At 33.9% G+C, this 115343-nt stretch carries 102 protein-coding genes and 1 other RNA gene (1 of these 103 running past the window's edge); 73 read left to right on the top strand and 30 right to left on the bottom strand.

The window, feature by feature from the left end; translation table 11 throughout:
* The 3 genes from BUC23_RS05680 to gyrA all read right to left on the bottom strand — a co-directional run.
* Window positions 1–279 (bottom strand): transposase (locus BUC23_RS05680; protein ID WP_139259779.1); only part of this gene is annotated, 279 nt, incomplete at its 3' end.
* 76 nt (window positions 280–355) lie between these two features.
* Window positions 356–1624 carry a tetratricopeptide repeat protein gene (locus BUC23_RS05685; RefSeq protein ID WP_073206838.1) on the bottom strand — a complete coding sequence of 423 codons (1269 nt, stop codon included), beginning with the start codon at window positions 1622–1624 and terminating at the stop codon, window positions 356–358.
* Window positions 1625–1671: 47 nt separating this feature from the next.
* The gene (gene gyrA, locus BUC23_RS05690; RefSeq protein ID WP_073206841.1) at window positions 1672–4296 is read right to left on the bottom strand and encodes a DNA gyrase subunit A; all 2625 of its coding nucleotides are present in this window, start codon (window positions 4294–4296) and stop codon (window positions 1672–1674) included.
* A 256-nt stretch (window positions 4297–4552) separates the two neighbouring features.
* Between gyrA and BUC23_RS05695 the strand changes: the two genes are divergently transcribed.
* From BUC23_RS05695 to BUC23_RS05705, 3 genes are all read left to right on the top strand, one after another.
* Complete coding sequence (locus BUC23_RS05695; protein WP_073206844.1) at window positions 4553–7099, top strand: ATP-dependent Clp protease ATP-binding subunit; 2547 nt, start codon at window positions 4553–4555, stop codon at window positions 7097–7099.
* Window positions 7100–7239: 140 nt separating this feature from the next.
* Window positions 7240–8610 carry a 30S ribosomal protein S6--L-glutamate ligase gene (gene rimK / locus BUC23_RS05700; protein WP_073206847.1) on the top strand — a complete coding sequence of 457 codons (1371 nt, stop codon included), beginning with the start codon at window positions 7240–7242 and terminating at the stop codon, window positions 8608–8610.
* Window positions 8611–8631: 21 nt separating this feature from the next.
* Window positions 8632–9141, top strand: a complete 510-nt coding sequence (locus tag BUC23_RS05705) for a DUF421 domain-containing protein (protein WP_073206850.1) — start codon at window positions 8632–8634, stop codon at window positions 9139–9141.
* A 102-nt stretch (window positions 9142–9243) separates the two neighbouring features.
* Here the strand turns inward: BUC23_RS05705 and BUC23_RS05710 are convergent, their stop codons facing one another.
* From BUC23_RS05710 to hutH, 3 genes are read right to left on the bottom strand one after another with little or no spacing between them, the layout of a single operon-like run.
* Window positions 9244–10590, bottom strand: a complete 1347-nt coding sequence (locus BUC23_RS05710) for an inorganic phosphate transporter (RefSeq protein WP_073206853.1) — start codon at window positions 10588–10590, stop codon at window positions 9244–9246.
* Between the two features lie 28 nt (window positions 10591–10618).
* Window positions 10619–11263 (bottom strand): DUF47 domain-containing protein, encoded by a 645-nt coding sequence (locus tag BUC23_RS05715; protein ID WP_073206857.1) that lies wholly within the window; start codon window positions 11261–11263, stop codon window positions 10619–10621.
* A gap of 47 nt (window positions 11264–11310) precedes the next feature.
* Complete coding sequence (gene hutH, locus BUC23_RS05720; protein ID WP_073206860.1) at window positions 11311–12825, bottom strand: histidine ammonia-lyase; 1515 nt, start codon at window positions 12823–12825, stop codon at window positions 11311–11313.
* A 678-nt stretch (window positions 12826–13503) separates the two neighbouring features.
* Here hutH and thrA point away from each other — a divergent pair.
* The 3 genes from thrA to thrC all read left to right on the top strand — a co-directional run bounded on the left by thrA (window position 13504) and on the right by thrC (window position 18301).
* A complete protein-coding gene (thrA, locus tag BUC23_RS05725) occupies window positions 13504–15951 on the top strand; it encodes a bifunctional aspartate kinase/homoserine dehydrogenase I (protein ID WP_073206863.1) in 2448 nt (815 codons plus the stop codon).
* Window positions 15952–16043: 92 nt separating this feature from the next.
* Window positions 16044–16967 (top strand): homoserine kinase, encoded by a 924-nt coding sequence (locus tag BUC23_RS05730; RefSeq protein ID WP_073206866.1) that lies wholly within the window; start codon window positions 16044–16046, stop codon window positions 16965–16967.
* A 44-nt stretch (window positions 16968–17011) separates the two neighbouring features.
* The gene (gene thrC, locus BUC23_RS05735; RefSeq protein WP_073206870.1) at window positions 17012–18301 is read left to right on the top strand and encodes a threonine synthase; all 1290 of its coding nucleotides are present in this window, start codon (window positions 17012–17014) and stop codon (window positions 18299–18301) included.
* A gap of 133 nt (window positions 18302–18434) precedes the next feature.
* Here thrC and BUC23_RS05740 read toward each other — a convergent pair whose 3' ends face one another.
* Window positions 18435–18944: a lipid-binding SYLF domain-containing protein gene (locus BUC23_RS05740; protein WP_244153776.1), complete on the bottom strand. Its 510-nt coding sequence runs from the start codon at window positions 18942–18944 to the stop codon at window positions 18435–18437.
* A 336-nt stretch (window positions 18945–19280) separates the two neighbouring features.
* Between BUC23_RS05740 and BUC23_RS05745 the strand changes: the two genes are divergently transcribed.
* Window positions 19281–19838: a GNAT family N-acetyltransferase gene (locus BUC23_RS05745; protein WP_244153777.1), complete on the top strand. Its 558-nt coding sequence runs from the start codon at window positions 19281–19283 to the stop codon at window positions 19836–19838.
* A 51-nt stretch (window positions 19839–19889) separates the two neighbouring features.
* Window positions 19890–20393, top strand: coding sequence for an SRPBCC family protein (locus tag BUC23_RS05750; protein ID WP_073206876.1), 504 nt, complete (start codon window positions 19890–19892; stop codon window positions 20391–20393).
* Window positions 20394–20581: 188 nt separating this feature from the next.
* Here the strand turns inward: BUC23_RS05750 and BUC23_RS05755 are convergent, their stop codons facing one another.
* The 3 genes from BUC23_RS05755 to BUC23_RS05765 all read right to left on the bottom strand — a co-directional run bounded on the left by BUC23_RS05755 (window position 20582) and on the right by BUC23_RS05765 (window position 22712).
* A complete protein-coding gene (locus BUC23_RS05755; RefSeq protein WP_073206879.1) occupies window positions 20582–20965 on the bottom strand; it encodes a DUF3037 domain-containing protein in 384 nt (127 codons plus the stop codon).
* Window positions 20943–21737, bottom strand: a complete 795-nt coding sequence (locus tag BUC23_RS05760; RefSeq protein ID WP_073206882.1) for a HipA family kinase — start codon at window positions 21735–21737, stop codon at window positions 20943–20945. The genes BUC23_RS05755 and BUC23_RS05760 overlap by 23 nt, the downstream gene beginning before the upstream one ends.
* Before the next feature lie 123 nt (window positions 21738–21860).
* Window positions 21861–22712, bottom strand: coding sequence for an NAD(P)H-hydrate dehydratase (locus tag BUC23_RS05765; RefSeq protein WP_073206885.1), 852 nt, complete (start codon window positions 22710–22712; stop codon window positions 21861–21863).
* 194 nt (window positions 22713–22906) lie between these two features.
* Here BUC23_RS05765 and BUC23_RS05770 point away from each other — a divergent pair, with 194 nt between their 5' ends.
* The 6 genes from BUC23_RS05770 to BUC23_RS05795 all read left to right on the top strand — a co-directional run bounded on the left by BUC23_RS05770 (window position 22907) and on the right by BUC23_RS05795 (window position 32099).
* Window positions 22907–24442 (top strand): S10 family peptidase, encoded by a 1536-nt coding sequence (locus BUC23_RS05770; RefSeq protein ID WP_073206888.1) that lies wholly within the window; start codon window positions 22907–22909, stop codon window positions 24440–24442.
* Between the two features lie 330 nt (window positions 24443–24772).
* A complete protein-coding gene (gene gcvT / locus BUC23_RS05775; RefSeq protein WP_073206891.1) occupies window positions 24773–25855 on the top strand; it encodes a glycine cleavage system aminomethyltransferase GcvT in 1083 nt (360 codons plus the stop codon).
* A 7-nt stretch (window positions 25856–25862) separates the two neighbouring features.
* Complete coding sequence (locus BUC23_RS05780; protein WP_073206893.1) at window positions 25863–27893, top strand: carboxy terminal-processing peptidase; 2031 nt, start codon at window positions 25863–25865, stop codon at window positions 27891–27893.
* 105 nt (window positions 27894–27998) lie between these two features.
* Window positions 27999–28712, top strand: coding sequence for a YebC/PmpR family DNA-binding transcriptional regulator (locus BUC23_RS05785; RefSeq protein WP_073206896.1), 714 nt, complete (start codon window positions 27999–28001; stop codon window positions 28710–28712).
* An 81-nt stretch (window positions 28713–28793) separates the two neighbouring features.
* Window positions 28794–29648 (top strand): DMT family transporter, encoded by an 855-nt coding sequence (locus BUC23_RS05790; RefSeq protein ID WP_073206898.1) that lies wholly within the window; start codon window positions 28794–28796, stop codon window positions 29646–29648.
* A gap of 378 nt (window positions 29649–30026) precedes the next feature.
* On the top strand, window positions 30027–32099 hold the full coding sequence (locus BUC23_RS05795; protein WP_073206900.1) for a hypothetical protein: 2073 nt from the start codon (window positions 30027–30029) through the stop codon (window positions 32097–32099).
* Window positions 32100–32170: 71 nt separating this feature from the next.
* Here the strand turns inward: BUC23_RS05795 and BUC23_RS05800 are convergent, their stop codons facing one another.
* Window positions 32171–33211 (bottom strand): cysteate synthase, encoded by a 1041-nt coding sequence (locus tag BUC23_RS05800; RefSeq protein WP_073206902.1) that lies wholly within the window; start codon window positions 33209–33211, stop codon window positions 32171–32173.
* A gap of 70 nt (window positions 33212–33281) precedes the next feature.
* Window positions 33282–35342 (bottom strand): S9 family peptidase, encoded by a 2061-nt coding sequence (locus BUC23_RS05805; protein WP_073206904.1) that lies wholly within the window; start codon window positions 35340–35342, stop codon window positions 33282–33284.
* Window positions 35343–35484: 142 nt separating this feature from the next.
* Here BUC23_RS05805 and BUC23_RS05810 point away from each other — a divergent pair, with 142 nt between their 5' ends.
* Window positions 35485–35805: a YbaB/EbfC family nucleoid-associated protein gene (locus BUC23_RS05810; RefSeq protein ID WP_073207717.1), complete on the top strand. Its 321-nt coding sequence runs from the start codon at window positions 35485–35487 to the stop codon at window positions 35803–35805.
* 19 nt (window positions 35806–35824) lie between these two features.
* Window positions 35825–36805, top strand: a complete 981-nt coding sequence (locus BUC23_RS05815) for a hypothetical protein (protein WP_073206906.1) — start codon at window positions 35825–35827, stop codon at window positions 36803–36805.
* Window positions 36806–36934: 129 nt separating this feature from the next.
* Here the strand turns inward: BUC23_RS05815 and BUC23_RS05820 are convergent, their stop codons facing one another.
* Window positions 36935–37960, bottom strand: coding sequence for a threonine aldolase family protein (locus BUC23_RS05820; RefSeq protein ID WP_073206908.1), 1026 nt, complete (start codon window positions 37958–37960; stop codon window positions 36935–36937).
* 89 nt (window positions 37961–38049) lie between these two features.
* Between BUC23_RS05820 and prfB the strand changes: the two genes are divergently transcribed.
* Window positions 38050–39148 (top strand): peptide chain release factor 2 gene (prfB, locus tag BUC23_RS05825; protein WP_139259781.1). Its coding sequence is split into 2 segments (ribosomal slippage): window positions 38050–38112 and window positions 38114–39148, totalling 1098 coding nucleotides; the frame shifts between segments, so codons are not numbered across the junction.
* 155 nt (window positions 39149–39303) lie between these two features.
* Here prfB and BUC23_RS05830 read toward each other — a convergent pair.
* Window positions 39304–40020 (bottom strand): L,D-transpeptidase family protein, encoded by a 717-nt coding sequence (locus tag BUC23_RS05830; RefSeq protein WP_084538305.1) that lies wholly within the window; start codon window positions 40018–40020, stop codon window positions 39304–39306.
* Window positions 40021–40538: 518 nt separating this feature from the next.
* On the opposite strand from BUC23_RS05830, the gene lpxD reads away from it, so the two are divergent.
* The 6 genes from lpxD to BUC23_RS05860 all read left to right on the top strand — a co-directional run bounded on the left by lpxD (window position 40539) and on the right by BUC23_RS05860 (window position 47732).
* Window positions 40539–41537 (top strand): UDP-3-O-(3-hydroxymyristoyl)glucosamine N-acyltransferase, encoded by a 999-nt coding sequence (gene lpxD / locus BUC23_RS05835; protein WP_073206910.1) that lies wholly within the window; start codon window positions 40539–40541, stop codon window positions 41535–41537.
* 164 nt (window positions 41538–41701) lie between these two features.
* Window positions 41702–43330 carry an acyl-CoA carboxylase subunit beta gene (locus BUC23_RS05840; RefSeq protein WP_073206912.1) on the top strand — a complete coding sequence of 543 codons (1629 nt, stop codon included), beginning with the start codon at window positions 41702–41704 and terminating at the stop codon, window positions 43328–43330.
* A 9-nt stretch (window positions 43331–43339) separates the two neighbouring features.
* Window positions 43340–44647, top strand: coding sequence for an alpha/beta fold hydrolase (locus BUC23_RS05845; protein ID WP_073206914.1), 1308 nt, complete (start codon window positions 43340–43342; stop codon window positions 44645–44647).
* A 42-nt stretch (window positions 44648–44689) separates the two neighbouring features.
* On the top strand, window positions 44690–46270 hold the full coding sequence (locus BUC23_RS05850) for a S41 family peptidase (protein WP_073206916.1): 1581 nt from the start codon (window positions 44690–44692) through the stop codon (window positions 46268–46270).
* A gap of 340 nt (window positions 46271–46610) precedes the next feature.
* Window positions 46611–47210: a hypothetical protein gene (locus BUC23_RS05855; RefSeq protein ID WP_073206918.1), complete on the top strand. Its 600-nt coding sequence runs from the start codon at window positions 46611–46613 to the stop codon at window positions 47208–47210.
* Window positions 47211–47309: 99 nt separating this feature from the next.
* Window positions 47310–47732 (top strand): DoxX family protein, encoded by a 423-nt coding sequence (locus BUC23_RS05860; RefSeq protein WP_073206920.1) that lies wholly within the window; start codon window positions 47310–47312, stop codon window positions 47730–47732.
* 58 nt (window positions 47733–47790) lie between these two features.
* Here BUC23_RS05860 and BUC23_RS05865 read toward each other — a convergent pair whose 3' ends face one another.
* Window positions 47791–48837, bottom strand: coding sequence for an AMP-binding protein (locus BUC23_RS05865; RefSeq protein WP_073206923.1), 1047 nt, complete (start codon window positions 48835–48837; stop codon window positions 47791–47793).
* 43 nt (window positions 48838–48880) lie between these two features.
* A complete protein-coding gene (locus tag BUC23_RS05870) occupies window positions 48881–49795 on the bottom strand; it encodes a CPBP family intramembrane glutamic endopeptidase (protein WP_073206925.1) in 915 nt (304 codons plus the stop codon).
* 105 nt (window positions 49796–49900) lie between these two features.
* Between BUC23_RS05870 and BUC23_RS05875 the strand changes: the two genes are divergently transcribed.
* Window positions 49901–50242, top strand: a complete 342-nt coding sequence (locus tag BUC23_RS05875; RefSeq protein WP_073206933.1) for an arsenate reductase family protein — start codon at window positions 49901–49903, stop codon at window positions 50240–50242.
* 78 nt (window positions 50243–50320) lie between these two features.
* On the top strand, window positions 50321–52777 hold the full coding sequence (locus BUC23_RS05880; RefSeq protein WP_073206946.1) for a TonB-dependent receptor: 2457 nt from the start codon (window positions 50321–50323) through the stop codon (window positions 52775–52777).
* Between the two features lie 106 nt (window positions 52778–52883).
* Here BUC23_RS05880 and BUC23_RS17305 read toward each other — a convergent pair whose 3' ends face one another.
* Entirely contained in the window at window positions 52884–53084 is a 201-nt protein-coding gene (locus tag BUC23_RS17305) for a hypothetical protein (protein WP_167365560.1), read from the bottom strand.
* Window positions 53085–53303: 219 nt separating this feature from the next.
* On the opposite strand from BUC23_RS17305, the gene fumC reads away from it, so the two are divergent.
* On the top strand, window positions 53304–54701 hold the full coding sequence (gene fumC / locus BUC23_RS05885; protein ID WP_073206947.1) for a class II fumarate hydratase: 1398 nt from the start codon (window positions 53304–53306) through the stop codon (window positions 54699–54701).
* A gap of 162 nt (window positions 54702–54863) precedes the next feature.
* Here the strand turns inward: fumC and BUC23_RS05890 are convergent, their stop codons facing one another.
* Entirely contained in the window at window positions 54864–56066 is a 1203-nt protein-coding gene (locus BUC23_RS05890) for an NAD(P)-dependent oxidoreductase (protein WP_073206948.1), read from the bottom strand.
* 239 nt (window positions 56067–56305) lie between these two features.
* Between BUC23_RS05890 and BUC23_RS05895 the strand changes: the two genes are divergently transcribed.
* The 11 genes from BUC23_RS05895 (at window position 56306) to BUC23_RS05940 (ending at window position 64739) form a co-directional block, all read left to right on the top strand.
* Window positions 56306–57523 carry a serine hydrolase domain-containing protein gene (locus BUC23_RS05895; protein WP_073207723.1) on the top strand — a complete coding sequence of 406 codons (1218 nt, stop codon included), beginning with the start codon at window positions 56306–56308 and terminating at the stop codon, window positions 57521–57523.
* Between the two features lie 94 nt (window positions 57524–57617).
* Window positions 57618–58013, top strand: a transfer-messenger RNA (tmRNA) gene (gene ssrA, locus BUC23_RS05900).
* Between the two features lie 127 nt (window positions 58014–58140).
* Window positions 58141–58995, top strand: coding sequence for an EamA family transporter (locus tag BUC23_RS05905; protein WP_073206956.1), 855 nt, complete (start codon window positions 58141–58143; stop codon window positions 58993–58995).
* A gap of 413 nt (window positions 58996–59408) precedes the next feature.
* Window positions 59409–60809 carry an MBL fold metallo-hydrolase gene (locus BUC23_RS05910; RefSeq protein ID WP_073206959.1) on the top strand — a complete coding sequence of 467 codons (1401 nt, stop codon included), beginning with the start codon at window positions 59409–59411 and terminating at the stop codon, window positions 60807–60809.
* 59 nt (window positions 60810–60868) lie between these two features.
* A complete protein-coding gene (locus BUC23_RS05915; RefSeq protein ID WP_244153778.1) occupies window positions 60869–61138 on the top strand; it encodes a rhodanese-like domain-containing protein in 270 nt (89 codons plus the stop codon).
* Window positions 61139–61317: 179 nt separating this feature from the next.
* Window positions 61318–61626, top strand: coding sequence for a DUF202 domain-containing protein (locus BUC23_RS05920; protein ID WP_073206968.1), 309 nt, complete (start codon window positions 61318–61320; stop codon window positions 61624–61626).
* Between the two features lie 94 nt (window positions 61627–61720).
* Window positions 61721–62944 (top strand): MFS transporter, encoded by a 1224-nt coding sequence (locus BUC23_RS05925; RefSeq protein WP_073206970.1) that lies wholly within the window; start codon window positions 61721–61723, stop codon window positions 62942–62944.
* Window positions 62945–62999: 55 nt separating this feature from the next.
* Entirely contained in the window at window positions 63000–63185 is a 186-nt protein-coding gene (locus BUC23_RS17680) for a hypothetical protein (protein WP_244153779.1), read from the top strand.
* A 50-nt stretch (window positions 63186–63235) separates the two neighbouring features.
* Window positions 63236–63568 carry a TlpA family protein disulfide reductase gene (locus tag BUC23_RS17685; protein ID WP_407918676.1) on the top strand — a complete coding sequence of 111 codons (333 nt, stop codon included), beginning with the start codon at window positions 63236–63238 and terminating at the stop codon, window positions 63566–63568.
* Window positions 63569–63661: 93 nt separating this feature from the next.
* The gene (locus BUC23_RS05935) at window positions 63662–64231 is read left to right on the top strand and encodes a YeeE/YedE family protein (RefSeq protein WP_379850275.1); all 570 of its coding nucleotides are present in this window, start codon (window positions 63662–63664) and stop codon (window positions 64229–64231) included.
* Window positions 64232–64241: 10 nt separating this feature from the next.
* Complete coding sequence (locus BUC23_RS05940) at window positions 64242–64739, top strand: DUF6691 family protein (protein WP_073206973.1); 498 nt, start codon at window positions 64242–64244, stop codon at window positions 64737–64739.
* Between the two features lie 462 nt (window positions 64740–65201).
* Here BUC23_RS05940 and BUC23_RS05945 read toward each other — a convergent pair whose 3' ends face one another.
* Complete coding sequence (locus BUC23_RS05945; protein ID WP_073206976.1) at window positions 65202–65657, bottom strand: TerB family tellurite resistance protein; 456 nt, start codon at window positions 65655–65657, stop codon at window positions 65202–65204.
* A gap of 175 nt (window positions 65658–65832) precedes the next feature.
* The gene (locus BUC23_RS05950; protein WP_073206978.1) at window positions 65833–66552 is read right to left on the bottom strand and encodes a hypothetical protein; all 720 of its coding nucleotides are present in this window, start codon (window positions 66550–66552) and stop codon (window positions 65833–65835) included.
* A 278-nt stretch (window positions 66553–66830) separates the two neighbouring features.
* On the opposite strand from BUC23_RS05950, the gene BUC23_RS05955 reads away from it, so the two are divergent.
* Window positions 66831–67742: a DUF6268 family outer membrane beta-barrel protein gene (locus tag BUC23_RS05955; RefSeq protein ID WP_073206980.1), complete on the top strand. Its 912-nt coding sequence runs from the start codon at window positions 66831–66833 to the stop codon at window positions 67740–67742.
* Between the two features lie 130 nt (window positions 67743–67872).
* Here the strand turns inward: BUC23_RS05955 and BUC23_RS05960 are convergent, their stop codons facing one another.
* The 3 genes from BUC23_RS05960 to BUC23_RS05970 form a co-directional block, all read right to left on the bottom strand.
* Window positions 67873–69756: a M1 family metallopeptidase gene (locus tag BUC23_RS05960; protein ID WP_073206982.1), complete on the bottom strand. Its 1884-nt coding sequence runs from the start codon at window positions 69754–69756 to the stop codon at window positions 67873–67875.
* 219 nt (window positions 69757–69975) lie between these two features.
* Window positions 69976–71556 (bottom strand): NADP-dependent glyceraldehyde-3-phosphate dehydrogenase, encoded by a 1581-nt coding sequence (locus BUC23_RS05965; RefSeq protein WP_073206983.1) that lies wholly within the window; start codon window positions 71554–71556, stop codon window positions 69976–69978.
* A gap of 57 nt (window positions 71557–71613) precedes the next feature.
* On the bottom strand, window positions 71614–71925 hold the full coding sequence (locus tag BUC23_RS05970; protein ID WP_073206984.1) for a rhodanese-like domain-containing protein: 312 nt from the start codon (window positions 71923–71925) through the stop codon (window positions 71614–71616).
* 331 nt (window positions 71926–72256) lie between these two features.
* Here BUC23_RS05970 and BUC23_RS05975 point away from each other — a divergent pair, with 331 nt between their 5' ends.
* The 8 genes from BUC23_RS05975 (at window position 72257) to BUC23_RS06010 (ending at window position 77802) form a co-directional block, all read left to right on the top strand.
* Window positions 72257–72889, top strand: a complete 633-nt coding sequence (locus BUC23_RS05975) for a Crp/Fnr family transcriptional regulator (protein ID WP_073206987.1) — start codon at window positions 72257–72259, stop codon at window positions 72887–72889.
* 72 nt (window positions 72890–72961) lie between these two features.
* Window positions 72962–73750, top strand: coding sequence for a sulfite exporter TauE/SafE family protein (locus tag BUC23_RS05980; RefSeq protein ID WP_073206990.1), 789 nt, complete (start codon window positions 72962–72964; stop codon window positions 73748–73750).
* A 78-nt stretch (window positions 73751–73828) separates the two neighbouring features.
* Entirely contained in the window at window positions 73829–75241 is a 1413-nt protein-coding gene (locus tag BUC23_RS05985) for an MBL fold metallo-hydrolase (RefSeq protein WP_073206993.1), read from the top strand.
* Window positions 75242–75350: 109 nt separating this feature from the next.
* Entirely contained in the window at window positions 75351–75560 is a 210-nt protein-coding gene (locus tag BUC23_RS05990) for a YgaP family membrane protein (protein ID WP_073206995.1), read from the top strand.
* Window positions 75557–76393: a methyltransferase domain-containing protein gene (locus BUC23_RS05995; protein WP_073206997.1), complete on the top strand. Its 837-nt coding sequence runs from the start codon at window positions 75557–75559 to the stop codon at window positions 76391–76393. The genes BUC23_RS05990 and BUC23_RS05995 overlap by 4 nt, the downstream gene beginning before the upstream one ends.
* Entirely contained in the window at window positions 76384–76617 is a 234-nt protein-coding gene (locus BUC23_RS06000; protein ID WP_073207002.1) for a hypothetical protein, read from the top strand. The genes BUC23_RS05995 and BUC23_RS06000 overlap by 10 nt, the downstream gene beginning before the upstream one ends.
* Window positions 76610–76909 carry a thioredoxin gene (gene trxA, locus BUC23_RS06005; protein ID WP_073207020.1) on the top strand — a complete coding sequence of 100 codons (300 nt, stop codon included), beginning with the start codon at window positions 76610–76612 and terminating at the stop codon, window positions 76907–76909. The genes BUC23_RS06000 and trxA overlap by 8 nt, the downstream gene beginning before the upstream one ends.
* 146 nt (window positions 76910–77055) lie before the next feature.
* Complete coding sequence (locus BUC23_RS06010) at window positions 77056–77802, top strand: LOG family protein (RefSeq protein WP_073207023.1); 747 nt, start codon at window positions 77056–77058, stop codon at window positions 77800–77802.
* 90 nt (window positions 77803–77892) lie between these two features.
* Here BUC23_RS06010 and BUC23_RS06015 read toward each other — a convergent pair whose 3' ends face one another.
* From BUC23_RS06015 to BUC23_RS17310, 3 genes are all read right to left on the bottom strand, one after another.
* Window positions 77893–79635 (bottom strand): response regulator, encoded by a 1743-nt coding sequence (locus tag BUC23_RS06015; RefSeq protein WP_073207026.1) that lies wholly within the window; start codon window positions 79633–79635, stop codon window positions 77893–77895.
* A 105-nt stretch (window positions 79636–79740) separates the two neighbouring features.
* Window positions 79741–83055, bottom strand: a complete 3315-nt coding sequence (locus BUC23_RS06020; protein ID WP_073207029.1) for a chemotaxis protein CheB — start codon at window positions 83053–83055, stop codon at window positions 79741–79743.
* 726 nt (window positions 83056–83781) lie between these two features.
* Entirely contained in the window at window positions 83782–90165 is a 6384-nt protein-coding gene (locus BUC23_RS17310; RefSeq protein WP_073207034.1) for a PAS domain S-box protein, read from the bottom strand.
* Window positions 90166–90680: 515 nt separating this feature from the next.
* On the opposite strand from BUC23_RS17310, the gene BUC23_RS06035 reads away from it, so the two are divergent.
* From BUC23_RS06035 to BUC23_RS06130, 20 genes are all read left to right on the top strand, one after another.
* Window positions 90681–91136, top strand: coding sequence for a MarR family winged helix-turn-helix transcriptional regulator (locus BUC23_RS06035; RefSeq protein ID WP_073207036.1), 456 nt, complete (start codon window positions 90681–90683; stop codon window positions 91134–91136).
* An 8-nt stretch (window positions 91137–91144) separates the two neighbouring features.
* On the top strand, window positions 91145–91777 hold the full coding sequence (locus BUC23_RS06040; protein WP_073207039.1) for an NAD(P)H-dependent oxidoreductase: 633 nt from the start codon (window positions 91145–91147) through the stop codon (window positions 91775–91777).
* Window positions 91778–91821: 44 nt separating this feature from the next.
* Complete coding sequence (locus tag BUC23_RS06045; protein WP_073207041.1) at window positions 91822–92388, top strand: YceI family protein; 567 nt, start codon at window positions 91822–91824, stop codon at window positions 92386–92388.
* 330 nt (window positions 92389–92718) lie between these two features.
* On the top strand, window positions 92719–94119 hold the full coding sequence (locus BUC23_RS06050) for an anthranilate synthase component I family protein (protein ID WP_073207044.1): 1401 nt from the start codon (window positions 92719–92721) through the stop codon (window positions 94117–94119).
* A gap of 92 nt (window positions 94120–94211) precedes the next feature.
* The gene (locus BUC23_RS06055) at window positions 94212–94778 is read left to right on the top strand and encodes an anthranilate synthase component II (protein WP_073207045.1); all 567 of its coding nucleotides are present in this window, start codon (window positions 94212–94214) and stop codon (window positions 94776–94778) included.
* A 73-nt stretch (window positions 94779–94851) separates the two neighbouring features.
* The gene (gene trpD, locus BUC23_RS06060) at window positions 94852–95844 is read left to right on the top strand and encodes an anthranilate phosphoribosyltransferase (protein WP_073207048.1); all 993 of its coding nucleotides are present in this window, start codon (window positions 94852–94854) and stop codon (window positions 95842–95844) included.
* Window positions 95845–95922: 78 nt separating this feature from the next.
* The gene (gene trpC / locus BUC23_RS06065; protein WP_073207049.1) at window positions 95923–96702 is read left to right on the top strand and encodes an indole-3-glycerol phosphate synthase TrpC; all 780 of its coding nucleotides are present in this window, start codon (window positions 95923–95925) and stop codon (window positions 96700–96702) included.
* Window positions 96703–96704: 2 nt separating this feature from the next.
* On the top strand, window positions 96705–97319 hold the full coding sequence (locus BUC23_RS06070; RefSeq protein WP_073207052.1) for a phosphoribosylanthranilate isomerase: 615 nt from the start codon (window positions 96705–96707) through the stop codon (window positions 97317–97319).
* A gap of 29 nt (window positions 97320–97348) precedes the next feature.
* The gene (gene trpB / locus BUC23_RS06075; protein WP_073207054.1) at window positions 97349–98530 is read left to right on the top strand and encodes a tryptophan synthase subunit beta; all 1182 of its coding nucleotides are present in this window, start codon (window positions 97349–97351) and stop codon (window positions 98528–98530) included.
* 167 nt (window positions 98531–98697) lie between these two features.
* Window positions 98698–99018: a gamma-glutamylcyclotransferase family protein gene (locus BUC23_RS06080; protein WP_073207057.1), complete on the top strand. Its 321-nt coding sequence runs from the start codon at window positions 98698–98700 to the stop codon at window positions 99016–99018.
* Window positions 99019–99077: 59 nt separating this feature from the next.
* Window positions 99078–99839 carry a tryptophan synthase subunit alpha gene (gene trpA, locus BUC23_RS06085; RefSeq protein ID WP_073207059.1) on the top strand — a complete coding sequence of 254 codons (762 nt, stop codon included), beginning with the start codon at window positions 99078–99080 and terminating at the stop codon, window positions 99837–99839.
* Between the two features lie 243 nt (window positions 99840–100082).
* A complete protein-coding gene (locus BUC23_RS06090) occupies window positions 100083–100610 on the top strand; it encodes a DinB family protein (protein ID WP_073207062.1) in 528 nt (175 codons plus the stop codon).
* A gap of 100 nt (window positions 100611–100710) precedes the next feature.
* Window positions 100711–100875 (top strand): hypothetical protein, encoded by a 165-nt coding sequence (locus BUC23_RS17465; RefSeq protein ID WP_167365561.1) that lies wholly within the window; start codon window positions 100711–100713, stop codon window positions 100873–100875.
* A gap of 267 nt (window positions 100876–101142) precedes the next feature.
* Entirely contained in the window at window positions 101143–101514 is a 372-nt protein-coding gene (locus BUC23_RS06100) for a nuclear transport factor 2 family protein (protein WP_167365562.1), read from the top strand.
* Between the two features lie 184 nt (window positions 101515–101698).
* Window positions 101699–102106, top strand: coding sequence for a VOC family protein (locus BUC23_RS06105; RefSeq protein WP_073207068.1), 408 nt, complete (start codon window positions 101699–101701; stop codon window positions 102104–102106).
* Window positions 102107–102113: 7 nt separating this feature from the next.
* Window positions 102114–102476, top strand: a complete 363-nt coding sequence (locus BUC23_RS06110) for a DUF2200 domain-containing protein (RefSeq protein WP_073207071.1) — start codon at window positions 102114–102116, stop codon at window positions 102474–102476.
* A gap of 29 nt (window positions 102477–102505) precedes the next feature.
* The gene (locus BUC23_RS06115; RefSeq protein WP_073207073.1) at window positions 102506–102943 is read left to right on the top strand and encodes a VOC family protein; all 438 of its coding nucleotides are present in this window, start codon (window positions 102506–102508) and stop codon (window positions 102941–102943) included.
* A 167-nt stretch (window positions 102944–103110) separates the two neighbouring features.
* Window positions 103111–103971 carry an alpha/beta hydrolase gene (locus BUC23_RS06120; protein WP_073207076.1) on the top strand — a complete coding sequence of 287 codons (861 nt, stop codon included), beginning with the start codon at window positions 103111–103113 and terminating at the stop codon, window positions 103969–103971.
* A 56-nt stretch (window positions 103972–104027) separates the two neighbouring features.
* On the top strand, window positions 104028–104543 hold the full coding sequence (locus BUC23_RS06125) for a GNAT family N-acetyltransferase (RefSeq protein WP_073207078.1): 516 nt from the start codon (window positions 104028–104030) through the stop codon (window positions 104541–104543).
* 80 nt (window positions 104544–104623) lie between these two features.
* Window positions 104624–105070 carry an endo-arabinase gene (locus BUC23_RS06130; RefSeq protein WP_073207081.1) on the top strand — a complete coding sequence of 149 codons (447 nt, stop codon included), beginning with the start codon at window positions 104624–104626 and terminating at the stop codon, window positions 105068–105070.
* Window positions 105071–105161: 91 nt separating this feature from the next.
* On the opposite strand, the gene BUC23_RS06135 is transcribed toward BUC23_RS06130, so the two are convergent.
* From BUC23_RS06135 to BUC23_RS06145, 3 genes are all read right to left on the bottom strand, one after another.
* The gene (locus BUC23_RS06135; RefSeq protein ID WP_073207083.1) at window positions 105162–105704 is read right to left on the bottom strand and encodes a DUF4494 domain-containing protein; all 543 of its coding nucleotides are present in this window, start codon (window positions 105702–105704) and stop codon (window positions 105162–105164) included.
* A gap of 195 nt (window positions 105705–105899) precedes the next feature.
* Complete coding sequence (locus BUC23_RS06140) at window positions 105900–106532, bottom strand: nitroreductase family protein (protein ID WP_073207086.1); 633 nt, start codon at window positions 106530–106532, stop codon at window positions 105900–105902.
* A 54-nt stretch (window positions 106533–106586) separates the two neighbouring features.
* Window positions 106587–107165 carry a TetR/AcrR family transcriptional regulator gene (locus BUC23_RS06145; protein WP_073207089.1) on the bottom strand — a complete coding sequence of 193 codons (579 nt, stop codon included), beginning with the start codon at window positions 107163–107165 and terminating at the stop codon, window positions 106587–106589.
* Between the two features lie 314 nt (window positions 107166–107479).
* Between BUC23_RS06145 and BUC23_RS06150 the strand changes: the two genes are divergently transcribed.
* The 4 genes from BUC23_RS06150 to BUC23_RS06165 are packed head-to-tail and all read left to right on the top strand — an operon-like array spanning window position 107480 to window position 112092.
* Window positions 107480–108106, top strand: a complete 627-nt coding sequence (locus BUC23_RS06150; RefSeq protein ID WP_073207092.1) for a TetR/AcrR family transcriptional regulator — start codon at window positions 107480–107482, stop codon at window positions 108104–108106.
* Window positions 108096–109421, top strand: coding sequence for a TolC family protein (locus BUC23_RS06155; protein WP_073207095.1), 1326 nt, complete (start codon window positions 108096–108098; stop codon window positions 109419–109421). The genes BUC23_RS06150 and BUC23_RS06155 overlap by 11 nt, the downstream gene beginning before the upstream one ends.
* A 9-nt stretch (window positions 109422–109430) precedes the next feature.
* Window positions 109431–110510 (top strand): HlyD family secretion protein, encoded by a 1080-nt coding sequence (locus tag BUC23_RS06160; RefSeq protein WP_073207097.1) that lies wholly within the window; start codon window positions 109431–109433, stop codon window positions 110508–110510.
* 1 nt (window position 110511) lies between these two features.
* The gene (locus BUC23_RS06165) at window positions 110512–112092 is read left to right on the top strand and encodes an MDR family MFS transporter (protein ID WP_073207100.1); all 1581 of its coding nucleotides are present in this window, start codon (window positions 110512–110514) and stop codon (window positions 112090–112092) included.
* Between the two features lie 79 nt (window positions 112093–112171).
* On the opposite strand, the gene yaaA is transcribed toward BUC23_RS06165, so the two are convergent.
* Entirely contained in the window at window positions 112172–112930 is a 759-nt protein-coding gene (yaaA, locus tag BUC23_RS06170; protein WP_073207103.1) for a peroxide stress protein YaaA, read from the bottom strand.
* 162 nt (window positions 112931–113092) lie between these two features.
* On the opposite strand from yaaA, the gene BUC23_RS06175 reads away from it, so the two are divergent.
* The 3 genes from BUC23_RS06175 to BUC23_RS06185 all read left to right on the top strand — a co-directional run.
* Window positions 113093–113623, top strand: a complete 531-nt coding sequence (locus BUC23_RS06175; protein WP_073207106.1) for a GNAT family N-acetyltransferase — start codon at window positions 113093–113095, stop codon at window positions 113621–113623.
* The gene (locus BUC23_RS06180) at window positions 113623–114900 is read left to right on the top strand and encodes an MFS transporter (protein ID WP_073207108.1); all 1278 of its coding nucleotides are present in this window, start codon (window positions 113623–113625) and stop codon (window positions 114898–114900) included. Before BUC23_RS06175 ends, BUC23_RS06180 begins: the two co-directional genes overlap by 1 nt.
* Before the next feature lie 106 nt (window positions 114901–115006).
* Window positions 115007–115343, top strand: the beginning of a protein-coding gene (locus BUC23_RS06185; RefSeq protein ID WP_073207111.1) for an NAD(P)/FAD-dependent oxidoreductase. The gene runs 902 nt beyond the window's last position; the window shows 337 of its 1239 coding nt (coding positions 1–337); its start codon is at window positions 115007–115009; the stop codon falls past the right edge of the window.

Consider the following 115343-nt stretch of genomic DNA (forward strand, 5'->3'; position numbering starts at 1 on the left):
GTCAGGAATGTTAAATTTTAAGCATGAATCTCTCAGGGATAGTAAATCCTTATCAATTGCTTTTAACACTTTCAATTTAAAACTAACAGAGTAACTCTGGTTCTTTCTTGGTAGCAAACCACTACATCCATATTGCCTATAAAATCCAACCCATTTACGAATATTAGATTCATCCGGACCTTTTTGCTTTGAAACATAATTACAAGAATAATGTTTTTCTAATACTAATTTGACGCATTCAAGCTTAAACGCATAATCATACTTGACTTTTCTTTCCATAAAAATACCCCCAAATAGTGTCTAACTTTTTGGGGGCAGTCTAATATTTGATAGGTTTTTTTCTCTAAAGCAAAATTTACATTTTTGCTTTTAATGCTTTTTTCTTTTCAGTCATTTCTAAAGCTCCGTAAACACCTAATAAGGTATTTTTTACTTCTGTATTTTTAGGATCCAATTCACTTGCTTTTTCTAAATAAGGCAAAGCACTTGTAAAAACTACCTCTCTTTGCTTTTTAAGAACCGCATAACGTTTATTGTCTTTTTCAGAATTTCCTAATTTACTCATTTCTTCAAAAAGTGCTTTATCAGCATCTAATTTCATAATTGCTAAATTCAAATAAGCATTTACATAATCAGGCTTAATTTTAATTGCCTGCAAATAATATTTCTCTGCATCAGCATTATTCTTAGCATTATAACTGATTACTCCTAAATTAAATATCAAATCAGCATCATTAGGATTTTTTAGCAATACCTCTGAAATTAACTTTTTGTAAGTATCAAAATCTTTTGTTTCTAAATACAGATTAGCTTCCGTTAGAATTAATGAAGTGTCTTCAGGATTTGCAACTCTAGCAGCTGCGATTGCTTTTTTAGCTTCTTCTGTTTTTCCTTTCTCAACTAAAATTAAAGCCATATTTTTATATACCTCTCCTCGTTTTGAAGGTATAACTTCAGTTCTTGGCTTTTCGTGAGTCCCTAATTTTACCATTCTGTCTCTTTCTGTAGCTGTTGTAAAAAGATCTTCTTCCCCACTTAACTTATTTACAGCTAGATAACTAGTCTCCTTTCCAGAATAATTCAAAGTTTTTAAGTCTTCATATAACTTAAGAGCCTCATCATAATTCTTTGCATTTACATAAGTAGAAGCTGCATAATATAAATTAATAGTGTCTTTTTTATCTAGTAAGTAAGCATCATATAATTTTTTAGCGCTATCTGAATGCTTGTCAACTTTAGAATCTGCAATTGCAGAATTTATTAATTTAAATTTGATATCAGTAATAGAAGCTGCTGCCTGAGTAGAAAATTTTATTTTTCCTGAAGCTTTTTCAACTGAAATTAAATCTTGGTATGCTTTTGCCGCAAGAGAAAGATTTTTGTCTGTATCAACTTTTTTATTCGCTAAATCTAAATAGGCATTCCCTTTAACAAAGAAAAATTGCGCCTTTTCAGCATCTGGAGCAGTTGCAGAAGCGGCTTCTGCAGCTACCAAAATATTTACTGCTTCTTGCGAATTACCACCTTTAATCGCTTTTTCAGCAGCTTTAATTTGGTCTTTTTGAGCAAAAGTAGCTACTGATATCAATAATGCTGATGCAAGTATTACATATTTACTTTTCATAATATTCTATTTTTGTTTAATAATTATTTTTGTTTATATTCTAATTTTTAAGCTTCATCGTCAGCGTCGTCGTCGTCAGCATCTTCTTCATCCTCTTCACTCTCTTCAGAATCATCCTCGTCATCATCTTCTTCCGTTCCATCATCCTCAAGAACTTCTAATACTGGCTTAACTCTTTCGATAGCCTCAGATTCAATAACATTTCCGTCTTCATCAACAATCACTTCAGCAACATCGTCTTTCATTACTTTTGTAACCGCTGCAATCGAATCGTTTCCTTTTATGTTGATCAACTTCACTCCTTGTGTAGCGCGTCCCATAACTCTCAAATCTTCTACAGCCATTCTAATAGTTAATCCAGATTTGTTGATAATCATTAAATCATCAGCATCTGTAACGGCATTTATAGAAATAAGCTTACCTGTTTTCTCGGTAATATTTAAAGTTTTAACTCCTTTACCACCACGATTTGTGATTCGATACTCATCCAGGCTTGAACGTTTTCCATAACCATTTTCAGCAACGACTAAAATTTCACTGCTCATATCGTTTACAGTAACCATGCCAATTACTTCATCGGATTCATCTTTAAGAGTAATTCCACGAACTCCAGAAGCTGTTCTTCCCATCGGACGGGTTTTAGTCTCTTCAAAACGAACTAATTTACCTGATTTTACAGCCAAAATAATTTGGCTTTCTCCATTAGTCAGTTTAGCTTCCAATAATTCATCTCCTTCTTTGATGGTAATTGCAGCAACACCATTTACTCTAGGTTTAGAATATTTCTCTAAAGATGTTTTCTTAACCTGACCTTTCTTAGTTACCATAATCAAATTATGACTATTGATATATTCCTTATCTTTAAGATCTTGAGTACAAATAAATGCTTTTACTTTATCGTCACTTTCAATATTTACTAAATTTTGAATTGCTCTACCTTTAGCGGTTTTACTTCCTTCTGGAATTTCATAAACACGCATCCAGAAACATTTTCCTTTTTGAGTAAAGAACATCATATATTGATGATTCGTTGCTACAAACATGTGCTCTAAGAAATCTTGATCTCTTGTTCCAGCACTTTTTTGACCAACTCCTCCTCTATTTTGTGTTTTGTATTCCGTTAGATTCGTACGTTTAATATATCCTGCATGAGAGATCGTAATTACCACATTTTCATCGGCAATTAAATCTTCAATACTTACGTCTCCTCCTGAATATTCAATAACAGAACGACGTTCATCGCCATACTTATCGCGAATTTCTTCCAGTTCTTCTTTTATCAGCGCGGTTCTTAAATTCACATCGGCTAACAAAGCTTTCAAATGCTCGATTAACTTCATAATTTCTTCGTATTCGGTTCTTAACTTATCTTGTTCCAGACCAGTTAATTGACGTAAACGCATCTCTACAATTGCACGCGATTGAATGTCTGATAATTTGAATCTTTCGATTAATTTTTCTCGTGCTTCTTCTGTACTTTTTGACGCTTTGATTAAAGCAATAACTTCGTCAATATTATCAGAAGCAATAATCAAACCTTCTAAAATATGTGCTCTTGCTTCTGCTTTTCTTAATTCAAATTGCGTTCTGCGGGTCACCACGTCATGACGGTGTTCGATAAAATAATGAATCAGATCTTTCAGATTCAACATTTGCGGACGCCCTTTTACAATTGCAATATTATTTACGCTGAAAGAAGATTGTAATTGTGTGAATTTATAAAGCGTATTCAAAACTACGTTTGGTGTAGCATCACGTTTCAAAATATAAACGATACGCATTCCGTTTCTATCCGATTCATCACGAATATTAGCAATACCATCTATCTTTTTATCATTCACCAAATCAGCAGTACGTTTGATCATATCTGCTTTATTGACTTGGTATGGAATTTCGGTAACGATAATACACTCGCGACCATCCACTTCTTCAAAACCAACTTTAGCACGCATAACAATACGTCCTCTACCAGTTTTAAATGCTTCACGAACACCTTCATATCCATATATTATACCTCCGGTAGGAAAATCCGGTGCTTTAATATGGTTCATCAATTCATCTATTTCAATATCATTGTTATCAATATAGGCTAATGTACCATTGATGACTTCGGTAAGATTGTGAGGAGGCATATTAGTTGCCATCCCCACTGCTATTCCTGTTGCCCCATTAATTAATAAGGTAGGAACACGCGTTGGCATAACCGTTGGTTCTTCTAAAGTATCATCAAAATTTAATTTAAAATCAACCGTTTCTTTATCTATATCCGCCAAGATCTCTTCCGAAATCTTACGCATTCTGGCCTCCGTATAACGCATCGCTGCCGGACTATCTCCATCCACCGAACCAAAGTTACCCTGACCATCAATTAATAAATAACGTAAACTCCATTCCTGTGCCATACGAACCATAGCGTCATATACAGACGTATCTCCGTGAGGGTGATATTTTCCAAGAACTTCCCCGACAATTCTTGCTGACTTTTTGTGAGCAGATCTTGAGTTAACTCCCAAATCATGCATTCCATAAAGTACTCTTCGATGTACTGGTTTCAAGCCATCTCTGACATCTGGAAGCGCTCTTGATACAATTACCGACATCGAATAATCGATGTAAGCTGTTTTCATTTCATCTTCAATGTTAATAGGAATTAACTTTTCTCCTTCAGACATAAGTTGTTATATTAAAAAATTATATTAGTTTCAAAACGTGCCAATATACGCCTTTTTGAAATTTTTGACCCTGTTTTAGAGTACTTATTTCAATGATTTATTAACAAATTTTTCTTCTCTTTTAGTTAATAAATTATGTAAAATTTAACTGTAATATTATTAATATTTTTGTCTATTAGCTGACAGTAGTTGCTAAAGGAACGATTTTTGTTTTTCAATCACTAATTCACTAAATTTACAGTATCAAATATATATTATGGATGATAATTTTTCACCAAGAGTAAAAGACGTTATAACCTACAGCAAAGAAGAAGCTTTGCGATTGGGTCATGACTTTATAGGAACAGAACACCTTATGCTGGGAATTTTAAGAGATGGTAATGGGAAAGCAATTCAAATTTTGAATAACTTATCTGTCGATCTAGATCATTTACGCAGAAAGGTAGAAATTCTGAGTCCCGCAAGCCCTAGCGTTGAAGTCAATGTAGAAAAGAAAAACTTACACTTGACACGTCAGGCAGAACGAGCACTGAAAACAACTTTTCTTGAAGCAAAAGTATTTCAGAGCTCCTCTATTAGTACAGCGCATCTATTGTTATGCATTTTAAGAAACGAAAACGATCCCACAACCAAGCTATTGAATAAACTTAAAATTGATTACGATATAGCTAAAGAACAATATTTAAATATGACTCCAAACGACGAAGAATTTTTAGAAAACTTGCCAAGAAACGAATCATATAATGACGATTCAGGACAAGATGACAGTCTCAAAGAAGGTACTTTTAATAATCCCGCCAATAAATCAAACAAAAAATCTAAAACACCGGTTTTAGATAATTTTGGGAGAGATTTAACAGAAATGGCCGAAGAAGGAAAATTAGACCCTGTTGTAGGACGTGAAAAAGAAATTGAACGTGTCTCTCAAATTTTGAGCCGTCGTAAAAAGAACAATCCACTGCTTATAGGTGAACCCGGAGTAGGAAAATCGGCTATTGCCGAAGGTTTAGCTTTGCGAATCATTCAAAAGAAAGTATCTCGCATATTGTTCAACAAACGCGTGGTTACTTTAGACCTAGCAAGCCTTGTAGCGGGAACAAAATATCGAGGACAGTTTGAAGAGCGCATGAAAGCAGTGATGAACGAATTAGAAAAAAATGATGATATCATTCTTTTTATTGATGAAATTCATACTATCGTTGGTGCTGGTGGTGCAACTGGTTCTCTAGATGCTTCTAATATGTTTAAACCAGCTTTAGCAAGGGGTGAAATCCAATGTATTGGAGCTACAACCTTAGACGAATACAGACAATACATAGAAAAAGATGGCGCATTAGAAAGACGTTTTCAAAAGATAATCGTAGAACCAACATCTGTTGTGGAAACCATTACTATTTTGAACAATATCAAAAATAAATATGAAGATCATCACAATGTTACCTATACGCAAGAAGCAATTGAAGCTTGTGTAAAATTAACGGATAGATATATGTCTGAACGTTTCTTACCGGACAAAGCTATTGATGCATTAGACGAAGCAGGTTCAAGGGTTCACATCACAAACATTGAAGTTCCAAAAGCCATACTGGATTTAGAACGTCAATTAGACGATGTTCGCGAATTGAAAAATGTTGTTGTCAAAAAACAGAAATATGAAGAAGCAGCTAAACTTCGTGATGATGAAAAACGCATAGAAAAAGATTTAGCAATTGCCCAAGAACAATGGGAAGAAGATGCCAAAAATAACAGAATTGAAGTTACCGAAGACAATGTTGCCGATGTAGTTTCTATGATGACTGGTATTCCCGTAAATCGTATTGCTCAAACCGAAAGCAACAAACTTGCTAAATTACCAGAACTCATTGAAGGTAAGGTAATTGGACAAAGAGAAGCAGTAATGAAAATTGCTCGTTCCATCCAGAGAAATCGCGCAGGATTGAAAGATCCGAACCGACCAATTGGTTCCTTTATTTTCCTTGGACAAACTGGTGTTGGTAAAACGCAATTAGCAAAAGTGTTGGCAAAAGAATTATTCGATTCTGAAGATGCATTGATTCGAATTGACATGAGTGAATACATGGAGAAATTTTCAATTTCAAGACTTGTAGGTGCGCCTCCGGGATACGTAGGTTATGAAGAAGGTGGACAATTAACTGAGAAAGTTCGTAGAAAACCGTATTGTGTTGTATTATTGGATGAGATTGAGAAAGCACATCCTGATGTTTTCAATATGTTATTGCAGGTTCTTGATGATGGTTATTTAACCGATAGTTTAGGCCGAAAAATTGATTTCAAAAACACTATAATTATTATGACTTCCAATGTTGGAGCCAGACAATTAAAAGATTTTGGTCAAGGAGTTGGTTTTGGCACTGCTGCCAAAGTAGCTCAGGCTGATGATAATTCGAAAAGTATCATCGAAAATGCATTGAAAAAAACTTTTGCTCCAGAATTCCTAAACAGAATTGACGATGTAATTGTATTCAATGCTTTAGAAAAACATGATATTGATTTGATTATCGAAATCGAATTGAAAAAATTATTTGCTCGTGTTGCAGAATTGGGTTATCAACTAAGTTTATCTGACAAAGCGAAAGCTTTTATCGCAGAAAAAGGGTTTGATAGACAATTTGGAGCCAGACCATTGAAAAGAGCCATTCAAAAATATGTTGAAGATGCACTTGCTGAAGAAATTATTACTTCAAAAATTGCTTCAGGAGACGAAATTTTCATGGATATTGAAGATGGAGCACAAGAACTAACCGTGCAAGTTCATAAAGCAGGTGAACCAACCAATTTATAGTTTATCCCAATTTTAAATATTTAATAACCCGTTACGTTTTTATAACATAGCGGGTTTATTCTTTAATGCAAAATCTTCCTTTTTTTAAAAACAAATATTTACATTTGATTTCAAAAAAAAAGATTAAATAAATTCAATTTATGTCTCAAAACAAAGTCATCCTGGGTAGCGAAGAATGGTGTTCATTTCCGGAATTAGATATTCCAACAATAAAGGCACGTGTTGATTCAGGTGCAAAAACATCAGCCTTACATGCTATAAATATTGCTCCTTTTATAAAAAACGAAGCCAACTGGGTGAAATTTGATATCAACCCTATTCAGAATAACCTAAAAACAGTTATACATTGTGAGGCTCCTTTGGTTGACAAACGAATTGTAAAGAGTTCCAGTGGATTTAGAGAACAACGCTATGTTATTAAAACCAATTTAAAAATTGGTGATTCGATATGGCCAATAGAGATGACACTGACCAACAGGGATTCAATGGGTTTTAGAATGCTTTTAGGGCGTGAAGCGATGAGCGGTAGAGTTCTTGTTGATCCGGAACAAAAATATCTTTTAGGACAGCCTACAACTGAAAGTCTAAAGGAACTTTATAAAAATTCTGAAAAAGCAAGTTCTGGATTGCGCATTGGACTCTTAGCCAGTAATCCTGAATTATATAGTAATAAAAGAATTATGGAAGCTGGTGAAATGCGCGGTCATGAGATGCACTTTTTGAATATCAAGGAATGCTACATGAAGCTCGATGCAAAAACACCTGAAATTCATTACCGCGGTGGGAAGATTTTAAATCAATTTGACGCAATTATCCCTAGAATCCGCCCTAGTATTACCTTTTATGGTTGTGCTTTGACTAGGCAATTTGAAGCTTTAAAAGTTTTTTGTTTGAATTCTTCTACAGCAATTACGCAATCGAGAGACAAATTATATTCTTTGCAACTGTTACTCAATCATGGTGTAGATATCCCTACAACTGGTTTTGCAAATTCACCTTTAGATACTAACGATCTGATAAAAATGGTTGGCGGTTCTCCACTAATTGTAAAATTACTGGAAGGTACGCAAGGAAAAGGTGTAGTATTGGCAGAGACAAAAAAAGCCGCTGAAAGTGTAATTAATGCGTTCAAAAGTTTAAACGCTAACATATTGGTTCAGGAATTCATTAAAGAAGCGAATGGAAAGGATATACGTTGTTTTGTAATTGACGGTAAAGTGGTGGCGGCCATTCAACGGGAGGCTATGCCAGGTGAATTCAGAGCTAATATTCACTTGGGAGGCACAGCATCAATTATAAAAGTAACCAGTGAAGAAAAGCGCATTGCAATTAAAGCTGCTAAAGCTATGGATCTAAAAGTTGCAGGTGTAGATATTATCCGTTCAGCAAAGGGCCCTCTATTATTAGAAGTTAATTCTTCGCCGGGACTTGAAGGTATTGAAGGTGCTACTAATAAAGACATTGCTGGCGAAATGATAAAAGCCATTGAGAAGAATTTTAAATTGGTTTAATTAATTTTATAATCGTAAAAAATGAATACATATATCGATATTATATTGAGAAGCATATCCGTTTATTTTTTTATGATTATTGCTTTACGGATTTTTGGCAAGAAAGAGTTATCACAACTAAATACCGCTGATGTAATACTAATTTTATTAATCAGTAATTCTGTGCAGAATGCCATGGTAGGAACGGACACTACGCTTTGGGGAGGTTTAGCGGCAGCAACCGTACTTTTCTTTATCAATTTTGTTTTAAAGAAATTGATGTACAAGTATAAAGGCTTCAGCGATTTTATGCAGGAAAAACCAGAGATTCTAATTCATGACGGAAATTTAGACTTTAAATCTTTAAGTAGATTAAACATCACGGCTGACGAATTAAAAGAAGCTATGCGCGAACATGGCTTAGAATATTTTAAAGATGTAAAATTAGCTATGTTAGAGATCGATGGGAATATAAGCATCATTTCTGGAGATCGAGATCTTAAACAAACCCAATATAAACGAAAAATAAGAAGAAAAAAAATTTTGGTTTAAAAGTCATTTTTAAAAATTTTTTAGTTTTTATAGACTATTTAATTCATAAAAAAACCATTCACGAGGAATGGTTTTTTTATGAATAATAACTATCGAAATATTTTAAATAAATAAACTTAAAGTATAGTATACTAAGCCCGCTAAAATAGCTGAAATAGGAATGGTTAAAACCCATGCCCATAATAAGCTTACGGTCATTCCCCATCGTACCGCTGAAACTCTTTTAGTAAGCCCTACTCCAATGATAGATCCTGTAATAGTATGTGTTGTACTTACCGGCACTTTGAAATGCTCTGTAAAATACAACGTTAATGCACCAGCAGTCTCGGCAGCTACTCCTTCAAAGGAGGTAACCTTAGTAATTTTGGAACCCATTGTTTTTACAATTTTCCAACCACCACTCAAAGTACCTACGGCAATTGCGGTGTAACAGGCTAATGGGATCCAACCTGGCATTACGCCTTTGATGCCTTTGTCTTCATTTGGAAGAACTACTTGTAACCACTCTGGAAGAGTAAAAATATCTGCTCCAGTGGTATTTATGTATACTGCAACAGCAGCAGCAATAATACCCATCACTTTTTGCGAATCGTTTCCACCGTGCCCTAAACTAAAAGCAGCAGAGGAGAGTAATTGCATTTTCTTTAACCAGGCTGTGGCTTGATGTAAATTTAAGCTACTAAATATTAAACAAAACAAACTTACCGTTAATATAATAAATGCAACCAAAAACCATTTGATGTTATGAGATTCAAAAACAACACTCCAGAAATGAGAATCAAAACGCGGTTTTTCAATATCAGCATAATTTACCATCTGACCTTGTACAAACCAAATTGTCAAGAGCATTAAAGACAATGTGAAAATTTTAGGAAAAATACTTTTTTTCGATGCGTTCAAAAGCCATATTGAGATCAAATAGGAAATTAAAGCTCCTAATAATGGTGCCAAAACAATAAAAGCAACAATGATAAAAACTCCAGACGGCATTCCACCATCCTTACCTGCTTTGTACCAACTCACGATATTGTACCAGTGTCTTGTATGTGAAACACCTTCTTCCACGATTGTATAATCACCAAATCCATGAACAGCAATAGCATGCGCCAATGCAGCACCTGCAAAACCACCAATTAATGTATGTGAAGAACTGGAAGGAATCCCTTGCCACCAGGTAATCAAATTCCAGACAATAGCAGCGATTACTCCTGCCAGTATAACAGTAAGATTAATTTCACTAGTTTCAGCTGTTTTTGCGACAGTATTTGCGACACCTAAACCAAAAACCCAATAGGCCAAAAAGTTAAAAAATGCGGCCCAAACTACGGCTTGAAAAGGAGTTAATACCTTTGTAGCAACAACTGTAGCTATAGCATTAGCAGCATCATGAAAACCATTTATGTAATCAAAAATTAAAGCCAAAACTATAATAACAATAAGTAAAGTCATAATAAATTTTTAAAATGAAACTGAAAGATTAAGAATGTTTTACAGAAATTGATTCTAAAACACTTGCTACACTCTTACATTTATCAGTTGCTGATTCTAAAACTGACAATACTTCTTTGTATTTTATAATATTTTTTGCGTCCGTTTCATTTTCAAAGATTTCGAAAACAGCTTTATTGTAAACATTATCAGACTTGTTCTCCAGCTTATTTATTTTTGCGCAAGCATCAGTAATCTTCTTCATGTTTTTTAAATTCCTAAGTTCCTTTACCGCTACATCAATATGTTGACAAGCTTCAAGATTGATTTCTGTTAGTTTCCTAATAGACTTAGTAATTTTATCAACTTGATATAATTTCATTCTGCTAGCGGCTCCGTGAAGATAATCCGCAACATTGTCTATTGAAGTAATCAAAGAATGGATATCTTCTCTATCAAATGGGGTAATAAAATTTCTACTTAACTCAAGATTGGTTTGACGTGTTATGTCTTCTCCTTTTTGCTCTAAAGCATCTATTTTTTGAAAAAGAACTTCACGCTCCTTTAATGGAAGATTTACTGCTTCGTGCAAATTAGAAGCCAATTCAATTAAATTACTTGAAGCTTGTTCGAAAAGAGGAAAGAACTTTTTATCCTTAGGAACCAAAAATTGGAAAATACTATTTAATGACATTTTATTAATTTTAGAGTACAAAATTACTTCTTTATTTTACGTTAACGTTAGGAAAACGTTAACAAATCTTCTTCAATCTGAAAACTATTCAAAAACGAAACCGATTTTTCTATATCATAATGCAAAATTCGATCTTCTTTTACCAATGGAACTTCTTCACGATAAGCGCCTAAAAACATTTCGATGAAATCACTTGATTGCAAAGGTCTTCTGTATTCGATTGCTTGCGAAGCGTTCATCAATTCAATAGCTAAAATTCGCTCTAAATTATCCATAACTCGCAATGCTTTTGTAGCTGCATTAGCTCCCATACTTACGTGATCTTCTTGCCCATTACTTGACACAATACTATCTACACTAGCCGGTGTTGCTAATTGTTTATTTTGACTTGCAATGCTCGCTGCTGTATATTGCGGAATCATTAATCCCGAATTCAAACCCGGATTATCGACCAAAAATGCAGGAAGACTGCGCAAACCAGAAATCAATTGGTAGGTTCTTCTTTCAGAAATACTTCCTAATTCAGCCAAAGCAATTGCCATAAAATCTAATGCCAAGGCCAATGGTTGTCCATGAAAATTACCTCCGGAAATGATTTGGTCACTTTCAATAAAAATATTAGGATTATCAGTTACCGAATTGATTTCTGTTTTAAAAACTTTTTTCACATAATCAATAGCGTCTTTTGAAGCACCGTGAACCTGCGGCATACATCTGAAAGAATACGGATCTTGAACATGCTTTTTTTCTTGCTCAATAATTTCGCTGCCTTCAAGAATACCTTTTATGCGATTGGCAGTTACAATTTGTCCTTTATGAGGCCTGATAAAATGGATTAACTCATTAAAAGGTTCGATTCTTCCATCGAATCCTTCAAGAGAAATCGCACCTATTAGATCCGCTAAATAAGAGAATTTATTAGCTTTCATTATTATATGTGCACCATAAGCACTCATAAATTGTGTCCCGTTTAATAAAGCTAGTCCTTCTTTAGATTTTAAAACGATAGGTTCCCAATTAAAATGCTTTAAAACTTCACTAGAGTGGACTTTCTTTCCTTCAAAAAACACCTCTCCTTCACCCAACAAAGGCAATGACAAATGCGCTAATGGAGCTAAATCACCCGAAGCTCCCAGAGAACCTTGGGTATAGATTATAGGTAAAATATCATTATTATAAAATGCAATCAGACGTTCGACTGTTTGCAATTGTATCCCGGAATGGCCGTAACTCAAGGATTGAATTTTAAGCAATAACATCAGTTTAACAATTTCATTTGGCACTTCGTCTCCTGTCCCGCAAGAATGCGATTTCACTAGGTTTTCCTGAAGTTTTGACAAATTTTCATTTGATATTTTCACATTACAAAGTGAGCCAAAGCCTGTATTTATTCCATAAATAGGCGCTGAGTGCGTCTCCATTTTCTTGTCTAAATAATCCCTGCATTTCTGGATATTAATTTTTGCTTCGTCAGACAGCTCTAACGATTTATGATGCGAGATAATTTCATCCAAAGCTTCTAACGAAAGTACCGCTGTACTTATATAATGTGTATTGTCCATTTCACGTTCTGTTTAATTGCCCAAAATTGAATAAATCAATATTAAAAAGCAACATATTTTATTGATAATTTAAAATTCCTATTCAAAAAAGTTTAATAAATAGATTTCATGCAAATAATCCTATCTTTAATATAATTGATTAAATCTTTTTCTATTTATTTTCAAATGATTAGAATCCCAATTTAGTAAATTTCAACTAGTTTTTACCATTGTGTATTTTAAGCAAATTGCAGGAAATAAACCGAAAAAGGTCAAAAAGCACCTCTTTAGACCTAAAAAAACCTAATAAAATCGCTTTCTATTAGCTTAAAATTCTAAAAAATTATAAGAATAGCTTCGATAATCAGCTTGTATATTAAACTATATCTATTTTAATTCGAATTGGAACTGAATTTTTAAAATATTCGCAAAAAAAGATTTTAGCGCTCCATTTTTTATAAAAAACTGTACTTTTGAAAAATAATAATGACAGCTAACAGACCTACATATCACTCTTCGATAACAACTCAAATTTGGGTTGCAGTTTCTGTTACTTCTACATTTACAACTACAACGACTACTACCCCTTAGGGGTATACAATTTACATATAATCCTATTTTTATATTTTTCTTTTTTTAAGAAGGAAAGGTATTGGATGTATAAATAATGTTTCCTTTTTATAAAATAAAACAAACAAAATGAAAGTATTAAAATTTGGTGGAACTTCGGTAGCCAATGCACAAAATATAAAACTAGTCCTAGACATAGTCATCAATAAAGCAAAGGAAGAAAAATTAGTGGTAGTAGTTTCTGCGTTTAGCAAAGTAACCGATTTGCTTCAACTCGCTTCTCACAAAGCAGCAGCTGGAGATGAAAGTTTCAAAGAAATTCTGGCAGAAATAGAGCGAAAACATTTAGAAGCTTTAAAAGAATTTATTCCTGTAAGTGACCAAAGCAGTTTATTAAGCCATGTAAAAAGAATTGTAAATCATCTGGAAACATTACTTGATGGCTGCTTTCTTTTGGGCGAATTATCTGCCAGGACTTCAGATACTATTTTGAGTTTTGGAGAATTATTGTCTTCCTACATCATTTCTGAAGCCTTAAAACAGAATCTAAAAAATAGCGGATATAAAGACAGTCGGGAATTAATAAAAACCGATAATCATTTTGGGAAAGCCACTGTAAATTTTGAAGTTTCGAATCAATTAATTGCTGATTTTTTTGCTTTTAATGAGAATCAAGTGGTTGTAATGCCTGGTTTTATTGCTGCATCACTTGATGGTATAAACACGACTTTAGGCCGCGGTGGCTCTGATTATACTGCCGCAATCCTCGCCGGAGCATTGAATTCTTCCGACTTAGAAATTTGGACGGATGTAAACGGAATGTTTACTGCCAATCCAAAAATCGTAAAACAAGCGCAGCCTATTGCTTTTATTTCTTATCAAGAAGCGATGGAATTGTCACATTTTGGGGCCAAAGTCTTATACCCGCCAACTATTCAGCCAGTATTAAGAAAGAATATACCAATTCTCATCAAAAATACTTTTGAGCCAGAAGCCGAGGGAACTTATATTTCAAATCAGGAAATGGACCATACAAATCCGGTAAAAGGAATTAGCCATATCGACAACATCACTTTAATAACTCTTGAAGGATCTGGAATGATTGGTGTTACCGGTTCATCTAAAAGACTTTTTGAAGTATTGTCTCATGAAAATATCAATGTTATTTTTATTACTCAGGCTTCATCGGAACATTCGATTTGTATTGGAATTCTAAATTTGGATGCTGATGTAGCCGAAGAGGCAATCAACAAAGCTTTTGAAATTGAGATTTTACAAAACAAAATTGATCCATGTATTGTCGAAAAAAACCTTTGCATCATTGCTTTAGTTGGAGAAAACATGAAAAATCACCAAGGTTTAAGTGGTCGAATGTTTAGTACTTTAGGGAAAAATAACGTAAACATCAGAGCGATTGCACAAGGAGCTTCCGAAAGAAATATTTCGGCGGTTATCAACGAAAGAGATGTTAAGAAAGCATTGAACACTTTACATGAAAACTTTTTCGAAGAAAATACTAAGCAGTTAAACCTGTTTGTCATGGGTGTCGGAAATGTAGGGGAGAAATTCATCGAGCAAATTCACCAACAAAAGAAATTCCTAAAAGAAAATCTAAAAATAAATTTACGCGTCATTGCTTTATCTAATTCCCGAAAAATGTATTTTGACGAGGATGGAATCGCTTTAAAAGAATGGCAATTTTTATTGGAAACCGGAGAACCTGCTGACAAAGAAAAGTTCATTGCAAATGTAAAAGAACTCAATTTGCGCAACAGTATTTTTGTGGATATCACAGCAAATGAAAGCGTATCCAAAACATACGAACAGTACCTGAAACGGAATATTGCGGTAGTAACTTGTAACAAAATTGCATGTGCTTCTGAGTACGACAATTATAAAAAGCTAAAAAAACTATCCAGACAATTCAACGCTCCGTTTCTGTTTGAAACTAATGTTGGAGCTGGATTACCAATTATTGATACTGTAAAAAATCTGATTGCTTCTGGTGATAAGGTGAATAAAATTCAGGCCGTTTTATCCGGTAGTTTGAACTTTATCTTTAACAATTTTGATGAAAATCATACTTTCCATGACGTTGTAAAAGAAGCTGGAGTACAAGGGTTTACAGAACCGGATCCTAAGATTGATTTGAGCGGAATTGACGTTGCCAGAAAGATATTGATCCTGATTCGAGAAAGTGGTTACAAGATGGAAATAGAAGAGATTGTAAACGAATCTTTCATGCCTGCCGAATGCTTGGACACTACTTCGAATGAAGCTTTTTTCGAATCCTTGAAAACTCATGCAGCTCATTTTGAAACCATTTATAAAGAAGCTTTGAGCAAAGATTCTCGATTGAAGTACGTGGCGCAATTCGAAAATGGAAAAGCAAATGTTGGATTGCGATTCATTCCGAAAGACCATCCTTTTTACAATCTGGAAGGAAAAGACAATATTGTTTTATTCTTTACAGATCGTTATGTAGACCAGCCTTTATTAATAAAAGGTGCCGGTGCCGGTGCTGCAGTTACGGCTTCAGGAATATTTGCTGATGTAATCAGAATTGGAAACGTATAAGAAATAATTTAAAGTTTTCTTTATTTAAAGTTTCAAGTTCTACAACTAGCAACAACTTTAAACCTGAAACTTTAAATCTGAAACAAAAAATTATGAATGAAATAAAAATATTTTGCCCCGCCACAATTGCCAATCTATCCTGCGGATTTGATGTCCTAGGGCTTTGTTTAGAAACTGCGGGTGACGAAATGATTATTCGAAAATCAGATGTAAAAGGGATTCGCATCACTAAAATTGTAGGTGCCGACTTGCCTTTGGAAACCGAAAAAAATGTTGCCGGAGTATCCGCTTTGGCGATGTTGGAAGCGGTAGAAACGGAATTTGGATTTGAAATCGAAATCTACAAACACATCAAAGCCGGTAGCGGAATTGGCAGCAGTGCTGCCAGTTCAGCGGGTGCTGTTTTTGGAATCAATGAACTATTGGGACGCCCATTTACCAGAAAAGAATTGGTTTTATTCGCTATGCAAGGTGAAAAACTAGCCAGTGGAAACGCCCATGCAGATAACGTAGCTCCTGCCCTTTTGGGTGGTTTTACGTTGGTGCGAAGTTCAAATCCGTTAGATATTATCAAAATAGAAAGTCCTTCGGAATTGTATGCAACCGTGGTTCATCCGCAAATTGAGTTGAAAACTTCGGATGCACGTTCGGTATTGAAACAAACGGTTTCCTTGAAAAGTGCCATCACGCAATGGGGAAATGTAGGCGGATTAATTGCCGGATTGTACACTAAAGATTATGATTTAATCGGACGTTCATTACATGATGAAATCGTAGAACCGTTGCGAAGTGTATTGATACCAGGATTTGATTTAATAAAAAAAACAGCTTACGAAAACGGAGCTTTGGGTTCAGGAATTTCGGGTTCCGGTCCTTCTATTTTTGCTTTAAGCAAAGGAAAGGAAACCGCTGATAAAATTGCAAAAGCTATGAGCGCTGTTTACGATACAATGAATTTACCATATGAAATTCATGTTTCTAAAGTGAATGATGAAGGAATGAAAATAATTAGTTAATACAATAATAAGGAGATTGCTTCGCGCCTCACAATGACAAAAAAATGAAATATTACAGTTTAAACCATAACGCACCAAAAGTTTCTTTTCAAGAAGCCGTAATACAAGGATTAGCAACCGATAAAGGATTGTATTTCCCAGAAAACATTACCCCGTTATCACCTGCTTTTTTTGATACTATCGAAAAATTAAGCAACGAGGAAATTGCTTTTCAAGCGATCCAACAATTTGTGGGTGACGAAATTCCAGAAGACACTTTAAAGCAAATCATTGCCGAAACCCTGTGTTTTGATTTCCCTGTGGTTGAAGTCGAAAAAGACATTTATTCCCTTGAATTGTTTCATGGCCCAACGATGGCTTTCAAGGATGTAGGCGCACGATTTATGTCGCGTTGTTTGGGGTATTTTAATAAAGATAACGCCGATAGTAAAAACACCGTTCTGGTAGCGACTTCCGGAGATACTGGAGGTGCTGTGGCGAGCGGTTTTCTTGGCGTAAAAGGTGTGGAAGTTATTATCCTGTATCCTTCCGGAAAAGTGAGCGATATTCAGGAACGACAATTGACGACTTTGGGTCAGAATATTAAAGCGCTTGAAGTGGATGGCGTTTTTGATGATTGCCAGGATATGGTCAAAAAAGCGTTTTTGGACGAAAGTCTAAAACATAAAAACCTGACTTCGGCCAATTCGATAAATATTGCACGCTGGTTGCCGCAAATGTTTTATTTCTTCTTTGCGTATAAAGCCTTAAAAAAACAGAATAAACCGTTAGTTTTCTCTTGTCCGAGTGGAAATTTCGGAAATATTTGTGCGGGGATTATTGCGAAAAAAATGGGATTGCCTATTGAGCATTTTGTAGCTGCTACGAATGTAAATGATACTGTTCCGAGGTTTTTAGAAAATGGAATTTACGATCCGCAACCTTCTATCGCTACGATTTCGAATGCGATGGATGTGGGAAATCCAAGCAATTTCATTCGAATTCAGGAAATGTACGACAATGATTTAGAGCAATTTAAAAAAGATTTTTCTTCGTTTACGTTCTCTGATGCAGAGACTTTAGAAGCCATGAAAACCATTTACAATAGTGATGGTTATATTGCAGAACCTCATGGAGCTATTGGTTATCTAGGATTGAAAAAAGAATTGAAAAACCACCCAAATGCTATTGGCATATTCTTAGAAACCGCTCACCCGATTAAGTTTTTGGATACGGTTGAACCAACATTAAACGCAAAACTGCCGATTCCAACACAAATTGAAAGTGTATTAGGAAAAGAGAAAGTAAGCACAAAAATTAAAACGTATGAAGAATTGAAAGCGTTTTTAGCCTAGTTTCTATAGCTCCCTATTAAAAAGACAAAAACGGCTGAAAAATTTCTCAGCCGTTTTGTTTTAAATAATTCTAATATATCAAATTTGAGCAGTTTAAAACTAAATCGCTCGAATTTATGCAGCGAAAAGAATTCTACAATCTGTTAAACTTAAACTTCTGTCCGCCAATCGATGCTTCGTACATAAGTCCGCCTTTCTGCATCGTGAACACCATAACGCCGTTCGTATACTTTACATTTGCTGAGGCACCTTCGGTTACGGCTACTGCTGAGGCTTGTGCGGAAAACTCGAAGCGACTTTCTTTAAAACGTGCTAATTCCGCTTTCGTCTCAAAAAATATTACCTCTCGATACACTTGCCCGCCTGCTTGAAATCCTATGCTCAGTTGCGACAATTTAGCCATACCAACCATCGTATTATGTTCATATACAACACCGTTTCCAGCTGCTCCCCCAATGCCAAATCCTGCTTTACCAACATTAGGAAAAATAACATAACCTGCCGCTTTTTCAAAAAGTCCTTTCATTAAAGGATCACTTTTAATGAACTCTGCTTTTGCGGTATGACTGTCAGCAATAACTTTATTCTTTCTAGCAGTCGATTGCCCAAATGTAGGTGTTACGTTTATTGCAAAGGCAATCACTAATATCCAAATAATTTTTAAATTTTTCATGTACTATATATATTAAATTACTATTAAATTATTTATTCAAAGTTAAGAAAAATTCCTTAATTAACATTTAAACTAATTGAATATCAATACTTTAAATATTTAAAATGTAAATTGATTTTCTCATTAGCTTACAATACGAAAATAGCGCGATTACTTGATTACGCTGTTACACAATTATTGCTTTTACTTGTATAATTACTTTTCGGGATTGAATCTTTTGTATGCAACGATTTTACAATTTTGATACGAAATCATCGAGAGCTCCATAATTTTCTTCGTTATATAGTCCAAAAATATAATTCTGTTATGCTTTTTTCTACCTTTGAAAAACAAAAAAACACAAGACTAGTTCACATGATTACAAAAGCAACTTCAGAAGACGTTTCTGCATTAAATATATTAATCAATTCAGCGTATCGTGGGGAATCTTCCAAGAAAGGATGGACTACGGAAGCCAACTTGTTACAAGGACTGCGAACTACTGAACAAGAACTTGCTGAAACCATCGGTAATACTAATAGTGCAATTCTAAAATTTACGGACAAAGAAAATATTATAGGCTGCGTTTTACTAATTAAGAAAGAGCAGCAGTTGTATTTAGGAATGCTAACGGTTTTGCCAGATTTACAAAACAGCGGTATCGGAAAAAAATTATTGCAAGAGGCTGAAATTCACGCTGTCGCATTGGGTTTACCTAAAATTGTAATGACGGTAATTTCCGTTCGGGAGGAATTGATAGCATGGTACAAACGTCATGGTTATACAGATACCGGAGGAAGAGTACCATTTCCGGCAAGTGATGTTCATGTTCCAATCTCAGAACAGCCTTTGGAATTTATTGTGTTAGAGAAAAAAATAACGTAATTTCATTATCCCAAAAATGGTCAACTGGTTATAAACAAATCTTAATTCAAAATGAAAAATAGCAACAAAACACTAGTAATAAAAGATTTAAAGGAAAAATCAGTTCTGGTTTCCAGAGAATTTAATGCTCCGCTTGAAAAAGTGTGGCGTTCTTACACCGAAAGTGAATTACTGGAACAATGGTGGGCGCCACAACCTTGGAAAGCCGAAACTAAAACAATGGACTTTTCAGTTGGTGGATATTGGTTGTACGCTATGGTAAGTCCTGAAAATGAAAAACACTGGGGACGAATGGACTATACTGCAATAAGACCTCACGAAAGCTTTGAAATCAAAGATAGTTTTTGTAATGAAGAAGTAAATGTAAACACTTCCCTACCCGTTTCAACTGGATCAATTGTTTTTACTCAAACAAACAATGGTACTTTGGTTGAATTCAAGATGATTTATTCAAGTGAAGAAGAAATAAAGACCATTATAGAAATGGGCTTTGAGCAAGGTATTATTGCTTGCCTTGAACAATTGGAAAAGTTGTTTCAAGAGAATAAAATCTAGCGATAAGCAAAATTTCTCTTAATCTTCGGCTGCTCGCGTAAGGGATTGCGGCGGCATCCCACGCTTTTTAGCGTGGATAGAGCCAAAAGCCCGACCCCAAAGCTGAAGATTCGTGAATATAAAACGGGATTTTCTGCTTTGGGGTAACGCCCAAATTATAATCGACTATTTTTGAGTTTATATTCTCCCTACAAAACCATTTCCTCAAACAATCGTTGCGTTGTTTGTTCCAAATCATCACAAAATCCCGGATGCGGTCTTGAGGTTTGAATGGCCGAACTTCGAATAGCGGTCAACCAACGGAAACGTGACGGAATGTCGAATTGTGCTATCGGTCCACCCGATTTTTCCCCGTGTCCCACTTTCCCAAATGCTTCGAGATTTAGATGCAATTGTTCCAAATCTAATTCTCCTAAAAAAGGCAACAGTTTGGCTTCATTAATCGAACAGAGAACTTTTATAAATTTGGCTTTTTTACAAAAAAGAATAATACCCACATTGAGGAATTCTTCGCGTTCTACCCTTGGTACAACTCGGATTACGGCATACTCATATAAGTGTTTCTCTTGCATTTTGGGCTTCATTTATAAAAATTTCAGAATGTTTTAAGCGTATGGATAAAAACTGGAAATAGACGTCCCGAATAGCTTCGGGAGTTTCATTAGAATCTTCCCATTCTAACCATTCCAGCGGAATTAGATTCACAATGGATTGCAAAACTTCGTCAGTTAATATTTCTTTGAATATTGCATCGGTTTCTTTTAGCAAAGAAGCCTGAGGCAATAATACGTGGTCTTTTATAAGTGCAAAAGGACTTTGCGCATGTTTTTCCCAATTGGTCCAAGAATGATGAAAATAAAAACTTGCGCCATGATCAATCAGCCACAATTCCTTATGCCAAATCAGCATGTTGGTATTTCTAAAAGTTCGATCTACATTAGTGATAAAAGCATCCAGCCAAACAATTTGTGAGGCTAATTTTGGATCAACCACAGTAACTACCGGATCAAAAGTGATTGCTCCCGATAAAAAATGCAAAGCCAAATTAAGTCCCTGACTTCCTTGAAGCAAGTCCTGAATTTCTTCATCGGCTTCTGAGCGGCCGAAAGCTTCGTCGAGATTGGCATAAACCAATTCAGGCATTTTTAGGTTTAAAACACGGGCGATTTCACCGCCAATTAATTCGGCGATTAAGGCTTTTACACCGTGTCCGGCACCTTTGAATTTCAATACATATTTAAAATCGTCATCGGCTTCAGCGAGTGCAGGTAAGGAACCGCCTTCCCGCAACGGAGTGATGTATCGAGTAACATTTACGGTTCTAAGATTGGGTATTTTTTCCATAATCAAATTGGATAAAGCTATTTTGCTTGAATACAAACTTACAAATAAGTAGGATGAATTTAATTACAATTTTGTAGAATGATTGTGTACAATTTGTCAGGAATGACAAATGCAAAACAAAAACTAATCCTTATTTTCTAAACTCAAATAGGCTTTCCCAATATTCGCAATAACATCAGAAGCAATAAAGGATTGGTAACCGGTTTCCGGCAACGCTATATCTGCAGTTAGACCGTGGAGATAAACGCCAAGAATTGCAGCATTTATTGGTTCATAGGATTGAGCCAATAAACTGGTAATCATTCCGGTCAAAACATCTCCGCTTCCTGCTGTGGCCAAAGCAGCATTTCCTGTGGTATTTTCGTAGATTGTATCACCATCAATAATATGTGTTGGCGCTCCTTTCATGACTATTATAAGTTGGTATTGTTTTGAAAAAGCCATCGCTTTTTCGAATTTTTCAAGTTCTGAATTCCACTTCCCTATTAGTCGCTCCAATTCTTTGGGATGTGGCGTAATTATGGTTTTGGGTGATAATAAAGAAAGCCATTCTTTGTTTTTGGATAAAATATTTAAAACATCAGCATCAATTACCAAAGGTGTTTTATTGCTTTTAAGGAATTCATGAAAGGCTTTTTGGGTGGCTTGTTCCTGCCCTATTCCTGGCCCAATTCCGATGGCTTGCGGTACAATATCGAAAGTGATATTTGAGATAAATTTTTCTTGAACATCACTCAATACCATCACTTCGGGAATAGAGATTTGTACAATTTCATAACCGCATTTTGGAATAAAAGCAGTGACTAAACCGCAACCAGTTTTAAGAGCAGCTTTGGACGAAAGGCAAACCGCACCAATTTTACCATAGCTTCCGCCAATTAATAAAGCATGACCTTGAATTCCTTTGTGGGTGTGCTTATCAATGGGTTTATAGCGTTTTAGAATTTCTTTTTTGTCAATATAAATGGGATTCATCGTAGGATTTGTTTGTCTAAAATTACGAATTATAAACGGAATTTAATGATTCTAATTATACAATTTGGCATTGCATAAAACGGAAGGTTAAAGCTATTTCGGCTTCAGGATTGGATAAATCTATTGAAACACTTTTGTTATTCTTTTAAAAAAGAATACTTTAGTGTCTTAGAATTACTACTAAAAATAAACCAATGAAAAAAACATTATTTTTATTACTGTTAGCCGGACTTGTAAATACTTCCTATGCCCAAGAATCCGGTACTCCACCTAAAGAAACAAAAGCAGTAGCAAAAGAGAATAATTCTGCTTCCAATCTTGTTTTCAATCCTGATCAAAATGTTGTTACCGACCATACGACGACCATAAAAGGACAAAGAGTTCCATACAAAGCGACCACTGGTACCATGCCGGTTTGGGATGAAGATGGAAAAGCAATTGCAGGATTATTTTATACGTATTATGAACGCTCCGATGTTAAAGATCGCGCTTCTCGCCCGTTGGTAATTTCTTTTAATGGCGGTCCCGGTTCTGCTTCCGTTTGGATGCAAATTGCTTACACTGGTCCTAGTTTACTAAATATTGATGATGAAGGATATCCTTTACAGCCTTACGGAATCAAAGAAAATCCTTATTCTATTTTAGATGTTGCTGATATCGTTTTTGTAAATCCTGTTAACACTGCCTATTCCAGAGCAACTAGCAAAGAGATTCCAGCGACTAAATTTTTTGGTGTAAATGCGGATATTAAATACTTGGCCGATTGGATTGGCGGATTTGTAACGCGCACGAATCGCTGGGCTTCGCCTAAATATCTTATTGGCGAAAGCTACGGCACAACTCGTGTTTCCGGATTGGCGCTACAATTGCAAAACAATCAATGGATGTATCTTAACGGTGTTATATTAGTGTCCCCAACGACATTAGGAATAACTCGTGGCGTGGCTGCAGATGGAGCGCTTAAACTCCCGTATTTTGCAGCTACAGCATGGTATCATAAAATGTTACCTCCCGATTTACAGAATAAAGATTTGACAGATATGTTGCCTGAAGTAGAAGATTTTACCATCAACGAACTTCTTCCTTCGTTAAGCAAAGGCGGTTCACTTGACGAGCAGAAGAGAAAAGAAATAGCTGCAAAAATCGCACGCTATTCTGGTATTTCGCAAAAGGTGGTGATGCAAAATAATCTAGACGTTCCTTATAATTATTTCTGGAAAGAATTATTGCGCGATAAAGGTTTTACGGTAGGAAGACTGGACTCCCGTTACAAAGGAATTGATCGTAAGGATGCAGGAGAAGGTCCTGATTTTAATGCTGAACTAACTTCTTGGTTGCATTCCTTCACACCGGCAATCAACATGTACATTCGCAATGATTTGAATTACAAAACCGATTTCAAATACAATATGTTTGGTTCCGTAAGTCCGTGGGATAAATCAAATGATGAAACAGGTGAAAATCTGCGCCAGGCAATGGCACAAAATCCTTATTTGAATGTTATGGTTCAGTCTGGTTATTATGATGGCGCTTGTGATTATTTTAATTCGAAATATAATTTATGGCAAATGGATCCCAGCGGAAAGCTAAAAGACAGAATGAGTTGGAAAGGCTATCGAAGCGGACACATGATGTACTTAAGAAAAAAAGATTTAGAAACAGCTAATGAAGATATTAGAACATTTATAAAAAATTCATTACCAAAAGCAGGAGAATCAGCAAAGTATTAAGACTGTGACTTTTGGCTAAAAAAGACAGATCAAACCTATTTTTGATTTGTCTTTTTTTGTTTAATGACGCATCGTACTTTTTAAATAAAGAAAAGAATTGAGAAACAAATGCCCTAGCCCAGATTAGAATGGAAAGCCCACAGTCAAGCCTTTTTAGGCGAGACGAGAACTTGAAATGGAAAGCTGGAAATAGCTCCTAAAAAAAATTATCAGTTTAGGATTCTGTATTATTTCGAAAACGTTTGAAACTTTAAACTTTGCTTGTCATCGACTTTGTCACTCGAAATAAAAGCAATAAATTAGCGCCATCAAATTTTATACAAAAACACAATGAAAAACACTGCGCTTACGCACATACATGAAAGTTTGGGAGCAAAAATGCTTCCGTTTGCCGGATACAATATGCCTATTTTATATGAAGGGGTGAACGCGGAACATGAAACGGTTAGAAATGCTGTGGGTGTTTTTGACGTGTCGCACATGGGAGAATTCTTGCTTACGGGTCCAAATGCATTGGCTTTGATTCAGAAAGTGACTTCGAATGATGCTTCGACTTTGACAATTGGAAGAGCGCAATATTCTTGTTTGCCAAATAATGACGGCGGAATTGTAGATGATTTGATTGTCTATAAAATGAAAGAAGAGCAGTATTTATTAGTTGTAAATGCGTCGAATATTGATAAAGATTGGGATTGGATTTCAGCTCATAATGATTTGGGTGTGGAAATGAGAAACCTTTCGGATGATTATTCTTTATTGGCGATTCAAGGACCAAAAGCGGTTGAAGCGATGCAATCTTTGTCTTCATTAGATTTAGCAGCTATTCCTTATTATCATTTTGAAGTGGGTGATTTTGCCGGAATTGAAAACGTAATTATTTCAGCTACAGGTTACACCGGTTCTGGAGGTTTTGAGATTTATTGTAAAAACTCGGAAGTAGAACAAATTTGGAATAAAGTTTTTGAAGCGGGTGCGGCTTTTGGTATTAAACCAATTGGATTGGCGGCTCGTGATACGTTGCGTTTAGAGATGGGTTTCTGTTTGTACGGAAATGACATTAATGACACAACCTCTCCTCTTGAAGCTGGTTTGGGTTGGATTACAAAATTCAATAAAGAATTCACCAATTCAGAAAACCTGAAAAAACAAAAAGAAGCCGGAGTTACTAAAAAATTGGTTGCTTTTGAAATGCAAGAACGTGCGGTGCCAAGACATGATTATGAAATTGTGAATGCTGCCGGAGATGTAATTGGAATTGTGACTTCAGGAACGATGTCACCGTCTATGAATAAAGGAATTGGTTTAGGTTATGTAACTGTTGAAAACAGTCCGGTTGACAGCGATATTTTCATTAGAATCCGTAAAAATGATGTTCCTGCCAAAGTGGTAAAATTGCCTTTTTACAAGAAATAAATTTTAAATGAAAAGATTTTCACTGGTAATATTCTTGACTACATTCTCACTATTTGGTCAAAATAGCGCTACCACTTGTGAAAAACTTTCCAAAATAAATGCGTTGATACAACGCGAGCATGTTAATCCAAAACCGGTAGACGACAGTTTATCGGTTTTTGTTTTTGACAGTTTTATTGATAAAATGGATCCTTCCAGAAACATTTTTCTGAAATCAGAATACGATATTCTTTCTAAAAAATACCGATTAAATATTGATGATTTCATCAAAAGCAACGATTGTTCTTTTCTGACTGAAATATCGACTGTTTACAAAAAGGACCTTTTGAGAAATAAAGCTATTTTAGAAAAAATTAATAGGGAACCAATCGATTATGAATTGAAAGATACGATTCGGTTTTATAAAAAAGCTTTCCCCATTTATTTGTTGGATAACCAAGTGGAAAAAGTTTGGCGAAAAAAAATCAGATATCAAATTCTGGATGATATTTCGCAAACCAGCAAAAATCTGGATTCCATTAAAGCCAATTTTAGTTCGATAGAAGCTTTAGCCAAAAACATCGTCATTCAAAATGAACTTTGCAGAATAAACACCATTTTGCAAAATGACACCGATTTCGAAGAAAACCTTTATAATGACTTTTGCAGTTATTTCGATCCGCATACTTCTTATTTCAGTGATGATTCTAAGTCCAGTTTTGTAGCTTCTTTATCAAAAGAGCATTTATCACTGGGACTAAATGTAAGTTTAAATGAAAAAAGTGAAATTATTGTAGATGAATTAGATCCTAACGGACCCGCATTTTTAACTGGAAAGATTAAAAAAGGAGATCAAATCATTTCGATTTCGAACCAAAAGGAAACTTTATTAGTTACCTGTGCATCGTTAGAGTCTATTTCGAATATGATTTTGTCAGAGGCTAATAAAAACATTGTGCTGACCTTGAAACGTAAGGCGGGAAAAAACTTTGATGTCCTTGTAGAAAAACAAGTAATAAAGGATGAAGAAAACACGGTTTACAGTTTTATCATTGAAAAAGACATCAAAATAGGATATATAAAAATTCCAAGTTTTTATGCTGATTTTGAAGATAACAACAGCAAAGGATGTGCTCAGGATGTAGTAAGAGAAATAATCAAATTACAAAAAGATAATATCAAAGGATTGGTTATTGATTTGATAGATAATGGCGGCGGATCGATGGAAGAAGCTATAAAACTGGCAGGAATCTTTGTAGACCGTGGTCCTATTTCCGTTGTTATTGACAAAGATAAAATCCAAACATCAATAGAAGATCCATTTAAAGGAATGTTTTATAAAGATCCAATTGTGATACTTGTAAATGGAAATTCAGCTTCAGCGAGTGAATTTTTTGCTGCTACTCTTCAGGATTACAATAGAGCTTTATTGATAGGAAGTACAACTTTGGGAAAAGCAACTATGCAAACGATTCTTCCATTAGAGGAAAATGATAAGGAGAATTTTGTAAAAGTAACGGTGAATAAATTTTATAGAATTACAGGAAAAAGCCATCAAAGTGTGGGTATATCTCCTAATGTAATGCTCCCAGAAATTTATGAAACCATCTTCCAAAAAGAAAGCAACTTTCCAACTGCTTTAAAAAATGACAGTATTACTACTTACATTAAATTCAAGCCGTACTTTAAAAATAGTCTGACTGAAAAAATAGTAAAAAATAGCAATGAAAGGATTGCAAACGATTCCTATTTTAATACTATTAAGACCTTAAATAAAAGGATAGATAATCTAGTTAATCAAACAAGAACAGCAATACCTGTAAATGTTGATGCCGTTTTTGAAGAACAAAATAATGTCACCAACTTATGGGATGATATTACTTTTTTTAATGCAAAAAGTATTGATTTGAATGTTTACAACTCGAATTTAAATAAATATCTTCTTGCCATTCACCCTATGGAAAAAACGTACAATCAATTCCAATTAAATGCTTTGAAAACAAATCATTATTTGAAAGAAGCAATTACTATAATTGAAGATTTTAATACATTTAAATAAAAAAATAATAGACCAAATCATCTTTAATTGATGAAAAGAATTTAAATTGATTTTGGTAAAATAACTAATAGCTGTATTTTTGCAGCTCAAAATAAAAAATTAGCAATGGGAAGAGCGTTTGAGTTTAGAAAAGGTAGAAAAATGAAACGTTGGTCAGCAATGGCTAAAGCATTTACCAGAATTGGAAAGGATATCGTGATGGCCGTTAAAGAAGGTGGTCCAAATCCGGAAGCTAATTCAAGATTAAGAGCAGTTATCCAGAATTCAAAGGCTGCAAATATGCCTAAAGAAAATGTGGAACGTGCCATTAAAAAAGCAACTGATAAGGATACTGCCAACTATAAAGAAGTTTTGTTTGAAGGATACGCGCCTCATGGGATTGCAATTCTTGTGGAAACGGCAACAGATAACAATAACAGAACTGTTGCGAATGTTAGAAGTTATTTTAACAAATGTAATGGAACAATGGGGACTCAGGGTTCAGTAGAATTTATGTTTGACCATACTTGTAATTTCAGAATTCCAGCTAACGGAATTGATCCGGAAGAATTAGAATTAGAATTAATCGATTTTGGTGCTGAGGAAGTTTTTGAAGACGAAGATGGTATTCTAATTTATGCTCCATTTAATAGTTTTGGAACAATTCAAAAAGAATTGGAAAGCAGAGGTCTTGAAATCCTTTCTTCTGGTTTTGAAAGAATTCCTCAAATCACTAAAGCATTAACGGAAGCTGAAGTAGCTGATGTTGAGAAACTAATCGAAAAATTAGAAGAAGATGATGACGTAATGAACGTATATCATACGATGGAAGAGGCATAAACTTCATTTCCAATTATAAATAAAACTCTGGCTCCGGCTGGAGTTTTTTGTCTCAAATTGTACGCATTTAATAGTAAGCCCATGTTATTTCTCATTTTAAGTATTCTCTGTAGCGTAACTGTAGGGGTCATTTTCAAAGTCGGCCGAAAATACATTTTAAATACATCCCAAATAGTTGCGTGGAATTATGTGTTTGCCCTGCTGCTTTGTTATTTCTTTTATAGCCCTGATTTAAGCGCAATTGACACATCAGCACCCTGGAGTATTTATATTCCGCTAGGGATTTTATTACCCACTGTATTTTTGTTTTTAGCGGCTTCCATCAAACACATGGGAATAGTAAAAACAGATGCTGCGCAACGCCTTTCCCTCTTTATTCCTATTATAGCTTCGCTGTTTATTTTTAGAGAGGAATTTAATAACCTCAAAATTATAGGACTTTTGGTAGGTTTTCCTGCATTATTATTAATTCTATCTAAAGAGTCTAAGAACACAAACAACAAATGGATTTATCCAGCAGTCGTGTTAGTGGGTTTTGGAGCAATAGACATTTTGTTCAAACAAATCGCCCTAACTACTAGTTTGTCTTTTACAACTTCGCTATTTCTTGTTTTTGGCATTTCGCTCCTCTTAATTTTGGCAGTAGTTCTTTACGAAATAGCGTTTAAAAAAGTCCAGTTTAAAAGTAAAAATGTTCTTTTTGGAGCCCTTATAGGAGTTTTTAATTTTGGAAATATTTTATTTTATCTTAAAGCACATCAGGCTTTCGCCAAAAATCCATCTACAGTATTTGCTGCAATGAATATGGGCGTGATCATTTTAGGAAGTCTCACAGGCATATTTTTGTTTAAAGAAAAATTAAACACTAAAAATTATGTAGGTCTACTTTTTGCCTTAGTTGCTATTTTGCTTATTACCTTTTCTCAAGTCCTTTAATTAATAAATCAATATACTTATTAGATACTATTTTTAATTGGTATATTACCTGCTTTATAAATACAACTTAAATAAGAGACTAAAATTAAATGGAGCAGCATTTGCAAATGAGTATCCTCTAATATTATTTTTGATGGTTGCAAGTTCATTATATTTGTAGAATTTTTGCTAAATGTGACACAAAAAAAAATCTTTGAAGCATCGTGATAAAATGAATAGAACATTGTTGCTTCAAATAAAGAATACAAAATTGAAAAATCAGCCTTTTATGATGATTTTTCAACAGAATATAACCGTTGATTGAATTAATATAGTCAATTAACTAAATATTCCTAATAAAGAATATCGTTCTACGGAACGCTTTAAATTATAACATCTATGACAAACAATATTTTAATTGAAAATCAATATAAAAGAACAAGTTTATTTGAAAAAGAAAATGTAAACTATTTAGTTCGTATTTTAAAAAGATTCAATACCGTACCAAAGATAAATAACATCAATATTATCACCTCAACCCGTGAGCCTGATATTTTCAAAATTGTACCCAATAAATCGATTATAATTGGTTCTTCCTTCTTAGACAAGCCCATATTAGCGTTAGTTTATTTAAGATATGGTATCGAATGGCAGTTATGGTATAAAGCTTTGGATAACGAAAAAAAAGATACTGTATTATGTGATATCGCGGCACTTGAAGTGATCCGAATATTTTATAATTTACTACCTAAAGCTGATAAAGAAAAATTAGAAAATCTTGATTATGTTTTAATTAATTTAATTAAAAATGGTAGCGATTTAAATACTGAATATACATTAAACCACGAAGAGCTGCAATCTTTTCATGGCTTAAAAAATTCAGACCACGAACTTAAAGAATCTTGGAAACCTATTGTTGAAAATCTGGCAAAACCTACAGAATACTTATTGATGTCCGGAGGAGATCTTAGATTGAACATCGACGAAATTCATTTGCTAAATAAGTACGGATGCCGCCCATTCCCAAGACCTGATGCATTTACTTTTGCCTCGTCTACAGCCTCAAGCGTTTCAAATTTTGCTTTTGATAAAACAGATAAAGTTAGAAGTATATTAATTAGAAACAGTTTGAAAAATGGTTTTAAAAATACTACTATCGAGTTTTCTGAATTACTAAAAAACAACCTTAGAAAAATATTCAAATTAAATGAGGAATGCGAAATAATTTTTTCACCATCAGGGACTGATTCTTCACTTCAAATAGCAGCTATAACACAAATTATTTCAGATAAAGAAATTACACATATTCTGGTCGCGTCTGATGAAACTGGCAGTGGTGTTGCTGCGGCCTTAAAAGGATATCATTTTGAAAACACAACAGCTTTAAATTATCCGATAAAAAAAGGTGATAAAATTGAAGGTTTTAGAGATGTTGATTTAATTGAAATCCCTTTTAGAGATGAAAATGGCGCGTTAAAATCTTCTAATCAATTAGATGAAGAAGTATTTAATGCTGTTTCCAGAACCAAAGATCTAGGCAGGCACGTAGTGCTGCATACGATGGATCAATCAAAATTAGGCTATCAATCTCCTAGCGACGATTTTATTAAAAAATTAAATACACTTGAAAATTTATCAATTCAGATAATTGTAGATGGTTCACAGCTTAGATTAGATCCAAAAGACATCCAAAATTATTTAAATAAAGGATATATCGTTACCATAACAGGGAGTAAATTCTTTACAGGTCCTCCATATTGCGGAGCATTAATACTGCCTGAAAATGTCAATAAATTAATTCAATCTGTAAAAACCAAATTGCCCAAAGGTTTAACTAAATATTACAACCATTCCGATTGGCCGACTTCTTGGTTCTGTTCAAATGAATTATCTGATGGTTATAACTATGGTTCCTATATGCGCTGGAATGCTGCCGTAGTTGAAATGGACCGATATTACAAAACACCTATTTTATATCGAAATATGGGTATTGAGATGTTTTGCAATTTTGTTGACGACTCCATCAAAGAGGCCACTTTTTTACAGCCTATTTATGGTGATGAAAACAAAACGAAGTGTTACAGCAGTAAAGAGTTTGGAATAAGAAATATCCGCACCATTTTTCCGTTCTTTATTTTTAAAGACAATGAAGTCTTATCTGTTGAAAAAGTTAAAAAACTTTATACTTTACTAAATTCCGATTTGTCCGATCAGTTTGAAGATTCCTCTTTAGAAATCATCCGACTTGCTGCCCAAAAATGTCATATTGGTCAAGCAGTTAATGTAAAATATACTAATGAAATTGAAAGTGCTATTTTAAGAATTAGTTTGGGTTCAAGAGTTATTTCTGAAAGTTGGGTTAATAGAGATATTAGTCTCTTTTTTAGAAATATAGAATTACAAATGAGTCAGATCACAATCACCATTAAAAAGATAGAATTGATCCTTAGTAATCCTGAATTACTGAAATAGTGTTATGAGAAGTCAAAAAAAAAGTCCCATTTGCATCAGCAAATGGGACTTTTAATTTATAATTGTAAATTCTATTTTATAAATTCTATTTTTTGAGCTTCTTCTTCATTGATGCTGTCAAAGAAACCTTGTTCATTCATCCAGTCGTCACTAAATACTTTACTCATATAACGAGAACCATGATCTGGAAAAATAGCAATTACATTACTGTCTTTGTTAAATTCTCCGTCTTCGGCGTATTGTTTAATGGCTTGCATTACTGCACCAGAAGTATATCCTACAAATAAACCTTCTTTTTTTACAATTTCTCTGGCAGCATGAGCACTTTCTTCATCGGTAACTTTCATGAACTTATCAATAATATCAAAATCTGTTGCAGAAGGAATTAAGTTTTTACCCAAACCTTCTATTCTGTAAGGATAAATTTCATCATTGTCAAACTCTCCTGTTTCATGGTATTTTTTTAATACTGAACCAAAAGCATCTACACCTAAAACTCTAATATTTGGATTTTGTTCTTTCAAGTATTTTGCAGTTCCTGAAATAGTACCACCAGTTCCGCTACAAGCGATAAGATGCGTTATTTTACCATTTGTTTGTTTCCAAATTTCTGGTCCGGTAGATTTATAATGTGCGTCAATATTCAATTGATTAAAATATTGATTGATATATACAGAACCTTTAGTTTCTTCATGTAAACGTTTGGCAACATTGTAATACGAACGCTCGTCATCGGCAGAAACATGAGCAGGACACACATAAACTTTAGCTCCTAAACTACGAAGCATATCTATTTTATCTTTGGATGATTTTGAACTAACAGCAAGAATACAACTATAACCTTTTATAATGCTTACCATTGCTAAACTAAAACCAGTATTCCCAGATGTAGTTTCAATTATGGTGTCGCCAGGAGATAAAATACCTCTCTTTTCAGCCTCTTCAATTATGTATAAAGCAATTCTATCTTTAGAAGAATGTCCCGGATTAAAAGCTTCTACTTTAGCATAGAAATTACCTTCTAAATCTTCGGTGACTCTATTTAGCTTAATAAGTGGAGTATTACCTATTAATTCTAATACATTATTATAAGCGTTTATTTCTTCTTTCATAAAAAAATAGTTACTCAAGATTCTTTTTATTTAATCTCGAAACATGGCAAATTTAACAAAAATTTTTGAATTACTTTTTTATTTCTTCTAAATCTAATAAAAAACTGAATTCTTTGGCTAATTCCTTTAAGGCTTCAAATCTACCTGATGCTCCTCCGTGGCCAGCTTCCATGTTTGTATCAAGATATAAAACGGTGTCATTTGTTTTCATGGTTCTTAATTTAGCCACCCATTTAGCGGGCTCCCAGTACTGCACTTGCGAATCGTGAAGACCCGTAGAAACATACATATTAGGATAATTTTGTTTTTTTATATTATCATACGGGGAATAGGATAACATATAATTATAATATTTCTTCTTGTTTGGATTTCCCCATTCATCATACTCACCGGTTGTAAGCGGAATACTATCATCAAGCATTGTAGTTATTACATCTACAAAAGCAACCTGTGCTATAACACCATTATATAAATCCGGTGCCATATTTACCACTACACCCATTAATAATCCACCTGCAGAGCCACCTTCGGCATATAAATGAGCTGGTGAAGTATATTTTTGTTCTATTAAAAATTTGGAACAATCAATAAAGTCTGTGAATGTATTTTTCTTTTTTAATAATTTTCCGTCCTCATACCATTGTCTTCCCAGATCTTCCCCACCTCGAATGTGTGCAATTGCATATATAAATCCTCTATCCAATAACGACAATCTCGTAGAGGAAAAAGTAGCATCCATAGAATGCCCGTAAGAGCCATAAGCATATTGAAGCAATGGATTTTTACCGTCTTTTATTAATTCTTTTCGGTACACCATTGAAATTGGCACTTTTGTCCCATCAGTTGCGGTTGCCCAAATGCGTTCTTCGGTGTAATTATTTTTATCGAATTTACCTCCTAAAACCTGCTGTTCTTTTTTGATTTCTTTCTCTCTGGTTTTCATATTGAAATCAATAACCGAAGAAGGAGTTGTCATTGATTGGTATCCATAACGTAAAATTTCTGTGTCAAAATCAACATTCGTTGTGGTATAAGCGGTATACGTTTCGCTTTCAAAAGGTAAATAATATTCCTCTTCCCCACTCCAAGGCATGATTCGAATTTTATTCAAACCATTCGAACGTTCTTCAACCACTAGATAATTGGCGAAAATTTCGATATCTTCTAACAAGACATCTTCGCGATGCGCTAAAACTTCTTTCCAATTCTCTTTTGAGGTAGCCGTTTCCGGTGTTTTCATCAACTTGAAATTCTCCGCATCATCCGCATTCGTCATTATATAAAAACTGTCTTTATAATGATTAATGCTGTATTCAACTCCTCGAATTCGTTTTTGAAAAATTTCAAATTTTCCATCAGGATTGTCTGCATTTAGAATTCTATACTCAGTGGTTAATGTACTTCCTGACTCAATTGCAAGGTATTTTTTGGATTTGGATTTTGCAATTTCTACATTATAAGTATCATCTTTTTCGAAATAAACTAAAATATCATCAGCTTGTTTAGAACCCAATTTATGTTTGAAAATTTTATCCGAACGCAAAGTAACTTCGTCTTGGCTGGAATAAAAGATCGTTTTATTGTCATTTGCCCAAACGGCACTTCCCGTAACTTTTTCTATTATATCTTCTAAAATTTCGTTGGTTTCCAAGCTCTTAATCTGAATGGTATATATTCTTCTGCCGACGGTATCAAAACTAAAAACAGCTAATTTGTTGTCTGGACTAACACTCAAACCACCCAATTGAAAATAGGATTGGCCTTGGGCCATTTCATTACAATCAAACATGATTTCTTCTTTTGCCGAAAGGCTTTCTTTTTTTCGAGAATAAATAGGATAGTCTTTTCCTTTCTCAAAACGGGTAATATAGTAATAACCATTGTACAAATAAGGAACAGATTCGTCATCTTCCTTTATTCTGGCTTTCATTTCTTCAAATAATTCTTTTTGGAAATCTTTCGTATGAGCAGTCATTTTTTGATAATACTCATTCTCCTTGTTCAAATAATCAATAACTTCAGGATTTTCCCTGTCGTTCATCCAAAAATAATTATCGGTTCTTGTGTGTCCTAAATTTTCTAGTGTTTTAGGAATTATTTTAGCAACAGGTGGTTGTATATTTTCTGACATTTTTATACGTTTTATTTAATATTTGAATTTACAAAAATAGAACAAAGCCGATTTAAAACACGTCGGTTTTTCATCTAATTTAACATTGCTTATTCCTTCAAATGTAGTAATTTCGTATTTCAATAATTTAAAAATTATCAAAATGGATTTAATGGGAATGATGGGAAAACTTAAAGAGACCCAACAAAAAATAGAGGATACAAAAAAACGTCTGGATACCGTACTTATCGATGAGCAAAGTACAGATGGTTTATTGAAAGTAACTTTGACTGCAAACAGAAAAATAAAATCAATTACAATTGACGATACTTTATTGGAAGACAAAGATCAACTGGAAGATTATTTGATTTTAACTCTGAATAAAGCCATTGAAAAAGCGACAAAAACAAATGAAGCTGAACTTGATGCTGTCGCAAAAATGGATATGCCAATGATTCCAGGAATGGATAATTTGTTTAAGTAATAGTATTACCAAGTAATATATGAAATCAATATTGAAATTATTGGCGCTTAATTGCGCCATTTTTTTTGTTTCTTGTAGTGGAGAAACATCAACGGAAGTTAATCAAAACCAAATCAAAGATGATTTTACTTATATAACAGTAAACTCAACAGGGAAAATCAATAAAATTGGAAACAACACTGGTGCCATTTCTTCCTATTCAGAATTTAATGGTGTAAATCCATCTTCCTTTTTAAATTTGAATACTATTTCTTCAAATGCAAATAAAATATTTTTAGTAGAACATCTCCCTCCAAAAGATAAATTGTTTGTTTTTGACAAAAACACTAATTCAACCATTTCAAAAGAATTAATTTATCCAATCGCTATAACAGGAACGGAGCCCACTTTAGTCTCTTTGCAATGGAATGAATTAACCAATCAGTTATTTGCTGTAATTGCCTCTAATCCTAATCTTAACGGGGACGATTTATGTTATTTTGTAACAATTAATCTCGTTAATTTTGAAGTTAATTATACAGGAATTTCTTTTAACCAGAAAGGTTCTTTTTCGACTTTTATAAATGACAACAAATTCTATAGTACTTCTATAAACGACCAGACAATTGAAATAAATCCAGAAAACAACACTTCAAAGCCATTGCGTTTTAACAGTACCAATTCTAGCGTTTTATTTACAAAAGCTGGAATGTCTTCAAACAACATCTTGTTTGGTGTTAAAGCGGCGACAGGGAATGTAATCGGAGTTAGTCTTGTCAAATTTGACTTAACAAGTAACATTACTACAGCTATTTTACCAAACGAAGTATACGGTATAATTAACTCTTCAGGTAAAGGATTTATTGACAAAACAAATAATCAATACGTCAATTATGTAATAAAAGAAAAACAAACCGGTTTATTGAAATACAATATCTCATCTAACTCAACAGAATTTGTAGCCGTAAATAAATCTGGCATAGATAATAACATGATTATTATAGAAAAAGCATCTAACTAAATAAACTTCTTTTAAATTGATTTATTCTAACAATTCCTAAAATAAGCAATTGTCTAAATAAAAAAAAGGTACAAAGTTTTTAACATTGTCAAAAACTTTGAACCTTAAACTTTAAATAAATTTTACAAACTAGAAAATTAATTTTTCTAAAGTTTCCAAAACATATGTATGCATTACTTCTCGATAATCAAGATGCGTGACGATTCTTAATTTTCCATGACCCATAGAACTAATGGAAATATTTTTCTGTTTTAATGTTTCTATCAAAACGGTATCACTAACATTATTTGCCAAAGAAAAGATTAAAATATTAGTTTCAACTGGCTCTACTGATGCGACCCAATTCACTTTTTTCAACACTTCTGCTATTTCTTTAGCTCTTCTATGATCTTCGGTAAGGCGCTCCATATTATGATCTAAAGCATAAATTCCGGCTGCGGCCAAATATCCTACCTGACGCATTCCTCCTCCTAATATTTTTCTGATTCGTAAAGCTCTGTGAATTGTTGCCTTATCAGCCAATAAAACAGAACCAATAGGCGCTCCAAGTCCTTTGGACAAACAAACAGAAATGGTGTCAAACAATTTCCCGAATTGTTTTGGGTCTTGTTTTTTGGCCACCAATGCATTCCAAATTCGGGCTCCATCCAGATGAAACTTCAAATTATTGGCATCGCAAACCTGTTTTATTTTTTGTAAATCTTGCAGTTCATAACAAGCACCACCACCTTTATTGGTTGTATTCTCTACACATACCAAACTGGTTAAGGGACTGTGATAAAACTCCGGATCATTAATGGCTCCCGCAACTTGTTGGGCAGTAATCATTCCGCGATTTCCATCCAATAAACAACAGGAAACGCCGCTGTTAAAAGAAACGCCACCACCTTCGTAGTGATACACATGAGCATATTTGTCGGCTATTAATTGCTCTCCTGGTTGCGTATGTAATTTTATTGCCGTTTGATTTGCCATCGTTCCGGAAGGAAAAAAAAGACCTGCTTCCATACCAAACATTTTGGCAACTTTGGCTTCAAGCTCAATAACTGTGGGATCTTGTTTATATACGTCATCGCCTACTTGGGCATTAAACATATACTGTAACATTTCGTGTGAAGGCTTGGTAATCGTATCGCTAACTAAATTTATTTCCATGTATTTACTTTATATTTATGTTACGGACAAGTTGCGTCTTGTCCCTTCTCAAAATTTTCTTATTTTTGTGCCACAAAATTACATAATTTATGACAACTACCGAACAAATTAAAGGTATTGTAGAGCGCCTTGGTGCGTTGAGGAGGTATCTTTGACGTTGATGCCAAATTAATTGAAATTTCTAACGAAGAAGAAAAAACTTTTGCCCCCAACTTTTGGAATAACGCAAAAGAAGCTGAACTCATTGTAAAGAATCTTCGAAATAAAAAAAAATGGATTGAAGATTACAACAAAGCAGTCGAAATGACTGATGAGTTGCAACTGGCCTATGATTTTTATAAAGAAGGAGAACTTACAACAGAAGAATTAGACGAGCAATACAAGCAAACCCAAGACCACATTGAAGCTATTGAATTCAAAAATATGCTTTCGGACGAAGGGGATACTTTGAGCGCTGTTGTACAAATTACGGCTGGCGCCGGTGGAACGGAAAGTTGCGATTGGGCTGAAATGCTGATGCGTATGTATATGATGTGGGGCGAAAAATACGGCTACAAGATAAAAGAACTGAATTACCAAAAAGGAGAGGCTGCAGGAATAAAAACCGTTACGCTCGAATTTGAAGGGGACTATTCTTTTGGATATTTAAAAGGCGAAAATGGTGTACATCGATTGGTTCGCATTTCCCCTTTTGACAGTAACGCCAAACGTCATACTTCGTTTGCATCGGTTTATGTATATCCGCTGGTAGATGACAGTATCGAAATTGACATTAATCCTGCTGATATTGAAATTACAACTTCACGATCCAGTGGTGCGGGAGGACAAAATGTAAATAAAGTAGAGACTAAAGTACAATTGTTTCATAAACCAACCGGAATTCAAATACAATGTTCTGAAACGCGGTCACAGCAAGATAACAGACAACGTGCCATGCAAATGTTACGATCTCAATTGTATGAAATTGAGTTAAAAAAGAAACAGGCACAACGCGCTGATATCGAAGCTGGAAAAATGAAAATAGAATGGGGTTCACAAATCAGGAATTATGTGATGCAACCCTATAAATTAGTCAAAGACGTTCGAACCGGTCATGAAACCAGCAATGTTGATGGCGTAATGAATGGAGAAATCGATGAATTCTTAAAAGCCTATCTGATGATGATGGGACAACAGGAAGAAGAATAGTATTCAGCTTGCGGTGCTCAGTTTTCAGTGACAAGTGAGTACTTCAAAAGATAAAATAAGTAATAAAATCCCCTTAACTTTCGTTATTCGAAATGTTTGAGGGGATTTTTTTGAATATTATAAGCTCGTTTTCTAGACTGTTGCTGAAGAACTATTTAAAGACCACTTTTCAAAACATCGTAATTACCCATAATTATAGTTGGGTTTAGTTTGGGATCTAACCAATTCACAATCAACTTCATATTTTCCTCATTAATAGCAACACAACCCGCAGTGAAATAAGGCTTTTTTACACCCAAATGAAAAAATATAGCGCTTCCTTTTCCTTTTATTACGGGTTTCGTATTATATTCTATAACCATGCAATACTTGTAGGCATCATTATTCAGAAATAGATTTTCATATGATTTTGCATTGGTAGCACCTCTTACGTATTTATTATAATCAGCCGAATTTGGATCATCAATCCATTTATCTTCTTTAGTGGTTTGTTGGTATTCCAATAATGTAATTAAGTGTTTTTCATAAGTAAATAATTTACCTAAACGAAATATTCCGGTTGGCGACTTGCCGTCACCTTCAATCTTTTTTTGCGGAGGTGCAAAACCATTTTTACCAACACCTACTTCTACCGGATCATATTTCACAACCCAACTCCCCTCTTTCCTCTCTAAAGCAACAAGAAAAGCACTATAATTTTCTGGCTGGTAATTGTACACTACCAACAATTGTTCACAATTTTCTATTTTACTTTTACTATGATCTGCAATTAATAATGCAACTTCAATCATTCTATTATCTGCTTGAGCGGCTATGTTAATACAAAAAAACAGTAAGGCAGGCAAAAATAAAAAACGGTTAAAAAGTTTCATTTATTGTGGATATATTATTCAATTGCTAGTAATAAAGTCGAATTAGGATTGTAAATTCGATTGTAATTTCACCTGCAAACATAGCCAATTTATCGTAAAACCATTACGCAGTTTGAACCCTGTTTTAAAAGCACTACTGTAAAAAAACTAAAGCCATTCGGTCAAAGAAACTGAAACACCTGCCGTTTTTAGCAAATGATTATACTCGATCAGCGTTTCAAGAAAGCTGCATGAATCTTTTTAGAATATATTTTTACGCGATAAAACACAAGATTTAAATTTGAGCATCTACTATAAAACAAGAAGAAAAGAATATAAACAAAGAAATTTTGAATGATAAAGCTATTCATGTACATTATAAATTAACCCGCAAATTGAGGTACAAAATATTTTGTTTTTGAATCGTGTCTTAAATTAGAGCCATTTTAAACTTGTTAAAGAAGTGCGAAAGATTTGGAATTACAACTCGAAATTGTTTTATTTGGTAAAAATACAATACTAAATCCAACTTGTAAGAAATGAAATCCTACACAATTCAAGAAATAAATGAGATTTTAAAAGGAGAGGTAATAGGGAATACTATCCAACACATTACTGCACCTGAACAACTTGAAGCTGCCAATGAATCTGAAATTTCTTTCATTGGAAACAAAAAATATGAAAAGTTTTGGTCTACATCGAAAGCTTGTGTCGCAGTTGTTAATGAAGATATATCTATAGAGCCAGGAGAAGACAGAGCTTTTATAAAAGTAAAAAATGCTGATTTGGCTATGTCTCAAGTTTTAGCCCTTTTTGCTCCACCAGCTCCCGTATTTAATATTGATATTCATCCGACAGCAGTTATAGATGACACCGCTATTATTTGTAATGGTGTTCGAATTGGTGCAGGTTGCTATATAGGACCAAAAGTTGTACTTGGTGACAATACAACAATATATCCTAATGTTACTATTTTAGACGAATGTACTATAGGAAAAAATACTGTAATCTGGTCCGGAACAGTAATTAGAGAGCGATGTCATGTAGGGAACGATTGTATTATACATCCCAATGCGACGATTGGCGCGGATGGTTTTGGCTTCCGTCCTGATCCTGAACGAGGTTTGGTAAAAATCCCGCAAATTGGAAATGTAATTATTGGCAATAATGTTGAAATTGGTGCAAATTCTTGCGTTGACCGAGGAAAATTCAGTTCTACCATTTTAGGAGACGGTTGCAAAATTGACAATTTAGTACAGATCGGTCATAACAGTAAATTAGGCCGTTTTTGTATCATGGCTGGAAACAGCGGATTGGCTGGTTCAGTAACTCTAGGAAATGGGGTAATTATAGGCGGAAGCGCTTCTATAAAAGATCACGTAACAATTGGTGACGGTGCCGTTGTAGGCGCTGGATCTGGTGTAACAGGAGATATTCCAGCTGGAAAAACCATGTTAGGATATCCGGCTGTCGAAGCACGTGATGCATTAAAACAATGGGCAATTTTAAAAAGAATGGTTGCCGATTCGAAAAAATAACTAATCTTAACATTTGTTAAATTCAGAAAAAAACAGAACTTAAATTCTGTTTTTTTGCTATAATACCAATAATATATTCTATTTTCTTTCTAAACTAACAGTGCTTAAAAGATTTATTCAATAATTTTTTTAATTTAGCGCATATTACTTAACACTATTTTATCATGGATTTGAACTTCAATAAAAACGAAGACCACAATAAACTTTTACTTTCAGCATTACGTCAAAAATTAAGCCTTGTTAAATTGGGCGGTGGTGAAAAACGCATTCAAAAATTGCATGGCGAAGGCAAAATGACTGCTCGGGAACGAATCGATTATTTATTGGATCCCAAAGCTAAAAGTATAGAAATTGGTGCATTTGTTGGTGAAGGAATGTATGCAGAGCATGGCGGTTGCCCTTCGGGTGGAGTTGTTGTGAAAATAGGATATATAAGAGGTAAACAATGTATTGTCGTGGCCAATGATGCGACGGTAAAAGCGGGTGCCTGGTTTCCAATTACAGCTAAGAAAAACTTACGTGCGCAGGAAATCGCAATGGAAAATAGATTGCCAATTATTTATTTAGTAGATAGCGCCGGAGTGTATTTGCCTTTGCAAGATGAAATTTTTCCTGACAAAGAACATTTTGGTCGCATTTTCAGAAATAATGCTCTAATGAGTAGTATGGGAATTACACAAATTTCTGCCGTTATGGGAAGTTGTGTTGCCGGTGGAGCTTATCTGCCAATTATGAGTGATGAAGCTCTGATTGTCGAAAAAACAGGAAGTATTTTCTTGGCAGGAAGCTATTTAGTCAAAGCAGCCATTGGCGAAAGCATCGATAATGAAACATTGGGCGGAGCAACAACACACTGCGAAATTTCGGGTGTTACGGATTATAAAGCCAAAGATGACAAAGACGCATTAGATAAAATAAAAAATATAGTTGATAAAATTGGTGATTTCGATAAAGCTGGATATAGCCGAATAAAAGCAGTAAAACCAGCATTAGAAGAAAATGATATCTATGGTATTTTGCCAAAAGCTCGAAATGAACAATATGATATGATGGAAATCATCAATCGTTTAGTTGACAATTCTGAGTTTGAAGCGTACAAAGATGGTTACGGTCAAACTATTATTACTGGTTATGCCAGAATTGATGGTTGGGCAGTTGGAATTGTTGCTAACCAAAGAAAAGTAGTGAAAACTAAAAATGGTGAAATGCAATTTGGTGGCGTAATCTATTCGGATAGTGCGGATAAAGCCACTCGATTTATTGCCAATTGCAACCAAAAGAAAATTCCTTTAGTTTTCGTCCAGGATGTTACCGGTTTTATGGTTGGATCTAAATCAGAACATGGCGGAATCATAAAAGATGGTGCTAAAATGGTGAATGCCGTTTCTAATTCAGTCGTTCCAAAATTCACGGTTATTGTTGGGAATTCTTATGGTGCTGGAAATTACGCCATGTGTGGAAAAGCATACGATCCAAGATTAATTTTTGCTTGGCCAAGTGCTGAATTAGCAGTGATGGGAGGAACACAAGCAGCGAAAGTATTGGCACAAATTGAAGCTTCTTCGCTTAAAGCAAAAGGAGAAATTGTGGATGAAGCCAAAGAGAAAGCTCTTTTTGACAAGATTAAAGCAAGATATGACGAGCAGGTTTCTCCGTATTATGCTGCTTCCAGACTTTGGACAGATGCTATTATTGATCCATTAGATACCCGAACTTGGATTTCTATGGGAATTGAGGCTGCAAACCACTCTCCTATTGAAAAGAAATTTAATTTAGGAGTTATTCAGGTATAAAAATAGAAAATGAAATTAAAAAACAAACTTCTAATTTTTTCAATTTACGTTTTGGTCTCTTGTACAAAAATTAATGCTCAAGAATCTTCTGAGAAAATACAAGATTGGGCATCTTATTCACAATCATTAGATGTCTCAGACAAAGTAGGATATGAATTTCGAATTTCTGCAGATATTAGAACGGAGAATACTAAAAAAAAATCAAAGGCAGCTTTGTGGGCCCGAGTAGATAAGAAAGATAAAAAAGTTGGTTTTTTCCAAAACGATGCCGCTACAACAAATACGACTAGAGAATGGAAAACATTTGAAATAAAAGGTGTTATTGATAAAGATGCAACAGTCTTAAATATAGGTGCCTTTTGCCAAAATACTGGAGACTTTTACTTTGATAATTTTAAAGTAGAAGTAAAAAAAGGAAAGCAAAAATGGAAAGCGATTGCTATAAGTAATCCAAACTTTGAAGAAAATTCTTCAAAAGATGATTTATGGAAAAATGGTATTGGAAGAAATCAAATCGCTACTACAAAAAACTTTACTACTGAATATTCATCTAATAATCCATCGAAAGGAAATAAATGCTTACTAATACAATGTAAAAATATTTTAGGAAGCAATGATAGTGGGAAATTTATCGATGTTAATGGCGTAAGTTTATATTATGAAATTTATGGCGAAGGAGAACCTCTCTTATTATTGCATGGTAATGGACAATCAATGAGTTCTTTTATCAATCAGGTCGAAGAATATTCTAAATATTACAAAGTAATTTTAGTTGACTGTAGAGGAAGAGGAAATTCAACCTATCAAAAAGGAGTTGAATTAACTTTTGACCTTCAAATCGATGATATCAAATTATTTCTGGACAAATTAAATATTGAAAAGACACATATTGTTGGTTGGAGTGATGGGGGAATTATTGGATTATTAATGGCTATAAAATATCCTGAAAAAGTTAACAAATTAGTGGCCACAGGAGCAAATATATTTCCTGATGGTATTGTTGATTTGGATGCAATGAAAAAAACAGTTTTAGATTTAGAAAAAGATAACTTGGAACATAAAAATGATTTGGTAATAAATTTGTATAATTTAGACATTAAATACCCTAACCTAGAATATGCGGATTTGGGAGTAATTAAATCTAAAACGTTAATAATGGCTGGAGATCATGACGAAATAAAGAGCAATCACACGTTGAAAATGTTTGAATCTATACCTAATGCTCAACTAGCGATTTTACCTAATGGTTCTCATTATATTCCAGAAGAAAATCCGAAATTGTTTAACGAAATTGTTTTGAATTTTTTGAAATACTAAATATTTTATTTCTCAGGATTTTTTCAATTACTATTTTAAAACATGAAAAAAATATTTATTTTAGTCTTTGTCTCATTATTGTTTATTCAATGTACTTCTGTAAAAAGACACAATAACCATTTAAATGATTTAATTTCTGAAGAAAAATTAAAATCTGATGTTGATTTTACCTATAAAAAACTAAAGCGATTACACCCCAATTTATATTGGTATACTTCTAAAAAAGACCTTGATTTTAAATTAGATAGTTTAAAAATGACTATCCGAAAACCAATGACAAGTTTAGATTTTTACAAAAAACTGAGTCCCGTTGTAGCCGCTGTAAGACAAGGCCATACGTTTGTCTATCCGTCTGTAAAATTAATGACTAAGAAAGAAACCAAAGCCCTTGTAAAAAAAGGAACAGGGCCATTTTCGCAATTTGATTTCGATTATTTCAATGATAAACTGTATGTCATAAAAAATAAATCTTATAATAAAAGCATCAAAACCGGAACCGAAGTTGTTGATGTAAACGGGATAAAACCGAAAGATTTAATTGAGGAATATAGTAAATTCTACAGTTCAGATGGTTATAATACTACCTTAAAAACCCGCAGCGCAGGCAGGAGATTTTCCTCTTTTTTTTCTACTCAGAATGGTATAAAAGACAGTTTGAGATTTAATTTTAAATACAACGATAGTTTAAAAGTAATCACGATCAAAAGACATAAAGAAGATACTACCAAAACTGTCAAAAAAATTAAAAAAACGCTGACAGCAATTGACCGAATAAAATCTAAAGCACTAAAAAAGAAGAAAAAAGTCAATGGTTATAATTCGGATTTAAAAAATTACAACCGCAACTTGCATTTTGCAGAAAGAGACAGCAGTGTTGCTGTAATGAAAATCAGAAGTTTTAAGAATGGGGATTTTAGAACTTTTTACAAAGAAAGCTTCAGTAAAATTGACCAATATAAATCGACTACATTGGTATTGGATTTAAGAGATAATGGCGGCGGCCGTGTAACTGAAATCGCCAATTTATACTCTTATTTATCCGACTCAACTTTTGTGTTTTTGGATAAAGCCGAAGTAGTATCAAAATCAAGTTTATTAAAAGGTGCCTATTTTAATGGAGGCTCTTTTGGTGTAAAAGCTGTAAAAACTATTTTCTCCCCTTTAGTATACACTTATTTACTTTTGACCGTTCATAAAGATAAAAATGGGAAAAACATTTACGCCACTCAAACAAAACCTCATAAAGTGAACAAAGATTCTTTCAAAGGAAAAATTTATGTTCTGATCAATGGAATGAGTTTTTCTGCTTCCAGTATTATTTCCTCGAATTTAAAAGGTTCAAAAAGAGCAACTTTTGTAGGGGAAGAAACGGGAGGAGCCTACAACGGAACGGTTGCTGGATTTATGCCTCTTGTAAAATTACCGAATTCACAATTAAAAGTTCGGATCGGTTTAATGTTGATAGCTCCTCATTATAAAACAGAAATTAAAGGTAGAGGTATTTTTCCTGATGTGTCAATTACCCCAACACTTCAAGACCAAATTAAAGGAACTGACCCAGAAATGGATTGGATTTTGAATGATATAAAATCAACTATTTCAGAAATTCCTAAAACAGAGTAGCTTTCTATAAAATCTATCCGATACTATTTTTAAACCTTTTTTAAAGACAAATGTTCCTCATTTCCGACAAAGATTGTGGTGCTTAACTCTTCTTAAATGAAAATTGGATTTTACTACTATTAGCTTGCTTTTTAAAATTTTAAATTTAATCATTACAAAATTTAATCAATTAAATAGCCCATAAAAACTTGATTAATAAGATTTTAAAACAATTGTTCTTTGTATCTTTGATTAATATAGTGGTAAATATAATTCTCCAAACTGCAACTTATCATTTATCATCATTTTTTTGTAAAATAAATTTTTTCTGCTAAAATTTTAATTTTAATTCAAAGAAAAAATGAAAAAAATTTTAAAAGATATCGTTTGCATTGTTTTTCTTATGATTGCTCCGTTTGCATTTGGACAAAAAGAAACTGACAATTCATTTGTGTTAGAATCTGGCATTAATTTATCATTGCCCGTTCATATTCAGATGTACAGGTCCCATAGACTTGGAATCGGTGTCAATCTAAGAGCTGCTGAGAAGATTACACCAACAACGGAGTTTGGAGTAAGAGCGGAATACGATTATCGTTTTACGAAAAAAAATCATCCCGATGTACTACCTGAAAGTACCGTAAAAGAAAGGGCACTCTATAGAAATTTTAGCCTGTTTGCCATTAAACCAAATATACAATTTAACTTGAAATCAAATTGGTGTTTAGGAGCTGAAAGCGGAGTTGGTTATGCGATTTCTGATGAAGACCCAAAAATTGGATTAGGTTTTGTTGATGAATATAATGGTCCTACTCGTTTTGGCTCTTGTTCCGGAATATATTTAGGGAAATACCTAGCTAATGACAAACTGAATATCTCCTTGAATTTAACAAATTTCATTGCTCATGGGCATGCCGAAAACACACTTGGGCTGAAGTTTAATTATTGTTTCTTTAAATAATTAAGTCTAAATCAAAAAATACATTATTTTGCTTTAAAATAATATTATTTTATACTAAAAATCAGTAACTTAGTATGTAATTTCTAAACTAATAATATTATGAACAACGTAAAAGAGTTGAATAGATGGGCTAATGCGCACACTTATTTACCAATTGATTTGTTGCGTGTAGCTTTAGGTGTTTTTTTGTTTATGAAAGGAATCTTTTTTATAACCAATATCCAATATCTGGCTGATTTAATATCTCCTATCGATAAAATTGGAGGAGGAATGTTCCTTATTCATTATATTGCTCCCGCTCACATGGTTGGGGGAATAATGATTGCTTTTGGTTTACTGACCAGATGGGCAATCATTGCACAATTACCAATATTAATAGCTGCGATAATTATAAATTTCATGGGGGAAATGCATTCTCAAAATCTATTATTAGCATTATTTACATTGGCAATTTGTGCGTTTTTCCTTTTTTATGGCAGCGGAAAACATTCAGCGGATTACTATTTCAAAATGCAAAAATAACAAATCATAAAAAAAGCATCACGCGCTAACGGATGCTTTTTTTATGATTTAAATTAGTCTACAGACTTTCTTGAATTTCTTTTCTTTTTATTTTTCCGTTATGTGTTTCAATAAACTTTGAAACATAAAAAACTTCTTTGGGTTTTTCATATTTATCCAATTCATCAAAAGTGCTTTCATCTAAAACTTGTTTTTCCCCTTCAACAACTAATATTAGTTTTTCTCCCAAAATAGGATCTTGAATTCCACTAACAAAAAATCTTGACTGAATTTTGTGCGATAATTTATCTTCAATTTGTTCCGGAATCAGTTTAATTCCTCCACTATTGATGACGTTATCAATTCGTCCTAAATAACTAAATTGTCTTTCATTTATTAGTTCCACTAAATCATTGGTAACAATTGTATCGTTTGAAATATTTGGAGCATCAATCACCAAGCAATTTCGATTGTCTTGATAAATTTTAATATTAGGCAAAACAGTAAAATGTTTTTCGCCAATTTTTTTTGCAGCAATATGAGTAATCGTCTCCGTCATACCATACGTCTCATAGGTCTCTGTTTTCAACTTAGAAAGACTTTTTTCTAAAAATTTACTCATTTTGACACCACCAACGATCATTTTCTTCACGTTTTTGAGTTCTGCCAAAGAATTTTGTGCTTGCAAAGGAACCATCGCCACAAAATCATACTTTGTATCGTTACGCAGCATAGGATGTGAGCTTGGAGCGACAAAGTCCATATCAAGTCCCAAAATAAAACTTCTGACAAACATCATTTTCCCTGCAATGTATTTCGTTGGCAAACAATGCAGCGCTTTATCGCCATGACTCAAATTAAAAAAATCGCCTGTCGCTAAAGCGGAATTGACCATTGCTTGTTTTTCAATTCTAATAATTTTTGGAGTACCAGTTGTCCCGGAAGTATTAAGCTCGAGATATGACTTGTTGTCAAACCAGTCCAGAATAAAATCACCGACAGACTTTTCATGGTCTTCTCCTTCTTTAATAAAACTGTAGGCTACTCTGCATAAATCATTTCGGTCTAAATGAAATCCATTTAGTTTAAAATGATTATGAACGTTCTTGTAAGTGATTGTATTCATGTTATTTTTACTTGTATTTAAGTGTTTTATTGAAAGATGATTGTTATGCTATTTTGCCTGTTAACTTCTCTTTCCAATCAGTCCAATTGTATTTCCAACTAAAGATAAATAAAAGAATTGGGTAAATGACAACAACAGGTAATATAACATCTAAACCGGCTGAAGGTTGAGAAATATCCTTAAAAATAGAATGTGTTTGAAAGGCCGACCAATCTGATGTGACCAATAAAGCGCTCACCAAATTATTAGCAGCATGAAATCCTAAAGCTAATTCCATTCCTTCGTCCATCAAGGTAATTATTCCCAACAATAATCCTGTTCCAATATAGTATACCATAATAATATTACCCATTTTAGATACTTCTGGATTTGAAATATGCATAGCTCCAAAAATAACAGAAGTCATGATTAAGGGAAACCACTTATTTTTAGCGAGATTACCAAAACCTTGCATCAAATAACCTCGAAAAATATATTCTTCTGTACTGGTTTGAATTGGAATTAATATCGTGCCAATTACAACTAAAATTGCAAATGGAATCGGTTTAAAATTAATCACAAAATCACTTGGATTAGAGAAGTAAAACGCTACTGTTGATAAAATTGTAAAAATTGCCCAAATTGAAAATGAAAAAAGAACTCTTTTCCAATCTATTTTCGCCCTTGCCGTTGTAATGGAAAGCATCGTTTGATTGTGTAAATATCTTACAACAAAGAAAATCCCAAGCATAACAAAAACAAATGATATCAATATCAGAAACAAGGTTAGATTAGGTTCAAAAAAACGCATAATATCATCATTAGAAGTAGGATATGGTTTCCCCTTCACCAAAGTGTCGTAATATAAAGCAACTAATAAAGGAGCCTGACCTAAAAAAGAGGCAATGATAATTAGGATTGAACCAACTATATACTTCCAAAATTTATTTTCTGAATTTATACCTTGTTCTATAAACATAGAGTGTTTGTTTTTAAATTATATTAAAATTAGAGTAACAAATTAGATTTTCGTTACACTAATGAGGAGCATTTACTTCCCAATTTCCTTTATTAAAAAAATTGCATGATACAAATATACCATAATCCACGATGTGGAAAATCAAGAAATTGTCTACTTCTTATAAAAGAATCTGAAAAAGAATATGAGGTTATTAATTACCTTGAAAACGGACCTACATTCGATGAATTAGCAGCTCTTATTCAAAAACTAGATTTCCAACCTCTTTCATTAGTTCGACAAAAAGAAAAAATCTGGATTGAAAATTTCAAAAATAAAGAAATAACTAATGATGAAATCATTCAAACAATGGTTACTTATCCCATTCTTATTGAAAGACCTATTGTGGTAATTGGAAATAAAGCAATAATCGGAAGAGAATTAGATTCCGTAACGGCGTTTATTTAATTAACATTTTTTTGTGATTTGGCTTTTAAACCAAACCCCTTTTAAACCATCTAAATCAAAATATCTAAAACTATTATAATGCCAAAAAAATTGAAACAACTCTTAGCCTTTGTATTCTTATTTACTAGCCTAATAAATTTTGCGCAGCAAGGACCAAAACTTAAAATTAAAATTACTGGAAACGTTATTGAAAAAGTAAGTAAACAACCGCTGGAATATGCGACAATTACTTTTTTATATCCAAATAATCCAAAACCTGTTGCAGGAGGAATTACGAATGCAAAAGGAGAATTTGATATTGACGTCAATCCTGGAATTTACGATATAAAAATTGAGTTCATCTCTTTCAAATTGAATGAATTTAAACAAAAAAGTCTTCAGGCAAGTACAAATCTGGGACAAATAGCTTTAGAAGAAGATGCAAATCAATTAAATGAAGTTGTTATTCGATCTGAGAAAACCACGGTTGAAATTAAATTAGACAAAAAAGTTTATAATGTTGGAAATGATTTAATGGTGAAAGGCGGAACTGTAAGTGACGTTTTAGACAATATTCCATCGGTTTCTGTAGATGTTGAAGGAAATGTAAGCCTTCGTGGAAACGATAATGTAAAAGTGCTTATTGACGGAAAACCTTCTAATGCAATTAATATTGCTGAAGCATTGCGCTTAATTCCTGCTGATGCAATCGAAAAAGTAGAAGTTATCACTAACCCATCAGCAAGATATGATGCTGAGGGTGGTGGCGGTATATTAAATATTATTTTGAAAAAAGGAAAAAATCTTGGATTAAACGGAACTTTTATTGCATCTACCGGTTATCCAGAAAATTATGGTTTGAGCGGTACTTTAAATTACAAATCAAAAAACTTTAATCTTTTTACTAACCAAGGTTACAATTACAGAAGTAGCCCAGGAAATATGATCACAAATACCGAATATTTAAATTCAGATAATTCGATAAGAAACTATGTGAATGAAAATAGAGAAAACGAGAGATTCAGTAAAGGATATAATGGGAATTTTGGTATAGAACTTTATATAGATAAAACAACTTCATGGACCAATACTTTTAATTACAGAAAAAGTAATGGAGATGACACGGATAATGTTTTCCAAAAATATTACGATGTTAATTATGTTTACGACTACACTCGAACTCGTATAAATGTCGAAGACAGTAAGAGTGAAAATGTCGAATTTGCCACAAATTTTATTAAAAACTTTAAAAAGGACGGGCATAAATTGACTATTGACGGTTCCTTTTCAGCCAATGACGACAACACAACAGCTTTGGTAACGGATACAGCAAATAATACCGCGGACATAAAATTAGACAACACACTTAATCATCAAACTCAAAATAGAAATTTACTGCAGGCAGATTATGTTTTGCCGTTAGGAAATGGAAGCCAATTTGAAGCCGGATATCGTGGAGATTTCTCTAAACTGGTTACTGATTACAAAGTAGAAAATGATGGAGTGATTAATCCAAACTTCACCAATACATTAGAATACAAAGAAAAAGTGAATGCCATTTACACTCAATATGGTTTGAAAGTAAATAAATTCTCCGCTCTTTTTGGTTTGCGTTGGGAGGATTCTAATATCGATATCAATCAGTTAGCTACGAATGATTTCAACAATAAAAAATACAATAATTTCTTCCCCAGTGCTTTCTTTACCTATGAAATTTCAGATAAAAGCAGCACTTCTATAAGCTACAGCCGAAGAATCCAAAGACCTAGAGGAAGAATGATAAATCCATTTAGCAATTTATCCAGTAATATCAATATTTTTATGGGAAATCCTGATTTAGATCCAGCATTTACTGATGCTATTGATTTAGGATATATCAAACGTTGGGACAAACTGACTTTTAATACGTCATTGTACGTCAACAAAACTAGCGATGTTTTTCAATTTGCAAGAAGAGAATCAGGAGATTTTGTCAATGGCACACCAATTATCATCAGTTCACCAATCAATTTGGCTACGGAATATAGAACAGGATTTGAATTTACTCTAAACTACTCTCCGTACAAATGGTGGAAATTAAATGGTAATTTCAATTTCTTCAGAAACCAAACTCAAGGGAATTATGTGTACACGGATTTTAATAATGTTGAAATAACTCAAAATTTTGACAACACAGCAACTTCATGGTTTACAAGAATCACATCAAAAGTTACCTTGCCTTACAAAATTGACTGGCAAACTAATGCGACATATAATGGTCCGCAAAGTAATGCTCAAGGAAAAAGTTTAGGTGTTTTTGCTGCCAACTTAGCGTTTAGTAAAGATGTAATGAAAGATAAAGGAACACTTTCTTTCAACATCAGTGACGTATTCAATTCCAGAAAAAGGATAATGGAAACAAATCTTCCAGGAATACTTAATTCTTATTCTGAAATGCAGTGGAGAGAAAGACAGTTTACCTTATCATTTACCTATCGTTTCAACAAACAGAAAAACGAAAGAGAAAAACAACCTAAGAGAAATATGAATGAAGGCGAAGGAGACTTTCAGGGATAAATAGAAAAAGGACTCGTGAAAACGGGTCCTTTTTTATGTAATAAAAACTATCGGAATAAAAAAAAGGACTCGTAAAAACGGGTCCTTTTTTTATGTCACAATCAGATTAAACTGATTGTTGTTGTTGCTTCTTTTTAGCTCTTTTCTCTTTATACGCTTCCCAAGTTGCTCCACCTATCCAATAAGATACGAAACCAACTAAAAAAAACATCAACCAGAATCCTATAGTAAGAACGGTTAAGAAAAGTAAAAAGCCTAAGTACTGTGAAAATTCAAACATGTTTTCCGGAATTTTGAATGTAGCCACAAATGTAGGTTTAATTCCTTTTCTTACCAATAAAAAACAACAAAAACTACCAATCAATTTTTATAAAAAGGGATTTATCCGTATTTTTGAGCTCAGTTTTAGGAGCTAATCCCGCTATCCGTTACAATCTTTTATGCCGAACACCGGCATAAAAGGATTTTCACTATTATCAGGGCTAAAAATCGAATAAACTACTTAATACTTATAAATAACAACGAAATGAAATTCAGAATAGAAAAAGACACGATGGGTGAAGTACAGGTTCCTGCAGACAAATATTGGGGAGCGCAAACAGAACGTTCCCGAAACAATTTCAAAATCGGATCTTCGGCTTCCATGCCAAAAGAAATTATTGAAGGCTTTGCTTATTTAAAAAAAGCAGCCGCGTATGCTAACTGTGATTTAGGCGTTTTGCCAATCGAAAAGCGTGATGCTATTGCTGCCGTTTGTGACGAAATCCTAGCCGGTAAATTAGACAACGAATTTCCATTGGTGATTTGGCAAACTGGTTCTGGTACGCAAAGTAACATGAACGTAAATGAAGTAGTTGCTAATCGTGCTCAAGTATTAAAAGGATTCAATATTGGCGAAGGCGAACAATTCATCAAAGCTAATGATGATGTAAACAAATCACAATCTTCTAACGATACGTTCCCAACAGGAATGCATATTGCAGCATACAAAGCGGTAGTAGAAATAACTATTCCAGGTGTAGAAAAGTTAAGAGATACACTTCACGCAAAAGCGCTTGAATTTAATACTGTAGTTAAAATTGGTCGTACCCACTTAATGGATGCTACTCCACTTACATTAGGACAAGAAATTTCAGGATACGTAGCGCAATTAAACTACGGTTTGAAAGCGGTTAAAAATACTTTGGCACACTTATCAGAAGTGGCTTTGGGTGGAACAGCTGTAGGAACTGGATTAAATACTCCTGAAGGATATGATGTAAAAGTAGCCGAATATATTGCTGAATTTACCGGACATCCATTTGTAACTGCTGAAAACAAATTTGAAGCTTTGGCTGCTCATGACGCAATTGTAGAAACTCATGGTGCATTAAAACAATTGGCAGTTTCATTGAATAAAATTGCAAATGACGTTCGTATGCTGGCTTCTGGACCACGTTCAGGAATTGGTGAAATTATTATTCCGGAAAACGAGCCGGGTTCATCTATTATGCCGGGAAAAGTAAATCCTACGCAATGTGAAGCTTTAACTATGGTTTGCGCACAAGTAATGGGTAACGATGTTGCTATAACAGTTGGAGGAATGCAAGGTCATTATGAATTAAACGTATTCAAACCATTGATGGCGGCTAACTTCTTGCAATCAGCAAGATTATTAGGGGATGCTTGCATGTCTTTTGACGAACATTGCGCACAAGGTATAGAACCAAACTACAAACGAATTAAAGAATTAGTTGATAATTCATTAATGCTTGTTACGGCTTTGAATACTAAAATTGGATACTATAAGTCAGCTGAAATTGCTCAAACAGCTCACAAAAACGGAACTACCTTAAAAGAAGAGGCGGTACGTTTGGGCTATGTAACACCAGAGGATTTTGATACTTGGGTTAAACCGGAAGACATGGTCGGAAGCTTGAAATAATTATGATTTGAGTTATAAATTAAAAACCCTGCAGTGATAAAACATTGCAGGGTTTTTGTCATTATTATGTCCCGTCCTGAAGGCAATATTAATTACGAAATTTGCGACTGTTATAAATACCTTTCGATTTGGTATTCACAATTAACAACACAAAATTTATAACTATTTCCCATCTACATAATCTTGTAAATAACCAAATCTAGGCGTTAATTTTCCTTTTTCGGTGATTTTGGCTCTTTGAAGAATCCCGTCTTTATCACCATTAAAAAAGGCTGGAATTACATGTTCCATGAACATCTCACCAAAACCTTCGCTGGCATCTTTAGGTAATTCGCATGGCAAATTATCAACCGCCATTACAACTAATGCAGCAGGATGAAATACATCAACTTCTTTATTTTCAGCAGATAAATATCCATACAAAGGTTCCGCAATAGTTGATGATCTAAGGGTAGACGCAACTGGACCATTGACATCACAGGAAATATCAGCAACCACTTTTATTTTACAATCATTGGATTGAAGCATTTCCTGAGTAAGAATTACTGGTGACTGATTGGCATAATAATGACCCGCAATAAAGACCTCTGTTACTTTTGTGAATTTTTCGAAATCAGAAACATATTCCTGTGGATTATTATAAAAATCGTTGAAATCTAATACTTTACCGTCTTTACGTTTATTATAATCCAATACATCAATTTGAGTATAGACGGGTTGTGTATAGTTTTTAGTTAAGTAATTTTCAACAGAAACTTCTTTGATTTTTATAGCATCCAAAATTTCTTTTGCTCCGTTACCCACTTTTCCGGTTCCGGTAATAACAAATTTTAAAGGTGGCAAAACCACACGTTTTAAATGCGCTATTAGTGCTTCTTTTCCAGAAAGTGTTTCCGCTTTCGGAATTTTAAACAAGCCAAATTTTATTCCAAAAGCTCTGATACCATTATAGGCACCTACAATTCCGGCATATCTCCCAAAACCTATTAATCTGCGGTTGTTAGCATCAACAATCGTTTCATGATCATACAAATCAATATTTTTTTCAAGTATAGCCTGGAGCAATTTTCTGTTATAAGGTTGCTTTTTTATGGTATGAGAAAAGAAAAAATACGATTTATTAGGAATTAGATCTTCTATGGGAACTTCTTTTACACCAAAAAAAACATCACAATCACTAATGTCATTTGCAACTTCAATTCCCAATTTCTTGTACTGCTCGTCAGTAAAAATTCTAATATCTGAACTTTCTACTTTTATAGAAGCGTCTTGATATAGCTGTTTTATTTTTGCCAATTCATCTGGTGAAAAAACAACTCTTCTGTCTGGTGGGTTTTTTCTCTCTTTTATGATTCCGAATTTCATTTTTAAATGCTTTATTTATGATTTAATATAACTTAATGCTTATAATTTGTTACAAATATAACAAATAAGATTAAATTTAATTTATTTTTTTAATAAATTTATAATTCTGAAACGATTAAAAGCTGATGTCCATAAAGATAGAAAACGGCTAATGCTAGACAGTGATAAAATAGTGTTAAGGTTTTGGAAAAAAAATAAATCAACAGGGATTGATTCTATATATTTGCCTTTCTAGCACTATTGAAATGAATTTTATAAAAAACGCAAATATACTACAAATACTCATCCTTACATTAGTTTTGAGTTCTTGTACAAAAGAGAAGAAAAAAGTACAATTAAGCGATGCACTACTACCCAAGAGTACCTTGCCTAAAATGAAACCTTTAACGAATGAACATCCTAAATTAACGGCTGAATACATTAATTCTAAAAAAAGATCAGTAGAATTTTTTTATAATAAAACGTGGCCCAATAATAGTGCAAATGGAAGTTTTCTTGTTGCCCAAAATGGTCAGATCATCTATGAAAATTACGAGGGCTATGCCAATAAAAGAGACAAAAGATTAATAACAAGTACTACTCCCCTTCACTTGGCCTCTGTGAGCAAAGTATTAACTGCAACTGCAGTTTTGAAACTAATTAATGCCAAGAGGATTGATTTAGACCAAAAGGTAAATACCATTCTAAAAGAATTTCCTTATCCTGATGTTACTATTAAAACACTTTTGGACCACAGAAGCGGAATGAGGAACTACGCCTATTTTACAGATCGCGATAAGACGGTATGGGACAGACATAACAGACTGACCAATCAAGATATTTTAACTATCATGGCTACTAAGGATATCGGGTTAGAGTTTAAAACGGACACGCGCTTCAGCTATTGCAATACTAATTATGCCATGTTGGCACTGATAATAGAGAAAATAACCAAGCTTCCCTACAAAGAAGCAATGAGACAAATTGTTTTCAAACCACTCGGAATGAAAAACACTTATGTCTTTGATTACGAAAGAGATAAAGACACTATTGCGCCGTCCTATAAGGGAAATGGAGTCGAAATAGGTAAAGATTATTTAGATGCCGTTTACGGGGATAAAAACATCTATTCGACGCCCCGAGATTTATTGAAATTTGACAGAGCGAGAAATTCCGGTGTATTTTTGAATCCAAAGTTATTCAAAGAAGTTTTTGAGGGATACAGCAATGAACGCGCAGGAGAAAAGAATTACGGTCTTGGTATTCGAATAATAAATTGGAAAACAGGACAAAATTTTTATTTCCATAACGGTTGGTGGCATGGTAATACATCATCATATATTACTTTGCAAAAAGAGAAAGTTACCATTATTGCGCTGTCTAATAAATTCACAACTAGAACTTATCAGGTCAGGAAATTAGCTAGGTTATTTGGTGATTATCCATTCCCATTGGGCAAGGGAGAAAAAGAGGAATGATTTTTGATAAATTAATTCTAAATAGAGATGGCAGAATTCAACTAAAATAGAATACATTTGCAAACTCAAATTATTTTTGAGTCAGAATAAAAAAGGGGTCGACTGGTTTTGACAGCAAGTCGAATTGATAAGTAAGCACGTCGAGCATTGAGACCTTGCTCGTAAATATAAGATCTTACAATTTTACACGGCGAAAATAACTACGCTCTAGCTGCATAATCTGAATTATAGTAAGATTAGCCTCGTTCCTATCAGATAGGAAAGCAGGATTCTCCTTGAAAGCCTTGGTTTGTGGCGTTCAGTAAAGGGGAACCGTAAAAATAAACCTAGATTTCCATGAGCTTCGGGTGGATTTCAAAATTAAGAAGATAAGTATCGTGTGGCTGTTTCTGGCCTAGCACAATATCGAAAACTCAATCAGGAAATAAACGCGTAGAAAGCTTTTTAGTTGCTTGTTTGGACCCGAGTTCGATTCTCGGCGACTCCACAGAAAAAAATCCATTTTACTACCAGTAAAATGGATTTTTTATTTTTATTAAGACCATCTTTTAATTTACGACAGCTATCTCGGTACTATTATAAATTTTGTAGTTTTACCTTACATACTTCAGATTCTAATGAAAGATAAACTAATAAACATTCCTCCTGTACCTGCAGTTCTCTTTGCTATAATTAGCGTACAATCTGGGGCAGCAATAGCTAAAGGTCTTTTCCCCGTTATAGGCGCAACAGGAACCGCTTCTTTGCGAATTGCAATTTCGGCCATTATTTTACTAGCCGTTTACCGGCCAAATTTATCTAAAATTACTTCCGTGCAATGGAAATTTGTAATACCCTACGGGTTATCCTTGGGAGCGATGAATTTAATCTTTTATATGGCAATAGAACGAATTCCTATTGGTTTAGCTGTTACTTTGGAATTCATAGGTCCTCTTTTAGTAGCCGTTTTGGGTTCCAAACGTATCATCGATTTTCTATGGGTATTGCTCGCTGCAGCCGGAATTATTTTAATTGCTCCGTGGTCAAATAATGGAATGGACCCTTTAGGAGTTCTATTTGCGCTTTTAGCTGGAGCATTGTGGGCATCGTACATTGTTTTAGGAGGGAAAATTTCGAAAATTATGGAAGGTGGTAAGGCCGTAGCTACAGGAATGCTCTTTGCTTCCCTACTTATTGTGCCCTTTGGGATAATTGGAAACGGGCTAAACAACCTAACACCAAACCTTTGGGGGTTGGGAATTGCTCTAGCTCTATTATCCAGTGCTATTCCTTTTACACTAGAAATGAAAGCCCTTGGTCAGATGCCTGCCCGAACTTTCAGTATTTTAATGAGCTTAGAACCTGCCGCTGCTTCCATTTGTGGATTAGTTTTTTTACAGGAATATTTAAGTGTTAATGAAATATTGGCTGTGATTTTTGTCATAATAGCCTCAGTTGGAGCAACGCTTACTTCCCGGCAAAAAAAAATATAATTTAGTTTTACTTATTTTCATATTCTTTTTTAAAATTTACTCGCTTTGTCCAATTACTAATATAGTTCAAACTACTTTGGACTATCCGCAAAATTTGCTTTGAAAGCCTCAAATCTTAGGTTTTAATAGCTTTTACTTTTTTATTACTGTAAAACCGAAAAAAGCAAAATAATAATTAAAAAAAAAATATCCCGGACTCATCGACACTGCCTTTGGCACAATTATAGTTAGCCAACTTCCTTATTTCTAAAGGATTAATAATTATTTCACCTGAATGCTTTTAAGTAAGCTTCCTAGAAAAAATTCGAAAATTCAGTAGTGATTATAAACTTCTATGTAACATTAGTCACCAATATTAATAAAATCATCAACTAATTTTGTCAAATAAATTAGAAACTAAAAAAATAAACGATATGTATTTTCAACACATTTACGACAAGAGTCTTGCCCAAGCAAGTTATTTTATTGGCTGTCAAAAAGCAGGAGTAGCCGCAGTGATCGATCCTAAAAGAGATGTAGATACGTATCTCGAAATTGCTAAACAGAACAATATGAAAATTACTCATATTTTAGAAACACACATTCATGCTGATTTTCTTGCAGGCTCCAGAGAACTTGCTGCTTTAACGGGTGCCCAAATGTACCTTTCAGCGGAAGGCGGACCTGGTTGGGAATATGAATTTCCTCATGTTGACGTAAAAGATGGTGCTATTTTAAAACTAGGAAACTTAAAAATAGAAGTAGTTCACACGCCGGGACACACACCGGAAAGCATCAGTTTTCTTTTGACTGATACACCTGCCAGCGACGAGCCGGTAATGTTATTCACTGGTGACTTTGTATTTGTTGGCGACATAGGAAGACCTGATTTGTTGGAAAAAGCAGCAGGAATGAAAGGAACTCAAGAAATTGGTGCTAAACAAATGTATCAGTCCATAAAGAAATTTGAATCATTACCAGACTTTATCCAAGTATGGCCTGGCCATGGAGCAGGTTCTGCTTGCGGAAAAGCATTAGGAGCAGTTCCAAGTACTACTGTAGGATATGAAAAAATACGAAACTGGGCTTTCCAACATAAAAATGATGAAGCTGGATTTGTAAAATATTTATTGGAAGACCAGCCGGAACCACCTAAGTATTTTGCAATGATGAAAAAGCTAAATAAAATAGATCGCCCGCTTCTTACCAGTGTTCCAAAATTAAAACAACTGGATTATGCACCGTTATCTGCAGCTTTAGCAAAGGGAACTAAATTGATTGACGCCAGAGATAAAACGGAATTTTCCAAAGGTTTTATTCCGGGAAGCATCAACATTCAAGGAAATAATTCGTTTGCCACTTGGGCAGGATGGTTACTTACTTATGACGAGTCTTTTATCTTGCTTGCAGATGAATCGCAACTGGATGATCTGACTCGAAAACTTATGAGAATAGGCCTTGACAATATTCAAGGTTACATTCCTTCTACAAAAATATGGGAAGAAAATGGTGGTTCTTTAGAGACGGTCAATCAGATTTCATTAGAGGAATTTAAAACTTTGCAACAAGATAAGGACGTTCAAGTAGTGGACCTTCGTGGAGCTGCTGAATATAATGCAGGTCATATCAAAGGCGCTGACAATGTATTTGTAGGCACTATACTAAACAATCTGGACAAAATTAGTAAAGATAAAAAAGTATTAATCCATTGCCAAGGTGGTGACAGGGCAGCAATAGCGTACTCATTGCTTGCAAGAAACGGCTACAAAAACATACTCAATTATTCCCCAGGAATGAATGAATGGATCAAAGAAAACAATCTTATTGAATACTAAAAACAATAATTATGTTTGGAATTTTTAAAAATATATTTTCAAAAAAAAATACAATACAAATGGAAAAATCAATAAAAGAAGGCGCGTTCCTTGTAGATGTGCGAACACCTGCTGAATTTGCCGAAGGTCATGTAAATGGATCGACCAATATTCCTTTGGATAAAGTTGCGAGTCAATTAGAAAAATTTAAAGGAAAAGATCCAATTATTGTTTTCTGTCGAAGCGGGAATCGCAGCGGTCAGGCCAAAATGATTTTGGAACAAAATGGTTTCAAAAACGTCATAAATGGCGGTATCTGGCAAGATGTAAAAGAAGCAATCAGCAAATAATTATTTTACCATAATAAGTTGCAGTTTAAAGCAATAAATTGAATTGTTTTAAACTGAACCATTATTATTTTTTAATAATCGAAATTTGATTTTTGTAGAAGAAATTAAACTGAATTTGTACCTTCCTGCGCAAATAAAAAATAAACTTCTTTTAGAATTAATACAAAATGAACAATACTATGGAAACGAAAAAAGTAATGAATAAAGACTTAATTTTAAGAGAAAAGTTAGCATTACAACGAACGACACTAGCTAATCAATCTACTTTTCTCGCCTTTTTGAGAACGTCCATGTATTTTTTGATTGCTGGTCTGAGTTTGAAAAATTTGTTGAAAGTCGAAAATAGTTTACTCATTGAAATTGCACTTTTTATTGCTTCATTGGTCATTTTCGTTTTTGGCACTGTCAATTATTTGAAGCACAAGAAATCCATATCCACAAATAAAAAACACATAGGTGACTACCAGTTAGAATATTACAAATTATAATAGTATTCCTTTCTTGTATCAAAAATATATGCTTCAACACAGTACTAAGGCAACCAATAACTGTTTTTTAATTTTAAAATAAATAACGTATCAATTGAAAACAAATACAATCAAACTAGGACTCAAAGAAAATTGGAAACAATTTACTATTTTGATTATCGTCAATGCCTTTGTTGGTGGAATGGTAGGAATGGAAAGAACCATTATTCCAAAGTTAGCCGAGATTGAATTTCGCATTGCATCAAAAACGGCTATTCTATCTTTCATAATTGCTTTTGGGATTACTAAAGCCATCACCAACTATTTTACGGGTAAGCTGGCAAATTATTTTGGCAGAAAAAATTTACTCTTATTTGGCTGGTTTTTAGCTTTACCAATCCCTTTTATTTTGATTTATGCAGAATCCTGGAATTGGGTGATTTTTGCCAATATTCTGTTAGGCATCAGCCAAGGACTGACCTGGAGCAGTACGGTGGTGATGAAAATTGATTTGGTTGGAGAAAATGATCGTGGACTGGCTATGGGACTCAACGAATTTGCCGGATATTTTGCAGTTGGATTAGTTGCGTTTCTCTCTGGCTATATTGCCCAAAATTATGGAATTACGCCTTACCCTTTTTACTTGGGAATCGGAATTTCCATATCCGGTTTTTTATTGACTTTGCTTTTTGTGAAAGATACACGAGTATTTGTACACCAAGAAAACACGACTAATAAAACAGAAAAATTAGATTATATTTTTTTGGAAACTACATTCAAAAACAAAACATTAAGTGCCATAACGCAAGCTGGATTAGTCAATAACCTGAATGACGGAATGATCTGGGGATTATTGCCCATTGTATTACTTTCTCTGCATTACGATTCTCAAAACATTGGAATCATAACTGCTATCTACCCTGCTGTTTGGGGTTTTGGACAATTGATTACCGGTAAAATGTCAGATGTTTATTCGAAAAAAAAGATGCTGTTTTGGGGAATGTTACTACAGGGAATAGCGATTCTCTTTATTCCTTTTGCTGAAGAATTTTATCAATTGACCACCATTTCAGCCTTTTTGGGATTAGGAACAGCGTTAGTTTATCCTACCTTTTTATCCGCGATCGCACAGGCTACAAATCCTAATCAAAGAGCCGAAAGTATTGGCACCTTCAGGCTTTGGAGAGATTTAGGTTATGCAATAGGTGCCATTATTTCAGGAATAACTGCTGATTTATTTGGAGTCAATTATGCTATTGTACTGATAGGATTGATTACCATTATATCGTCCTTGATTATTGAAATCAGAATGCCGAAAGATACTGTAGTAAAAGAATAAGGTCATAACCATTAAAAGCATAACTTTTTAGAAAGCAATGCTTCAAAATAAAAAAATGAACTGGAAAACACTAAAAAAATCAACACTGCACAATATGTTTTTTATTGCATTAATAGCAATACTGCTATTCAGTCCTTTGGGCACTTTTGTAAAAATACAATTAAACCGATTAATTGCCTTTTCGCCAAAAACAATTGCTGTAACAGACCAAAAAAACTGTCAACTTATCAATGGCAATTAGTAGACGCCACGGGAAAAAGTGTATCGCTCGAAGCATATAAAGGAAAAATAATATTCATTAATTTCTGGGCCACATGGTGTCCGCCATGTATTGCCGAAATGCCAAGCTTCCAAAATTTATATGCTAATTATCAGGATAAAATAATCTTTTTGTTTGTGACAACCGATTCCTTTGAAAAAGCAAATACATTTATGAACAAGGAAAATCTTACCCTTCCTGTCTACCAATCGATTACAAATCCTCCCTTAGAAATGGAATCATCTACAATACCTGCCACTTTTCTCATTGACAAACAAGGAAATATTGTTTTAGCCAAAATTGGAACAGCAAATTGGAACAGTGATTCTTTCCGAGGAAAGTTAGACCAGTTACTAAAAAAATAAAATCATTGTCATTTTTTATTTTTTTCTTGTGTGACAAAAGTAACATAGCAACTCATTTATATATTCAATCTTTGCAGTAATAAAAAAATAATTATGTCAATTTTAGAATTAATCAGAGAACCTTGGCCTTGGTATATTGCAGGCCCATTAGTGGGACTTACAGTTCCGGCTTTATTAATCATTGGAAACAAATCATTTGGCATTAGTGCCTCATTACGTCATACTTGTGCCATATGCTTACCGGCAAACATTAAATTTTTCAAATACGATTGGAAAAAAGAAATTTGGAATATGTTTTTCGTTTTCGGTATTTTATTGGGAGGTGTAATTGCGTTTAGTTTCTTATCAAATCCAAATCCAATCAGCATTGATGGAAATCTAAAAGCAGAATTAGCAACTTATGGCGTTACTAACATCAATGGAATGTTACCGGAACAATTATTCTCGTGGGAAAATTTACTTACCCTTAAAGGTTTTTTTATGATGGTCGTTGGCGGCTTCTTTATTGGTTTCGGTTCTCGTTATGCGGGAGGTTGTACCAGTGGTCACGCAATTTCTGGTTTGTCTAATTTACAAATGCCTTCTCTTATAGCTACTTGTTGTTTCTTCGTTGGTGGTTTGATTATGGCAAATCTTATTTTACCCTTTATACTTTCACTATAAAATTATTGATATGCAAATTAAAGATCAAAATGCAGACTTCGAAACTCGTTCCTTAGATACCGTTTGTATCAACGAGAGTCAATTAGAACACAAATGGTATCACAATTTGAAATACCTGGTTATAGGTATGTTGTTTGGCATCGTTTTCATCAAAGCCGAAATTATCAGCTGGTACCGTATTCAGGAAATGTTCCGTTTTCAATCGTTTCACATGTATGGCGTTATAGGAAGTGCGGTTATTGTTGGGATAATCTCCGTTTTCTTGATAAAAAAATTTAATATTAAAACCATTTATGGCGAAAAGATTGAGTTCCATGACAAAACCTTCAACAAAGGTCAAATTTACGGTGGACTCATTTTTGGATTGGGTTGGGCAATAACAGGAGCTTGTCCTGGACCGTTGTTTGCCCAAATTGGAACTGGCGCTACAGTTATGATTGTCACCCTATTTTTTGCAATAGTGGGAACTTGGGTATATGGATATTTTAGAGACAGACTTCCTCATTAGAAATTAATTTATATTCGTCATCTTTTGGAAATAGTAAAAACAGCATTTAATTAATCCAAATGGTAAAACTTTTTAACTAAGTAGTTAAGCAGGAGATACAGCAAAGTACCTACGAAGGCAAACGAAAGAATAAAACTTACCAGATTTACGACAATATTAGGAATAAACTTCAATCTGGGGTGCGTAAAATATGGTTCCCGATGCAGTCTCTCGTGAATATTTTGTTTGGCTATTTTAATTTTCTTTTTGATGATTGAGTGATTTTAAAGGTAACCAGAAACGGTACTATTTATGATTGACTTGTTAATTATTATTTTGACAAATCTAAAGTAAGCAATTAAATTAATATGTGGAAGTTATGCAATTAAAAAGGAGAATGATGTATCGAAATCCCCTTTTTAATATTGATTAATATCACTTACATAGTATTTTAAGCGTAGATAGAAAGATTAAAGCAGTTGGTTATATTTTTTTAATGTTTCCTTTATTTTTTAAGAAGATAACCTCTATGATTTTACTGGTCATTCCTGTATCTATTCTAAGTTGTTTTGATAACACCTCAATTACGTTTTTTTCTTCATCCTCTAATATCCCATCAGCAAGTAATAATTCAAGTGCGTTAGCAAATATCGTTTCTTTATCATTTTCTTTAATCAGTTCGCAGCAAGCAGAAATGTATTTTAGTTGCCCCAATTCCATTTTTAGATTAAATGCTTTTGCGTACAAAGGAGCAACATCGATTCCAATGAATTTTTCTTTGGAACGTAATAATCGGGTTAAGGCCACTGTTTCGGAATCCTTAATTTGATTATCGGCGGAAATACAAGAATATAAAATTCCAACCCAAGCTTCAAATTCTGAGGTTACAGGATTTTCAGCAATATCATTTTTGCCTTGAAATTTATCAGATGAGATCATATTTTATTTTTTTTGTTTAAAGTTACTGTGAACCTTGTAACACTTTGCCATACTTTAGGAATAAATTACCATTTTGCTTTTTGGTTAAAATCAAATTCTTGTAAATCTACATCAAAAAAAAACCTTCTCGTTAATCTAAACAAGACGGTTTCTTTATATGTTAAAAAACTATAAACTAATCCATTACTTTATAAAAAACCATTTCTGGTGCGCCAATCACTCCGGCATCCATCATTAATTTTTTCTTTGCTTCGGAGTTAATGTTTTCTTTTGCTTTTTTCATGTCCGTGATAGCAAATACTATCGTCACCATATTAGGATCATCTATACCTCGAGCCAATCCTCTATCAATGAAACCTTCTTCCATTCTTTTAGCGGTTCCTTCGGCATCGTACACTTTGAGCCAGGCATCAAAATCTTTTACTTTATGAGTCACCATTAATCTGTCTTTCTGGTCAATTGGCGTGTCATCATTTCGGATCACCTCATAATAAGAAAATTCAGGTTTACCAATTACTCCCGCTTTTTTCATCGCCTCTTTTAGATATGGAAGTACGCTGAAATCTTTTGCTTTTTGCAAATCGAGAAATTTACTTGCTGTCACAATTATACTGGGATCATCTGTTCCTCTTCCTACCATATAATGCGAAATGGTATAAGCCGTTCTGATTGAATCATGGGCATCGTATTCTTTTCTCCATTTAACATAATCAGCTACTTTGTGTTTAATAACCATTACTTTGAATGGTTCAAATACTGCAACAGCGGTAGCAGTGTCTTTAGGCATTGCATCTTCATTTTCAGTTTTTTCCTTTTTATTGTTTTTACAAGATAAAAATGCAACGGCAAAAACTAATATCAAAACTGGTTTTAAGAATTGTTTAATGTTTTTCATACTATTATTTTTTAAGTTATTTTTATTACATAAATATACTAATAAATACTGATAATGAGATAGTTATAATTTATTTAGATTTATAATTATTTTCCAATTAGTTGTATAATTTACTGAATTCAGTAAATACCAATTTTACAGAAGAACAATATGATTATATTCGCCAAATAATTAGAATGAAATCATTATCTGATTTGTTTAAAGGCGCTTACGTTTTGCTAAACTAATTTTGAAAAACGAATATTTTGGAAAAATAAAATAATATCAAAATTTATAAAATGAAAAAAAAAATAATACAATTGTTATTTTTAATACTGCCTTTTTTATGTAGCGCTCAAGAATACATCGATTTATTTTCCGTAAATTATGGGAAATCACAAGAAAAAACATTTGAAGATTCATCTGTTAATACCAGCATCTCCACATTTCAAACAAATCTTACTTTACCCGTTGTTTTAAATGAAAAATATATTGCTGTTACTGGTGTAAATTTCAGCAGCTATAGCTTACAATTATTTCCCGATTCTAATAACAATCATTTATATTCAACAAATTTAAGAGCTGGTCTGAGTGTAAAACATTCCGAACACTGGAGTGGACTATACCTTTTCCTGCCAAAAGTTGCTTCTGATTATATCAATGTCAGCAATAAAGATATTTATCTGGGTGGATTAGCTTTATTAAAATATAAAAGAAACGAAAATTTTGGTTACGGTTTAGGACTTTACGGCAGCAGTGAAGCTTACGGTATGTCCGTGGTTCCAATTATTACTTTCTATTATCATAGTCCGGATAAACGTTTTGAAATAAATGCCTTTATGCCAAATGACGCCGATATCAATTATAGTCTGACTGATAAAACAAGAATAGGTGTTGATTTTCTAGGTCATGGAAATAGTTACAAACTGACAACGGATAATATCCGTTCCAATTATGTAGAAAATAATTCGCTAGATTTTTCTTCTTATGTGCAAAGAAGCATTTTAGACAATAAAATCCTTTTACGTCTGAAATTGGGCTATTCTTTAAACGAATTTAGGGTATATCCAATAGATCAAAAACTTGATTTACAGATTCTGGCGTTAAAATTTGGTGACAACCGTACCCGATTATTCGAAGACAAATCAAACACTATCCTTTTAAAAATGGAAGCTATTTATCGTTTTGATCTGAGTAAGGTTAAAAAATAAGCAGTTTTTTAAATCTTTTTCTCCTTATCAAAATCATAAAAAAAACCGTCTCGTTATCTTAAACGAGACGGTTTTTCACTATTAGACATTTCGATTTTAATCAAATCATTTATACCTTACTTTATTCCATTTATTTGTTGGTCCAATTATTATCAGCTGGTGTAGCATCCATAAAGAGTCCGCCATCAAGTGTTACTGATTTTATTTTTTTGGTTCCTTTCAAAGGAATCGTTGTCGTTTTTTGGTTGGTTGCCCAAACGGCTGGCGTTTTGTGTACTGTTTCTTTTTTACCATCTGCATAAACAACATTCACATCAAAAGGAATTGCAAAACCACCTTCGTTTTTAATGGAAATGGTATTTTTAGAACCATTCGAATTTACTTTTGCAACAGCAAGATCAATGTAATTATTACTAAAAAACCAGTTGTTGAAAAACCAATTCAAGTTTTTACCAGTGCTGCTATTCACCGAATTAAAATAATCCCAAGGAATTGGATGTTTACCATTCCAATCTTCCATATAGGTATGGAGCACTTTTTTGAATAAATCATCACCTAGCATATCTTTTAAAGCCAAATAAGAAAGTGACGCTTTCCCATATGAATTGTTCCCGTAACCCGCTCCTGATAATTGAGATGACATGGAAATTATTGGCTGATCCTCTTCGGCAGATTTATCGTTTATGTAACGATTTACTCTAAATTCTTTGTAAAATTTATCGGCGGCTTCTTTGCCATGTTCTGCAATTCCAATCAAATATTCGAGTGTTGTAGCCCAACCTTCGTCCATAAAAGCATAACGGGTTTCATTGATTCCCATGTAAAAAGGAAAGTATGTATGAGCGATTTCGTGATCTTGTACCAATTGCGCAAAAACGGCGTCACCTGTTTGGGAATCATTTACCATCATTGGATATTCCATGTCGGCAAAACCTTGAAAAGCTGTCATTTTAGAATAAGGATACGGAACTCCTGGCCAATTGTTAGAAAACCAAGCCAAAGCATAATTATTATTTTTTACTGAATTGATAAAATCGGTTCCTTTTACATCATAAGCCGCCTGCGTACTGACACGACGATTGGTTTTATTGTTTACAACAACGCTTCCGGCATCCCATAAATAATGATTGCTTAAACCAAAACATATATCCGAAATTGTATTTGCTTGAAATTTCCAAGTATTCCAATCCTTCTGCAAAGTGACTTTTCCGTCTTTCATTTCCTGCTCATCCGCAATATGCATCACCGCATCTGAAGTGTATGATTTTTTTAATCGTGTGGCATACTCCGCTTGCAAAACATCATCCGGATTCAGTAAATCTCCCGTGGCATAGACCACATAATTTTTGGGCGCTTTTATCGAAAAAGTGTAGTCATTGAAATCATTGTAAAATTCCTGACGATCCGTATGTGGCAATTTGTCCCAGCCATTATAATCATCATAAACAGAAACGCGAGGATAACTGTACGCTACAAAAAAAGTAGTATTATCAATTTGCCCCTCACGACCGCTTTCTTTAGACAAAGGATAATTCCAGTCAATGTCTAATTTAGCTTTGGTTTTTGGCGGTAATGGCTTTTTCAATTTAATAGTACCAACGGTTGCCCAATTTTTAGCATTTTCATTGTAAACTTCCCCATTAATTTTGAAAGAAGTTATGGTCAATCCTTCTGATAAGAAATCAGTGCTTACTTCTCCGCCCCTAGGCGCTGTCGGTTTATGCAGATTATTTACAAAACGAATAACTATTGTTTTCAGGGTGTCCTTGCTGTTGTTTTCGTAAACAATACTTTCAGTGCCACTAACTATTTTTGTATCTGGATTTACGGTAATTTCCATTTCGTATTTCCCATGGTTTTGCCAATAATTTTTCCCTGGCTTTCCGTCTTTGGAACGGCTTCCTTTTGAATAGGCTTCTTTTATATTTCGAGGAGTATAAAGTTCCTGTGCGAAACTATTCTGCGCAAAAAAAGTGACAGTGACCAATACTAATAAAAGTGATTTTTTTTTCATGAAGACGTTTTTAGAAATGATATGAATACTAATGAAACATTAGTATCGATAAATTCCCTTTTGTAACAAAAATCTTTAGGAATAAATAAATCGCTACGGGCTAAAAGTACAAATATTTGAATTGAAAACTAAAAATCAATTGCCTTTTCCTTTGGATTAAATCCATAAAAAAAGCCGTTCCAAAAAATGAGACGGCTCCAATTTTTTAATTAAAAAAGATTATAAAATATAATCTGTATTGATAAAATTAGATTCTTTGCTATTTAGTAATTCTTGCAAAATGGCATTGTTATACTCATTGTCTTTAGAAGCTACAAAAGTTCTAATAGAGAACGAACGCAACGCATCATGAATACTCAAAGTTCCCACTGCTGAATCTTTTCTTCCTGTAAAGGGGAAAACATCGGGTCCTCTTTGGCAAGAACTATTCAAGTTTACTCTACAAACAAGATTCACTAATGTATCGATAAGCGGTGCAATGGTTTTAATGTCTTTTCCAAACAAACTTACTTGCTGTCCGTAATTAGACTCCGCCATATCGTTTAAAGGCTCCTGAATGTCTTTAAAAGAAAGAATAGGCACCACTGGTCCAAACTGCTCTTCGTGATACAAACGCATTTCTTTATTTATGGGAAACAAAACTGCCGGGAAAATATAATTCTCAGTATGCTCCCCTCCTTTTTTATTGATTATTTTTGCTCCTTTACTTGTAGCATCATCAATTAATTCTTGGATATAAGCTGGTTTTTCTTTTTCTGGTAAAGGAGTAAGAAATACTGATTTATCCCATGGATTTCCAAAAGACAGTGCATCCACTTTGGCAGCAAAACGCTTATTGAATTCATCTGCGATTGATTCATGTACGTACAAAACTTTCAAAGCGGTACAACGTTGTCCATTAAAGGATAATGAACCAGCGATACATTCTTGAATAGTCAAATCTAAATCGGCATCCGGAAGGATTATCGCAGGATTTTTTGCTTCTAAACCTAATACTAAACGCAATCTATTTTTGTTTGGATGTTGATCCTGCAAAGCAATCGCAGATTTACTGTTTCCAATCAAAGCCAAAATATCAACTTTTCCGGATTTCATGATTGGTGAAGCTACTTCACGCCCTCTACCGTACACAATATTGATGGCTCCGGCAGGGAAACTACTTCTAAATGCTTCTAATAAAGGAGAAATTAATAAGACGCCATGTTTAGCAGGTTTAAAAATTACAGGATTTCCCATAATCAATGCGGGAATAAGCAACGAAAAAGTTTCATTCAACGGATAGTTGTAAGGTCCAAGACACAATACAACACCGAGCGGTCCTCTGCGAACCATGGCATTTATCCCTTGCACTTTAGAAAAATGACTACTGCGACTGTTTAATTCTTTTAAGCTGTCAATTGTATCATAGATATATTCTACGGTTCTGTCAAATTCTTTTTCAGAATCACCCAAAGATTTACCAATTTCCCACATCAAAAGCTTCACAACTTCTGTTCGAGTCGTTTTCATTTGAGTGACAAAATTTTCCATGCATTTGATGCGATCCACAACTTTCATGGTAGGCCATAAACCTTGACCATTGTTGTAAGCTTTGGATGCTGCTTCCACTGCTTCCATTGCTTCTTTTTCTCCCATAAAAGGAATAGATCCTAGTATAGTAGGCTCATACTTTTCTGTTGATGAAATCGTGGAGAAAACTGCAGAAGTTTGGCCTTCCCATTTTTTTAATTCACCATTCACTAAATAAGTATCCTGATTTAATAATGTTTTAATCTGAAATTCTTCTGGTATTGCATTCATTGTAGGTTGTTTTTGTTTTTTGGTAATAAGATATAGACAAGATATACTCGCTAATTTTTATGGTGCAACGACATCCCCGTTCCAAGCCAAAATTCCGCCAGTTAAATTATAGGCGTTCTCAATTCCCAGTTCATTCATAACTTCGCAGGCTTTTGCGCTTCTTGCTCCAGAACGACAGTAAACATAATAATTTTTACTTTTATCCAAGGTCTCAATTTCATTTACAAAACCTTGTCCCATGTGAATATCAATATTTATAGCATTAGCTATAATTCCGTCATTGTACTCGTCTTCTGTTCTTACGTCTAGTATCACTGCATTCTCATCTGCTTCGAGTTGAGAAATCCAATCTTCTTGTGTTAAATTCATGATGATGTTTTTTGTAAAAATACAATGTTTTTAAATAACTATAAACAGTACTCTTTTAAATTATTATTTAATTTAAAGAAAACGTTTTCGCTAGACACTAATAATCAGCAAATTACATTTTCGCTTACGAAATCATTAAAATTTAGTCCATTAAATCCATAGGAAATACATTTAATTTATTCTTCCAATTTTATTTCCTAAGTATCAATTTCAATTAAAAAGTTCCCCTAAATAATTAACATTTTAGCGTACTTTTACAATACTTATCTTGATTTTTTTTCAAAATAAAAGTACTTTTTTAATTAAATATATTTAAAAAACACACTTCGCAATGCATGATTCTGATAATTTTAAAAAAATATTCCCATCATTTTCAGACGAGCTTATAGATGAGATTGAAACGAATGCAATTCACCAATCTTATAAAGCTGGTGATGTAATCATGCGTACAGGCCAGTATATCAATAATACAATTTTGGTTACTAAAGGTCAGATTAAAATATATCGGGAAGGAGAAAATGGAGGGGAGTTTTTTATGTATTATTTACAACCTGGGCAAGCTTGTGCAGTTTCTATGATATGTGCAACTCGAAGTCAAACAAGTCAGATTATGGCAAAAGTGGTGGAAGATGTTGAATTGATAATGATCCCGCTTTCTTTGATGGAAAAATGGATGATGAAATTTCGCAGTTGGTATGAATTTGTATTATTCACCTACCGCACCCGCTTTGAGGAAGTTTTGGAAGTCGTTGACAGCATCGCATTTAGAGCTATGGATGAGCGACTAGAGTTTTATTTAAAACGTCATGCAGAAGCTTGTAGTTGTAAAGATTTAAAATTATCACATCAAGAAATTGCAACGGAACTGAATACTTCCAGAGAAGTGATTTCTCGCCTGCTCAAAAAGATGGAACAAAGAGGATTAGTTCGACTACATCGCAATCAAATTGAACTTTTGACATAAAAACTGTTCTATGTGATAAATGTTACTGTGTATAAAAATCATAGTGACAATCTTTGCAATAAAAAATTAAAAATGGAATATTTAGGTTATTTTGCTTCAATTATTATCGGACTTTCACTTGGTTTAATCGGTGGTGGCGGATCTATTCTCACCATACCTATTTTAGTTTACCTATTTAAAATCGAACCGGAATTAGCCACAAGTTACTCTTTATTCATAGTGGGAATCACTGCTTTATTTGGTTGCATTAGCCACTATAAAATGGGAAACCTTAAAATAAAATCAGCGCTATACTTCGCTATTCCTTCGGTGTTTTCTATTTTGATTATCCGCGAAGTAATTTTTCCCAAAATAGCCTCGACAATTTTCTCTATCGCTTCTTATCAAGTTTCAAAAAATTTCTTGATAATGATTATTTTTTCGGTACTTATGATGGCTGCAGCTATATCGATGATTCGAAAAAGAAAAGCAATCCCGAACCCTCCAAAAACAAATTACACACAATTGGGAATAATTGGATTTATTGTGGGAATTGTAACTGGATTTTTGGGCGCTGGCGGTGGATTTTTAATCATTCCTGCTCTTTTATTTTTTGCTAATTTACCAATGAAACAAGCCGTAGGAACCTCACTACTTATTATTTTTATTAATTCAAGCATCGGTTTTGCTGGCGATTTGTACATTGGTACACCTATTAATTATTCGTTTTTACTCGTGATTTCCAGTATTGCATTTGTAGGAATGATCATTGGAATCCAACTTTCAAAGAAAATTGACGGAGCCAAACTCAAACCAATATTTGGTTGGTTTATATTAGTCATGGGAATATACATTATTGTCAAAGAAATCCTTTTTAAATAAAACACTTTGTGTAACAATTGTCACTCTTAAAATCAAATACAAGAATTACCTTTGTATAAGAATCTTAAATTAAAAATCATGCAAATAGAACAAATATATACAGGATGTCTAGCCCAAGGTGCTTACTATATAACTTCAAATGGTGAAGCGGCGATTATAGATCCGCTTCGCGAGATACAACCTTATCTGGACCGATTAGAACGGGATAATGTAAAACTTAAATATATTTTTGAAACTCATTTTCATGCTGATTTTGTTTCAGGGCATGTTGATTTAAGCAATTCAACGGGAGCACCAATTGTCTATGGTCCAACTGCCAAACCAGAATTTGAGGCAATAATAGCTACAGATGGTCAGGAATTTAAAATTGGAAACATCAAAATAAAAGTATTGCATACACCAGGCCATACCATGGAAAGCACGACTTACTTATTACTAGATGAAAACGGAAAAGAACATGCTATTTTCTCTGGGGATACTTTATTCATTGGGGATGTAGGAAGACCCGATTTAGCGCAAAAAGCTGCTCACATGACTCAGGAACAATTAGCCGGAATCTTATTCAATTCGTTAAGAACAAAAATAATGACTTTGCCTGATGATGTAATTGTATATCCGGCCCATGGTGCAGGAAGTGCTTGTGGTAAAAACATGAGTAAAGAAACCGTTTCGACTATTGGTAACCAAAAAGCGACCAATTATGCTTTGAGAGCTAATATGACTGACGCTGAATTCATCAAAGAAGTGACCGAGGGATTACTGCCTCCTCCGCCCTATTTTGGGATGAATGTAGCAATGAACAAACAAGGATACGAAAGCTTTGACAGCGTTCTACATAACGGAATGAAAGCCATTCCCGTAAATGATTTTGAAGCTATCGTAGAAGAAACCGGAGCTTTGATTTTAGATACCAGAAAAAATGGTGATTTTGCTAAAGGCTTTATCCCACAATCAATAAACATAGGTATAGAAGGAGATTTTGCCCCATGGGTAGGTGCCTTAGTTGCCGATGTAAAACAACCAATTATTCTTGTGACAGAAGCAGATCAGGAAGAAGAGTCTGTAACTCGATTAAGCCGAGTAGGTTTTGACAAATTAATTGGCCATCTGGAAGGCGGTTTTAACGCTTGGAAAAAATCAGGAAAAGAAATCGACACTGTACACCGAATTACCGCAGAAGAGTTTGCTAAACAAGTCAAAATTGGCGAAAACAAAGTAATAGATATCCGTAAAGAAAGTGAATATTGTGCGGAACATGTTGAAGAAGCTTACAGCAAACCCTTGGCGAGTATAAATGAATGGATAAAAGATATCAATCCTAAAGAACCTTTTTTCTTGCTTTGTGCAGGCGGTTACCGCAGTATGATTGCCGCTTCAATCTTACAAGCGCGTGGTTTCAGGAATTTTACAGAAATAGAAGGTGGATTTAATGCTATTGCAAAAACTGAATTACCAAAAACTGATTTTGTATGCCAAAGCAAAGTGTTATAGCGACTATATTTTAGTATAATTACTGCTAAAATAACTGGATATCAGAAAATTATATCTTAAATTTACTATAGGTTTTTATTGAATTTTAATGCGATAAATTTATATCCAAATGAAAAAAAACATGGGTTCCACCGACAGAATTATCCGTATTGCTGTAGCAATTTTAATAGGTATATTGTATTTTACCAATACCATTAGTGGTACACTTGCGCTAATTTTAGGTGCATTTGCAATTATTTTTATAATAACCAGTTTTATTAGTGTTTGCCCATTATATATGCCTTTCGGGATTTCAACCCGCAAAAAAACTATAGAATGAAAGATGTAAAATGTTGTGTTGTTTCATGTGAAAAATCGGTTGATGCAACCTATTGGGAAGCACAATACAAAGCAAAGTCAACGGGTTGGGATTTGGGAATAGTATCCCCACCCATTAAAACCTATATAGACAAGCTGGAGAATAAAAATAGTAGCATTTTAATTCCAGGTTGTGGTAATTCCTATGAAGCAGAATACCTTTTGCAACAAGGCTTTACCAATATCACCGTTATAGACATTGCACCAACATTGGTTACAGTTTTGAAAGAAAAGTTCAAAAACAACCCAAATATTCAGATTATATTAGGGGATTTTTTTTTACAAAAAGGAATATATGACTTAATTATTGAGCAGACTTTTTTCTGTGCGCTACCTCCTATTATGCGTCAAAAATACGTTTGGAAAATGCATCAACTTTTGGCTGATGAAGGAAAACTGGCAGGACTGCTATTTAATAGAAAATTTGAAGTGAGTCCCCCTTTTGGCGGAAGCAAAGAAGAATACGAGACCCTTTTCCAGGTTGCTTTTGACTTTTTGAAAATGAATGTTTGTTCAAATTCTATTTCGCCGAGAGCCAATTCGGAATTATTTTTTGAATTAAAAAAGAACACTAAAGTCAAAGTTAACCTTTATGAATTTAGTGGCATTAGTTGTAGCGGTTGCATGGAATCTGTGACAAAAAAGTTTGCAGCAATAAATGGAATACTAAATGTGAGTATGAGCAGTAATTATTCAGCAGTACTAATTGTCAGTAAAAACGAAATTGCAGTCGACGATTTACAAAATGCAATTTCATATGATGAAAAGTATAAAATTGAAAAAATATGCAATTAAATTTTAGGACAGATAATTGGAAAGAATTAGTATTTACTAATTGGCATGTAATGCGTTGGCTACGTTTAGCGTTTTCGCTTTTTTTATTTACCCAAGCCTTCCTTTTGCGAGATTGGATGTTTATTTCCTTTGGGGGATTTTTCTTTATTCAGGCGATTTTAAATTTAGGTTGCAGTTCTAATGGTTGCACTATTCCAAATAATAAATACACTAAAGATGAGTAATTTCGATATTATTATCAAATCAGACAAACCCGTTTTAATAGACTTTTTTGCAACGTGGTGTGGGCCATGTAAAATGCTTGGACCTATTTTGAAAGAAGTAAAAGATAGTCTGGGAGACCGCATTTCCATCATAAAAATTGATGTAGACAAAAATCAACAAATTGCGTCTCAATACCAAGTTCGTGGTGTTCCAACTATGATTCTATTTCAAAACGGCAAACAGTTATGGAGACAATCCGGAGTTCTAAACAAAGAAGATATCATTAAAATCATATTGGAAAAAAGTAACTAACAACATACTTTGTACGTTGTTCTTACAGGACTTATGCTATAACTTCTAAACCTGTAATTTCAAACTTTCACTGAAGTTTAATCTGCGGATTATTACCTAATAATTCCCAAAAAAAACGGGATTCTTTTTTTATCTTCAAAATCAGTATGCAAAACCAACGGAAATACAGACTTTCAAAATCCGAATCTTCATTTGTAAGAGAACCACTATCCCGTTTTAAAAACTTACTTTTCACTTTTAAAGTACAATACAATTTTATTAAAGCATTCCGCAAAATGCATTTTATTGGTCCATGTGTTACTGTTTTTGGTTCTGCCCGTTTTGGTCCCGAAACAAACCATTATCAAGATGCAGTAAGAATTGGGGCAGCACTAGCTGAACTTGGTTTTACTGTTATGACTGGTGGCGGACCCGGAATAATGGAAGCCGCAAATAAGGGTGCTTATGAAGCTGGTGGGTATTCGGTGGGATGCAATATTGTACTGCCCATCGAACAAAAACCAAATCCTTATCTGCACAAATGGATTTATATTCCTTACTTTTTTGTGAGAAAAGTTATTTTGATAAAATATTCCTATGGTTTTATAGTAATGCCCGGAGGATTAGGGACTTTGGATGAATTGTTTGAAGCGCTTACGCTAATCCAAAATAAAATAATAAATAGTTTTCCGGTTGTAATTTATGATTCGTTATATCACAAAGAACTTTCACACCATATTCAAATAATGTCAGACAACGAAAGTATAAGTCGTGAAGACATGAAGTTATTATTCATTACTGATTCTGTGGAAGATTTGATAGCCCATATTAAAAAACACTCCATCAAAAAATTTGGTTTAAAAAAACAACCTTACAAAGCAAAATGGTGGTACGTAGAAAAAAGAAAAAAATAGTTAAATTACCTCATCATAATTTTTTTTCATAACTAATTAATAATCATTTAATTGATGGCTATTACTTGACAATGCTTCCTGTTTCTTTATTTATTTCACCCATTTATGCAAAATTTGTTCTAATTCAGATTCAATGATGGGTTTAGAAATGTAATCGTTCATTCCGGAATTCAAACATTTCTCTTTCTCTTCAACAAATATTCCGGCAGTCAAAGCAATTATGGGTGGGTTTTCAGAATGACTTAATTTTCTTATTTCCATGGTTGTTTCAAAACCATTTTTTTTAGGCATTTGTATGTCCATTAAAATGATATCAAGCTTCTCTTTTTTATATAACTTTATTGCTTCTTTTCCATCAGAAGCCTCAAAAATTATACAATTGGGAATTATTCTTTTTATTAATTTTTTGGCCAAAAGCATATTAATTCTATTATCCTCAACTATTAATATTTTAGTCTGATTAAAGTTTAGAGCCAAAGCTTCACTATTTGTCTCTATCGAATCCGAAATAGGAGTTTTACAATTGTTTTTCTTGCTTGATATTTTGAATTCTATTGAAAAATTAAAATCACTTCCTTTACCATATCGGCTGTTTAGATTTAACTTACTTCCCATTAATTCTAATAGTTGATTGGAAATTGCCAGTCCTAATCCTGTTCCTCCAAATTTTCGTGTGATGGAAGTATCCTCCTGAACAAACGAATGAAATATTTTTTCTTGATTATGGTGTTTTATACCTATTCCAGTATCTTTTACTGAAAAATTGATCGAAGAAAAATCTTTTTTGGAAGAAGCAATTTCTTTAATCTCTAATTGAATTAGCCCGACTTGTGTAAATTTTAATGCGTTCCCAATTAAATTCACAATAATTTGTTTCAATCGAACGGAATCGGCATAGATGAATTGAGGTACATTTTGATCTATTGTCAAGATTAAATCAATATTTTTTGAAATTGCCTGATGCTTGAAAAGGCTTATAACTTGATGTGTGAGTGAAAAAAGATCTACTTCTTCAATATTTAATTCCAATTTACCCGCTTCAATTTTAGAAAAATCTAAAACATCATTAATTATATCCATCAAAATAACTGCCGATTCATTGACGATATTTATATATTCCGATTGATTGGTATCGAGGTTAGTTTTCATCAACAAATCAGTAAAGCCTACTATTCCATTCAATGGAGTCCTAATTTCATGACTCATATTGGTTAGGAAGTTTGATTTGGCTTTGTTGGCCGCCTCGGCTTGCATTTTTGCCGCTATTAATTCTTTTTGCATTAGCTTAATCTCCGTAATATCAATAACTGTTACATGACATTGATTCCCATCTTCAGTCGCTATACCCGTGAGGTACCCATAAAATACCGATTTGTCATTTGGTAACAGATTAACTTCACATGATTCTCTTACTTTGCTTTTGAATATTTTTTCTAAAAAAAGATTAAAAATGCTTTTTGTATCATCGGAAACAAAAAATCCAAACTGACTGTTTGTTAATTTCGATCGAATTTTCCCCAGCATGTTGGAGCCCGTAAGATTGGCATCAATAACTTTTCCTGTTTCAGAAAGTGTAAAATACCCCGAAGGTGCAAAGTCATATAATTCGGTATATTTATCGGTTGCTATTTCGGCCTGTTCTTTTGCTAATAGAAGCTCTTCATTTTGCATTTCAAGTTCAATCTGATGTACTTCTAATTCGTGAATTAGTTTCAAATTTTCTGCTTGTGAGAAAATCGAATCAGACTTTACCAGTTGTTTTTTTCCTAGCAATTTCTCTGCTTTTTGTCGCAGAGTTGTTAAGACTTTCGATTTGTTTTTAAAATTTTCCATCTTTTTAGCTTTTTTTAAACAGAGAATCTAATTCTATCGTATTGCTATTTCGGAAATTTCATTAATTTGAATATGTTTTTCCCGATCCCTTCATCCGTTTTTTGTTCACACCATATCATGAATAAAACATTGTATTATTTTACGATCCTCTATTGCATAGGTATTACATGAAAACTCAATAGTAATGTTTTGACCATTATTCGTTTCAATCTGTAAATTTTTATAAGCAACAGATTCTTTCTTCTGTAATTCTTCAAATTTCTCTTTATTGGCAACCAAATTTTCGAAAAAATCAATTTTCCAAATTGGTTTATCCATAAATTGCTCTTTTGGATATCCCAATAAATTAACCAAAAATGGATTCACATCCGAAATTTTCCCAGTTGCCCCATCAATGAAAAAAATGCCATCTTTAGCTGACTCAAAAAGATGGTGATAACGGGTTTCCGAAAAAATCAAAGCGTCTTCAACTACTTTACGATCAGTAATATCACGAATAATACATTGAATAACCTTCTTATCATTCAATAAATACATGGTACTTATAAACTCTACACTAATCTTTCGCCCATCAGCTGTTTCGAGCGGCAGATTTTCATAACGCACAAATTTCTTATGCTGCAATTCTGAAAATTTATCTTTATTGGCCACTATATCTTTTAACGAACCTATTTCCCAAATCGCCTTTTCTATAAATTTTTCATACGAGTACCCCAGCATTTCAATTAAAAAAGGATTGACATCGATAATCCTCCCGCTTTCAGCATTAAGGATAAGAATTCCGTCTTTAGCCGATTCAAATAGACGTCTGTATCGATTTTCAATCAACAAAGCCTCTTCCGCCTTTTTAGTTGCAGTTATATCTGTAAATGTGATTACAAGTCCATCAATACGATCATCCAAAGTGCGGTATGGCATGATTCTAACGTAGAACCATCTTCCATCTTTTGTTTCAATAGCATTCTGGATGGGAGCCAAACTTTTTATTACCTTTTGCGCATCAGTTCCCATTTCAGGATATTTCAAATCACTGACCAAATCTGTAAAAGGTCGTCCTGCATCAGTAACCCGTATTTTAAAGATTTTAGTGACTGCATCTGTAAATCTGCGAATATTCATCTCCTTGTCCAGGAAAAGAGTAGCAATTTCGGTGCTATTCAACAAATTTTTCATGTCGTTATTTGCTTGTTCAAAGTCACTTAACTTACTTTGAAGTTCTGCATTAACGGTCTGTAATTCTTCGTTGAGGCTTTGCATTTCTTCTTTGGAAGTCGTTAATTCCTCATTAGTCGATTGCAATTCCTCATTGGTTGATTGTAACTCTTCATTAATGGATTTCAGCTCTTCCTGCGATGTCTGCATTTCTTCTCGGGAGTTTTGCAAGTCTTCATTTACTTGCTTTAATTCCGCTTCCAGTTTCTGTTCTCTTACAGTTGTATCTAATTTCCCCTTTCTTCCATTTGAATTATTTGGTTCAACTACCGCAACCACCTCTGTAAATACAATCATTACCATCCCTTTCATTGGCCCAGCTGTTTCAATGCGTTGCACTGTGATTGTTGCAAAATTAGTATCGCCGTTACTTCCTATTTTTATATTTCGTAGTATAACCGGATCATTGCTTTTCAACGCTTTACGGAATGCCCCAGGCAGTTCATTTCTCAAACCTTCACGCGCCATCACATGAATATTCCAGTTAGCCTTACCTGCAACTGGTTCTAAATACTTGCCGGTTCTTCCGGTAATATATAGAATATCCCCTTTTTCATTTACAAAAACACTCGCTGGTGCAAAACGTTGAAGCAAAATCTGATCGGCAAGAGTCTGTATATTTTCGACCCCTTTAGGTCCTACTTTATTTTCAAGCACGTCTCTTTTAGTGTGTGAAAAGGAACTTGGAAAATCAGTTAATTCGTGTGACATAGATGACTGGGTGCGTTTAAATAATTTTAATTTAGAATCAAGTATTTCAAATCCTTCCGAATTTCGTCCTAGTGTTTCTGCTGAACCTAAAACCATTATACCACCGGGAAGCAAACTATAGTTAAATAATTCCATAAGCTTTTTTTGCAGTGGCGGTTCCATATATATTAGCATATTTCGACACATTAGGAGATTAAGCTTGGTAAAGGGTGGATCTCTGATTACATTATGCGTCGCAAAAACTAGTAGCTCCCGTATTGCTGCATTGACACGATACCCATCTGGTTCCACAGTAAAAAACTTATTGAGTCGCTCTGCAGAAACATCTGCAACAATATTAGAAGTAAAGAAACCTCTTCGTGCTTTATCGATCGCATCCACATCTAAATCTGTAGCGAATATTTGTAATGACAACTTTCTTTCCCTTCCTATATTCTCTAGAACCTCCTTGAAAACTATAGCTAAAGAATAGGCTTCTTCTCCTGTCGAACATGCCGTAACCCAAGCTCTTATTACATATCCGTCCGGCAAAATTTTCATCAGCTCAGGAAGAACTATGGTCTTAAGATTTTCCCAAACTGCGGGATCACGAAAAAAACTGGTAACCCCTATCAATAATTCTTTGAAGAGCAATTCTACTTCTTTAGGATTTTCTTGTAAAAAGCGAACGTAATTTTCAATTTTATCAATTTGGTGAACTCCCATGCGTCTTTCAATTCTGCGCATTAAGGTCGTTTTCTTGTACAATAAAAAATCATGCCCAGTATGTTCACGCAACAAAATTATAATTTTATCAAGACTGCTTTTATCCGTATTTTCTATTTTAAAATCTTTTTTAATTGGTGGAATATACTTCAGAAGGTTAATCAGTTTAGATGGTAATTCTTCTGCTGGGGCTATAATATCAACCAATACGGATTCAGTTGCATTTCTTGGCATACTATCAAATTTTGCCGTTGCTGGTTCCTGAACTAATACTAAACCATTATTTTCTTTTATGGTTTTAATTCCTAAACTTCCATCAGAACCCATTCCAGAAAGAATTACACCAATGCTTTTATCTAATTTATCAATAGCCAGGGAACGAAAAAACAAATCAATAGGCAAACGAAGTCCACGACTTTCAACAGGTTCAAAAAGATGAAGATATCCTTTTAGTATTGACAAGCTTTTATTGGGCGGAATCACATACACATGATTGGGTTTCACTTTAAGTTGGTCAGTGGCTTGCAGAACTTCCATGCTTGTACTTCTTTGCAAAATTTCCGGTAAAACACCGATATAATTAGGGTCAAGATGTTGAATAACGACAAATGCCAGACCGCTATTTTCCGGAATGTTTTTTAAAAAATTCTCTATTGCTTCCAGTCCACCTGCTGACGCTCCAATACCCACAATAGGAAAGTCATTCGGTTGATTTTGATCCCGAAGTTGCTGATCTACCTTTGAAATTTTATCTTTTTGTAATAAAATTTGGCTGTTTTCCTTAATTTTCATTATCTAATTCTAATTTTATATCTCTACCGTCTATGCTTTTATAATTTCCTTTTATTTAATTACAAACTTTAGTTGAACGACCTTTTTACTAGGAATTGATTTCTTTATTTCAAGTCAAGAAACAAGAAAACCTGTCGCTTACAAGGATTATTAATTTTCTAAAGATTCATTGCCGTAAATTAAAATTATTTAGCAATAAAATAGTAAAGAAATCTAAGAAAAAAATTAATGGGGAGTTTCAAGGATTTTCAAGTAGGTACAATTATAGTTACAAAATCAAAGATAAAATTTCATAAAGTAATTTTATAAAAAAAATCGATCAATTCTGCAATTTAAAAAAAATTAGTTCGCTTCGACAAAAAACCCAAATCGATTTAATTGCTTGCATTTTTATCAACAATATATAGGAATCAATAATAAAATTCAAAACTTCCCCCTTTTTGCATTTTAAATTCATACCTAATTTAGTCATTTTTTTTATTTTATGAACTGTTTTATTTAACAATTTTCAAATGAAAACAAACTAACTGATTGTCTTTTAAACAATTAATAATCTACATTAAAAATAAAACTTTAATTCGTGGAATCAATAATCACGTTTAGGTTCCTATTGTTATTTAAAAATGTGTTTTTCTTTTATTCTTTTTCAAATCGGCTAAACATAAAAAATCATGCTTTTTGATTAAAAAGCATGATTTTATTTTAAAAATTAAACTTAAAAAAGAATCATTTATGCAGCCATTTATGCAACATTTTTTCTAAATCAACTTGAATAATTGGTTTTGGCAGATAATCGTTCATTCCGGCCTCAAGACATTTTTCTTTATCACCTATCATTATACCAGCTGTAATTGCAATTATCGGGATGTTCTCTGAATCTTTTAATTTCCTGATTTCGTCCGTTGCCTCATAGCCATTTTTATTAGGCATTTGAATGTCCATTAAAATAACATCGGGCTTCTCTTTTATGTACTGTTCAACTGCTTCATTACCATCTTTAGCTTCAAAAATGATGCAATTTGAAATTAATTTCTTCACCAGAGTTTTTGCTAAAAGCATATTGATTTTATTATCCTCAACAATCAAAACCTTTTTATCAGTTAACGCCTCAGTAGGCACAATAGGCGATTCTAGTAAAGCAGCAATCCGTTCGCTATTTTTTTTATGTTTTGATTTTTTAAATTCAATTTCAAAGAAAAAGTCACTACCGTCACCATATTTACTGATTAATTGCAGTTTACTATCCATTAACGCCAATAACTGGTTTGAAATAGCCAAACCTAATCCTGTCCCACCAAATTTTCGATTTGTTGAATTGTCTTCTTGTACGAAAGAATTAAATATTTTTTGGTTGTTATTCACTTTAATACCAATACCGGTATCTTTTACAGAAAATTTTAAAACGGAAGATTTAATATTTGAATTTGGAACCTCAGTAATGTCCAATCGAATTTCTCCAAAAGTGGTGAATTTTAATGCATTACTTAATAGGTTTACCAATATCTGTTTCAAACGGACAGAATCACCCATTATATATTGCGGCACATTACTATCGATGTTTAATACTAAATCTATCTTTTTTAAATTGGCCTGGTAATTAAATAAATCAACAACTTGACGAGTCAATTTAAATAAATTTATTTCTTCTATGTTTAATTCCAATTTTCCAGATTCAATTTTAGAAAAATCCAAAACATCGTTTACAATATGCATCAGTGAAGTCGCTGATTCATTAATAGTCGACATATATTCTGCTTGATTCTTTTTAAGATCAGATTTCATCAACAAATGGGTAAATCCAATAATTCCATTTAACGGAGTCCTTATTTCGTGACTCATATTTGCCAGAAAATCCGTCTTAGCTCTATTAGCAGCTTCCGCTTGCTCTTTGGATTTCACCAATTCAATTTCCAATAATTTACGTGCGGTGATATTCATGAAACTAATCACAATTTCAGTGATATCACCGTTTTTATCCAGAACAGGAAAACCATTACATAATAACCAAATAACATCCTGTTTAGCAGGCCTGTTTACCCCAACAGTTACGTTTTTAAAAGCTTTTTTATCAGCAATAATTTGGTTCACCGGGTATTTTTCAACAGGCATTATTGTAAAATCTTCATTCAAAAAGGTCCAAGCAGGATCAAAAGCTTTTTTCCCTTTCATTTGATCATCATTCAAACCAAGCAGTTGAGCGGCCATACTGTTACTGATAATGATCGATGTATCAGGCGCATGGACAACAATACCAGCCTCAAGGTTATTCAATAAACCACGAGATCGCTCTTCACTTTTATACAAAGCAAAATCTACTTTTTTTGATTCAGTTATATCCCTGGAAAGGCATATAAAATGGAGGTCACTATTTTCACCCTCTTTCATAGGTGCAATTGAGAGTTCAAACCAATGAATTCCATCTGGTAATTCTAAGGTGTATTGTCTGCCATTTGAAAAACCTTTAACCGAAGCTTCCTGTAATGCTGACATCACTAAATTTGCTGCATCTGGAGGCATAACTTCATAAAATGTTTTACCCAGTAGTTCAGCTGGAGGAATATTCAGCAAATCGTTATTTCGGGAATGGTAATTATATATAATCCCATCTAAACTTATTTCAAACAACAAATCAGGAATAGCCTCAAAAATACTTGCTAATTTTTTATGCATTTTCAGTAAATCGTCTTCCGCTTTTTTAAGATCAGTAACATCTAACATGGACCCAATAAAACGGGTCGGTTTACCTGAATCATCCCTTATAATTATTGCACGCTCATAAAAAACTCCATAATTACCATCCGCTTTTAGAAAACGAAACTCATCCGACCATGATGTAGAATTCCCTAAATAAGCACTCTCAATATTTTTTATAACCCTTTCTCTGTCTTCCGGATGAAGTTTAGATCTCCATATACGTCTGTTTTCAACCATAGACAAATCGTCATTGTAAGAGTTAAGAAGTTGCTTAAACACTGTATTATGCCAACTTTTATCTGCTTCGAAATCCAATTCAAATATAGCATCGTTTGTAGCGTGGGAAATCATTTCGAATCGGTCGTTAGCTACTTTAATTTTTTCTTCTGCTCTTTTACGCTCGGTAATATCTAACATCGATCCTATATAACGAACTGGTTTTCCAGACTCATCCCTAATAATAATTGCACGATCATAAAAATCTCCATAAGTTCCATCTGCTTTTTGAAAACGAAATTCATCAGACCATGAAGTAGCGGAACTTGCATAGGTCTCCTCTAATTTTTTGATCACTCTGTCTTTGTCATCCGGATGTACTCTGGATCTCCATATAGACCTGGAATCAATTTTATTCTCTTGAGTGTTATTACCAAAATTGAAAAGTTCAACGAACCTTTTGTTGTTCCAACTAAAACCAGTTATCAAATCAACTTCAGATATAGCGTCATTTGTTGCCAGTGAGATTCGTTCAAATCGCTCATTAGCAATTCTGATTCTTTCCTCGGATTTTTTTCTATCAGAAATGTCAATACCCATTCCTAGCAGGCATTTTTTCTCCTGGTACTCTATAACTAAGGAATTTATATAATAAGGAATTTTATTTTTATTCTTTTTATAAATGTCTATTTCAATACCCGGAACTTTCTTTTTAAATACGGTTTTAATTCTTTCTCTAACCCTTTCTTGGTCATCTTCATGATAAAAATCTAACAGGTGCATTTGAGCAATTTCGTCATAATCGTAACCCGTTACATCTTCAAAATTCTTGTTCCATTTTACAAATTTCCCTGATTCATCATACAAATAAAATACACCTGGCAAATTGTTAATAATCGTTTCTAAAAGCTGCTTTTCCTTTAAAATTAAATTTTCAGCAATTTTACGTGCGGTAATATCTGTAATTGTCCCAATGTATCCAATGATTTCATTTTTAGTGTTTTTTTCAGGAATAGCTTGCCCCATAACCCAAGCGATTGATCCATCTGCATGAACAAATCGATACTCTGTATAGGAGGTTTCCTCTTTTTCAGTCGTTTGCTCCCAGCGTTTAAATAAAATTTCTTTATCCTCGTCATGTACTGCTTTGAGCCAACCGTTACCTAAAGCCTCTTCAGAAGACAACCCTGATATTATACTCCACATTGGGTTCACGTACGTTGTATACCCTGTTGCATCCGTATGAAAAATTCCAACCGGAGCATATTCCGTAAGAGTATGATAGCGCTGTTCGCTCTCTATAACGGCCTCCTCCGCTTTTTTTCGTAATGCTTCTTTTTCAAAAATATCCAAAGCGAAAGCTACGTCTCCAGTCGCTTCTTCCAGTAACGCTATTTCCTCCGCATCAAAAAAGTTTTTCTCATTGGCATAGAAAGAAAAAATTCCAATTACCTTCCCCATTTTTTTTATCGGAAGTGCCATTAAAGAAAGATATCCCCGTTTTAAAGCTTCTTCTTTCCATGGTAACATTATTAAATCGTTTTCAATATCATTGCAAACAACATATTTCCCTTCTATAACAGCAGTACCACCTGGACCTCTTCCTTCTGGTGTACTATCATCAATAGAAATTGTTTTTATTATCGAAAGATATCCAGAATCTTCTCCCGCTATCATTTCAGGAATTATTTTTTTAGTTTCTTCATCAACCATGCCAATCCATGCCATTCTAAACTTCCCTAAGTCAACAGCTATAGTACAAGCTTCTCTAAACAGTGTTTGTTCATCAGTGGTACGAACAATCATTTGATTAATTTGACTTATAAATAAATAAAGTCGATTGGCTTTAATAAGTTTATGTTCAGCCTCAACTCTTTCTGTAATATCAGTAATGATTCCATGACAAATGACTGTCCCTTCGGCTTCGACAACGGGCAAAGAATTTACCTCATGCCACACTAAACCTCTCACTGGGTGAAAGTAGCGGTATTCGCCTTTAAGTGGAACTAACTGTGATTTGGTCTCTTTGATACTATCCATGACAAATTGTAAATCATCAGGATGGATCCTGTTAAAAATTTTATAAGGATCCTTTTCAATTTCCTCATAGATAAATCCATAAATCGTTTCAACGGCATGACTGGCATAAGGATAGCACAATGAACCATCTTTATTTTGACGCATTGAATAAATAAGTCCTGGAGAAGTTTCCGCAACTTTAGCAAATTTATCTCTTTCTTTTACTAAAGTTTCAATTGCTTCTTTCCTTTCAGTTACATCTCTTAAGTTGGCAATAATACCTTTTACATTACTGTCATTAATCATGTTATTTACTACCCCTTCCAGCCAGATATAATTTCCGTTTTTATGTTTCACTTGAAATAAAATAGGAAAAGGTTGACCTGGATTATCCAATGTTTTTTGTATCGTCTGATAAACCAGCTCTAGATAATCCGGATGAAAATATTCTTGATCTGAAATATTTTCATATTCTTCGTGGCTGTATCCATTCGTTCTTGCTGAAGATGAACTACGAAATAACGTTTTTAAATTTTCATCAAACAAAGTGATAATTCCATCATTATTTTCTACCAAGGCACGAAAACGCTTTTCGCTTTGTTCAATTTTTTCTTCAGATTTTTTCTTTTCCGTAATATCCCTAAAGAAATTAGACAATCCATCAGGTGAGGGGTAAATATGGTTTTCAATCCACAAACCGCTAGAAGGGTAGAAAATCTCAGAATAAACATATTCTTGCTTTTCTATAGCCCGATGGCAAGCGTTGTAAAACTCTGTGCTAACAGATTCCGGAAATTCTTCCCAAATAGTTTTACCTATTATATCTCGAGGATTACGCTTAAGTATTTCTCCTGCTTTTTTATTCATGTAGGTATAGCACCAATTATTATCTATAGCTACAAAAGCGTCCGTAATGCGCTCAAAAGTATTTATTAATAATTCATTTGCTACTTTACTCTCCGTTATATCTTTCGAAAATCCTAAAAAACGATTCTCGGATAGCTTAACAGCGTCGATCGACCTCCATCTAATTTCTCCATTTTTGTGGATTCCTTTAATTTCTCCGTTTACACTACCTGTTTCCAAAAGTGTATCGAAAAGCCTCATGGAAACCTCTTTCGTATCACGAGGGGACAAATCACCAAATTTCATTGAAAGAAGTTCCTCTTTTGAATAACCCGTCAGTATGGAAGCGGCCGCATTGGTTTCTAAATAATTTCCTTTTTCATCCAAGACAAAAACTCCATCTGGGGCATTTTCTATATAATTTTTGAACTTAGCATTACTTTCTTCTTTGATAATGGCCAGTTTGTAATTGGCTTCAGCCTGTTCTTTTGCTCTTAGGTTTTTAGCGTTTTCAATTTTTTGAGTGATATCTTGCGTATTACCTCTTACAGCATACACCGTTCCTGCTTCATTAAGTAACGGAACAACAATGGCATGAACCCATTTAGTTCTATTGTTAGATAATAGTACTTGTTGTTCTACCTCAAAAGTTTTTTTATCGACTATAGATTGATCTATTTTACGGAGAAACATATCAACATCTTCCTTAGCAAAACGGTTCAAATAAACCTGATATAAATTTAGCTCCGCTTTGTTTTCAACTTCATAAATGGAATACAATTCCTCGGACCAAATCATTTTTTTCGTAAAAAAATTGAACTCCCAGCTTCCAATTTTAGCAATTTTTTGTGCCTCGTTTAATAATTTCTGATTTACAAGGAGATTCTCTTGGCTTATTCTTATTTCCGTTATGTCCCGTCCTATGGCATAGATAAAATTTCCGGTCGCATCAACACTTGTTGCCCATTCGATAGTAACAATTTCACCATTTTTTTTAACTATTCTATTCTCAAAACTTATTGAAGTTATGCCATGAGATAGTTTTTCCATTTCCTTTTTTGATTTTTCCAAATCATCCGGATGGATAAAACTAAGAAGTGAATTGTTAAGCAATTCTTTTTTGGTAAAGCCAAATATTTTTATAAATGCGGGATTTACCTCCTTATAGAAGCCATCTGTCCCTGCGACACAAATTAGATCATGAGATTCTTCAACATAGAATTCAAAATTAGAAAGAGAATGTCCTTTTTTGGCTAATCGAATTAATTCTAATTCTTGTTCTTGCGTTTTTTTGAGTAATTCGTCGTACGTTGGCTTGGCCTTATTTATACTCATAAAATTCAAATATAATTATCAATAATCTGTTGCACCCGCTAAATATAATAAAATAAAATAAGAAATTGAAATGCACTCTTTATTTAAAATAATATTTAGACTTGTAATATCTATTAACAGGAATATTTGCGACTATCAGCCAACTTATCGTCTATTATTACTACTTCTATTACCATAAAAAACATAACCGCTACGGCCTTTTTTCGAAGTTAAGCAATCTTGTTTATTAGATACTATCTCTAAGAATCATGCCTTGATTAAACTAGAATTAATAGATTATAGTACGTACAGATAGAATGCTTTGTGCTACACTATTTTTTTTGGTGCTTTTATAAAACTCCAAGACACAACAATATCTAATGCCTTGTATAACAATTTATTACCTCCTAAAATAGTTGTATTAGGAAAAGTAATCACAATAGCTTAAACTAAATTTAACAAAAAAATAACAGACATTTGTATATACAAATATAAAAAGTGTTACATTTGTACCGACAAATGAGATACATAAAGGCATGAAAATTGAAGATGAAATAAAAAGTACGGTAGCATTAGACATTTCAAAAAAAATTATTCTGAACGTTATATATACACAAAATGTAATTACAGATAATTTTAATGAAATTCTGAAACCTTTTGATATATCAGGAGAACAATATAATGTATTACGAATCTTAAGAGGTCAGAAAGGGATTCCGGCAAATATGTGTGTCATTCAAGAACGCATGTTGGCAAGAACGAGTAATACTACACGACTGGTAGATAAATTATTATTGAAAAAATTTGTCACTCGAAATGTTTGCCCTGAAAACAGAAGAAAAATTGAAGTTTTAATTACTCAAAAAGGCCTTGACATTCTTAAAGAACTTGATCCTAAGGTAATTGAACACGAGCAGTCTTTCTCAAGAAACCTGAGTTCATCTGAAGTAGAACAGTTAAATAATTTATTAGAAAAATACAGAAATAAATAACAATCATTATGAGTACATTTTTAGAACACCAAAACTGGCGTTACGCCACCAAAAAATTTGATACAACAAAGAAAATAACAACTGAAGATTTAACTATACTAAAAGAAGCAATTCGTTTAAGTTCTTCTTCATACGGTTTACAACCTTACAAAGTTATTATTGTTGAAAACCCAGAATTAAGAGCACAATTGCAGCCAGCAGCTTGGGGACAATCACAAATTGTAGAAGCATCCCATTTAATCATTTTCGCAAATGAAACGAACATTGGTGATGATGCGATTGACAGTTTTTTGAAAAACATAAGTGAGACGAGAAGTACGCCACTCGAAGCGTTGGCTGGTTATGGTGATTTCATGAAATCAAACATTTCAACACTAACTTCGGAAGCAAAAAATATTTGGACCGCAAAACAGACCTATTTAGCTTTAGGGAATTTGTTAAATGCAGCCGCTGAATTAAGAATTGACGTTACTCCGATGGAAGGTTTTCTTCCAGAGCAGGTAAATGAAATCTTAGGATTAGACAAATTAGGTCTTAATGCTTCTCTAATAGCCACTTTGGGTTACAGACATTCAGAAGATGCTACGCAACATTACAAAAAAGTAAGAAAATCAAACGAAGACTTATTTATCACCTTATAATTACTAATTCAAATTAAATATTAATCCAAAATCAAATTAAGCACATGAAAAATTTAAAATCAATTGCATTAGCATTAGTAGTAGTTTTATCTACTTTATCAGTAACAGCACAAACTAAAAAAGTAGATGCTTCAAAAAGTTCAATCAACTGGCTTGCGAAAAAAGTAACAGGACAACACAGCGGAACTGTTAACCTTAAATCAGGTACATTAGTTTTCAAAGGGAAAAAATTAGCAAGCGGAACTTTTGTTGTTGATATGACTTCATTAACAGCAACAGACCTTACAGGTGAATACTTAGGAAAATTAAACGGTCACTTGAAATCAGAAGATTTCTTTGGAACTGAAAAATTCCCAACTGCAACTTTAGTTTTCAAAAAAGCGACTGTAAAAGCACCTAACGTTTATACTGTAACTGGTGATTTGACAATCAAAGGGATAACTAAACCGATAACTTTTGATCTTGCAACAACAAAAAATACTGCTGCAACTACATTTAAAGTAGACAGAACAAAATACGATATCAAATATAATTCTGCTAGTATCTTCAGTAGTATTGGAGACAAAGCAATCGCTGATGATTTTGAATTAGCAGTAGCTTTGAAATTCTAATATTTTTTTTCAAAAAAATAAATTAAACCCCAACAAATCGTTGGGGTTTACTTTATACCCAAATTTATTTAACAAAAAAACTTGAATTTTAATATATTTTTTTAGTTTTTTATTTTTGAATAATCGAAATTCATTTATATATTTGTCATAAGAATAAAAAGATGAAAACAATTACAAACAATACTTGGTGGTGGAACAATTTACGTCAATCGTCGTGAACTAAGCTTCCTATAGTATTATTAAACTATAAATATAAAAGGCTTGTCATCACGACAGGCCTTTTTTTTTGCTCATTTTATCACTATCACACAACACTAAAATATATATAAATTGAAACCTTTTAAACTAAATACAAAATATAAGCAAATCCTAGCCGATACGATTACACCGGTTAGTGTATATCTCAAAATTCGGGATAAGTTTCCCAATAGTTTATTACTGGAAAGTAGTGATTATCATGGAAGTGACAATAGTTTTTCATACATATGTTGTAATCCCATTGCTTCTATAAAAATAGAAAATGAAACCATTCATAAGACTTTTCCTGATGGTAGTTTTGAGAAAATTAAAATTGATTCTACCATTGATATTCCAGCAGTTATTCAAGAATTTTCGAGTCAATTTAAATCGGAGAAAAATGATTTCAAATTCATAAATAATGGTTTGTTTGGTTACATTTCCTATGATGCCGTTCGTTATTTTGAAAAAGTAACTATCGCTAAAAAAGACAATAGTATTTCTATTCCTGATGTATATTATGCCGTTTACCAAAACATAATAGCTATCAATCATTTCAAGAATCAAGCGTATATTTTCTGTCATAGTTTAGACGCAAGAAACAACATTTCGGAAATTGAGCAGTTATTGCAATCCAGAAATATTGCTTCCTATAAATTCTCGAAAGAAGGAGACGGTTTTTCTAATTTGACAGATGACGAATTCAAGCATAATGTGGCTTTGGCCAAAAAACATTGTTTTAGAGGTGATGTGTTCCAATTAGTTTTATCCAGACGATTCACTCAAGGTTTCAAGGGAGATGAATTTAATGTCTACAGAGCTTTAAGAAGTATTAACCCTTCGCCCTATTTATTCTTTTTTGATTATGGTGATTTCAAAATATTTGGTTCTTCACCCGAAGCACAAATTATAGTAAAAGACCGTAAAGCAGAAATTCACCCTATCGCAGGAACTTTCAAAAGAACGGGAGATGATGAAAAAGATGCCGTTCTCGCCAAAGAACTATCCATAGATAAAAAAGAAAACAGCGAACATGTAATGTTGGTGGATTTAGCCAGAAATGATTTGAGCAGAAACGGGCATAATGTAAATGTCGAAAAATACAGAGAAGTTCAGTTTTTCTCCCATGTGATTCACTTGGTTTCAAAAGTAACTGGACATTTACATGAAAATGCAACAACCATGCAAGTGGTAGCGGATACTTTTCCTGCAGGAACATTGAGCGGTGCTCCTAAGCACAGGGCAATGCAGCTGATTGAAGAATATGAAAAAACAAACCGTAATTTCTATGGAGGAGCCATTGGTTTCATGGATTTTGAAGGTAATTTTAATCACGCCATAATGATCCGAACCTTCCTAAGTAAAAATCATCAATTACATTCTCAAGCCGGAGCAGGAATTGTAGCCAGTTCTGATGAAGAAAGCGAAATGCAGGAAGTGTACAATAAATTGAGAGCGCTGAATGCAGCGTTGGATTTAGCAGAGACAATATAAAATAATTTAAAATTCAATAATTTAAGAATTTAAAGATTGCTGAAACGTTCGAATTTGTCAATCTTTAAAACTTTTAATTTTTCAATAAAAAAATGAAAAAAATACTAGTCATAGACAATTACGATAGTTTCACTTATAATTTAGTGCATTATCTGGAAGATTTAAATTGCGAAGTAACCGTTTACAGAAACGACGAATTTGATATTGATGAAATTGCAGTTTTTGATAAAATTCTTCTTTCTCCTGGACCTGGAATCCCGGACGAAGCAGGATTATTGAAAGATGTAATTCGAAAATACGGTCCAACCAAAAGTATCTTTGGCGTATGCTTAGGTCAACAAGCTATTGGAGAAGTATACGGAGGAACGCTTTCTAACTTAGACAAAGTGTATCACGGTGTGGCTACCAATGTGAAAACCGTTGTTGATGATGAACTTTTATTTGAAGGATTAGGAAACGAATTTGAAGTTGGACGCTACCATTCTTGGGTAGTTGATTCTAATTTGCCAGATGTTCTGGAAGCTACTTCTTTCGACGAAAATGGGCAAGTAATGTCGTTGCGTCACAAAACGTATGATGTGCGCGGTGTACAATTTCATCCCGAAAGTGTGTTAACTCCTAATGGGAAAAAGATATTAGAGAATTGGGTGAAAAATTAGTCATAATGTCAAATGTCATACTGTCGAAAGACTTTAAGACCTTCGACTTTCAACTTTAAGACATATTTATAAAATGAAAAATATATTAAACAGATTAATCAATCACGAAATGCTTTCAAAAGAAGAGGCAAAAAATGTATTGGTTAATATATCCAACGGGAGTTACAATACTAGCCAAATTGCTTCTTTTCTTACCGTATATATGATGAGAAGTGTTAGTATAGAAGAGCTTTCTGGATTCCGCGAAGCATTATTGGACTTGTGTATTAGAGTGGATTTATCCGCTTACAATACCATTGATTTGTGTGGAACGGGAGGTGATGGGAAAGATACTTTCAATATTTCAACATTGGCTTCATTTGTGGCTGCCGGTGCAGGGATAAAAGTGGCAAAACACGGAAATTATGGTGTTTCCTCAATTTCAGGTTCCAGTAACGTGATGGAGAAACTAGGAATCAAGTTCAGTAATGATACTGATTTCTTAGAGAAATGTATCGATACAGCTGGAATTTGTATTTTACACGCACCGTTATTTCACCCCGCAATGAAAAATGTGGGACCTATCCGAAAAGAATTGGCTGTAAAAACATTCTTCAATATGTTGGGACCAATGGTAAATCCTTCGTTTCCTAAAAACCAATTAGTAGGTGTTTTCAATTTGGAACTTGCCAGAATGTATGCCTATTTATATCAAAATACTGATGTGAATTTTACCATTCTGCATTCGCTTGATGGCTATGATGAGGTTTCATTGACAGGACCTACAAAAACGATTACCAGTTCTATGGAAGGAATGCTTAATCCGGAAGATTTTGGTGTTCGTCTTTTGCTGCAAAGCGAAATAGAAGGCGGGACAACCATTGACGAATCGGCACAAATCTTTACTGATATAATTTCAGGAAAAGGAACTGAAGCTCAAAATAATGTTGTTTGTGCCAATGCTGCTATGGCAATTGCAACGGTCACAAAATGTTCTCCTTTAGAAGGATTTCAAATAGCGATAGAAAGTTTATTATCCGGAAAAGGACTTGTAGCTTTGAAAACATTACAAGAATTGAGTAAATAAAACAGTTTAAAGTTTAAAGTTGTTCCCAAATACGGATAACCTCAAACCTTAAACAAAGAAAACATCAAACAAATAACAATGAACATCCTAGATAAAATCATAGTTGACAAAAGAAGAGAAGTTATTCTGAAGAAATCGATTATTCCCGTTTCGCAATTGGAAGCTTCCGTTTTCTTTGAAAAAAAGACTATTTCTTTGAGTGATAATTTAAGAAAAAGCACTTCTGGAATTATTGCAGAACACAAACGCCGTTCGCCTTCTAAAGCAGAAATCAATTACAGCTTTACAGTAGAAGAAGTAACAAAAGGCTATGAAAATGCTGGTGCATGTGGGATTTCAGTATTGACGGACGGAAAATATTTTGGTGGTTCGCTAGACGATTTACTTTTGGCGAGAGCCACGGTAAACATCCCATTATTGAGAAAAGAATTCATTGTAGATGAATACCAAATATTGGAAGCCAAAGCCCACGGAGCCGATTTAATTTTGCTAATTGCCGCAGTTTTAACGAGAGATGAAATCAAATCATTGTCAGAGTTTGCCAAAAGTTTAGAACTGGAAGTTTTATTGGAAGTCCACAATCAGGAAGAATTGGAGAAATCGATAATGCCAACATTGGATATGATTGGGGTAAACAACAGAAACCTAAAAACATTCGAAGTAAGTTTGGATTTCAGCAAGCAATTAGCAGCACAAATTCCAGATGATTTTGTAAAAGTTTCAGAAAGCGGGATTTCATCGATCGAAGCCATCAACGAATTAAAACCTTTTGGTTACAAAGGATTCTTAATTGGAGAAAACTTTATGAAAACGGATAATGCCGGTAAAGCAGCAAAGGAATTTATATCAAAACTATAAAGATGAAACTCAAAATCTGTGGCATGAAATATCCCGATAATATTCTCGAAGTAGGTTCGCTCCTACCCGATTATATGGGATTTATATTCTGGGAGAAATCAGCCCGATATTTTGACGGAGTGATTCCAAATTTACCAAAATCAATTAAAAAAGTGGGTGTTTTTGTAAATGAAACCACCGAAGTAATTTTGGCGAAAGCCATAAAATATGATTTGCAAGCTATTCAATTACACGGTCACGAATCCGTTGAATTTTGTTTAAATTTAAAAAATGAATTAGATTCTAAAATCGAGATAATTAAAGTTTTTTCGGTTGATGATGATTTTGATTTTGAAGTATTGAAACCATTTGAAGCGGTTTGTGACTATTTCCTTTTTGATACCAAAGGGAAATTACCAGGCGGAAACGGAACCACATTCGATTGGAAAGTATTAGAAAAGTATCCTTCAAGCAAACCATTTTTCCTGAGTGGTGGAATCGGAATTGAGGAATTGGAAGCAGTTAAAGAAATATCAAAAACCAATTTACCCCTTTACGCCATTGATGTAAACAGTAAATTTGAAATAGAATCAGGATTAAAAAACATAGAAAAATTAAATAGTTTCAAGACAACTTGAAAACTTTAAACTTATAAACTTTAAACAAAATGAGTTACAACGTCAACGAAAAAGGCTATTACGGAGAATTTGGAGGCGCCTACATTCCTGAAATGTTATATCCAAATGTAGAAGAATTACGTCAAAATTATTTAAAAATAACGGCTGAACCAGAATTTCAGACTGAATTTGATGCCTTGCTTAAAGATTACGTAGGTCGCCCTACGCCGCTTTATTTTGCAAAACGCCTGTCAGAACAATACAATACTAAAGTTTATCTGAAAAGAGAAGATTTGTGTCACACCGGTGCGCACAAAGTCAACAATACCATCGGACAAATTCTACTTGCCAAACGTTTAGGCAAAACCAGAATCATAGCCGAAACTGGAGCGGGTCAACATGGCGTTGCTACAGCAACCGTTTGTGCGCTTATGGGATTGGAATGTATCGTTTATATGGGAGAAATCGACATCAAGCGTCAGGCGCCAAATGTGGCTCGTATGAAAATGTTGGGTGCCGAAGTTCGTCCCGCTCTTTCGGGTTCAAAAACCTTAAAAGACGCCACAAATGAAGCCATTCGCGACTGGATCAACAATCCTGTTGACACTTATTATATCATCGGATCTGTCGTGGGCCCGCATCCTTATCCGGATATGGTAGCGCGTTTCCAAAGTGTTATTTCTAAGGAAATCAAAGAACAATTATTAGAAAAAGAAGGACGTGAAAACCCTGATTATGTAATCGCTTGTGTGGGTGGCGGAAGCAACGCTGCTGGAGCTTACTACCATTTTCTTGATGAGCCTTCCGTGAATATTATTGCGGTAGAAGCCGCAGGATTAGGGGTAGATTCTGGCGAAAGTGCCGCTACCTCAGTCTTAGGAAAAGTTGGCGTTATTCATGGCAGCAAAACCCTTTTAATGCAATCTGTTGACGGTCAGATTACGGAACCGTATTCTATTTCTGCAGGTCTAGATTACCCGGGCGTTGGTCCTATGCACGCGCATTTATTCGCTTCAAAAAGAGCACAATTCATCTCAATTACGGATCAGCAAGCCATGGATTGGGGTTTAAAACTGTCTAAAATGGAAGGTTTGATTCCCGCCATCGAAAGCGCGCATGCCTTTGCCGTCCTCGACGAAATGAAATTCAAGCCAGAAGATATCGTTGTCATCAACCTTTCCGGTCGTGGCGACAAAGATTTGAATACGTACATTGATTATTTTAAATTATAGTTGGGCGTTACCCCGCTTTCACTAGCGTTTCAGCGCGGTCAGGCTTTCCGTTGCAATCTTTTTTATCACGTTAAAAAACGAGACAAAAAAGGATTTCCACTTCAATCCTTAACGCAATTCCAACGATAAAAAATGAATTACAATTTAACATTCCCAAAATAAAACCTATGGAAAAATTATTCGCTTACGGCAGCTTGCAAAATGAGGACATACAAAAAGATCTTTTTGGGCGTATTCTTGACGGAACTCCTGAAACATTAGTTGGTTATGTAGTAAAAGATATTCAAATCGAAGAAGAATTTGGAATAGTGCATTATCCCATTATTACGGAAACCAACAAGCCAGAAGACACCATCAACGGAATGGTATATTCCATTTCGCTGCAAGAACTTCGCCAAACGGATCTTTACGAAGGATTGCATTACAAACGCGTGGAAGTGCATTTGCAATCTGACCAAAAAGCTTGGGCCTATAGCGCAGCAATTTAGCCTAATAAATTAAAACTACGAGGTCAAAAAACCTTGTAAACCGAATAAAAAATATTAAAATGAACAGAATAAATCAAAAATTACAAGAGACTAAAAAGATACTTTCCATCTATTTCTCCGCAGGATATCCTAATCTCAACGACACGGTACAAATCATTCAGGATCTAGAGACAAGTGGCGTTGACATGATCGAAATAGGATTGCCGTTCAGCGATCCATTGGCCGATGGACCAACGATTCAAGCCAGTTCAACGCAAGCCTTGCACAACGGAATGACAACCCAGGTTTTGTTTGACCAATTAAAGGACATTCGGAAATCAGTTTCGATACCGTTGATAATCATGGGATATTTCAACCCAATGTTGCAATACGGAGTAGAAAATTTCTGCCAGAAATGTGCCGAGATTGGTATCGATGGATTAATCATTCCCGATCTTCCCGTTGATGTGTATGCCGATGAATACAAAGCAACTTTCGAAAAATACGGATTAAAGAATATATTCCTGATTACGCCACAAACCTCAGTAGAACGCATCAATTTTATTGACAGCGTATCGGATGGATTTATCTATATGGTAAGTTCAGCGAGCGTTACAGGTTCCCAAACTGGTTTTGGAAGCGCTCAAGAAGAGTATTTCAAACGTATTGCCGACATGAATCTAAAAAATCCTCAAGTAATTGGTTTTGGAATCAACAACAAGGAAACTTTTAACCAAGCTACTCAATTTGCCAAAGGAGCGATTATAGGAAGTGCTTTCATTCAGCATTTAAGCGAAAATGGTACTGGAAAAATTGAGGAGTTTGTAAAAGCGATTCGATAAACAACTTCTTTTATATAAGATCAAACGGCGTTTAAATGAACTTTAAACGCCGTTTTTTTATGTTAAAATCTTAAAAAAGGTACGACAAGTTGTAAGTTTTTATTCATACATTAGCGATAGCAAAAAAGATGACAGGTCTATTTCTGTCAGACCTATATACTAGTTAGCGTTGATTTTAGTACAGTCTGTATTATTAAACATTCTTTCTAAATATTTCATTTACAAAATATTAAAACAATCAGTATGACTATAAATCCATTGTCCCAAGAAGAACTTATCATCGAAATAGAAAATGTCAATCGAGAGCTTATCCAAACGCTTTCCAAATTTTCAGAGGAGGAACTTAATAAAATTCAAAAGGAAGAAATCTGGACTGCTGGTCAAGTAACAGAACATATCATTAAGTCCAACGGAGGAATTCTCACCCAACTATTGAATGGTGATTCAAATCAAACTACACGACCTTTTGACGAACAGGTGGATTTGATAAAGAACATATTCCGCAGTGAAGATAAAATGAAAACCGCTCCTGCCTTACAACCTAGTCAACCCCCACATGCCCTTGAAGATTTGATGAAGTCTTTGAACCAACAAAAAGTTCAACAGCTTGAAACAATAAATGTAAAGGAATTAAAAGAAGTAAGCAGTGAACTGCAATTTCCTCCTGCTGCTAATGGCTTGACAAGATATGAATGGATAATTTTTATGATAGAACATACTCGAAGACACGGTAAACAAATCGAAAATATTTACAAGGAATTTCATAATTAATTATAAAATTATTATCTAGGTTGCAAAAAAAAACGAACCGCCAACAGGGGTTTGCGGTCATTATAAAGACAACCAAGTGAAAAACATAATATTGAAAAAAATGACAAAAACAGAAATAGCAAAAGCTTTCTCAAACGGAGAATTTGACAAAACAAACAAGTTCATTTCTGAAAATGCAGTTTGGACTGTTGTCGAAGAAGACAATTTTATAGGTAAGCAATCATTGATAATTGTGAACAAGTTGGAAATTATTTTCAATCAGTAACGACTAACTTCAAAACGCTGAACATTATTGCTGAAGGAAATAAAGTAGTTATTAGCGGAACTGCCGAATTTTCAAGAGAAAAAAAACGAGTTTCATTTGTTTCAGCTTGTGATGTATACGAATTTGACGATAATAATCGAATTCAAAATATTACTTCATATTGCATTCGATCAAAAAAATAAATTACTTAAACAGCGAAGTGACAAACTTCTTGGACAAATTAAGCACACATTGAGAAGTGAAATTGAGCAGTTAACAAACAAAAAAATGAAAACAAAAGAAAAAATAGAACAAGCAATAACGAGCTTTGTAAAAGGTGGTGACAATAGTGACATAGTAGCTTTGGACAAAGTTTTGCATAAAGACTTTAGAGTGGCAAATAATGGATTTATGGAAACTTTAGGAATTACAATTATTGACAAACAAAAATATTTATCAAATATCAAAGAAGGCATATTTGGTGGACTACCACGAAAAATGACAATAGAAAGTATTGACGAGAGTGAAATCATAGCAATTGTAAAATTACGTTTAGAGAGCTCGGAGAATTATTTTGTGTCATACAATTCATTAGTATTGGACACTGACCAAGAATGGAAAATTATTGACAATCTTGCAGTTGTTGAAGCGAAAAAATGACAGAAAGAAAATAACGAACCGCTAACAGCGGTTTCTCGCAATTGCGAATTTTGTTGTAAGTTCACGTTTGCGTTTCGCCCGCCCCGCTCGTGAACATTAACAAAAACAATAGGAACATTAGCGGTTATTGTAAACCGACACTCACTGACATATATATTAACTTGGATAACTTAATATTAAAAAAATGGCAAAACAAATTTTTATCAATTTAGCAGTAAAAGAACTGCAAAAATCTATGGACTTTTATACTGCATTAGGTTTTACGAACAATCCTCAATTTTCGGACGACAGTGGAAAATGTATGGTTTGGAGTGAAAATATTTTTGTAATGCTTTTGACACACGAAAAGTTTGCAACCTTTGCCACCAAGCCCATTGCAGACACAAAATCAAACTTAGCCGCAATTTTTTCATTATCAACAGACAGTATTGACGAGGTAAATAACATTGTAACAAATGGACTAAAAGCCGGTGGAACAGGACCTAGCGAAATGCGTGATTATGGTTTTATGCAACAGCGAACTATTGAAGATTTTGACGGACACACTTGGGAAGTTTTCTATATGGACATTTCAAAATTCCCAACAGAATAACCAGGAAATGAACAACACAAATAATCACGATGAGCGTTTTGCGAAAATGACATTCACTTCGGTATATCCTCTTTATCTCGCAAAAGTGGAAAAGAAAGGCAAAACGAAAGAAGAATTACATCAAGTAATTGAATGGCTAACTGGTTATGATGACGAAAGTCTTCAAAAACATATTGATGAAAAGGTAACTTTTGAAAAATTCTTTAAAAATGCTACAATAAATCCTAACGCTCATCTCATAACTGGTGTGATCTGTGGGTATCGGGTTGAAGAAATTGCAAATCCACTAACACAGCAGGTAAGATATTTAGACAAATTGGTAGATGAATTAGCAAAAGGAAAGACTTTGAATAAAATTTTAAGAAAGTAAACAATGTAACAACTTAAAAAATTAAAATTATGGCACTTATCAATCCACACATTAACTTTAACGGAAATACCGAAGAAGCATTCAATTTTTACAAATCAGTATTTGGCGGAGAGTTCGCAAAGATTATGCGTTTCAAAGACTTGGCAAGTACTGCATTCCCTCTAGCAGAAAATGAAGCGAATAAAATAATGCACATTGCTTTGCCTATTGGAAAAAATATTTTAATGGGCAATGACGTTCCAAAAAGTATGGGCGCGGTAAATGAAAATGAAAACAGATCTAAAATAGCGATTAGTGCAGAAAACCGTGAAGAAGCCGACAAGTTATTTAGCGGACTTTCAGCAGGCGGAAATATTGAAATGCCTATTAACGACAGTCCTTGGGGTTCTTATTTTGGAATGTTTAGAGACAAATTTGGTATTGAATGGATGGTAGATTTTGACCCAAAATATAACGGAAAAGTATAAGTGAAAAATAACAAACGCCTAACTGTGATCTGGTAAAAAGCGGGTGACGTGCTTCGATGTACTTTCTTGGTAAACAAATATTTGTGCATTTAATGAACTTTATTGGCAATAATCAGCTACATCGTCAAGCCGCAAACCCTTTTGCGAGGAAAACGGAAAAATAAAATATGAAAAAAATAATAATTTTAATATTACTATTTACAGTAACGATTGGAAATGCACAAGTAAAAAAACAAAAAGAAACGAGCAAACCTTTTGTGCTTGGAACAATAGAAGAAATTAACTCAAAAATATTATCTGAAAAAAGAATAGTAAATATTTATCTTCCAGAAGGCTACAACCAAAATGATACAATTAAATATCCAGTAACCTATTTACTTGATGGTTCGGCTGACGAAGATTTTATTCACGTAGTTGGACTTTTTCAGTTTAATAGCTTTTCTTGGATAAATAGAGTTCCAAAATCAATTGTTGTTGGAATTGCAAATATTGACAGGAAAAGAGATTTTACGTACCAAACCACAATTGAGGAAGATAAAAAAAGATATATAACTTGTGGAAAATCAGCCAATTTCATTTCTTTTATTGAAACTGAATTGCAGCCTTTTATTGAAAAAAAGTACAAAACCAATAACTCAAAAACTATTATTGGACAATCATTAGGTGGACTTTTAGCAACAGAAATAGTATTAAAAAAACCAACCTTATTTAATAAATACATAATAATAAGTCCTAGTTTATGGTGGAATAATGGTTCTTTATTAAATGAAGAATCGGAAATATATCAAGAGAACTTTAAAGATAAAATTGATATTTATATTGGCGTAGGCAAAGAAGGACTTACACCAAGTAAAATTCCTCACGTTATGGAAGTTGATGCAAATTTATTGGCCGAAAAATTGAAAAGCACCAAAAGCAAAAATGTAAAAGTGAGCTTTGATTATTTGCCACAAGAAGACCACGCAACAATTACTCATCAGGCAATTTTCAATGCAATGAGAATTTTGTATCCAGAAACTGAAAAATAAAAAGAAAAACATCGCACAACAGCCGTTTTGTGCAAAGGAAAACTTAAATTACAACAATGAACTATCATTTTAGAAAAGCGGAACTGTCTGAAATAGCGCCAATATGGGAAATTCTGCAAGAAGCTATCATTCGAAGAAAAGAAGACGGCAGCAAGCAATGGCAGGACGGTTATCCAAATCCGGAAGTCGTACAAAAAGATATTGAAAAAGGGGAAGGATTTGTTTTACTTGATGGAGAAACTATCATCGGTTATAGTGCGGTGCTTATCAATGACGAACCTGCCTATGATGAAATCGAAGGCAACTGGCTAACGACTGAAGATTTTGTTGTCATTCACCGCGTAGCAATTTCGGAGAAGTATTTGGGTAAAGGCTTCGCTAAAATGATTATAAAATACGTAGAAGATTATGCATTAAGCAACAACATATTCAGCGTAAAAGCAGACACTAATTTTGACAACATAGCCATGATGAAAATATTTGGAAATTTAGGTTATACGTATTGTGGTGAAGTGTATTTTAGAGGTAGCCCAAGAAAAGCATACGAGAAAGTGTTAGTAAAACCTTTCTAAAATTTGTTATTTAAACTGTGTTTGTGTTAAACATTTTAAAGAAAAAAACACTACTTTTAATTTCATAAAAAGATACTACTATGAAATCTCATTTAACCTTTTACCTTCTTATCGCAATTAGTCTTACAGGATACAGTCAAAACAAAGAGGAATCAGAAATGATTAAAAAACTATTAGAAAAAGAATCGGCTACCTGGAGAGCGCAAGACAGTAAAGGTCATAGTGACTGCTGGTACATTCAGCCTTACAGCCGAATATTAGTTTCTACACCAAAAGGCGAAACATTTGATGTTCCCCCGGCAGCGATGATGAATACCAAACCGGAAGCAATGGGAAACGGTGGTTTTTCAGTAAACACCAACTATAAAATGAGCATTAACGGCAAAACGGCCTGGGTAAGTCACGATGAAGAATCAACGGCAAAAGATGGCAAGAAAACATTCTCTTATGAAATTCGGCTTTTAGAGAAAATAAAAAACAAATGGAAATTAGTGGGACAATCGATTCATATTTATAAATCGGAATAAACAGTCCTTCATGCATTTGCAATAAATTAAAAACGCTCCTTAGTTCTAAAATAATAGAATTAAGGAGCGTTTCTTTTTTGCTGCTAAACAATTAATCAGCTACTTCCGGTTCAAATTGCATGTGATCCACTACCTCAGCTACTTCCGGTTTTGAAGCTTTAAGTGCATTGAACCTTTCTAATTGTTCTGTTTCGCCTTCTTCCCCACTGAAATACGGAAAAACATCCATAATAGGTGATTCTGAAATCGCAGGAATGGTATAATCTCCCATCGTCCCTTTCATTACACTGATGGTATTATCATACGCTTCTTTTACATCATTCGCCTGCACTAACAAATACATATTAGTCTTGCGTTCTTTGCCACTTTCTTCGTCATACGCCAACAATGAAACTTTAGATCTAAACCAACGATCTGCATTTTCAAAAGGATGAATTTCTGCGTAATTAGCCACTTTTATATTCGTGATTTTAAATTCTTCACTAATATACGCCGACATTTCCTCATTAATTCTGCTTTCAGCTTCAGTATACGATAACGCGTCTACCAAGTAGGGTTCATTCGCAATCTTTTGAGCTCCAGTTTCATCCGTTTTTCTATATTTTACTTTGCATTCATACCAAATTGTGCTCATATAATTTTTTTTAAGGATGTCAAAGATATATTTTAAAGGAAAAAAAAATCACAATTAATAAAATAGATATCCACAATTTTGAATGAAGCTCGGTATTAAATTTTGTTGCATTTTTTTTCCTATTAATTCATAAAAAAGCAGCCTCTCCAAAAATTAGGAGAGGCTGTTTTAGAATATATTTCTTCCGAATTGGTTTTAGTCAATAAGAGTAACCAAATCTTCTCTGCTTTTTCTAACTTTCGTTAAATTAACTAACCAGTCATTTTCAGCGTCTCTGTATCCTAAAGGAAGGATTACACAACTTCTAAGACCTTTTTCTCTAAGGTTTAAAATTTCATCCAAAGCGGCTGGGTCAAAACCTTCAATTGGTGTGCTGTCAACGCCTTCAAAAGCGGCTGCTGCAATAGCTTGAGAAAAGGCAATATATGCTTGTCTTGCTGCATGCTGAAAATTCACTTCAGCATCTTTTTGAGGATAACTGTTCAATAACATTTGACGGTAATTTTCCCAACCTTCGTTCACAAAACCACGAGCTTCATTCGTAAGATCAAACATTTTATTGATTCGTTCCGCTGTATACGTATCCCAAGCGGCAAAAACCAATAAATGAGAACAGTCTGTAATCACAGATTGATTCCAACCAATAGCTCTGATTTTTTCTTTTATTTCTTGGTTCGTAACCACCATTATTTCAAAAGGCTGCAAACCGCTGGATGTTGGTGCCAGTGAAGCTGCTTCCAGAATGTTATTAATTTTATCTTCAGAAACTTTTTGACCATTCATTGCTTTTGCAGCATAACGCCATTTCAATTTATCTAATAATTCCATCTTACTTGTATTTATTTATTTTACTTATTTATATTTTATTTTCTAAAAAAGAGCCTAAACTCGTATGCTGTCCCAAGCCACTTGGAACGCTTCATTTATTACGTTCTCGCCTAATGGGCAAAGCGCTCTGTTGTCCATATTCATCAAAAAAGCCATTGGATAAATGGAGAAAGCGTACAGCAAATAAGGCGAAATATCTTTGACAATTCCTTCCTTTATCCCTTTTGACCATAAATCAAAAAGAGGTGTCAAATATTTTAATCCTTCTTGGCGCGTTTCCTCATCAATCATAGGTGTATTGTCACATTGCGATAAAAAAGAGGCTTCTTCTTTGTTTTCCAATTTAAATGCAGCCATGGCAATCCAGATTTTTTCAAAACTCTTTTTTACTTCATCATCTGATTCGTATTGGCTAAACGCCGCTTCCGCAAAAGAACCTTTTACATCCAAATACAGTTGATTAACCAGGTCTTGTTTGCTTTCAAAAAACAGATAAATGGTAGCTGGAGAAACATTGGCTATTTTGGCCACTTTAGCCATCGAAGCACTTTGAATCCCTCCATTGTTTACTAAGCTTAAAGTCGCCTTTAATAGTGCGGTACGTTTATCTATACTTTTTTGAAGTTGTGCCATAATTAATATTAAAGTGCAAAGATACACAAAAAAGAATGAACGTTCATTTATTTTAAAATAATTAGGATTTGTTTAATACAAGTCCAGTTCTCTGGATATTAAAACACAAGAAGAAATTTAGATTAAAAAAAAAAATAGTTAGAGTGAATGGCCCATAATATTCAACGATTTGGTGACAAATGGCTTTACATTTATGCTTCTTTTTAACATAAAAAACAAGATTAATTTATGTTAATATTATGTTAAATAAAAATTTAAACAAGTGTTTAAATTAAACAGTTGTTTAATTTTGCTTCGAAATAAAAACAGAAGAATTGAAAAGCAATTTTAACGATAAACAAATTATAATTCTGGAAGTAGCCGAAACGCTATTTGCCGAAAAAGGATTTGACGGTACTTCGATTCGGAATATTGCGAAAGAAGCCAAAATAAACATTGCAATGGTTTCGTATTATTTTGGTTCTAAGGAAAAATTACTGGAATCACTTATACTCTATAGAACTTCCGACTTAAAATTACAATTGGATAATTTGATAATCGAAGACCTTGAACCCATAGAGAAAATAAACAAGCTTATTGAACTTTACATCAATCGCATCAATTGCAATAAAGGGATCTACAGAATTTTACACTTTGAATTTACCTCTAAAAAAGGAGATTCAAATCTTCAGGCTTTCTCGGAATTAAAAAAAGGAAATCTTAAGTCTTTGGAATCTATCATCATAGAAGGACAAACCAAAGGTATTTTTAGAAAAGACGTTATTATTCCTCTTATTACGCCAACAATTCTAGGTACTTTCTTTCATTTCCATATGAACAAATCTTTCTTTCAAAATTTACTAAATTTGAAAACCGAAGACTTATACAATAATTACATAAAAACCAATTTGACATTACACATTCAACAAACTATAAAAGCCCTTCTGATATATGAAAGTTAGTCAATTAATGCTCTTCGGGATTTTCTTTATAGGAATTTCAGCCGTAGAAGCACAAGAAAAAACGAGTTTAACACTCGATGAAGCCATCCATTTGGCTTGGAAAAACAGTAATGAGGTTAGCTTAGCCAATGCTAAAGTAAATACTAAAAAATACGAATTACAATCCACAAAAAACAGTCAATATCCTGACTTGAAAATTTCAGGACAATATCAAAGATTGGCAAAAGCTTCGATTGATTTAAAAATCAATAAAAGTGCTACTTCTGAACCGCTTCCTGTTGTAGATCAATTGATGATTGGACAAGTTAATGCCAGCGTACCTGTTTTTGCAGGATTTAAAATCCAAAACAGCATCAAAGCTTACGAAAACTTATATCAGGCAGAAACAGCTACAGCCTCTCAAAAAAAGGAAGAAGTGGCCATGAAAGTGGTTAACCATTATGCTGATTTGTATAAAGCACAAAAAACATTGGAACTTTTGAAAGAAAATCAGAAAAGAGCGCAACAGCGAGCAACTGATTTTAGCGACTTAGAAAAAAACGGAATTATCCCAAGAAATGATTTGTTAAAATCCCAATTACAAGTTTCTAAAATTCAGTTGTCCTTAGATGAAGCAGCTAAAAATTTAAATATTGTAAATTTTTATCTGGTTACCTTACTAAAATTGCCAACTGGTACAAAACTAGTGATTAACGAGAGTGATTTTGCCAACTTTCAAATGGATAACATTCCGGCAAATGATGAACCGGCCCTACAAAATCGTAAAGATTTAGAAGCTATACGATTTCAAGGAAAAGCAAGTCAGGCCAATATTAAAATTGCAAAAAGCGGATATTATCCTTCGATTGCAATCATTGGTGGTTATACCGCATTAGACCTAAAAAATGTGATTACCGTTCAAAACGCAATGAATATTGGTGTTGGGGTTTCTTATGATTTGAGTGCTATTCTCAAAAATGGAACTACGGTAAAAATAGCCGAAAGTAAAGCGATTGAAGTGCAAAATTCTGAAGCTATGCTGACCGACTATATCAGACTGGAAGTTCAAAATGCAATAGAAGATTATGACTTGGCACTGAAACAAAATGAGGTTTATGCACAAGCCGTTGAACAATCATCGGAAAACTACAGAATTATCAAAGACAAATATGACAACGGCCTTTCCGACACCAATGATTTATTGGAAGCCGACGTAGAACAATTAGGTTCCAAAATCAATAAAGCATTAGCAAAAGCAAATATTATTCAAAAATATTACGAACTGCTTTCTGTTACCGGACAATTATCTCAATCATTCAATCTAGCAAAAATATAATCAAAACACATGGAAAAGAAAAAGACAAATACAAAATTTATTATTATCCTAGCTGTTTTGGTAGTATTAGGCGGAACTTATGGAATCTATAAATACATGCACTCTTTGGCTCATGAAGAAACAGATGATGCGCAAATAGAAAAAAACATGAATCCTATTATCCCTAAAGTTTCCGGGTATGTGGATAAAGTATACATAAAAGATAACGATTTTGTAAAAAAAGGAGATACCTTATTTACGATAGACAAGAGAGATTATCAGTTGAAAATCGACGAGGCAAATGCTTCATTTCTTGCTGCCGAGGGAAATTTTGAAGTTTCAAAAGCGGATATTGGAAGTGCTTTGGCTAACATTTCCGTGTCTGATGCCAATGTATTATCTGCCGGAGGAAATATTCAATCGGCAAAAATTAGATTGGACCGAATTAACAGTGATTACATTCGTTACAATAATTTGTATAAAAATCATTCGATTACAAAACAACAATACGAGCAAGCTTTAGCAGCAAAACTAGAAGCTGAAAATCAAGTCCGTATTTTGCAACAGCAAGAAAGAGCCAGTGCTTTTCAAAAATCAGTAATTGTAGCTAAATCTAAAGTTTCTAATAAACAGACTGATGTTGCTGCCGCCAACATCAAAAGAGCAAAAGCGATGCTTGATGCTGCTGAATTAAATTTAACCTATACGGTAGTTACAGCGGCTATTGATGGTCAGGTTTCAAAAATTGATATTCAACCAGGACAATTGGTACAACCGGGACAATCTCTTTTCTATATCATCAATAATTCGAACGCTTGGGTAATTGCAAATTTCAAGGAAACGCAATTAAACAAAATGATTATTGGACAAAAAGTAACGGTAAATGTAGACGCTTATCCCGACTATAATTTTGAAGGTACTATCACCTCTTTTTCACCGGCAACAGGATCTCGTTTCTCTATTTTGCCTCCAGACAATGCTACAGGGAACTTTGTAAAAACCATTCAACGCTTACCCGTAAAAATAAGCTTGAACAAATCTAACGATGTCGAGAAAATTAAATTATTGCGTCCGGGGATGAATGTTGATGTTGATGTACATTTAAAATAAAATGGCAGTAGTAGAAGATGATTTAGTAGAATATGGCTACAGGCGAGTTATTATTACGATAACAGCAGTACTTTGTGCATTGCTGGAAATCGTGGATACAACTATTGTCAATGTGGCTTTAACCAACATGAGAGGAAGCCTGGGTGCTACATTAAATGATGTGGCATGGGTAATTACGGCTTATGCTATTGCAAACGTAATTGTCATTCCCATGACGAGTTGGCTTTCGCAACAATTTGGAAGACGTAATTATTTTGTGGTATCCATTATCATTTTTACTGTTGCCTCCTTCATGTGTGGAAACTCTGATAATATTTGGGAACTCATTGTTTTCCGATTTATTCAAGGACTTGGTGGCGGTGCTTTATTAGTTACTGCACAAACTATTATAACCGAGAGCTATCCTATTGCAAAAAGGGGTATGGCTCAGGCAATTTATGGAATGGGTGTAATTGTGGGCCCTACTTTAGGTCCGCCATTAGGAGGTTATCTGGTCGATCATTTTTCTTGGCCATATATTTTCTATATCAATATTCCTCTTGGTATTATTGCTGCTATTTTAGCATTCACTTTTGTACGGAGTCCACAATACGGTGAAAAGTTAAAAGTCAACCAAGTCGATTGGTGGGGTATTTTGCTTTTGTCAGCTTTTATAGGTTCGTTACAATTTGTTTTGGAACACGGGCAACAAGATGATTGGTTCAACAACTCAACAATTGTAACCTTAAGTACCGTTTCCGTCTTTGGATTAATATTATTTGTCTGGCGAGAGCTAACCTACAAGTATCCTATAGTAAACTTAAGTGTTTTGAAAGATGGGAATCTTAGAATTGGCGTATTAATGTGTTTTATCTTGGGATTTGGACTTTATGGTTCGACTTTAATTATTCCCATTTATACGCAATCCATTTTAGGCTGGACAGCGACTGATGCAGGATTATTACTTATTCCGGGTTCAATTACTACTGCGTTTATGATGCCAATTATTGGAAAATTAATTCAAAGAGGTGTTCCTCAAGGATATATGGTAGGTATTGGTTTTTTGGTTTTCTTTTTCTTCACTTTTATGATGCACAATAGAATGACCCCCAATACGGGTACTGAACATCTATTTTGGCCTTTGATTTTGAGAGGAGTTGGATTAGGATTACTTTTCGTTCCTATAACAACCTTATCACTTTCTACGCTGAAAGGGAAACATATTGGTGAAGGCGCAGCGTTTACAGGAATGATGAGACAATTAGGAGGCTCATTTGGTATTGCCATTATTACCACTTTTATCACAAGATTCAGTCAGAAACACCGTGTAGACTTAGTTTCTCATTTAGATGCCAGCAAATTTGAAGTACAACAACGCATCGCGATGCTGCAAAAAGGTTTTATGTCTAAAGGATTCAGCAGCAATGTTGCACTAAAAAAAGCGTACCAGGCAATTGATTATTCTATAATGAAGCAAAGTACCGTTTTATCATACATGGATATTTTTCTGTATCTCGGTATTATGTTCCTATGTTGTATTCCTATTATATTTTTAATAAAAAAAGGAAAAAACAAGATCAATCCTGCGGATCCTATGCATTAATTTATTGCATTTAAAAATAAAAAAAGACGCCGATTTTTTAAATGAAATCGGCGTCTTTTTTTATTAATTAACTAGAATTTTATCTAGTAAAAACCAAATGATTTCCCTTTGATAAATTAGCATCAAGCTGATAGCCTTCATAATTGAAACCTTTTAAATCATCAATTGTTTTAGCATCCGTGTCAATAATATAACGAACCATCATTCCCCTAGCCTTCTTGGCAAAAAAACTAATTATTTTAAGCTTGCCGTTTTTATAATCTTTGAATTCTGGAGTAATTACTGGAACTTTCAAGGCTTTGACATCAATTACTGAAAAATACTCCGTACTGGCGAGATTGATGAACAATTCTCCTTTTTTAAGTTCTTTATTCAATTCTTTTGTAACGGTAGTTTTCCAAAATTCATATAAATTTTTTCTTTCACCAATAGGAAGTTTTGTTCCCATTTCTAATCTATAAGCTTGCATCAAATCCAATGGTCTAAGCAATCCGTACAAACCTGACAATATTCTCAAACTATCTTGTAACGTTTCTAATTTTTCTATTGGAATTGAATAGGCATCCAATCCGGTATACACATCCCCGTCAAAAGTAAAAACTGCCGGACGCGCATTTTCTGGAGTGAAAGGTGTTTTCCATTCTTGATTACGTTTCCAATTCAAATCAGCGAGTTTATCTGAAATACTCATCAAACCAGATAATTCAGCGGGCTTTTTTTCTTTTAAAACTTTATGAACCTGTCTCGCTTCTTTTAGAAATAAAGGTTCGGTATGCTGTGACGTAGGTAACTCTTTTTCGAAATTTAATGATTTAGCTGGCGATATAACAATTTTCATATTCAGATTCAATTTTAGTATCAGATTCAAAAGTACAAATTGAAAATAAGAAATGAGGCTGTACGAATTGATTTGTCTAATAATAGGATAGATAATATAAATCATTGCAAATATATTTTTACTATTTTTGATTGAACCAAACCAAAACCACTATAGTGTATTATGTCTAAAATTGAAATTAAAAAAGCTTCTTTATCTGACCTTGAAGCCATACAAATTATAAGCATCCAAACCTTTTCTGAAACTTTTGCCGAAGTAAACACACCCGAAAATATTGAAAATTACAATCGGGAAAGTTTTAATTTGGAACAATTAACTTCGGAAATAACCAATCCAAACTCCCAGTTTTTTATAGCTTATTCTGATTCAGAACCAATTGGCTATTTAAAAATAAATTTTGGTAACGCGCAAACCGAAATACTAAATGATCATGCGTTAGAAATTCATAGAATCTATGTTTCACAAGCTTTTCACGGAAAAAAAGCAGGTCAATTCTTGCTCGATAAAGCAATCCAGATTGCACAGCAAACCACTTCAGACTATATTTGGCTTGGCGTTTGGGAAGAAAATCATCGAGCATTACGATTTTATACCAAAAATGGTTTCGTGGCCTTTGACAAACATGTTTTTATTCTTGGCGATGAAGAACAAACAGATTTATTAATGAAATTGGATATAAATAAAAAATCATAATGAAAAACAATAATTTCACCGATATAAAAAAACCTGTTTCAATTCTTAATGCAGCCGTAATTGTAGCAGCTCTTGGCTATTTTGTTGACATTTATGATTTATTACTTTTTGGAATCGTTCGTACCGATAGTTTGAAAGATTTAGGAATCACGGGAGATGCTATCAGAAATCAAGGAGAATACTTGATAAGTATGCAAATGTTCGGGATGCTTTTTGGAGGTATACTTTGGGGAATTTTAGGTGATAAAAAAGGACGTATTTCTGTTTTATTTGGTTCCATCTTAATTTATTCGGTGGCTAATATTGCTAACGGAATGGTAACTACTGTTAATGGATACGCGTTTTGGAGGTTGATTGCGGGAATTGGACTTGCGGGCGAATTAGGTGCAGGAATTACTTTGGTAACGGAAAGTTTGCCTAAAGAAAAACGAGGCTACGGAACGATGATCGTTGCTTCCGTGGGTGTTTCGGGAGCGGTAGTCGCTTATTTAGTCTATCAGATCTTTCAGGATTGGCGTTTGTGCTATTATGCCGGAGGAGTTTTGGGAATCCTGTTACTGTTTCTAAGAATAAGTATTTCCGAATCAGGCATGTTCAAAAAAGTACAAGAAAGTGAGGAGAAAAGAGGGGATTTCTTGTCTTTGTTTACCAATAAACAACGTTTTTCAAAATACATTCAATGCATTCTTATCGGAATTCCATTATGGTTTTTGGTTGGTGTATTGATTACTTTCTCCCCTGAATTTGCCAAAGCATTAGGTGTTCAGGGTTTTGAAACTATTGCCGCAGGAAAAGCCATCGCCTGGTGTTACGGTGGTTTGGTTTTTGGCGATATTGCAAGTGGATTATTAAGTCAGTGGCTGAAAAGTCGAAAAAAAGTGATGTACTTATTCCTGATCTTTAATTTGATTATGGTATTTGTTTACCTAAATGCTTTTGGAATTTCGGCCTCTTCTTTCTATACCCTTTGTTTTATCATGGGATTCTCTGTAGGATATTGGGTATTATTTGTAACGATTGCTGCAGAACAATTTGGAACCAACATTCGCGCAACGGTGACAACTACAGTTCCTAATTTTGTTCGAGGTTCATTGCCGCTGATTATTCTCATTTATGGGTTTTTCAGAGATACTATTTTTGATGGAAATATTCTGGAATCGGCGATGATTGTGGGATCAATATTATCCGTAATTTCAATTTTGGCACTTTGGAAATTAAATGAAACCTTTCATACTGATTTGAATTATTCAGAACAGGAATCGCAGGCTTTCCTTTAATTTTTTTTAAATAATAACAGTACTTTTTACTTGGTAATAAATAGCGAAAAGCGCTTTCTTTTTAAAGTCTATTTGCCTTATTTTTGTATAAAACATTTCAGAAAACATGAAACAAGATGTAATTATTGTTGGAGCGGGACTCGCCGGATTATCAGCTGCAGTTTATTTGCATCGTCAAGGTAGAAAGGTATTAGTATTAGAAGCAAGTGAACGTGCCGGGGGAAGAATAAAAACTGATTCCCATGAAGGTTTCCTTCTCGATAGAGGGTTTCAGGTCCTTTTGACCGCGTATCCTGAAACTCAAGCATTACTCAATTATAGAGATTTAAAACTACAAAAAATGTTACCGGGAGCAACCGTTCTCTATGACGGAGGCCGTTTTGAAATTGCTGATCCTTTCCGAAGACCTTCGGCTGCGTTTGCAACTCTTTTTGCTCCCGTTG

The sequence above is a fragment of the Flavobacterium xinjiangense genome (genome assembly GCF_900142885.1).
GTDB classification, from domain to species: domain Bacteria; phylum Bacteroidota; class Bacteroidia; order Flavobacteriales; family Flavobacteriaceae; genus Flavobacterium; species Flavobacterium xinjiangense.

Coding starts and splice junctions, on each gene's coding strand:
- BUC23_RS05975 (WP_073206987.1), top strand. CDS start 72,257: ATGCATGATTCTGATAATTTTAAAAAAATATTCCCATCATTTTCAGAC.
- BUC23_RS05990 (WP_073206995.1), top strand. CDS start 75,351: ATGAAAAAAAACATGGGTTCCACCGACAGAATTATCCGTATTGCTGTA.
- BUC23_RS05920 (WP_073206968.1), top strand. CDS start 61,318: ATGGAAACGAAAAAAGTAATGAATAAAGACTTAATTTTAAGAGAAAAG.
- BUC23_RS06115 (WP_073207073.1), top strand. CDS start 102,506: ATGGCACTTATCAATCCACACATTAACTTTAACGGAAATACCGAAGAA.
- BUC23_RS05760 (WP_073206882.1), bottom strand. CDS start 21,737: ATGGAAAAAATACCCAATCTTAGAACCGTAAATGTTACTCGATACATC.
- trxA (WP_073207020.1), top strand. CDS start 76,610: ATGAGTAATTTCGATATTATTATCAAATCAGACAAACCCGTTTTAATA.
- BUC23_RS05995 (WP_073206997.1), top strand. CDS start 75,557: ATGAAAGATGTAAAATGTTGTGTTGTTTCATGTGAAAAATCGGTTGAT.
- BUC23_RS05755 (WP_073206879.1), bottom strand. CDS start 20,965: ATGCAAGAGAAACACTTATATGAGTATGCCGTAATCCGAGTTGTACCA.
- BUC23_RS06165 (WP_073207100.1), top strand. CDS start 110,512: ATGGCAGTAGTAGAAGATGATTTAGTAGAATATGGCTACAGGCGAGTT.
- BUC23_RS05855 (WP_073206918.1), top strand. CDS start 46,611: ATGAAAAAAATTTTAAAAGATATCGTTTGCATTGTTTTTCTTATGATT.
- trpC (WP_073207049.1), top strand. CDS start 95,923: ATGAACATCCTAGATAAAATCATAGTTGACAAAAGAAGAGAAGTTATT.
- BUC23_RS06100 (WP_167365562.1), top strand. CDS start 101,143: ATGAAAACAAAAGAAAAAATAGAACAAGCAATAACGAGCTTTGTAAAA.
- BUC23_RS06160 (WP_073207097.1), top strand. CDS start 109,431: ATGGAAAAGAAAAAGACAAATACAAAATTTATTATTATCCTAGCTGTT.
- BUC23_RS05875 (WP_073206933.1), top strand. CDS start 49,901: ATGATACAAATATACCATAATCCACGATGTGGAAAATCAAGAAATTGT.
- BUC23_RS05810 (WP_073207717.1), top strand. CDS start 35,485: ATGGATTTAATGGGAATGATGGGAAAACTTAAAGAGACCCAACAAAAA.
- BUC23_RS05980 (WP_073206990.1), top strand. CDS start 72,962: ATGGAATATTTAGGTTATTTTGCTTCAATTATTATCGGACTTTCACTT.
- BUC23_RS05845 (WP_073206914.1), top strand. CDS start 43,340: ATGAAATTAAAAAACAAACTTCTAATTTTTTCAATTTACGTTTTGGTC.
- BUC23_RS05905 (WP_073206956.1), top strand. CDS start 58,141: ATGAAAGATAAACTAATAAACATTCCTCCTGTACCTGCAGTTCTCTTT.
- BUC23_RS05950 (WP_073206978.1), bottom strand. CDS start 66,552: ATGAAAAACATTAAACAATTCTTAAAACCAGTTTTGATATTAGTTTTT.
- BUC23_RS05795 (WP_073206900.1), top strand. CDS start 30,027: ATGACAAACAATATTTTAATTGAAAATCAATATAAAAGAACAAGTTTA.
- BUC23_RS06020 (WP_073207029.1), bottom strand. CDS start 83,055: ATGAAAATTAAGGAAAACAGCCAAATTTTATTACAAAAAGATAAAATT.
- BUC23_RS06080 (WP_073207057.1), top strand. CDS start 98,698: ATGGAAAAATTATTCGCTTACGGCAGCTTGCAAAATGAGGACATACAA.
- BUC23_RS06105 (WP_073207068.1), top strand. CDS start 101,699: ATGGCAAAACAAATTTTTATCAATTTAGCAGTAAAAGAACTGCAAAAA.
- BUC23_RS05780 (WP_073206893.1), top strand. CDS start 25,863: ATGAAAAGATTTTCACTGGTAATATTCTTGACTACATTCTCACTATTT.
- rimK (WP_073206847.1), top strand. CDS start 7,240: ATGTCTCAAAACAAAGTCATCCTGGGTAGCGAAGAATGGTGTTCATTT.
- BUC23_RS06130 (WP_073207081.1), top strand. CDS start 104,624: ATGAAATCTCATTTAACCTTTTACCTTCTTATCGCAATTAGTCTTACA.
- BUC23_RS06110 (WP_073207071.1), top strand. CDS start 102,114: ATGAACAACACAAATAATCACGATGAGCGTTTTGCGAAAATGACATTC.
- BUC23_RS05890 (WP_073206948.1), bottom strand. CDS start 56,066: ATGAAATTCGGAATCATAAAAGAGAGAAAAAACCCACCAGACAGAAGA.
- BUC23_RS06055 (WP_073207045.1), top strand. CDS start 94,212: ATGAAAAAAATACTAGTCATAGACAATTACGATAGTTTCACTTATAAT.
- trpA (WP_073207059.1), top strand. CDS start 99,078: ATGAACAGAATAAATCAAAAATTACAAGAGACTAAAAAGATACTTTCC.
- yaaA (WP_073207103.1), bottom strand. CDS start 112,930: ATGAAAATTGTTATATCGCCAGCTAAATCATTAAATTTCGAAAAAGAG.
- BUC23_RS05685 (WP_073206838.1), bottom strand. CDS start 1,624: ATGAAAAGTAAATATGTAATACTTGCATCAGCATTATTGATATCAGTA.
- BUC23_RS05870 (WP_073206925.1), bottom strand. CDS start 49,795: ATGTTTATAGAACAAGGTATAAATTCAGAAAATAAATTTTGGAAGTAT.
- BUC23_RS05840 (WP_073206912.1), top strand. CDS start 41,702: ATGGATTTGAACTTCAATAAAAACGAAGACCACAATAAACTTTTACTT.
- BUC23_RS05960 (WP_073206982.1), bottom strand. CDS start 69,756: ATGAAAAAAAAATCACTTTTATTAGTATTGGTCACTGTCACTTTTTTT.
- BUC23_RS06035 (WP_073207036.1), top strand. CDS start 90,681: ATGAAAATTGAAGATGAAATAAAAAGTACGGTAGCATTAGACATTTCA.
- BUC23_RS05705 (WP_073206850.1), top strand. CDS start 8,632: ATGAATACATATATCGATATTATATTGAGAAGCATATCCGTTTATTTT.
- BUC23_RS05715 (WP_073206857.1), bottom strand. CDS start 11,263: ATGTCATTAAATAGTATTTTCCAATTTTTGGTTCCTAAGGATAAAAAG.
- BUC23_RS06040 (WP_073207039.1), top strand. CDS start 91,145: ATGAGTACATTTTTAGAACACCAAAACTGGCGTTACGCCACCAAAAAA.
- lpxD (WP_073206910.1), top strand. CDS start 40,539: ATGAAATCCTACACAATTCAAGAAATAAATGAGATTTTAAAAGGAGAG.
- gcvT (WP_073206891.1), top strand. CDS start 24,773: ATGAAAAACACTGCGCTTACGCACATACATGAAAGTTTGGGAGCAAAA.
- BUC23_RS06145 (WP_073207089.1), bottom strand. CDS start 107,165: ATGGCACAACTTCAAAAAAGTATAGATAAACGTACCGCACTATTAAAG.
- BUC23_RS05865 (WP_073206923.1), bottom strand. CDS start 48,837: ATGAATACAATCACTTACAAGAACGTTCATAATCATTTTAAACTAAAT.
- BUC23_RS06120 (WP_073207076.1), top strand. CDS start 103,111: ATGAAAAAAATAATAATTTTAATATTACTATTTACAGTAACGATTGGA.
- BUC23_RS05730 (WP_073206866.1), top strand. CDS start 16,044: ATGAATGAAATAAAAATATTTTGCCCCGCCACAATTGCCAATCTATCC.
- thrA (WP_073206863.1), top strand. CDS start 13,504: ATGAAAGTATTAAAATTTGGTGGAACTTCGGTAGCCAATGCACAAAAT.
- BUC23_RS05830 (WP_084538305.1), bottom strand. CDS start 40,020: ATGAAACTTTTTAACCGTTTTTTATTTTTGCCTGCCTTACTGTTTTTT.
- BUC23_RS05695 (WP_073206844.1), top strand. CDS start 4,553: ATGGATGATAATTTTTCACCAAGAGTAAAAGACGTTATAACCTACAGC.
- BUC23_RS05785 (WP_073206896.1), top strand. CDS start 27,999: ATGGGAAGAGCGTTTGAGTTTAGAAAAGGTAGAAAAATGAAACGTTGG.
- BUC23_RS05985 (WP_073206993.1), top strand. CDS start 73,829: ATGCAAATAGAACAAATATATACAGGATGTCTAGCCCAAGGTGCTTAC.
- BUC23_RS05750 (WP_073206876.1), top strand. CDS start 19,890: ATGAAAAATAGCAACAAAACACTAGTAATAAAAGATTTAAAGGAAAAA.
- trpD (WP_073207048.1), top strand. CDS start 94,852: ATGAAAAATATATTAAACAGATTAATCAATCACGAAATGCTTTCAAAA.
- BUC23_RS06000 (WP_073207002.1), top strand. CDS start 76,384: ATGCAATTAAATTTTAGGACAGATAATTGGAAAGAATTAGTATTTACT.
- BUC23_RS05790 (WP_073206898.1), top strand. CDS start 28,794: ATGTTATTTCTCATTTTAAGTATTCTCTGTAGCGTAACTGTAGGGGTC.
- gyrA (WP_073206841.1), bottom strand. CDS start 4,296: ATGTCTGAAGGAGAAAAGTTAATTCCTATTAACATTGAAGATGAAATG.
- BUC23_RS05910 (WP_073206959.1), top strand. CDS start 59,409: ATGTATTTTCAACACATTTACGACAAGAGTCTTGCCCAAGCAAGTTAT.
- BUC23_RS05945 (WP_073206976.1), bottom strand. CDS start 65,657: ATGATCTCATCTGATAAATTTCAAGGCAAAAATGATATTGCTGAAAAT.
- BUC23_RS17465 (WP_167365561.1), top strand. CDS start 100,711: ATGACAAAAACAGAAATAGCAAAAGCTTTCTCAAACGGAGAATTTGAC.
- BUC23_RS05820 (WP_073206908.1), bottom strand. CDS start 37,960: ATGGAAATAAATTTAGTTAGCGATACGATTACCAAGCCTTCACACGAA.
- BUC23_RS05955 (WP_073206980.1), top strand. CDS start 66,831: ATGAAAAAAAAAATAATACAATTGTTATTTTTAATACTGCCTTTTTTA.
- BUC23_RS05710 (WP_073206853.1), bottom strand. CDS start 10,590: ATGACTTTACTTATTGTTATTATAGTTTTGGCTTTAATTTTTGATTAC.
- BUC23_RS05935 (WP_379850275.1), top strand. CDS start 63,662: ATGTCAATTTTAGAATTAATCAGAGAACCTTGGCCTTGGTATATTGCA.
- BUC23_RS05850 (WP_073206916.1), top strand. CDS start 44,690: ATGAAAAAAATATTTATTTTAGTCTTTGTCTCATTATTGTTTATTCAA.
- BUC23_RS17310 (WP_073207034.1), bottom strand. CDS start 90,165: ATGAGTATAAATAAGGCCAAGCCAACGTACGACGAATTACTCAAAAAA.
- fumC (WP_073206947.1), top strand. CDS start 53,304: ATGAAATTCAGAATAGAAAAAGACACGATGGGTGAAGTACAGGTTCCT.
- BUC23_RS05800 (WP_073206902.1), bottom strand. CDS start 33,211: ATGAAAGAAGAAATAAACGCTTATAATAATGTATTAGAATTAATAGGT.
- hutH (WP_073206860.1), bottom strand. CDS start 12,825: ATGGACAATACACATTATATAAGTACAGCGGTACTTTCGTTAGAAGCT.
- thrC (WP_073206870.1), top strand. CDS start 17,012: ATGAAATATTACAGTTTAAACCATAACGCACCAAAAGTTTCTTTTCAA.
- BUC23_RS05915 (WP_244153778.1), top strand. CDS start 60,869: ATGGAAAAATCAATAAAAGAAGGCGCGTTCCTTGTAGATGTGCGAACA.
- BUC23_RS06045 (WP_073207041.1), top strand. CDS start 91,822: ATGAAAAATTTAAAATCAATTGCATTAGCATTAGTAGTAGTTTTATCT.
- BUC23_RS06155 (WP_073207095.1), top strand. CDS start 108,096: ATGAAAGTTAGTCAATTAATGCTCTTCGGGATTTTCTTTATAGGAATT.
- BUC23_RS05965 (WP_073206983.1), bottom strand. CDS start 71,556: ATGAATGCAATACCAGAAGAATTTCAGATTAAAACATTATTAAATCAG.
- BUC23_RS06125 (WP_073207078.1), top strand. CDS start 104,028: ATGAACTATCATTTTAGAAAAGCGGAACTGTCTGAAATAGCGCCAATA.
- BUC23_RS06015 (WP_073207026.1), bottom strand. CDS start 79,635: ATGGAAAATTTTAAAAACAAATCGAAAGTCTTAACAACTCTGCGACAA.
- BUC23_RS05940 (WP_073206973.1), top strand. CDS start 64,242: ATGCAAATTAAAGATCAAAATGCAGACTTCGAAACTCGTTCCTTAGAT.
- BUC23_RS05860 (WP_073206920.1), top strand. CDS start 47,310: ATGAACAACGTAAAAGAGTTGAATAGATGGGCTAATGCGCACACTTAT.
- BUC23_RS06140 (WP_073207086.1), bottom strand. CDS start 106,532: ATGGAATTATTAGATAAATTGAAATGGCGTTATGCTGCAAAAGCAATG.
- BUC23_RS06135 (WP_073207083.1), bottom strand. CDS start 105,704: ATGAGCACAATTTGGTATGAATGCAAAGTAAAATATAGAAAAACGGAT.
- BUC23_RS05880 (WP_073206946.1), top strand. CDS start 50,321: ATGCCAAAAAAATTGAAACAACTCTTAGCCTTTGTATTCTTATTTACT.
- BUC23_RS06070 (WP_073207052.1), top strand. CDS start 96,705: ATGAAACTCAAAATCTGTGGCATGAAATATCCCGATAATATTCTCGAA.
- BUC23_RS17680 (WP_244153779.1), top strand. CDS start 63,000: ATGAACTGGAAAACACTAAAAAAATCAACACTGCACAATATGTTTTTT.
- BUC23_RS05745 (WP_244153777.1), top strand. CDS start 19,281: ATGCTTTTTTCTACCTTTGAAAAACAAAAAAACACAAGACTAGTTCAC.
- BUC23_RS06010 (WP_073207023.1), top strand. CDS start 77,056: ATGCAAAACCAACGGAAATACAGACTTTCAAAATCCGAATCTTCATTT.
- BUC23_RS06175 (WP_073207106.1), top strand. CDS start 113,093: ATGTCTAAAATTGAAATTAAAAAAGCTTCTTTATCTGACCTTGAAGCC.
- BUC23_RS05805 (WP_073206904.1), bottom strand. CDS start 35,342: ATGTCAGAAAATATACAACCACCTGTTGCTAAAATAATTCCTAAAACA.
- BUC23_RS05765 (WP_073206885.1), bottom strand. CDS start 22,712: ATGAATCCCATTTATATTGACAAAAAAGAAATTCTAAAACGCTATAAA.
- BUC23_RS05970 (WP_073206984.1), bottom strand. CDS start 71,925: ATGAATTTAACACAAGAAGATTGGATTTCTCAACTCGAAGCAGATGAG.
- BUC23_RS05815 (WP_073206906.1), top strand. CDS start 35,825: ATGAAATCAATATTGAAATTATTGGCGCTTAATTGCGCCATTTTTTTT.
- BUC23_RS06180 (WP_073207108.1), top strand. CDS start 113,623: ATGAAAAACAATAATTTCACCGATATAAAAAAACCTGTTTCAATTCTT.
- BUC23_RS05770 (WP_073206888.1), top strand. CDS start 22,907: ATGAAAAAAACATTATTTTTATTACTGTTAGCCGGACTTGTAAATACT.
- BUC23_RS06090 (WP_073207062.1), top strand. CDS start 100,083: ATGACTATAAATCCATTGTCCCAAGAAGAACTTATCATCGAAATAGAA.
- trpB (WP_073207054.1), top strand. CDS start 97,349: ATGAGTTACAACGTCAACGAAAAAGGCTATTACGGAGAATTTGGAGGC.